Origin of the sequence: Salibaculum sp., from assembly GCF_035270045.1 — a bacterium.
Taxonomy (GTDB): domain Bacteria; phylum Pseudomonadota; class Alphaproteobacteria; order Rhodobacterales; family Rhodobacteraceae; genus Salibaculum.
Map to the genome: position 1 here is coordinate 1 of NZ_DATFIP010000077.1, position 82679 is coordinate 82679.

Consider the following 82679-nt stretch of genomic DNA (forward strand, 5'->3'; position numbering starts at 1 on the left):
CCGGTGGCGACTTCAGAAACCCCGCTGTCAGCCTGTTCCGTGCTCTCATTTCTCGTCCACCCAAATATACACCCTAGGGTATTGGATAGGACCGAACAGCACAAGACAAGCAAAGACAGACAGGACCAAGTTTTTAAGCCTAAATGTGGCAAATGTGGACAGAGGCGAACTAGCACATACAATATGTGGGTGCCGGCCGCGGGTACCAGAAAGGGGCGCTTCCGCGTGCCTTGATCCTGACATTGAGGACGTGATGCGCGGGGTGGGCTCAGGCCCGGGCGCCGGCGAAGCGGGTTTGCCAGTCGTCGCGCTGGTCGTCGGTGATCTTGGTGAAGAGGTTGTCGGGCACTGTGAAGCCATGGCCGGCCGGAAGCGCCCCGAGTGCTTCTTGCACGTCATTGGGCCAGTCCGCATCGGGGGCATTCATTGCCTGCAACATGGTCGCTGAGGCCCCGGGGATGAAGGGGGCCGAAAGCACCGCGTAAAGCCGGACCAGGTTCAGCGCCAGGCGGATCTGCATGGCAGCTTTGTCCGGGTCTTGCTTGAAAGTGGCCCAGGGCGCGGCCTCTTGCAGGTACTCGTTGCCCACGGCCCAGATGGCGCGCAGTTCGGCGGCGGCCTTGCGGACCTCGATGGCGTCCATGTGCGCCGCGTAGGCGGCAATGCGGCGGGTCAGGTCCTCGACCAGGGCCTGTTCGGGTGCGCCCATCGCGCCGCCCGACGGCACCGCCTCGCCGAACTTCGAGCGGCAGAACTTGGTTACGCGGCTGACGAAATTGCCAAGAACATCGGCCAGGTCCTTGTTGACGCCTGACTGGAAACTTTCCCAGGTGAATTCGGCATCCGCCGATTCCGGCGCGTGCGACAGCAGCCACCAGCGCCAGTAATCCGCGGGCAGGATCTCGAGTGCCTGGTCCATGAAGACGCCGCGCCCGCGCGAGGTGCTGAACTGGCCGCCGTCGTAGTTGAGGTAGTTGAACGACTTGATGTAATCGACCAGTTTCCAGGGCTCGCCCGACCCCAGGATCGTGGCCGGGAAGGACAACGTATGGAAGGGCACGTTATCCTTGCCCATGAACTGGGTATAGGTCACGTCGTCCGCGCCCTTGTCGGTGCGCCACCAACGTTCCCAGTCGTCGCCCTTGCCGGCATCGACCCATTCCTGTCCGCAGGCGATGTATTCGATTGGGGCGTCGAACCAGACGTAGAAGACCTTGCCCTCCATGCCCGGCCAGGGGTCGTCGCCACGCTGCACCGGGATGCCCCAGTCAAGGTCGCGGGTAATGCCGCGATCCTGCAGTCCGTCGCCGTCATTCAGCCATTTCTTGGCGATCGAGGTGGTCAGCACCGGCCAGCCCTCGCGGGTGTCGATCCAGTCTTCCAGCCGGTCTTTCAACTTGGATTGGCACAGGTAGAGGTGCTTGGTCTTGCGCATTTCCAGGTCGGTTGCGCCGGAAATCGTCGAATGCGGGTTGATCAGGTCCACCGGGTCCAGCTGCTTGGTGCAGTTGTCACACTGGTCGCCGCGCGCGGATTCGAAGCCGCACTCGGGGCAGGTGCCCTCGATATAGCGGTCTGGCAGGAAACGGCCATCGGCCTTGGAATACATCTGGGTTTCGCTGACCTCGCGGATCAACCCGGCCTCGTCCAGTTTCCTGGCGAAATGCTGGGTCAGCTTGTGGTTGGCATTGGAGGACGAGCGCCCGAAATGGTCGAAGGACAGGCCGAAGCCCTCGGCGATGTCGGACTGGACCTGCCACATCTCGGCGCAGTAGTCGGCCACCGGTTTACCCGCCTTTGCGGCGGCCAGCTCGGCCGGGGTTCCGTGTTCGTCCGTGGCGCACAGGAACAGCACCTCGTGCCCGCGCCCGCGCAGGTAGCGCGCGAAGAGATCTGCCGGAAGCTGGCTTCCCACGAGATTTCCGAGGTGCTTGATCCCGTTGATGTAGGGGATCGCCGAGGTGATGAGGTGCCGGGCCATGACGTCTCCCTGTTGATGGGTGTCCGCAGGCCCCGTGTAATCGCTCGGGCCGGGAAGGGCCAGAGGGGGCGTGTCATTTGCCGGCCTCGTCCCGGTCGCGGCTCCGCCCCAGAAGGCGGCCGATGGTGAAAGAGGTTCGCGGCGCCCAAACGTAGCGCGTGCGCCGGGCCGGGGCGCCCCGCACGCGCATCCGCGCGACACCGAAGACGATCAGGCCTATGTGCCCCAGTGCCACGAAATGGAACATGGCCGCCGGACCGAAATGCTCGATCAGGATCGATGTGGTCCAGGGCGCGGCGATGGCCCCCAGCGCGAAGACGAACATCAGCGCCGCCGACAGTTCGACCCGCTGGTCGGCACTGGCAAAGTCGTGCGCATGAGCGGTGGCCACGGAATAGACCGGGAAGGTGGTCAGCCCGAACAGCGTGGCGGCCAGCAGGATCGCCCCTTCGCCAAGTCCCGCGGCGGTCACGGTCACGAGGCAGGCGCCGACAGCGGCCACCGACAGCCAGACCAGCACCCAGCGCCGGTCGAAACGGTCCGCAAGCCAGCCGGTGGGGTATTGCGCCAGCGCGCCGCCTGCGACGAATGCGGCCAGAAACAGGCCGATCCGGCCGGGGTCCAGGCCGACTTCCTGTCCGTAGATCGGGCCGACCATCCGGAAGGAGGCCCCCGAAAGCGCCGCGACCAGCACCCCCGCCACGGCCAGCGGCGACATCTGCCATGCCAGCAAGGGGCGCAGCCGGGTCGCCTCGGGCGTATCGGGCTGGGGCAGCCGGGTCAGTGCCAGCGGTAACAGCGAGGCCACGCAAAGCATGGTCAGAAGGGTATAGGCGACATAGGTCTGAAGGTCGGCCAGCATCCCGATCATCAGTTGTGCGACCAGGCTGCCGCCCATGTCCACCGCGCGGTAGATTCCCATCGTGCGCCCGCGCGTGCTGTTGGTGACCTTGGCCTGCAACCAGGCCTCGATCACCGTGTAGCAGCCCGCGATGCAGATGCCGGTGCCGATGCGCAGCAGCGCCCAGGCCAGAGGGGACTGGATCAGCACGTGGCCCGCCAGCCCGATCGCGCCCATCGCGGTCAATACGGCGAAGGCCCGCGAATGTCCGACATTGCCCATCAGTCGCGGCGCCCACCAGCAACCGATGAAAAACCCCACGAAATGCGCCGAGCCAAGGAACCCCACCTGTGCCCGGGTGAACCCGGCGCCGAGTCCGGTCAGCGCGTCCAGCGGCCCGACGCCACCCGAGGACAGCTGCAACAGAAGCGCCGAGAGCAGAAGCGCGGCGAAGGAAACGATCATGCGCATGGGATCATCCTGGGCCGGGGCGGGGCGGCACTGTTGTCGCTATGCGACAGGCGTGGTCGCCGATGATACGCGGGGCGGGGAATGGCCGGGCCTGAATCGCTTGTTGCTGGGTGTCATTAAGCTATCGTCGCCGCGACACGAGGAACAGAGCGAACAAGGGGACGGAACATGAACAGGTTGGAACTGGGCCGCACGGGGATCGCGGTCAGCGACTGGTGCCTTGGCACCATGACCTTCGGTTCGCAGACGCCGCAGCACGACGCCTTTGCGCAGATGGACATGGCGCTGGAGGCGGGGATCGACTTCTTCGATACCGCCGAGATGTATCCGGTGAACCCGGTGCGCCCTGAAACCGTCGGCACCTGCGAGGAAATGATCGGCCGGTGGTTCGCGGCCAGCGGCAAGCGCGATCGGGTGGTGCTGGCCACCAAGGCGGGCGGCGACAGCCGCATGATCCGCGATGGCGAAGGGTATGGCCCCGATAACATCGAGATGCTGATCGATGACTCGCTGCGCCGCCTTGGCACCGACTGGATCGACCTCTACCAGCTGCACTGGCCCATGCGCGGGTCCTACATGTTCCGCCAGAACTGGACCTTCGATCCCTCTGGTCAGGACCGTGAGCGGACCATGGACCACATGGCCGGTGTCCTCGAAGGGCTGGAGCGGGCGCGCAAGGCCGGCAAGATCCGCGCCTTCGGCATGTCCAACGAAAGCGCCTGGGGCTGCACCCGCTGGATCGACCTGGCCGAGCAGCTCGGCGCGCCGCGCATGGCCAGCGTGCAGAACGAATACTCGTTGCTCTGCCGTCTTTATGACACCGACATGGCCGAGATGGCGGTGAACGAGGACGTGACCCTGCTGTCCTTCTCGCCGCTGGGCGCCGGACTGCTGACGGGAAAGTACCAGGGCGACGTGACGCCCGCCGGGTCGCGCCGCGACGGGGGCAACGCCAGCCTTGGGGGCCGCATGACGCCGCGCGTGCTGCCGGCGGTGCAGGCCTATCTCGACGTGGCGGCGAAACACGGGCTGGACCCGGTGCACATGGCCATGGCCTGGCAGCGCACGCGGCCCTTCCCGGTGTCGGCGATCTTCGGGGCGACGACGCGCGCACAACTGGAGCACATGCTGGCGGGCGACGCGATGACCCTCTCCGAGGCGGTACTGGCCGACATCGACGCCGCCCATCGCGCCTATCCCATGCCCTATTGAGGCGACATTCCCGCTCGCGGGGGCTATGCTGATCCGCGAGTCGGGCTCTTGCAGCGGAGGCGAGCAATGACACGCGGTTTGACTGTGCTGGCGGTGCTTCTGGCGCTGGGCGCCTGCGACGAGGCCGCCATGACGGGTGGCGCGGGCGGCATGCGCGAATACATCGTGCTCGGGTCGAGCATGAGCTTCGAGCAGTGTCGTGCCCGCGGCGGGCTGATCATCCGCGACCGGGGCAGCTCCATGGTGGCCTGCGATCCACGTGTGGTGGGCGAGCCGGTGCCGCCGGATGAATTCGATCACCCCGACAGCCCTGTACCCCAGCCCGCAAACGGGTCCACAGGGGGCGAGGCGGGCTGATCACGCCGCCCGAGTGGTCCCATCGCCGGTCAGATCCGTCCAGGCCCCGTACTGCGTCAGGAAGACATTGCCGCCCAGTTCGTCGAGGAAATGCGACCTGCGCAACCGGTCCATCACCGGGCCCTTGACCTCTGACAGGTGCAGCCGGATGCCCAGGTCCTTGAGGCGCGTGTTGATCGCCTCGAGGCTTTCCAGCGCGGACATGTCGACCTCGTTGATCGCGGTGCATTGCAGGATCACGTCGGACAGACCGCAATCCTCTGCCACCCGGTCGTAGAGGTAGTCTTCCAGGAAGCGCGCATTGGCGAAATAGAGGCTTTCGTCGACACGCAGAGTGATGACGCGCGGATGGGTCTCGACCTGGTGGCGGCGGATATTGCGGAAATGCTCGGTCCCCGCGACAAGGCCGACCTCGGCCACGTGGGGTTTCGATGTCTTGTAGAGATGCAGCGCGATGGACAGGATCACGCCCGCGCTCACCCCGGTTTCCACACCGAAGCCGAGGGTCAGCAGGATGGTGGCCAGCACGGCGGCGAAATCGGCGCGCGAATAGGTCCAGGCCCGCTTAAGGATGGACAGGTCCACGAGTGACAACACGGCGACGATGATCGTGGCCGCCAGCGTGGCCTTGGGCAGGAAATAGATCAGCGGGGTCAGGGCGACCGCGGCGATGGCCAGACCGATGGCGGTGAAGGCGCCGGCCGCGGGTGTCTCGGCGCCGGCGTCGAAATTAACCACCGAACGTGCGAAACCGCCGGTGACCGGGTAGCCGCCGGTGAAGGCCGCGCCGAGATTGGCCGCGCCAAGGCCGATCAACTCCTGGTTCGGGTCGATGCGCTGGCGTTTCTTGGCGGCCAGCGTCTGGGCCACCGAGATTGATTCCACGAACCCGATGATCGAGATCAGCAGCGCGGGCATGAACAGTGCGCGGATCAGGTCCCAAGAGGTGTCGGGCAGCGTGAAGGGCGGCAGGGCCTGCGGCACGGCACCGACGATCTGCACGCCGGCCGTGTCCAGCCGGAATACCCCGGCCAGCAGCGTGGTGACGACGACGGCGGCGACCGGCCCTGCCTTGGTCAGGATGTCCGCCAGCCGCGGGCCCAGCCCCGCGTTCAGCAGCAGCGGCTTGAGCCCCTTGCGCACCCAGAACAGGAACCCGGTGGCCGCCGTGCCGATGGCCAGAGTGATCCAGTTGATCTGCGACAGGTTGTGGAACAGGCTTTCCAGCAGGTGGGGCAGGGTATGCCCCGAGGCGTCGATCCCGAGGACACTCGACAGCTGGCTGGTGGCGATGAGGATACCGCTGGCGGTGATGAACCCCGCGATCACGGGATGCGACAGGAAGTTGGCCAGAAAGCCCAGGCGCAGGACACCCAGCGTCAGCAGCATCGCTCCCGACAGTCCCGCCAGCGTCAGCGCAGCGGTGGCATAGCCGGCGGTGCCCTGCTGGGCCACCTCGCCGATGGCGGCGGCGGTCATCAGCGAGACAACCGCGACCGGACCCACGGCCAGGGCGCGGCTGGTACCGAAGACGGAATAAAGCATGATCGGCACGATCGAGGCATAGATCCCGGCCTCGGGCGGCAGCCCGGCCAGCAGCGCATAGGCCAACGACTGCGGGATCAGCATGATGGTGACGATCACCGCCGCGATCAGGTCGTTTGACAGGGCGTTGCGGTCATAGGCGCGACCCCAGGTCAGGATCGGCAGGTATCTGGACAATGCGCGCATCACGGGGGCCTTTTCGAAATCGGAAAGCGCCGACGGGGCAGGGGAACCCCGCCGGCCATGAGGGTGGACCCGGTAAAAGGGTCCGCAGGGTCAGGGGGTCAGCTGGCGCTGACTTTTTCAGGGCGGGCCAGCCATTCGCGGCCCCGGAGCATGGCGCGCCAGTAGACGGGCGGCAGCACCTGTTCCTTGAGCAGCCAGGCCAGGCGCGAGGGTTTCTGGCCGTTTATTATCCACTTGGGGAACGAGGGCAGCAGGGTGCCGCCATAGCCGAACTCGGCCAGGACGATCTTGCCCTTTTCCACTGTCAGCGGGCAGGAGCCGTAGCCGTTGTATTGCAGCTGCGGCCCGTGTCCGTCGATATCGGCCAGCACGTTGGCGGCGACCACCGGGGCCTGCATCCGCGCGGCGGCAGCGGTCTTGGCGTTGGGAGCGTTCATCACGTCGCCCAGCGCCCAGATGTTGTCGAACTCCTTGTGGCGTAGCGTGGCCTGGTCCACGTCGACCCAACCGGCGGCATCCGCGAGCGGCGAAACCCGGATGAAATCCGGCGCGGTCTGCGGCGGCGTGACATGCATCATGTCGAAATCGACGGTGACTTCGCGGTCTTCCTCGTCGGGCGCGTTGACCTTGAATGTCGCCTTTTTCGCGGGGCCATCCACGGCCACGAGGTTGTGGAAGAAATTGAGTTTCGCACCGTAGCGTTCAACATAGCTTTCCAGCGCCGGGACATAGTCCTTGACCCCGAAGAGCACGCCGCCCGCGTTCATGAACTGGATATCGATCTTGTCCAGAACGCCCATTTCCTCCCAGTTGTTGGCCGACAGATACATGGCCTTCTGCGGCGCGCCCGCGCATTTGATCGGCATGGGCGGTTGGGTGAAAAGGGCACGCCCCTCTTTCAGGTCCTTGACCAGCTCCCAGGTATAGGGCGCAAGGTCGTAGCGGTAATTCGAGGTCACGCCGTTCTTGCCAAGCGTGTCCACCAAGCCGTCAACCGCGCTCCAGTCGAGCTTGAGCCCCGGCGCCACGATCAGCCGGTCGTATTTCACCACACGGCAGCCGTCGAGCACGACAGCGTTGTCCTTGGGTTCAAAGGCGGCGACGGCGGACTTGAGCCAGTGCACGCCCTTGGGAATCAGGCTGCCCATGGTCTTGGCGGTCGTCGAGGCATCGAAGACACCGCCGCCCACCATGGTCCAGCCAGGCTGGTAGTAGTGGATGTCGGCGGGGTCGATGAGGGCGATTTCCAACCCCTGGCGGCGCTGCAGGATCGAGGCAGCCGCGGCCACGCCCGCCGCCCCGCCGCCGACGATCACCACGTCGTACTTGGCGTCGCCCGTATCGGTGGGTGTCTTGCCGCCGTTGACGATGCGGCGCACGACCCCGGCCATGTCATAGCCGGCCGCCTTGGTCTTCGACAGGATCTCGCTCGGGTCCAGCCGGTCCGCGCTGGCCAGCGACCAAAGCGTGGCCGACCGGGTGCCGGTCCGGCAATAGGCCAGGACCGGGCCCGGCAGCTCGGTCAGCGCGGTGCCGAAATCCTCGGCATCCGCGTCGCTGACCTTGCCGGCCACGATGGGCAGGTATCGGGCCTCAAGACCGACCTTGTTCGCCGCCGCCTCGATCTCTTCGAAGGTGGGCTGGTCGGCCGCTTCGCCGTCGGGGCGGTTGCAGATGATCGCGCGATAGCCCGCTTCCTTGATGGCCGTCAGTTCATCGGGGCAGACCTGCGGACTGACCGTGATCGCGTCGGTGATGGTCTTGAATTCCATTGTCCTCTCCTTGCAGTCGGGGCGCGGTCTCGGGTCGGCTTACAGACCGTTGACAGGCACCTTGAGCATCGGGTTGCCGTCCTTGTCGGTCGGGATCTCGCCCGCGCGCATGTTCACCTGCAGCGACGGGATTATCAGCTTGGGCATGCCCAGCTGCGCGTCGCGCTCGGTGCGGAACTTGACGAAGTCCTCTTTCGTCTTGCCGCCGCCGACGTGGATGTTGTTTGCCTTCTCCTCGCCCACCGTGGTTTCCCAGGCGATGTCGCGGCCGCCGGGGCCATAGTCGTGGCACATGAACAGGCGCATCTCGTCGGGCAGGGCCAGAACCTTCTGGATGCTGTCGTAGAGTGTCGCAGCGTCGCCGCCGGGAAAGTCCGCCCGGGCCGAGCCGCCATCGGGCATGAACAGGGTGTCGCCCACGAAAGCGGCGTCGCCCATCACATGCACCATGCAGGCCGGGGTGTGGCCGGGCGTGTACATGGCGAAGACGGGCATGTTGCCGACCATGTAGGTGTCGCCGTCCTCGAACAGGGCGTCGAACTGGCTGCCGTCGCGCTGGAACTCGGTGCCTTCGTTGAAGACCTTTCCGAAGGTGTCCTGCACGACCATGATCTTGGAACCGATGCCGATCTTGCCGCCGGTCTTTTCCTGGATGTAGGGCGCGGCGGACAGGTGGTCGGCGTGAACGTGGGTCTCGATGATCCACTCCAGCTTGAGGCCCTGGTCCTGAACTTGGCGGATCAGTTCGTCGGCGTGGTCATAGGTGATGCGGCCAGCGGCATAGTCGATGTCCATGACGCTGTCGACGATGGCGCAGCTGTCCGAGGTCGGGTCCTTCACGATGTAGGAGATCGTGTTTGTGGCGTCGTCGAAGAACGCCTGGACCTCGGGCTTGATCTCGGTGTTGACGGGATAGTCGGTCATGTCCTGTTTCTCCGTGTCAGGGTCAGGCCGCGGCCGAGTTGGCGCGGCGTGCGGTCAGATTTTGCGTGAACTTCGCGGTGAAGATGCCGACGACAAGCGCGGCGGTGAACGTCAGAACTGCAGGGTTGAGCGTGCCGATGGCGGGCAGGGCGCCGCCGGGGCAGAAGCCCGCGATCCCCCAGCCAACGCCGAAAGTGGCGGAGCCGGCGATCAGTTTCATGTCCAGCTTGCGGTTCTGCGGGACGTGAAAGGCCTCGCCCATAAGCGGCTTGCCCGCGGGGCGTGCCACCACCAGCCAGTAGCCCGGAGCGGCCACCAGGATGGCCCCGCCCATCACGAAGATGAGCGACGCGTCCCAGGTGCCGAAGACATCGAAGAAGTTCAGCACCTTGGCGGGATTGGCCATGCCGGACATCATGATCCCGATGCCGAAGACGAGGCCGATGAGGTAAGTCGAGATGATGCGCAGCATGATATCAAACTCCGAAGACGTGACGGACCACGTAGACCGTGATCGCGGTGAAGATCATGAATGTGACGGTCGCGGCGATTGAGCGCGGCGAGAAACGCGCCATGCCGCAGACGCCGTGGCCGCTGGTGCAGCCGGCGCCGTAGGTGACACCGACCCCGACGATGAAGCCGCCGACGATCATCATCAGCGTACTCACAGGGACCTGGATCGTGGGCGGCTGGCCGGTCACCACCGTCATCAGGATGGGGGCCGTCACCATGCCGGCAAGCAGCGCCGCGCGCCAGGACCAGTCAGAGGCCGAGGTCGGCTGAAGAAATCCGGCAAGAACGCCCGTGGCGCCCATGATCCGGCCCAGGGTCAGCATCAGAAGCACGGTCGAACTGCCGATCAGCAGCCCGCCGAATAGCGACAGGAAAGGTGTGAATTCCGTGGTCATCGGTCTATCGGTTCCCCTTGTGGGAGCGGCCCGTTGCAGCGGCGCGCGCCCTGGTTCGTGTTACAAGCTTTTGGTCGGCGGGATGCAGCGCCTGAACCGGTATATATGTAAAAAACCTTATATATGCAAGTGTCTTGGAGCGCCTCCCTTTCGCGAACCGGAAACGGTCCTTCAAGACATTGTTTTAAGGTAGAAATTTTCAGACCGGGTTGCGGTATCGCATGCGCCTGACCGATCCGGTCTTGGACCGCATGAGAATCGTTTCCGTCGTCAGGCTGTCCGGTTCGCGCTGGATACCGGGCAGGAGCGAGCCGTCCGTCACCCCGGTCGCGGCGAAGATCACGTCACCGGTGACCATGTCGTCGCGGGTATAGACCCGGTCAAGGTTGGTGATCCCGGCCTTGTCGGCGCGGCCGCGCTCGGCGGCATCGCGGAAGACCAGCTGCCCGTAGATCTGCCCGCCCATGCATTTCAGTGCCGCGGCGGCCAGTACCCCCTCGGGGGCGCCCCCCTGGCCCATGTAGATGTCGATGCCCGTGGCGGGTTCGGCGCAGTGCATCACCCCGGCCACGTCGCCATCGGTGATCAGCCGCACCGCTGCGCCGGTGCTGCGCAACTCTGCGATCATGTCGGCATGGCGAGGCCTTTCGAGAACACAGACCGTGATGTCCTTGGTCGAACAGCCCTTGGCCGAGGCCAGGGCCGAGACCCGTTCTGCCGGCGACATGGCCAGGGTGACCACGCCGGGCCTGTAGCCCGGCCCGATGGCCAGCTTGTCCATGTAAGTGTCCGGCGCGTGCAACAGCGTTCCGCGTGATGCCATGGCGATCACGGTCAGCGCGTTGGGCATGTCCTTTGCCGTCAGGGTCGTGCCTTCCAACGGGTCCAGCGCGATGTCCACGTGGGGGCCCTGGCCGTTGCCGACCTCTTCGCCGATGAACAGCATGGGCGCCTCGTCGCGCTCGCCCTCGCCGATGACCACGGTGCCCTGGATGTCCAGCTTGTTGAGCTGGTCGCGCATGGCGTTGACAGCGGCCTGGTCGGCGGCCTTCTCGTCGCCGCGGCCGATCCAGTCGGCACTGGCGATGGCCGCCTGTTCGGCCACCCGGGCCAGGCCCAGGGAAAGCATGCGGTCATTGAAATCGGTGGGAAGCGACATGGGCGCGGGTCCTTCTCGGGAAGTGGCGTTGCCAGTCGCCTAGCGTGCCGGGACCATCGCGACAAGCCTGTGCGCGCTAACAGGGGTCGGTTGCCGCCGGTCCGGGCGCACCGAGGGGCGCGCGTCCGCGCTTGACCGACCGGAGGCTACACGTTGTCCAACCTGTCCTGTATCGCAGCAACCGCCTGGCCCAGGTGCGCCCCGTCTGCAATGGCGTGGTGGACCTCGGCGGTGAAGGCGCAGGTGATATGCCCGTTCTCGCCGGTCACGAACTTGCCCCAGCTCAGCCGCGGGATGCAGTCCTGCGCGTCCGGCATCGCATTGGTCAGCCCGGTGAAATCCACCCAGGGCAGACAGGACAGGTAGAGCAGGTCGTCGCGTGCGCCCGTGTTGGGCACGCGCGGCGCCCCGGCGCGGACTGCGGCGATCTCGGCCTTGGCGGCTGCATCGAAGGCGGGCCAGTCTTCCTGGTAGTCGATGTAGCCGAAGCCGAAGCTGCCATCGGGCAGGGCAATGGTGGGGGAAAGCGTCAGCCGGTCATGCTCGACCACCGTGTTCGCCCCGCGAAAGCGCGTACGCAGCTCCGGCACTGCATGGAACCCGGCGGCCAGCGCGTGGAGACAGGCGCGGAACGGCGAGACCCCCTGCGCCTTTCGCCCCATCAGGTGGGTCACGTCCAGCCGGGTGGTCAGGGCGAAATGTGGACGCTGGTAATCGCGGAAAAGGCGAAAGGCCCCGGCGCGGGGCCAGGTGGCAAGGTCGATGCTCCGCTCGGCCATGGACTCAGACTTCCTCGATGCGGATCGCCACCGGGTCGGAAAGCACCACGTCGGTCTCGCGCACCGCGGCAAGCGCTGTGTTCAGGTCGGCGCGGGTCGTCTTGTGGGTCACGATCAGCACCGGGGCAGAGGTGTCCTGGTGGCCATATTGCCGCATCCGGTCGATTGAAACGCCCGCATCGCCGAGGATCGCGGTGATCTTGGCCAGCGCGCCGGGCTTGTCGATCAGTTGCAGCCGCAGGTAATAGGCCGCCGGAACCGGAGAATTGGCCGGCCTGGCCTCTGCCAGCGTCTCGGCGGGCTGACCGAAGACCGGCAACCGCAGCCCCCGGGCGATATCCATCACGTCACCCATGACCGCGCTTGCGGTGGGGCCCTCGCCAGCGCCGGGGCCGCGCAGCACGACCTGCTCGACCGCGTCGCCCTCAAGCACGACCATGTTGGTGCCCCCCTCCAACTGGCCAAGGGGCGACCCGGCGGGCACCAGGCAGGGCGACATGCGCTGTTCCAGCCCGCGGCCGGTCATCTGCGCGACGCCCAGCAGCTTGATGCGATAGCCCATGTCGGCCGCCTGACTGATGTCCTCGATGGTGATCGCGCCGATGCCCTCCAGCTCGACCGCGTCGAAGTCGCAGCGCGTGCCGAAGGCCAGCGCGGCCAGAATCGCCAGCTTGTGGCCCGCGTCGATGCCGCCCACGTCAAGGTTCGGGTCGGCTTCGAGGTAGCCCAGCGCGTCGGCCTCGGCAAAGGCCTCGTCATAGCTCAGGCCCGCGTGCTGCATTCGGGTCAGGATGTAGTTGCAGGTGCCGTTCATCACGCCCATGACGCGGGTCATGCCGTTGCCCGCCAGCCCCTCCATCAGGGCCTTGACGACCGGTATGCCACCTGCCACCGCGCCTTCGAAGCGCAGGGCGCATCCATTGGCCTCTGCCAGTTCGGCCAGGGCCTGGCCGTGATGGGCCAGCATCGCCTTGTTGGCGGTGACAACGTCCTTGCCCGCCGCCAGGGCCGCCTCGGTCGCGGCCTTGGCCGGCCCGTCCGATCCGCCCATGAGTTCCACGAAGACATCCACGTCGTCGCGGCGGGCCAGCACCACCGGGTCGTCCTCCCAGTCGTAATGCGACAGGGTCACGCCGCGATCCTTGTCGCGGGTGCGCGCCGAGATGGCCACGATCTCGATCGGGCGCCCGGCGCGGGTGGCAAGCAGCCTGGCCTGTTGGCGCAGGATGCGCACCACGCCGACGCCGACGGTTCCGAGGCCGGCGATCCCGAGGCGGAGAGGGCTGGTCATCTGGCTGATCCTTCGCTGTGTCCTTGCGCGCCTGTTAGCCCGGATGTGCGGCTACTGCAACGCGGGCACGGCAACGCCGCGCAGCAGGCGGGCGCGGCTGGGCGCATCGATCACCGTGGCCTTGCGCAGGCGCGCCGCCCGTGCGTTCAGCGCCGTCATGCGTGCGGCGGGCGCGGCGGTGTCGCGGGGACCGCCGCCCGCCGCGGCGTCCTCCTGCGCCGCCGCCAGGGCCAGCAGCCCATCCAGCGGTACCAGGCCCGGGATCGACGCGCTGTCCCGGCCCGCCACGGGATCGAGGGGCAGGTCAAGGTCTGGCAAGGGGGTGCAGGCGGCAAGCCCGCCCAGAAGAACAGGGATCATCAAGCGCATCGCAGAAACCATAGGGCCAGCCCTGTCCCGGGGGCAAGCCGCGTCTCCGGACTTTTCAAATGAACAGCCGTTCAGTTAGATGGCGCGGCAGCCCTGACGGAGGACCCATGGCGTGCAAGACCGGTTCCCATGCCGAGATCACCGGCCCGCGGGTGCGCGCAGCCGCCCAGCGACTGGACGCCTTCACGCGGTTCCACATTCGCTGTCACCAGCCGCGGGGCGACCAGGTTTTCGTCGCCTACATGGAACTACGTGACCTCACGCCCGGGGAACGTCGCGGAGGTCGAGCGTCTGCGCAAGCTCTACGAGGACGAGTTGGAGGCGATCCTGCAGGACGGTGTCGATACCGGTCTGTTCCGGCTGGATGACACCAAGGTGACGCCCCTGGCTATCATTGCCATGCTGACCGGCATTAGCATCAGGTATCAAGCCGACGGCCGCCTCAGCCTGAACCGGATCGAGACGCTTTATGTCGGCATGGTCCGGCGTCTGGTGGGCCTCTGAGGGCTTTCCGCCATCCGCCGGGCGCGCTATGCCCGCGGCGAACACAGGAGCGCAGCATGACACAAGAGACCCCGATCGCCGTTCTGCGCGCCGCGCCCGGGCGCCGGGTCTTTGCCTGCGCGGTCATGATGGCTCTTGGCGGGCTGCTGATCCTCTCGGCGCTCACCCGGCCCCCGGCGCCGGGCTGGCAGGTCTTCCTGTTGGTCTGTGCCGCGGTATCGCTGCTGGGGGCCGAGGCCTTGCGTCGGGCCACCCGACCGGCCCTGCACCTTCATGCCGACGCGCTACGCGACAGCGATGGCACCCTGTTGACCCGGCTGGAGGACGTGGCGCGCGTCGAACGCGGCGCCTTTGCGTTCAAGCCCTCGAACGGCTTCGTGCTGCATCTGCGCGGGCGGCAACCCCGGGCGTGGCAGCCGGGCCTGTGGTGGCGCATGGGCAAGCGGCTTGGCGTGGGCGGCACGGTCTCGGCCGGGGCGTCGCGCTTCATGGCCGATCAGATCGCGCTGCGCCTCTCGGCAGACAACGACTGAAAGCGCGGGTCCGCGCCGCGGGCTCAGAAGCAGGACACCGCGCCGTCGTCGCTGCCGTTGCTGCTCCATTTCAGCTGGGCAGAGAAACGTGGCGAGGTGACGATCATGTCCTCGAACCACATCGCGAGGTCCCCGCCGGCAGAGAAGATCGGCTCATGCGCGACCCGGGTCTCGACCATGATGAGAGCCTCGCCGGCGGGAAGGCCCGGTATACGGTCTGCCGCGACATAGCTGTCGAGACCGCCATTGGTCAGCGCGGACTGTCCGCCCCGGGCCTCTGACCAGCAAACGAAATACTCCTCGTCGTCTGGGTCCCAGGCGATCAAGCTGACGCGCAGGTCGGTGTCATGATTGGACTCGGTGACGAACCGGTGCAGGTTCCAGATGCTGTCCATGTATTCGCTGGTCACATATTCCCCGCCCCGCCGACTGAGCGTGTCGGACACGGTATAGGCCGCCTTGACGTTGATGGACTGTGCACGGAAGGCCTGAAAGAAAACCCAGGTCCCGAGCACGGCGAAAAAGAGAAGAGGCAAAACGAAGACAGCCTCGATCACGACGCTGCCCTCGTCGTTGCGCCGGTGGCCCCGAAGCCTGGATGCGATCCGGCCCAGCATGGCTCAGCGCGGCTCCATCACGAAGGCCGACGTGGCATGGAGCCGGTAGTGTCCGTCGTCTTCCATCCGCGACAGGGTCCAGCCCAGGGCGAAGTCGGGAAGCATGGGTTCGAACAGGCCACAGGCCCGCAGGAGCATGACCTGGTTCTGCGATCCGTTCTTGAAGTTCCGGGGGGCCTCGAAGGGCTCTGCGATGTTGGTGCAACTGGCCTTCGCTGGCGGATCGGTCCAGTTGTCCGGATCGATGGACAACATTTCCAGCCGTACCCGCTGCATGCAGTTCTGTATGATGCCCGCGCCGTTGCAAATCGACCGGCGCAGATCCATGTTGGTCTGGTTGACGCCGGTATTCAAGCGCACCTCGCGCACGGTAATGTCCATGCCGCGTTCCAGCATGACCTGTCGGGTCATGAGCAGCCCCAGTTCGAACCCGGAGACCGACAGCACGAACATCGGCAGGAAAATGAGCACGAACTCGATCGTCGCCACGCCGCCCGAGGTGCGGCGGCGAAAGCGGCGGAAGCGTCCGAAGGGGGACAGCAGGGCGCGTTTCATGCCTGGGCGCTCCTCATTGCGTCAGCTTCAGGGCCCGGATGTCCGAGGCGATGGCGCTGAAGGCTTCCGAGATCTCGACCCCGTCAACGTCGAAGTAATGGTTGGGCGAACTGGCGCAATCGCGCAACGCCGCCTGCCCGCGCCAGGGGGCCTCGAAAGCCACGGAGTAGATGACGATGTTCTGGCCCCGCGCCGCAGCGCAGATCGAGGACAGGCGATTGTCCGCGCTGCTACCGTTTACCTTCGCTTCCATGGCGTAGAAAGTCGCCACGTAGGTGCTGTAGCTGATTTCGCGCTCCATGTACGGTTCGCGGAAGAATTCGAGGTAAATCTCGGTGCGGACCCAGCCTGAAAAGATGTCCTGCCAGGAGGCGTGGTAGACATCGTCGTCGTAGGCCTGCCCGCGCCCCGGCGTATGCGGGTTCTGGGCATCGGCGCTGGTCTCGGACTGGTAGTCGGGATAGCCGCGCGGGTGGTTGCCCTCGTCGTTTTCCCAGTAAGAGGCATCCAGGTGGAAGAACCAGTCGTCCGAGCGCCAGGATGTGCCTTGCCCGCGTGTCTGGATCGAGATCTGGTCCTGGTCCACGTCCCAGAGGGGTTGATCGGCATAGTCCTTGGCGAACCAGATCGACGACAGGCCGCTCTTGTAGGGTTCCTTGAGGTCAAATTCGGTGGTGTTCTCGCCATCGCTCATGACGACGAGCACCTTGAGCACGCCGTTGGGATCGTTCCAGTCCAGCGGCCGGCCGTGCACTGGCGTGCCGGAATCGAGCACGGCGTTCAGTGCCGGACGCATGGCAGGGTCCAGCAGGCCCACGCCCCATTTCACACCCAGGTCGATGGCGGTGTTGCCGAAATTCGTCATGGACGAGACGGCGTCCTTCAGGGTTTGCTTGTCCGTTTCGAAAGGCAGGATCGCGTTCTCGGTCCCCGGAAAACACCAGGGCCGTTCGATGGGGTGGACCCAGGTGCGGGTTTCTGCGCCGTAGTCGAAATGCGACAGCCGGGTATAGCCCGGGCCCGCGTTGCCATCCGGGTCCGTCGGCAGGGCTGTCTGGTTGAACATGGAATCGGGCACGAGGATGCAATTCGATTCATCATGATGGTCGGTCATGTCGAACTGCCCGCCCAGCGCCGGGCCGGGGTTGACCGCTGCCGAGTAGGGCACCGTCGAGATCGAGATCAGGCCTTCGGAGGCCTCTCCGTTATTGTTCAGGATCGCGTCGATGAAATCGTGTGCCGCCGGGACGAGGTTGGTGAAACGCCTGTTACGCTGCATCGAGGAAGACACGTCAAGCACCAGCGAAACCTCGACGTTGGTCACGCGCTCTTCTGCGGTGGAGGTGCCGCTGACCTTGAGGGTGCGGTCCATCTCTTCGTCCGATCGCAGGAAAGCGCGGGGAAAACCGACAAAGCGCATGGGCAATTCCACTTCCGCCTCGGCATTGACGATACGGAAGTTCAGGCCCTCGCTCACACTGGGTTCCTTGGACAGCAAATCGCCCAGCCCGGCGGTGTCGAAGTAGTTGCGCACGACCTCCGCGGGCGGTTGTGTCTGGTCGAGGTCCGCTGCGGCCAGAACGGCCCGGTCCAGCGTGCCCTGCATTTTTGCGCGGGTGGTTTCGAATCGCATGAAGTCGACGGCCATGCCGCCGAAGCCGAGGATCAGGACAAAGAGCACCAGCCCGAAGAAGGTCACACCACCTGACTCGTCTCGCCGGAAACGGCCAAACCGTCCGGCGTATCCCTTGCGGGCGAGCGCTGGCGTCGTGTCCACAGACATTTTCAACCCTTCCCACTTCAAAACTTTGCCGGTCATCTTTGACCGCATTACCCCTCGAGCAACCGAACAGGTCGCGGTGGCGAAAATGAGGCAGGAAAGCGGCCATGAACCAGCGAATGTCGCTGGCCTGGAAACCACCCGGTAAAGGCTGCGCCGACTGTTGCACCATGCGCGCCAATTGGCTGCCGGACCGCGCCGGAAAGCGGCGCGAACCGCCCCGCGGCAGGAAGTGTTCAAATTTTCAGCGAATCGGCGTTAGGGTCGCCACAGGGCGGCAGCAGACCGCCCGTGAACGCTGCAAGGAAGGGACCCCCGATGAACGTCATGCCCCAGAACGAGCCGACATTCCGCGAAAGCGTGGACATCATGTACAATCGGGCGGTCGCCCTGATGGACCTGCCCCCGGGGCTTGAGGAAAAGATCAGGGTCTGCAACGCCACCTACACCGTGCGGTTCGGGGTGCGGCTGCGGGGCAAGGTCGAGACATTCACCGGCTACCGCTCGGTGCATTCGGAACACATGGAACCGGTCAAGGGCGGCATCCGTTTTGCTTTGGCCGTGGACCAGGACGAGGTCGAGGCGCTGGCCGCGCTGATGACCTACAAGTGCGCCCTCGTCGAAGCGCCCTTCGGCGGCTCCAAGGGGGGGCTCTGCGTCGATCCCACCCAGTGGGAAGAGCACGAGATGGAAAGGATCACCCGCCGCTTTGCTTATGAACTGGCCAAGCGCGACCTGATCAACCCGTCCCAGAACGTGCCCGCCCCCGACATGGGCACCGGCGAGCGGGAAATGGCCTGGATCGCCGACCAGTATCGCCGCATGAACACCACAGACATCAATGCTGCGGCCTGTGTCACCGGCAAGCCGCCCCACGCGGGCGGCATCCAGGGCCGGGTCGAGGCAACGGGGCGCGGTGTGCAATATGGTCTGCGCGAGTTCTTCCGCGAACCCGAGGACGTGAAGAAGGCGGGCCTGTCGGGCAGGCTCGACGGCAAGCGCGTGATCGTTCAGGGCCTCGGCAACGTGGGCTACCACGCCGCCAAGTTCCTGTCCGAAGAGGACGGCTGCAAGGTCATCGGCATCATCGAGCGCGATGGTGCCTTGTTCAACGAGGCCGGCATCGACGTGGAAACCGTCCGTCAGTGGATCATCAAACATGGCGGGGTGTCGAAATACCCTGATGCCACCCATCAGGCCGATGGGTCCAAGGTGCTGGAAGCCGAGTGCGACATTCTCATCCCGGCGGCGCTTGAGGGGGTCATCAACCTTCAGAATGCCCCGCGTATCAAGGCGCCGCTGATCATCGAGGCCGCTAACGGCCCGATTACCGCCGGCGCGGACGATGTGCTGCGCGAGAAGGGCACCGTGATCATCCCCGACCTTTATGCCAACGCGGGCGGTGTCACCGTGTCCTACTTCGAATGGGTCAAGAACCTGTCCCACATCCGTTTCGGCCGGATGCAGCGCCGCCAGGAAGAGGCCCGGCACGAGCTGATCGTCAACGAGCTGGAGCGCCTTGACGCCATGATGGGCGATGCCTGGTCCATGTCGCCGGACTTCAAGCGCCGCTACATGCGGGGCGCCGACGAACTTGAACTGGTGCGCTCGGGGTTGGACGACACCATGCGCTCGGCCTTCCAGGCGATGCGCAACACCTGGCACGGGCGCAGCGACGTCAATGACCTGCGCACCGCCGGTTTCATCACCGCGATCGACCGCGTCGCCATGAGCTATGCGGCCAAGGGCCTCTGAGCTTCGGGGCGGGGGTCGCCTTGGCGCGGTCCGACGGCGCAGGCGCATCCGATAGCGACTGGAATAGTCGCCCGTTGGCCAGCCGGTGTCGCGCAAATCCAAGCTGCGGCACCACGGGGCATTGAAACCTGCGACGGCGCCCGCTTCACTGGCAGGGTGCGACGAAAGGGCAAGGCATGGGCTTCTCGGGCGGCTATTCAGGGTTCCGCGTCTTCAAGGAAGGGCTGTTCGGCCAGAAGGGCTGGAAACCCGCCTGGCGCGATCCCGACCCCAAACCGGAATACGACATCGTCGTCATCGGCGGCGGCGGGCACGGGCTGGCCACGGCCTTCTACCTTGCCAAGGAACACGGCCTGACCAACGTCGCCGTTCTGGAAAAGGGCTATATCGGTGGCGGCAACGTGGGCCGGAACACGACGATCGTGCGCGCCAACTACTTCCTGCCCGGCAATTCGGAGTTCTACAGCCATTCGCTGAAACTGTGGGAGGGGATGGAGCACGAGCTGAACTACAACGTCATGCATTCGCAGCGGGGCCTGATCAACCTGTTCCATTCCGACGGCCAGCGCGATGCTTTCGTCCGGCGCGGTAACGCGATGGTCAACCAGGGCGACGACGCCATTCTGCTGGACCGCGAGGGTGTGCGCGACCACTTGCCCTACCTGGATTTCGACACGGCGCGGTTTCCGATCTATGGCGGACTTTATCACCCGCGCGGGGGCACGGCCCGGCACGATGCCGTGGCCTGGGGCTATGCCCGGGGGGCAGACCGGCGTGGGGTCGATCTGATCCAGAATTGCGAGGTCACGGGCATCGACACCGAGAACGGCAAGGTGCGCGGCGTGCAGACCACGCGCGGTGCGATACGCGCCGGGAAGGTCGCCATCGTGACTGCGGGGCGTTCGGGGCAGGTGGCGGCAATGGCCGGCATGCGCCTGCCCATCGAAAGCCATGTCCTGCAGGCCTTCGTGACCGAGGGGCTGAAACCCGTGATCGACCATGTCGTCAGCTTCGGCATGGGGCATTTCTACATCAGCCAGTCCGACAAGGGGGGGCTGGTCTTCGGCGGCGACCTGGATTTCCATGCCTCCTACGCCAGCCGCGGCAACCTGCCCATGGCCGAACACGTGATGGAGGCGGCGATGACCCTGATGCCCGCCATCGGCAAGGCTCGCGTGCTGCGGTCCTGGGGCGGGATAATGGACATGACGCCGGACGGCAGCCCGATCATCGACAAGACCGATACCGAGGGGCTCTTCATCGACTGTGGCTGGTGTTACGGCGGGTTCAAGGCTGTGCCCGGGTCGGGTTTCTCCCTGGCGCACCTGATCGCCACCGGCCGCCACCACGATCCGGCGGCGAAATTCCGGCTGGATCGGTTCCGCACCGGCCGCGGCCTGATGGACGAAGAGGGCACCGGCTCTCAGCACAACCTGCACTGAGGACAGACGATGCGTATCCCTTGCCCCCTCTGCGGGCCCCGAGACCGGCGCGAATTCACCTACCAGGGCGCGGCCGCCATGCTGGATCGTCCTGCGCCCGACGCGGGCGCCGCCGCTTGGGACGACTACCTGCACAACCGCGACAATCCCTGCGGCGAAACCCGTGACCTGTGGTTTCACGAGGCCGGCTGCGGGGCCTGGCTGGTGGTGACGCGCGACACCGCCACGCACGCGGTCATGACCGCGAAACTGGCCGAAAAGGGGGCGTCATGAGGATCGCGGGCCGCGGGCTGCACCAGGGCACCACCTCGGTGCCCTTCACTTTCGACGGGGAGCGCCTGACCGGGCGGGCGGGCGACACGCTGGCCGCCGCGCTGATCGCCAATGACAAGCGCATGGTCGCAAGGTCGTTCAAGTATCACCGCCCGCGCGGCATCCTGACCGCCGGGTCCGAAGAACCCAACGCACTGGTCACGATCGGCCACGGCCCGCAGAGCGACCCGAACGTGCGGGCCACCGTGCAAGAGCTTTACGAGGGGCTGGAGGCGCGTAGCCAGAACGCTTTCCCGTCTGTCAACTTCGACCTGATGGCGGTCAATGACCTGATGTCGCCCTTTCTTGGCGCCGGCTTCTATTACAAGACCTTCATGTGGCCGAAATCCTTCTGGGAAAAGCTCTACGAGCCCGTGATCCGCCGTGCCGCCGGGCTGGGCGCCCTGTCGGGCCTGACCAACGCGGATACCTATGAAAAGGCCTTTGCCCATTGCGACGTGCTTGTGATCGGCGCGGGGCCCGCGGGGCTAGTGGCGGCGCTGACGGCCGCCCGGGCCGGGGCGGATGTGATCCTGGCGGACGAGGATGCCCGGATGGGTGGCCGCCTGTTGGCCGAGACGGAAGAGGTGGACGGCAAGCCCGGTCATGCCTGGGCCTCCGGGATCGTCGCCGAACTGGCCGCCATGGACAATGTCCGCCTCATGCCGCGCACGGCCGTGACAGGCGCCTATGACCAGGGCACCTATGGCGCGCTGGAACGGGTGGGCCAGCATCACCCGCACCGGCCCGGAAAACCGCTGGAATGTTTCTGGCGCATCGTGGCGGGCCGCGCGATCCTGTGCGCCGGGGCCTTGGAACGGCCCGTGGCCTTCCCGAACAACGACCGCCCCGGGATCATGACGGCGGGCGCCGTGCGCGCCTACCTCAACCGCTGGGGCGTGGTGGCGGGCCGCAAGGTGGCTGTCTTCGCCAACAATGACGGGGCGCACCGCACGGCACTGGACCTGATGTCGGCTGGCGTGGATGTTTCGGCGGTGATCGACAGCCGGGTCGAGGTGCAGGCTTTTGGCGATTACAAGCTGTTCACCGGGGCGCAGGTGATCGGCACCAAGGGCCGCAAGGGGCTGGAAAGCCTGTCGATGCGACAGGGCGGCCGGACCCTGCGGATCGAGGCCGAGTGCCTTGCCGTCTCGGGCGGCTGGAATCCCTCGGTCCACCTGGCTTGCCACATGAACCGCCGCCCCGAATGGGATGCTCGGACGCTCAGTTTCCTGCCGCGCGACGGCATGGTGCCGGGGATGTCCGTCGCCGGGGCCGCGCGCGGGCAGTTTTCCACCGCCGCCTGCCTGGCCGATGGCGTCCGCGTCGCGAAGGATGTGGTGATAGAGCTGGGCCTGACACCCTCAGACACCGCCGTGCCCGACGCCGAGGATCGTCCCTATCGCATCGAGGAGCTTTGGGCGATCGAGGGCCGGGGCCGCAAGTGGCTCGACTTCCAGAACGACGTGCATGTGAAGGATGTCAGGCTCGCCGCGCAGGAAAATTTCCGCTCGGTCGAACACATGAAGCGCTACACGACCCAAGGTATGGCCACTGACCAGGGCAAGAACTCCAACGTCGCCGCGCTGGCCGTTCTGGCCGATGCGACCGGGCGCACGATCCCCGAAACCGGGACCACGACGTTCCGCCCGCCCTACACGCCCGTCTCCATCGCCGCGATGGGCGCGGGATCACAGGGCGAGGGGTTCGCCCCCAAACGCCTGACGACCAGCCATCACGCCAGCCTGGATCGCGGTGCCCCGATGATCGAGGCTGGGCTGTGGTATCGCCCCGGCTATTTTCCCAAGCCTGCGGAGCAGACCTGGCAAGAGGCCTGCAACCGCGAGGTCACGATGGTCCGCAACGCGGTTGGCATCTGCGACGTCTCCACGCTGGGCAAGATCGACATCCAGGGGCCGGATGCGGCGGCCTTCTTGGACTTCGTCTATACCAACACCTTCAGCACGCTGAAGGTGGGCCGGGTGCGCTATGGCCTGATGCTGCGCGAGGATGGTCACGTCATGGATGACGGCACCACCGCGCGGTTGGGCGAGGCGCATTTCCTGATGACCACGACCACCGCCGCCGCCGGCCTGGTCATGCGGCACCTGGAATGGGTGGCGCAGGCCTTGCGCCCTGACCTCGACGTGGTTTTCACCAGCGCGACCGAGCATTGGGCGCAGTTCGCCGTGGCCGGGCCGAAATCGCGTGCCCTGCTGGATGCCGTGGTCGATGGCGGCCTCGACCCCGAGTCATGGCCCTTCATGGCCTGCGGCGAGATCGATGTGATGGGCGTGCGCGGGCGGCTATTCCGTATCTCGTTCTCTGGTGAACATGCCTACGAGATCGCCGTGCCGGCCCGCTACGGCGCGGCGCTGTTTCGGGTGCTTCTGGCCCAGGCCGAGGTGCTGGGCGGCGGCGCCTACGGGATGGAGGCGCTCAACGTCTTGCGCATCGAGAAGGGGCATATCACCCATGCCGAGATCCACGGTCGCACCACGGCCTTCGATATCGGCTTCGAAGGCATGGTCAGCAAGAAGAAGGACTGCGTCGGCCAGCCTGCCTCGCGCCGGCCGGGCCTGCTGGAGGACAGCCGCGAACAACTGGTGGGGCTGAAACCCGTCGCTCCGGGCGCCAAGCTGACCGCCGGAGCGCACCTGTTCGAGGAACGCGCCGAGCCGGTGCGCACCAACGATCATGGCTATATAACCAGCGTTTGCCATTCGCCGACACTGGGGCACGACCTGGCGCTGGGTTTTCTTGCCAATGGCCGGGCGCGGCATGGGGAAACCGTCAAGGTTGTCGATCACCTGCGCGGGATCACGACGCTGGCACGGGTCTGCGACCCGGTCTTTTTCGACAAGGCAGGGGAGCGTTTCCGTGGCTAATCTTGTAGCTCTTTCGCCCTGTGACGGGCTTCTGCCGCAGACCATCGGCGCCGTGACCCTGACAGAGGTCAATCTTGGTCAGATCACCGCCATCCTGCCATTCAAGGGCCAGAAAAAGGCCGTCAGCGATGCCTTGAAATCGGCGCTTGGCGTGGGCTTTCCGGCACCCGGGTGCAGCCAGGCCAAGGGGCGCGCGCGTGCGGTCTGGGTCGGAAAGGGCGAGGCGCTGCTCACGGGGGTTGATTGCCCCGCGATCCAGGGCGCGGCCTGCGTGGATCAATCCGACGCGTGGTGCACGGTCGAGATCGCGGGCAAATCGGTGGAGGACGTGCTGGCGCGGCTGGTCCCTGTGGACTTGCGTGCGGCCACATTCAAACGCGGCCACACGGCGAAGACGCTGCTGGGGCAGATGACCGCCAGCGTGTCTCGCACGGGTGATGATGCCTTCGAGATCATGGTGTTCCGGTCGATGGCCGAAACACTTGTCGAAGAGCTGACCCGCGCCGCAAGTGGCCTGGCCGCCCGCCACTGAGGCGTGTCGATCAGCCGATGCGCGCCAGCACCGAGGCTTGCGTGACCTTGCCGATGGGCTGTCCAGCCTCGGTCACGGTCAGGCTGGGCGTGTCCTGCAAGCGGTCGATCAGGTCCGCCAGCGGCGCCTCGGCATCCACCTCTGGCCCCTCGGCCCCGTCGATCATCACGTCCCGCGCCCGCAGCACGCCCAGCGGGTTCATGTTGGCCACGAAATCGGCCACGTAGTCATTGGCCGGGCTGGAGAAGATCTCGCGCGGGGTGCCGCATTGCACGATGCGCCCACCCTCCATGATGGCGATCCGGTTTCCGATCTTGAAAGCCTCGTCCAGGTCGTGGCTGACGAAGATGATGGTCTTGCCCAGCCGCTTCTGCAGGTCCAGCAGTTCGTCCTGCAACCGGGTCCGGATCAGCGGGTCGAGCGCGGAGAAAGGTTCGTCCATCAGCAACAGTGGCGCGTCCGTGGCAAAGGCGCGGGCCAGGCCGACTCGCTGCTGCATCCCGCCCGACAGCTCGCCGACCAGCGCATCCGCGCGATCCGCAAGTCCGACCAGTGCCAGTTGCGCCGCGACCTTCTCGTGGCGTTCGGCCTTTTCCATGCCGTCCAGTTCCAGCCCGAACCCGACGTTGTCGCGCACGCTGCGCCATGGCAGCAGGCCGAATTGCTGAAAGACCATGGCGATCCGCTTGCGGCGCAGGCGCCGCAGGGTGGCGGTGTCGGCACGGGTCACGCTGACCTTTTCGCCGCCATCTTCGACCCGCACTTCGCCGCGCACGACCGGGTTCAGCCCGTTGACGGCCCGTAGCAGGGTGGACTTGCCTGATCCGGACAGGCCCATCAACACGAGGATTTCGCCCTCTTCCACGTCGATGGAACAGTCATGCACCCCCAGGACCTGGCCCGTCTCGGTCTGGATCTCGGCACGCTCCTTGCCACTGTCCATAAGGGGCAATGCGCTTTCGGGCTTCCCGCCGAAGACGATCGAGACCCTGTCGAATTCCACCGCGCTCATTTCCGGTCCACCCTCAGCATCCTGTCAAGTATGATGGCCACGATCACGATCACGAGGCCGCTTTCGAACCCCTTGGCCGTGTCCACCGTGTTAAGTGCCCGCACCACCGGCACGCCGAGGCCGTCGGCGCCGACAAGGGCGGCGATGACGACCATGGACAGCGACAGCATGATGGTCTGGTTCAGGCCGGTCATGATCTGCGGCAGGGCCGAGGGCAGCTCGACCTTCCACAATTTCTGCCGTGGCGTCGCGCCGAAGGCATCGGCGGCTTCCAGCAGCGCCAGAGGGGTCGAGGCGATGCCAAGCTGCGTCAGCCGGATCGGCGCCGGGATCACGAAGATCACCGTGGCGATCAGGCCGGGCACCATGCCGATCCCGAAAAAGACGATGGCCGGGATCAGGTAGACGAAGGTCGGCAGGGTCTGCATCAGGTCCAGCACCGGCCGCATCCAGGCGTAAAGGCGCGGGCGATGGGCCGCCGCGATCCCGATGGGCACGCCTATGGCCATGCAGACCACGCAGGCCGACAGGACCAGCGTCAGGCTCTCGGTGGTTTCCTCCCAGTAGTCCTGGTTGATGATGAAAAGGAACCCCACCGCCACGAAGAGGCAGATCTTCCAGTTGCGTTGCAACACCCATGTCAGCGCCACGAAACAGGCGATGATGATCAACGGATGCGGGCTTTGCAGCACCCAAAGGATGCCGTCGATCAGGTTCTCCATCGCGATGGCAAGGCCATCGAAAAAAACCTGGCCCGTGGTTTCGAGCCAGTCGAACCCGGCCTCGGCCCAATCGCCGATGGGCACCTTCTTGTCGGTCAGCCAGTTGAGCATCGGCCTCCATTCCGCCGCTGTCGGACAGGGCGTCGCGTTGTCTTGTCCCTTGAAGGAAGGCGGGCCACCCCGGACGGGGCGGCCCGTGGTGGATTACATGCCCAGCGCGGCCGAGACGGCCTCGGCGGCATCGCCGCCGTCACTGGTTGTTACACCGTCGAGCCAGCCCATGACGACATCGGGATTGCCCGACATCCAGGCCGTGGCGGCCTCGGTCGGGTCCGTTCCGTCATTGAGGATCGCGCCCATGATCTCGTTTTCCATGGCCAGCGTGAATTCAAGATTGTTCAGGAACGCCCCGAGGTTCGGGCAGGTCTCGGCATAGCCGGCGGTGGTGTTGGTATAGACCGTCGCGCCGCCCAGGTTGGGGCCGAACCAGTCGTCGCCGCCCTCCAGGTAGGTCATCTCGTAGTTGGCGTTCATCGGATGGGGCTCCCAGCCGAGGAACACCACAGGTTCGTCACGCTCGCTCGCGCGGCCGACCTGGGCCAGCATCCCCGCCTCGGAGCTTTCAACGACCTCGAAGTCGGCCTCGCCCAGCCCGAAGGCGTTATCGGCGATCATGTCCATGATAAGCCGGTTGCCGTCGTTGCCCGGCTCGATGCCGTAGATCTCGGCATCCAGCGCGTCGGCATTGGCGGCGATCGCGTCGAAGCTGGTGATGCCCAGCGCGGCGCCCGCGGCGTTGGTGGCCAGAGTGTATTTCGCGCCTTCGAGGTTGGCGCGGATCGTGTCCACCGTGCCCGCCTCGCGGTAAGGCGCGATGTCACCCTCCATGGTGGGCATCCAGTTGCCAAGGAAAACGTCCACATCGCCCTCGGCCAGCGAGGTGTAGGTCACCGGAACCGAAAGCACCTTGGTGTCGGTTTCATAGCCCAGCGCCTCGAGCACCGCGGTCGTCGCGGCGGTTGTGGCGGTGATGTCCGTCCAGCCCACGTCCGAGAAGGTGACGGTTTCGCAGTCGGCCTGTGCGGTTGTGGCTGCCGTCGCGGCGCAGATGGCGAGAACGGAAAGCGAGGATTTCATGTAAGTCTCCCTGAGTTGGTTTCGTGCTTTCTTGATTGACGAGTCAATAAAGAACAAACTAGCCTGTGCAGTGCAAGTCGTTTCGAGGACAAGATGCCAAAGCTTGGGGCAGAGCCTATACGCAGAGAGGCGCTGGTAAAAGCCACCATCGCCGAGATCGGGGCCAGCGGCAGCTTGGACGTGACCGTGTCGCGCATTGCGCGGCGGGCGGGCATGTCCAGCGCACTGGCGCATCACTATTTCGGTGGCAAGGAGGATATCTTCCTGGCGGCCATGCGCCATACGCTGACGGTCTACGGGGCCGAGGTGCGCGGCGCGCTGGTCATGGCCGCGGACCCGCGCGAAAGGCTTGAGGCGATCGTGCGGGCCAGCTTCACCACATCGAATTTCCGCAAGGAAACCGTCGCCTGCTGGCTGAATTTCTATGTACTTGCGCAGAAAAATGAAAGTGCTGGGCGGCTCCTGACAATCTATCGGCGGCGGTTGAGGTCGAATCTGCTGCATGATCTGCGCCCCCTCGTGGGCGTGGCTGCTCCGGCCGTGGCCGAACGTCTCGCGGCGCTCATCGACGGGCTCTACCTGAGGGTGGGGCTGCGCGATGATGCGGACCTCGCCGCCGAGGCGACCGCACTGGCCCTGGGCCAGATCGAGACCGAACTGAAAACCGCTGTCGAGTCCTGAGGACGCGGCGGCCTGACGAGTCACAGGCAGAATCAATTCCGCCCGAAAGGAGATCGAGATGATCGACCCGCAACCAAAGGGCAGCCATTTCATCGATGGCACCCATGTCGAGGATGGCAACGGCGCCGAGATCCCGGTGTTTTACCCGGCCAGCGGCGCACGCATCGCGACCGTTTACGCGGCCACCGATGCGGTGGTCGAACAGGCGCTGGCCTCGGCGACCCGTGCCCAGGCGGAGTGGGCCGCCCTGAGCGGCACCGAGCGCGGCCGGGTCCTGCGCCGCGCCGCCGACATCATGCGCGATCGCAACCGCGACCTGTCGGAACTGGAAACCCGCGACACCGGCAAGCCGTTGCAGGAAACGCTTGTCGCCGATGCCACCAGCGGGGCCGATGCGCTGGAATATTTCGGCGGTCTGACGGGCAGCTTGACCGGTGACCATATCCCGCTGGGCGCGGATTTCGCCTATACCCGGCGTGAACCGCTGGGGGTCTGTGTCGGTTTGGGCGCCTGGAACTATCCCACGCAGATCGCCTGTTGGAAGGCCGCTCCGGCGCTGGCGTGCGGCAACGCGATGATCTTCAAGCCCTCCGAAACCACGCCCCTGTCGGCACTGCAGGTGGCCGAGATCCTGCACGAGGCGGGCCTGCCGCCGGGTGTGTTCAATGTCGTCCAGGGCCGCGCAAGGGTCGGCTCGCTGCTGGTCAACGACGCGCGGGTGGCCAAGGTTTCGCTGACCGGGTCGGTGCCCACGGGGCGCAAGGTCTACGCCATGGCGGCGGTGGGCATGAAGCACGTCACAATGGAACTGGGCGGCAAGTCGCCGCTGGTGATCTTTGACGATGCCGACCTTGAAAACGCTGTCAGCGGCGCGATCATGGCCAATTTCTATTCATCGGGGCAGATCTGTTCCAACGGCACGCGGGTCTTCGTGCAAAAGGGCATCAAGGAGGCCTTCCTCAAGCGCCTGTCCGAACGGCTGGAGGGCGTGAAGATGGGCGACCCGCTGGACGAGGCCGTCAACTACGGCCCATTGGTCAGCGCCGAGCAGCTTGAAATCGTCGAGGGCTACATCGCGAAAGGGATCGAGGAAGGCGCACGGCTGGTCTGCGGCGGCAAGAGGGTCGAGCGTGAAGGTTATTACCTGGAACCCACCGTTTTTGCCGATGTCACCGACGACATGACCATCGCGCGCGAGGAGATTTTTGGCCCGGTCCTGTCGCTGCTTGAGTTCGAGACCGAGGACGAGGCCCTGGCCCGAGCGAATGACACCGAATTCGGCCTGTCGGCCGGGGTCTTCACCCGCGACCTGGCCCGTGCACACCGCATGATCGCCGGGTTCGAGGCAGGGACCTGCTACATCAACAGCTACAACGATGCGCCCGTCGAGGCCCCCTTCGGCGGCACCAAGATGTCCGGCCTGGGCCGCGAGAACGCCCGCGACGCGATCGAGCACTACAGCCAGAAGAAGTCCGTCTACGTCCGCATGGGCGATGTCGAGGCCCCGTTCTAGGAAAGAGACCCAATGCAGGCTGACTACGTGATCGTCGGGGCCGGCTCGGCGGGCTGTGCCATGGCCTATCGGCTGGCCGAGGCCGGGAAATCCGTGCTGGTTATCGAATACGGCGGCTCGGATGCCGGACCCTTCATCAACATGCCCGGCGCGCTGTCCTACCCGATGAACATGCGCCGCTACGACTGGGGCTACCGGACCGAGCCCGAACCGCACCTTGGCGGGCGGCGGCTGGCCTGTCCGCGCGGCAAGGTGATCGGCGGGTCCTCGTCCATCAACGGCATGATCTACGTTCGCGGCCATGCCCATGACTTCGATCATTGGGCCGACAGCGGTGCCGAGGGCTGGGGCTTTGCCGATGTGCTGCCCTATTTCCGGCGCATGGAAGACTGGCACGACGGCGGGCGCGGAGGTGACGCAGCCTGGCGGGGGCGGGGCGGGCCGGTTCATGTCACGCGCGGGGCCGGGAAAAATCCGCTGGTGCAGGCCTTCATCGAGGCGGGCGCGCAGGCGGGCTATGAGCGGACCGGCGACTACAACGGCGAAAAGCAGGAGGGCTTCGGCCCCTTCGAGGCGACGATCTGGCAGGGCCGGCGCTGGTCCGCCGCCTCGGCTTATCTGGGGCCGGCCCGTGCGACCGGGCACTGCGACGTGGTCACGGGGCTGGCGGCGAAACTGGTGATCGAGGGGGGCCGCGCGACAGGCGTGGAATTGGCGGATGGGCGCATCCTGTCTGCCCGGGCCGAGGTGATCGTCGCCGCCTCTGCGATCAATTCGCCCAAGCTCTTGATGTTGTCGGGGATCGGCCCGGCCGCCCACCTGGCCGATCACGGGATCAGTCTTGTGGTCGATCGACCCGGCGTCGGGCAGAACCTGCAGGATCACCTGGAGCTTTACGTGCAGATGTCTGCCAGGGGCCGCGCGAGCCTTTACAAGTACTGGAACCTGCTGGGCAAGGCCTGGGTCGGGGCGCAATGGCTGTTTGGCAGGCGCGGTCCGGGGGCCAGCAACCAGTTCGAAAGCTGCGGGTTCATTCGCAGCCGGGCGGGCATCGCCTATCCCGACATTCAGTTCCATTTCCTGCCGCTGGCCGTGCGCTACGACGGCAAGGGCGCGCGCGAAGGGTTTCAGGCCCATGTCGGGCCGATGCGGTCGAAATCGCGCGGGGCTGTCACGCTTCGATCAAGCGATCCCGAAGCGGACCCGTGCATCCGGTTCAACTACATGTCCCACCCCGATGACTGGGACGAGTTCCGAACCTGCATTCGCCTGACCCGCGAAATCCTCGGTCAGGCGGCTTTTGACAAGTGGCGGGGCGAGGAACTGGTGCCGGGGCCGCAGTCGCAGGGCGACGCGGCCCTTGACGCCGCGATCCGCGACCATGCCGAAAGCGCCTATCATCCTTGCGGGACCTGTCGGATGGGCCGGGCCGATGATCCCGATGCCGTGGTCGATCCGCAGGGCCGGGTGATCGGGGTCGAGGGGCTGCGCGTTGCTGACAGCTCTATCTTTCCGCGCATCACCAACGGCAACCTGAACGCCCCCTCGATCATGGTTGGCGAGAAGATTGCCGACCATGTCCTGGGTCGCCGGCTGCCGCCGGCGAATGACCGGCCCTGGGTGCATCCGCACTGGCGGCACGCGCAAAGATAGGCGGCCCCCTTTGATCCCTGTCAAAGTGAGCGGGCGCCACACCCTCTAGCTTCGATCCCTGAAGACGCGAACAGACAAAGGAAAAGACATGTCGCATACCCCTCACGAGCTGGCCGAGGAATTTCCGGACCACGCCGAAACGATCCACAGGCTCAAGGTCGAGGACGCGCATTTCGCAAAGCTCTTTGACGAGTATCACGCGGTCAACCGCGCGGTGCATCGGGCCGAGACGGACGTGGAACCGACCGACGACCTGCACATGGCCGATCTGCGCAAGCAACGCCTGGCCCTGAAGGATGAAATCTGGAGCGAGCTTCAGAAAGCCTGACAGGGACGGACCGGGGGCCGCACGCCGCGGCCCCTCGAACCTTGCCTTCTGACCGGCCCCCTGTCCGGTCTTGCCAGGCGAAGGGGTCAGGCGTCCTCGCCCGGCCCCTCGACCTGCGCCTTGAAGTTCTCGAAGAACGAATCCGCCATCTTGCGGGCAAAGCCGCCCACGACGCGGCTGCCCAGTTGTGCCAGCTTGCCGCCGACCTTGGCCTCGACCGCGTACGTCAGTTCGGTGCCCTCGGCGACCGGTGCCAGTGACACCTCGGCCGACCCCTTGGCAAAGCCCGCGACACCGCCCTTGCCCTCGCCGACCAGGGTATAGCTTTCCGGCGCGTTGACGTTTTCCAGCGTGACATGGCCCTTGAAGGTGGCCTGGACCGGGCCGACCTTCTGCTTGACCACGGCGTCGAACCCCTCTTCCGGGGTGCCCGTCAGTTCCTGGCAGCCGGGGATGCAGGCCTTGAGCGTCTCGGCATCGTTGAGATGCGTCCAGACCGCGTCCCGGTCCGCCGCGATGACCTGTTTTCCGCTCAATTCCATGACGCGTTCCTCCCTGCCCTTGGCTTCGTCAGTAGTGTCCCGAAACGCCCGCCTGCGTCAATCGACCTGGTAGGGCAGCATCCCGCGATAGTTCGGGTCGACGCGCAACTGGCGTTCCAGAGGCGGGACCGAGCGTTGCGGACAATTGCGCCGTTCGCAGATGCGGCAGGAAATGCCGATGGGTTCGAAGGCGTCGCCGTGGTCGGTGGGCATGCCGTCGGCATAGGTCAGGGCGCCCGCGTGCTTGACCTCGCAGCCCAGGCCGATGGCAAAGCGCCGGGTCGGGATGCCCCAGGCGCCACCGGGCTTGCTGACATCGCGGGCCAGGCAGAAATAGCGGACGCCGTCGGGGGTTTCGGCCAATTGCCGCAGCCAGCGGCCGGGTGTCTCGAAGGCGCGATGGACGTTCCACAGCGGGCAGGCCCCGCCGAACCGGGCGAATTGCAGGGTCGTGGCCGAATGGCGCTTGGTGATCGTTCCGGCCTGGTCCACGCGCACGAAGAAGAAGGGAATGCCCTTGGCGCCGGGCCGTTGCAGCGTGGACAGCCGGTGCGCGACCTGTTCCAGCGAGGCGCCGAAGCGGTCGGCCAGGCGCTCCAGATCGTGGCGCGTCTCCTGTGCGGTTTCCAGGAAAGCGCGATAGGGCATCAGCGCGGCCCCGGCGAAGTAGTTGGCCAGCCCGATCTTGGCAATCGACCGGGCCTGGTCGCTCTGGAAGCGGGCGAAATCGAGCGTTGCCTCCAGCAGCTTGTCCTGGTCCAGCAGGGCCAGCTGCAGGAGCATCTGGAATACCTGCGTCGCGGGTGCCGCGGTCCGTGCCAGCGTCAGCGTCCGGGTTTCCGCATCATAGCGGCGCAGCTCGGGGTCGCGGCTGCGGATCATCGTGACGCCCTGGTGCGCCAGCGCCGCCTCGACGGCGGCGGCGATGTCCGGCCCGGCGCGGCTGGCAAAGCCTTCGGCGGCCCTGTCCACCGCGTCGATGTAGTTGTCGCAGTAATGAAAGAAATCGCGCACCTCTTCCCAGGGGCTGGGTTGCAGGCGACTGTCCTCGCGACCCAAGGCCTCGTCCAGGCTGGCCAGGCGTTCGTGGGTCTGGCGATAGGCAGTGTGCAGGTCCAGGAAGGCGCGGGCCAGCGTGGGCGCGTTAGAGGCGGCCAGGCGAAGGTCCGAGGGCGGTGGTGCGGGGCCGGTGAAAACCGGGTCGGCCAGCGCCTCGCGCATGTCCGAGACCAGCCGGGCCTCGTCGCCCGATTGCAGCTCGGTCACATCGAACCCGAATTCCTGCGCCAGGGCCAGGACAACGGTGGTCGAGACCGGCCGGTTGTTGTTCTCCATCTGGTTGAGATAGGGCAGCGAGACCCCCAGTTTCTCGGCAAAGGCCTTTTGCGTCAGGCCGATGCGTCCGCGCAGTTCGCGCAGCTTGGCCCCGGCATAGAGCTTCTGGGTGGTCATGGGCGCGCCTTTGCAGATTAGCCTTGCGTCAGACTAGCCTTTGCAAATCTGGGCCGCAATGGTCAGCGCCGCAGCCTCGCGGCGCGGCGCATGACCAGCCCGATGGCCACCATGGCCATGATCGAGGTGACGAACATGACGGCTTGCAGGGGCAGGGCGCCGGTTTGCTCGGTCAGCAATGTGCCCGCCCCGGCCGAAAGCAGCGCGCCGCCGCCGATCATGATCGCCCCGCCCAGCCCGCTGGCCGTGCCGGCCAGGTGCGGTCGTACCGACAGCGACCCGGCCGTTGCATTGGGCAGCATCAAGCCGTTGCCAAGCCCCAGCACGGCGCAGAAGCCGAAAAACAGCAGCGGATGCGCGATTCCAACCAATGTGAACGCCATCGCCAGCCCCGTGCCAGCGCTGGCGATGCCCGTGCCGATCAGGATCATCCGGTCGATTCCCAGCGCGATGGAATAACGCCCTGACAGGCCGTTGCCCAGCGCATAGCCGATTGCAGGCGAGCCCAGTGCGATTCCGCTCCAGAAGGGTGACAGTCCGAAGACCTCGCCGGCCACGAAAGAGGCCCCGCCAAGCAACGCGAAGAAGGCGCCCGAGCCAAAGGCGGCACAGGCCACGTAGCCCCAGAACCGCGGCGACGTCAAAAGCTCGGGATAGGTGCGCATCTGGGCGCGGAAATCCATGCCCGACCCGGCCACGGTCTCGCCCAAGTCGACGTAGGCCAGCGCCAGCACGCCCAGCCCCGCCAGCGCCAGGAACACGAAGGAGGCGTGCCAGTCAAAGGCCTGGTCCAGCGCCCCGCCGATGGCCGGGCCGATCATCGGCACCAGTGCCATGCCCATGGTGACATAGCCGATCTTCGAGGCGGCCTGGTCATCTGGCACCATGTCGCGCACGATGGCGCGTGACAGGACTATGGTCGTCACCACCGCCGCCTGCACCAGGCGGAAGGCCAGGAAAACCGTGACAGTGGGGGCCATCATGGCGCCGAGGGTGGCCAGCACGAAGACCGACAACGCCCCCAGCACCATGGGGCGGCGCCCGAACCGGTCCGCCAGCGGGCCGACGAAGACCTGAAGTATGGCGGTGGCCGCAAGGTAGCCCGAGACGGCCAGCTGCATCGTGGCGTAATCCGTGCTGAAATAAACCGTCATGCCGTTCAGTGACGGCACGAAGATCGACATGTTCAGCGCGGCGATACCGGCGAGCAGGATCAACGTGACAAGGTGGGGCGCGGTCCGGCGATCAAGAAACCGGACGGTCGGATGCGTGGTCATGACGCGGAGCTAGGCCGTTTCTCCGTGGCTGTCCATGCACAGCGCGGCGGCCATTCGCGCACAGGCGCGCAAGCCGCCGGAGGCGGCACCCTGGTTCGCAGGTTTGCGGAATATCATGATGGCAAATCATGACATTTGCAAATTTGCCAATCGGGACTCGGGTTTTGACGCGCGCCCGGGTAGAAGGGGCGCAATCAAGGCGAGGGACAACACGCATGACCGACATTCTCCAGCAACTGGAAGACCGCCGCGAGGCCGCCCGCCTGGGTGGCGGGGCGCGCCGCATCGACGCCCAGCACGCCAAGGGCAAGCTGACCGCCCGCGAACGGATCGAACTGCTGCTCGACGAGGACAGCTTCGAGGAATACGACATGTTCGTCGCCCATCGCTGTATCGACTTCGGCATGCAGGACAATCGCCCCTATGGCGATGGCGTGGTCACCGGCTGGGGCACGATCAACGGCCGCCAGGTCTACGTATTCAGCCAGGATTTCACCGTCCTTGGCGGCTCGGTCAGCGCGACCCATGCCCAGAAGATCTGCAAGATCATGGACATGGCCATGCAGAATGGCGCGCCGGTGATCGGCATCAACGACTCGGGCGGCGCGCGTATCCAGGAGGGCGTGGACAGCCTTGCCGGCTATGGCGAGGTGTTCCAGCGGAATATCGAGGCCTCGGGCGTGGTGCCGCAGATCAGCGTTATCATGGGCCCCTGCGCCGGTGGTGCGGTCTATTCTCCGGCCATGACCGACTTCATCTTCATGGTGAAGGACAGCTCCTACATGTTCGTCACCGGCCCCGACGTGGTCAAGACCGTCACCAACGAGCACGTGACGGCCGAGGAACTCGGCGGCGCGAGCACCCATACCAAGAAGTCGAGCGTCGCCGACGCGGCCTTCGAAAACGACGTGGAGGCCCTGGCCGAGGTTCGCCGCCTCGTCGATTTCCTGCCGCTCAACAACCAGCAGAAGCCGCCGGTGCGCCCCTTCTTCGACGACGTGGACCGCATCGAGGACAGCCTCGATACACTGGTGCCGGAAAACCCCAACATGCCTTATGACATGAAGGAACTGATCCACAAGATCGGCGACGAGGGCGATTTCTACGAGATCCAGGAGGATTTCGCCAAGAACATCCTCACCGGATTCATCCGGCTGGAAGGCCAGACCGTCGGGGTCGTAGCGAACCAGCCCATGGTGCTGGCCGGCTGCCTGGATATCGACAGCAGCCGCAAGGCCGCGCGCTTCGTTCGGTTCTGCGATGCCTTCGAGATTCCCTTGCTGACACTGGTCGACGTGCCCGGGTTCCTGCCGGGAACAGGCCAGGAATATCGCGGCGTCATAAAGCACGGCGCCAAGCTGCTGTTCGCCTATGGCGAGGCGACGGTGCCGAAAGTCACCGTAATCACCCGCAAGGCCTATGGCGGGGCCTACGTGGTCATGAGTTCCAAGCACCTGCGCGGGGACATCAATTATGCCTGGCCCACCTCCGAGGTTGCGGTGATGGGCGCCAAGGGCGCGACCGAGATCCTCTATCGTTCGGAACTGGGCGATCAGGAGAAGATCGCGGCCCGCGCCACGGAATACGAGGATCGCTTTGCCAATCCCTTCGTGGCCGCCGAACGTGGCTTCATCGACGAAGTGATCCAGCCCCGGTCGACCCGCAAGCGACTGTGCCGGGCCTTTGCCGGGTTGCGGGGCAAGCAGCGCAAGATGCCCTGGAAGAAGCACGACAACATCCCGCTCTGACCCGGTGTCGGCAGGGCTCTGACCCCCTTCGCAAGCGCGATTCCCGCGTGGTATTTCTGACCCCGAGAAACCAGGTACCCACCCGCCATGATCCGTCCGTTCCTGTCAGCGCTTCTTTTCGCGGCCGCCCCGGCGGTGGCCGCACAGGACCTTGCGGTGCCGTCGGGCCAGCCGCTGCAGCTGATGGAACTTCGACTGGAGGAGGCGCCCGCGCTGGCGCGCTTCCGTTTTCTGGCGCCGGAGCTGGGCGCGCGCGGCTTCGCGGCGGTGGCGGATGACTTTCGCGCGCTCTGTGACGGCTACGCGCGCCCGGCGTTGGCCGCCGAGGGACGCGCGGTGGATCGGGTGGTGATCTCGCTTTCGGAGCAAGAGGTTCCCTTCGGCGAGACCGCCCCCGGTGTCGCCCAGTTTTTCGAGGTTTTCCGACTTTCGGATGGCAGCTGCATTTGGGAGTATTTCTGATGCAACCACAATATCTTGCAGACCGACCTTCGAGTGAAGCTTCCAGTGTGTCGACGCGGCCACAGGATTTGGCCGCGGCCAGCGCCACGTATCCTTGCGGGGCCGTTTGGCGTAATTTTCCACGGGGTTGCCCCCAGGCAGCCCGACCGCAAGGGGCGGGTCCGGGCCGGCGCAAGACCGGCATGGCCCGCTTGGCAGACACAGACAGGAGACTGACATGGCAAGAAGCATCAAGGGGGCCGCGGCGTTCTGCGTCCTGGCCCTGGTGGCGGCCTGCGGTGGCAATGACGCCGGCGCGGTCGAGGAGTTCGTGGTCGTCGATCCGGCGCCCGTCACCGAAGAGCCCGGCTTCACCGGCAAGTACAAGTAGCCCGCGCGAGGGGCAGGCCTTCCCGCCTGTCCCGGTGCCGCGTCCTTTGACCACGGGGGGCGCGTGATGGAAAAGCACCGCGGGTTCCCCAGCCGCCTGCCCGGCACCGACTACCACTTCACCCTGCGCCGCCCCGCAAAGGGAACGCCGCCCGCTTTGAGGCGGCGCGAGCGTTACGCCGACCGCCGTCCTGCGGACCGCAAGGCCGACGAGGGCTTTCTCTGGGCGCTGATCGAACATTTCGGCGAAGAGCCGTTTGCGCGCGGCAACCTGGATGCCGGCCGGCTGAGCTGGCTGTTCGGGCGCGAGGTCGTGCCGGCCGAAGACCCGTTCGATCCCAAAAGCTACGACGCGTTGCTGCGGATCGACCAGCGGGCAGCACGGGCCAGTTTCCCCGACATATTCCGGCCCGGGTGGGCGCCATGATCGGCGGCTTTTGGCGCAGCAGGGCACAATCTGGGCGGGAATTGGCCGACATGCCCGCCCTCGCGCAGCATGGTGATGACGGACCACCGCGTTCGTGCAAGGGTGAGACTACGGGCAGTCCCCAACTGCCCGCATATTGTCAAGACCGTTACCCTTCCCCTCGTCGGTTCGATCGCCCCGCGATCGGACCGACACCCCTTTGCAGGGTCGTGCCGGCCGGATCGAGGCAAATCCGCTCAATCCCCGCCCGCGCGCAGATGACAGTTGTATTTCCGCGCAAAAGGTCCGATTCTGCGAGGCGCAGGACCAATCAAGAAAAGGGCAGTCCACAATGTTCAAATTCCGTCTCGTCATCGCCTGTTTGGCGGTCGCCGGCCTCTCGGCCTGTCTTGACAACGACCTCGAACGCGGTCTCGCCGGGGCAGCTGGCGGCGCCATTGTCGCCGACGCCTTCGGCGGCGATCCTGTCACCGGCGCGATCGTCGGTGGCGCCGGCGGCGCGCTTTGCGACGAATTCACGCGACAGTGCCGCTGACCTGATCGCGCCCGTCACGGGCGTCCGACCCTATCCGACCGCCGTTCCGGGTGACCCCCGGTGCGGCGGTCTTGCTTTTGAAGGACCCTGAGCATGTTCAAGAAGATCCTGATCGCCAACCGGGGCGAGATCGCCTGCCGCGTCATCAAGTCCGCCCGCCGCCTGGGGATCGCGACGGTGGCCATCTACTCGGACGCGGACAAGCACGCGCTGCATGTCCGCATGGCCGACGAGGCGGTGCATATCGGCCCGGCGCCCGCGAACCAGTCCTACATCGTGATCGAGAACGTCATGAAGGCGGTCCGCGAAACCGGGGCCGAGGCGGTGCATCCGGGCTATGGCTTCCTGTCCGAGAATTCCAAATTCGCCGCGGCGCTGGAGGCCGAGGGCGTGGCCTTCATTGGGCCGCCCAAGGGCGCGATCGAGGCCATGGGCGACAAGATCACCTCAAAGAAGATCGCGCAGGAAGCCGGTGTCAGCACCGTGCCGGGCGTCATGGGTCTGATCGAGGATGCCGAGGAGGCAGTGAAGATCAGCAACGAGATCGGATACCCGGTGATGATCAAGGCCAGCGCCGGTGGCGGCGGCAAGGGGATGCGCATCGCCTGGACCGATGACGAGGCACGCGAGGGCTTCCAGTCGTCGAAGAACGAGGCGGCAAGCTCCTTCGGGGATGACCGGATATTCATCGAGAAATTCGTCACTCAGCCGCGTCACATCGAGATCCAGGTGCTGTGCGACACGCACGGTAACGGCATCTACCTGGGTGAGCGGGAATGCTCGATCCAGCGCCGCAACCAGAAGGTCATCGAGGAGGCGCCCAGCCCCTTCCTTGACGAAGCCACCCGCAAGGCCATGGGCGAACAGGCCGTGGCCCTGGCACAGGCGGTGGATTACGCCAGCGCGGGAACGGTGGAATTCATCGTCGACGGCGACAAGAACTTCTACTTCCTGGAAATGAACACCCGGTTGCAGGTTGAACACCCGGTGACGGAACTGATCACCGGCGTGGACCTTGTGGAACAGATGATCCGTGTGGCGCAGGGCGAGGTGCTGCAATTGGCCCAGGACGACATCCGGTTGAATGGCTGGGCCATGGAAAGCCGGCTTTACGCCGAGGACCCCTATCGTGGCTTCCTGCCCTCGATTGGGCGGCTCACCCGATATCGTCCCCCCGAAGAGGTGACCGAGGCCCGGCGCGCCGTGCGCAATGACACGGGTGTCTTCGAGGGCGGCGAGATTTCCATGTATTACGATCCCATGATCGCCAAGCTGTGTACCTGGGCGCCGGATCGTGACACCGCCATCAAGGAGATGCGCATCGCGCTGGACAGTTTCGAGGTCGAGGGGATCGGTCATAACATTCCCTTCCTGGCCGCGGTCTATGACCACCCGAAATTCACCAGCGGCGAGATGACCACCGCCTTCATCGCCGAGGAATATCCCGACGGTTTCGAGGGGGTGACGCTGTCCGGGGCCGACCTGGGCCGGGTCGCGGCCGCCGCAGTTGCCATGTATCGGGTTTGCGAAATCCGCCGCGCGCGCATCTCGGGGCGCATGGGCAACCATGAACGCCAGGTCGGGCAGGACTGGGTCGTGACCCTTCAGGGCGTTGCCTTCGAGGCCCGGGTCGTGGCCGACCGTGCGGGCGCCGATGTCACGATCGGGGACAGCACCTACCGTGTCGAGGGCGACTGGACCCCGGGACAATCGCTCGCGCGGATGACGGTGGACGGCGCGCCGCTGGTGCTCAAGGCCGAGCTGATCTCGGCCGGGTTCCGCCTGCGCTATCGCGGGGCGGACCTTAGGGTGAATGTGCGCACCCCGCGCCAGGCCGAGCTGGCCGCGCTGATGCCCGAGAAGCTGCCGCCCGACACTTCGCGGATGCTGCTCTGCCCGATGCCTGGCATGATCGTCAAGGTCGATGTCGAGATCGGCCAGGAAGTGCAGGAGGGCCAGGCCCTTTGCACCGTGGAGGCCATGAAGATGGAGAACATCCTCCGCGCCGAGAAGACCGCGATCGTTGCTCAGATCAACGCCGGACCGGGCGAGAGCCTGGCGGTGGACGACGTGATCATGGAGTTCGAGTGACCCCATGACGCGCCGCGACCATATCGCGCTGGTCTACTTGCTGGCTTACGTGGCAGGCGTGGGCACCGCCTTCGGGGTGATGCGCGTGCAGGCCGGGGCGGGGCCGATCCCGCCGGGGCTGTGGCTGCTGGCCGCGCCCATGGCCGGGATGGCCGCCTTTGCCATGGTTCATGGCCTGGGGCGGGGCCGGGCGCTGCGCGTGGTCTTCTGGACATTCTCCTTGCTGGGGCTGGCGGCGCTCTGGCTGCTGGCCTTCCTGCTGATCCGGCTGGGGATGGCGCCGGTGCCGGTGCTGGGCCTTGTCGTGATCGCGTTGCTGCCTGCGGGCATGGCGCTGGCCCTGCGCGACGGGGGCCGCTGAGATGCTGCCTCAGATGCCGCGTTGCGCGTCGATTTCCTGTTGCCGCAGCGGCATCTTGTCGATGGAGCGCGAAATCTCGCGCGCGGGCCAGGGCGCCGGCTTGCGCAGTTCCACCTCGCCGTCCTTGCCCATGATGACCAGCATGAAATCCCGCGGGCGCAGTCGTTCGCGCAACGGCGACAGGGTGTCGGGATCGGTGTCGGTGATGATGACCACCTCGCGCTCGATGAGTGCGTCTGGCCGCTTGGCCAGCAACTCCAGCTGCTGGCGCAGGCGTGGGTCGTTCTCGCTGCCGGCGAAGATCACTAGCGGCCGCGCGAGCCACTCGAAATCCTTCAAATCGACCTCGCCGGCATCGAAGACCCGCATCGGGTCCTCTTGCCAGAGTTCGACCGCCGAGGGGGCCTCGGCCTCCTGCGCGAGGGCTGCCGTGGCAAAGAACCCCGCGATCACAAAAGCAAAAATCCGTGGCATCCAGTCTCCCTTCACAGGAGATATAGTCGGTCTGACCGCGAAATCGAAGGCTTTGCAGGCCACTGGCCGAAACAATTTTACCATTAAGCCTATTGTCAGAATGCCCCTTCACACAGGCCCCCGGGCCGACGCGCCGAGGGTATGTCTGGTCCGCGACACGAAAAGAGGACCAAGGCACATGGACATTCTGCTGCACCTGGGCGCCCATCGCACGGCAACCACCGGATACCAGGCGTTTCTCTGGGCCAACCGGGCGGGTCTGGCCGCGGCCGGGCTGACACCCTGGACCCCGCGACGCACCCGCGACGGGCTGCTTGACGGGCTGATCCGCCATCCCATGCGCGTCACGATGGAGGATGATCGCCGCGGCCAGCGCTCGGTCGGGCGGTTGCGGATGGAACTGGCCCGGCTCGAACGCGCCGACCAGTCGGCCCTGCTGATCTCGGAGGAGAACCTGCTGGGCACAATGATGAATAACATCGAGGATCGTGGGCTCTATTCCTTCCTGCTGGACCGGATGGCGCGCTATGCGCCCGCATTCGACGGGCGGGGCCTGCATGTCGGGCTCGGCATCCGCGACTACGCGGACTACTGGACATCCTGCCTGGGGTTCGCCATCCGCTGGGGCCATCCCGCGCCGGACCGGGCGTTGCTGGACTGCCTGGTCACGCAGCCGCGCCGCTGGCGCCACCTGGTGCGCGAGATTGCAACGGTCTTTCCCGCCGCCCGCATCACGGTCTGGACGCATGAGGTGATGGCGGGCCGGGCCCGGGATGTCACCGCCGCGCTCTGGGGGCGGGGTTTGCCCGCCGGATTGGACGACCCCTGCGACTGGCATAACCGCGGTCCAGGCATCGACGGGGTGATCAAGACGCTGGCCCTGCGAGGCGAGGCGCTGCCCGAGGCCGCCGCGCGCCACAGCGCCGGGCGCTGGATGCCCTTCGACGAGGACCAACGCGCCGTCCTGCATGCCCAATACCGCCGCGACCTGGCCTGGCTGACCGCCGGGGCCGAGGGGCTGGCGACCTATATCGACGGGCGGGAAACGCCCGCGACGACGGACAGGCCCGGTGACCCGGGCCGGAGGAATCTTCGCGTGGTGCCGGGCAGCGGCCCCACGCCAACCGGAGGACTGAAAGATGGGATCGAAAAAGGAGTGGGCTGACCGCGCCGTCAAGGAACTGCGTGGCCGCCCGCTGGACGACCTGACGTGGAAGACGCTGGAGGGCATAGACGTCGAGGCGCTCTATACCGAAGAGGACACCCGCGACCTGCCGCATATGGGCACCCTGCCGGGCGAGGCGCCCTTCACCCGCGGCGTGCGGTCGACGATGTATGCCGGCCGTCCCTGGACGATCCGGCAATACGCCGGGTTTTCCACGGCCGAGGAATCCAACGCATTCTATCGCAAGAACCTGGCCGCGGGGCAGCAGGGGGTTTCCGTCGCCTTCGACCTGGCCACCCACCGCGGGTATGACAGCGACCACCCCCGTGTCGAGGGTGACGTGGGCAAGGCGGGCGTCGCCATCGACAGCGTCGAGGACATGAAGGTGCTGTTCGAAGGTATCCCGCTGGACGAGGTCAGCGTGTCGATGACAATGAACGGCGCGGTGATCCCGGTATTGGCCAGTTTCATCGTCGCGGGCGAGGAACAGGGCCACGACAAGTCGGTTCTGGCCGGGACCATCCAGAACGACATCCTCAAGGAATTCATGGTCCGCAACACCTATATCTACCCGCCCGAGCCCAGCATGCGGATCGTGTCGGATATCATCGAATATACCAGCGCCGAGATGCCGCGTTTCAACTCGATCTCGATCTCGGGCTACCACATGCAGGAGGCCGGCGCGAACCTGGTTCAGGAACTGGCCTTCACCCTGGCTGACGGGCGCGAATATGTCCGTGCCGCGATCGATGCCGGCATGGATGTGGACAAGTTCGCCCCGCGGCTGTCCTTCTTCTTTGCCATCGGCATGAACTTCTTCATGGAAGCCGCGAAACTGCGCGCGGCCCGCACCCTGTGGCACCGGATCATGACCGAGTTGGGCGCCGAAGCCGAGAAGTCCAAGATGCTGCGCACCCATTGCCAGACCTCGGGCGTCAGCTTGCAGGAACAGGACCCCTATAACAACGTCGTGCGCACCGCCTACGAGGCGATGAGCGCGGTGCTGGGCGGCACCCAGTCGCTGCACACCAACGCGCTGGACGAGGCCATCGCGCTGCCCACGGAGTTCAGCGCGCGCATTGCCCGCAACACCCAGTTGATCCTGCAGGAGGAAACCGGCGTGACGAACGTGGTCGATCCGCTTGCGGGTTCATACTACGTGGAGAAGTTGACCCATGACCTGGCCGAGCAGGCCTGGGCGCTGATGGAGGAGGTCGAGGAGATGGGCGGCATGACCAAGGCCGTTGCGAGCGGTATGCCCAAGCTGCGCATCGAGGAGACCGCCGCGACCCGCCAGGCCATGATCGACCGGGGTGACGAGGTCATCGTCGGGGTCAACAAGTATCGCAAGGACCACGAGGACCCGATCGACATTCGTGACGTGGACAACGCCAAGGTCCGCGACTCGCAGGTTGCGGCGCTGGCGCGCATTCGCGACGGCCGCGACCAGACGGCCTGCGACGCTGCGCTCGCGGAGTTGACCCGCCGCGCCCAAGAGGAAGGCAACCTGCTGGAGGCCGCGGTGGAGGCCGCACGCGCCCGCGCAACCGTCGGAGAGATCAGCATGGCGATGGAAAAGGAATTCGGGCGCCACCGGGCCGAGGTGAAGACGCTCGCCGGCGTCTATGGCGCCGCCTACGAAGGTGACGCGGACTTTGCCGCCATCCAGGAGGCGGTCAATGCCTTTGCCGCCGAGGAGGGCCGCCGTCCCCGGATGCTCGTGGTCAAGATGGGCCAGGACGGGCACGACCGCGGCGCCAAGGTCATCGCCACGGCCTTTGCCGATATCGGCTTCGACGTGGATGTCGGCCCGCTGTTCCAGACCCCCGAGGAGGCCGCGCAGGACGCGGTGGACAACGATGTCCACGTCATCGGTATCAGCAGCCAGGCGGCGGGCCACAAGACACTCGCGCCGCGGCTGATCGAGGCGCTCAAGGCGGCGGAGGCCGAGGACATCATCGTGATCTGCGGCGGCGTGATCCCGCAACAGGACTACGAATTCCTGACCAAGGCCGGGGTCAAGGCGATCTTCGGGCCGGGCACCAACATCCCCGAGGCGGCCAAGGACATCCTGCGCCTGGTCCGGGCGGCACGGGGGTAGGTGGCCGGGGCGGCCCCGCCGGCGTGCGCCGAGCGTGCCCGCCCGGCCCGTTGCCCTTTCGCGTAGCGGCTGTCGCGCGACGGCCGGTTTCGCGGGGCATTTTCGGTTATCCCCAAGAAAGTGCTTTACAGATTACCCTGCCAGGGCCCACCATATCTTGTAAGGGATCTGGCAAAAGACCGCTGTCCCTAGAGCAGGCAGCTAGTATTGGGGGCTCTGCCAGGCCCCGCCGCTAGCAGGACAGGAGGCCCCATGGCACTGACTGAGCAGTTCCCCGACTCCGCAGAGATACATCCCATCGACCTTGTCGAGCACATCGCCGAACATCACGACTGGGAGTTCGACCGGATCGCCGATGACCAGATCGCCATGGCGGTCGAGGGCCAATGGCGGACCTATTCGATCACCCTTGCTTGGTCGGTCTACGACCAGACGCTGCGTCTGATCTGCACCTTCGAGATGGAGCCGCCCGAGGATCGCGTCCCCGCGCTCTACGAGGCGCTCAATCGTGTCAACGACATGTGCTGGGCGGGGGCCTTCACCTATTGGGCCGAACAGAAGTTGATGGTGTATCGCTACGGCCTGGTGCTGGCGGGGGACCAGATCGCCAGCCCCGAGCAGATCGACACGATGATTTCCGCCGCCGTGCTGAGCGCGGAACGCTACTACCCGGCCTTCCAACTCGTCACCTGGGCCGAGCGCGCGCCGGCCGATGCCATCCAGGTCGCCATCGCCGAAGCCTACGGTACCGCCTGACCGGTGCGCGGGGCCGGGCTGGACCTCGCCCGGTCTTGAACCCCCGCCGACCTGTCCCTAACACTTCGGGAAAGACAGGGGGAACGCATGGACATGACAGAAATCGAACGCCGGGGCATGGTCCTGCTGGGCTGCGGCAAGATGGGATCGGCCATGCTGGCGGGCTGGCTGGCCGGTGGATTGCCGTCGTCGGCTGTCTGGGTGATCGACCCCAATCCGTCTGACTGGCTGCGCGCGCAGGGCGTGCATCTTAACACGGATCTCCCCCGGGACCCGGCGGTGGCACTTGTCGCGGTCAAGCCGCAGATGATGGGCGATGCGCTGCCCGCCATGCGGGCGCTGGGCAACGGGTCGACCGTGGTGCTTTCGGTTGCCGCGGGCACGCCGATCTCGGCTTTCGAGGATGCGCTGGGCGACCGCACCCCGGTGATACGCGCGATGCCCAACACCCCCGCCGCGGTGGGGCGGGGGATCACCGCCATCGTCGGCAACACCCACGCCAGCAGCGCCCAGATGGACCTGGCCCAGGCGCTGCTTTCGGCGGTGGGGCAGGTGGTGCGACTGGAGGATGAGAACCAGATGCACGCTGTCACGGCGGTCAGCGGCTCGGGTCCGGCCTATGTCTTTCACCTCATCGAGACGCTGGCGGCGGCGGGCGAGTCCGAGGGGCTGCCCGCCGACCTGGCCCTGCGGCTGGCCAAGGCCACGGTTGGCGGGGCCGGGCACCTGGCCGAAGCGGCCGAGGAGGCCCCCGGCCAGCTTCGGGTGAACGTGACATCGCCGGGCGGAACCACGCAGGCGGCGCTTGAGGTCCTGATGGCGGAGGACACCGGGTTCCCGCCGCTTCTGCGCCGGGCGGTAAAGGCCGCGGCGGAGCGCAGCAAGGAGCTGGCCGATGGCCGATGAAATCACGATCGAGGATTTTCTGAAGGTTGATATTCGCGTGGGCCGCGTGACGCGGGCAGACCCCTTTCCCGAAGCGCGCAATCCGGCCATCAAGCTCTGGGTGGACTTCGGCGACGAGATCGGTGAACGCAAGACCAGCGCCCGGATCACCGACCACTATGCGCCCGGCGACCTGCCCGGCAAGCAGGTCATTGCCGTGGTGAACTTTCCCCCCCGCCAGATCGGCAAGTTCATGTCCGAGGTGCTGGTCCTGGGCCTGCATGATGCGGATGGGGGCGTGGTCCTGCTGTCGCCGGACAGGGATGTTCCGCAAGGAGCCAGGATGTGTTGAAACTGTTGATCACCCGACCCATTGCCCAACCGGTTCTGGATCAGGCCCGGGCGCGCTTTGACGTGACCCTGGGCGAGGCGCCGCTGTCCGAAGAGGAGGCATCATCGGCGCTGACGGCCTACGACGCGATCCTGCCGACCCTTGGCGATGCCTTCACCGCCGCGGCATTCGACAGGGCCGGAACACCAAGGACGAGGATCTTGGGCAATTTCGGGGTCGGCTACAATCACATCGACGTGGCCGCGGCGGCGGCGGCGGGGGTGGTCGTGACCAACACCCCCGATGTCCTGACGGATGCGACGGCCGATATCGGCTGGACCCTGATCCTGGCCGCCGCCCGTCGCGCGGGCGAGGGCGAGCGTCTGGTCCGGGCCGGTCAATGGGGTGGCTTCGGGCCGCAATCCCTGCTGGGCACGCATGTCACGGGCAAAGTGCTGGGCGTGGTCGGCATGGGTCGGATCGGGCAGGCCGTGGCGAGGCGCGGGCACCACGGATTCGGGATGGACGTGATCTATTTCAACCGCTCTGAAAAGGACGCGGGCCTTCCTGCGCGGCAGGTCGATACACTGCGAGACCTCATGGTGCAGGCCGATTTCGTCGTCGTGACCGTGCCCGGCGGGGCCCGGACGACCAAGCTGATCGACGCGGATGCGCTGGCGGCAATGAAGCCCGGCGGGATCTTCGTGAACATCTCGCGCGGCGAGGTGGTGGACGAGGTGGCGCTGATCGACGCCCTGGAGCGCGGTGCGATCGCCGGCGCGGGGCTGGATGTCTACGAGGCCGAACCGCATGTGCCGGAACGGCTGCGGGCGCTGGAAAACTGTGTCCTGCTGCCACATCTGGGCTCGGCCACGGTGGAGACGCGGCAGGCCATGGGCCAGATGGCGCTGGACAATATCATTTCTTTTGCCGAGGGCCGCGACCCCCGGCAGCGGGTGAATTGATCCGCCCCGATCCCCCCGGAGACACTCGGACCGGGGTGCGGGATAATCGGCATGCGGACAAGACGCCGGTCCTGTCCAGGGCACGGCTTGGACGTCATGTTCTGGATGGCCTTCTCTTCATCAGCTTTCTGTCGATTTCGCTTGGCGTCCTCGCGGATTACCAGGAAGGCGGGAACAGTTGGAAACAGGGTGACTGGCTGATCAACAACGCCGGCACGCCGGTCAGGCGGGGGCCATTCGGGTCGATGGTCCTGTTCGTTGGTGATCTTCTGGGGGCCAGCCCCCTGGCGGTCATCTGCATCATCCAGGTGCTGGTCCTGGCGATGCTGTTCCTCGCGTTGCGCGCCCTGGTTGCCCGGGCGGGGCCTGTTCGCGTCCAGGCGCTGCTGTTGTTGTCGCCGGCCATGTTCACCGTCTTCTGGGCCACTGATCCGCAGGGCGCCGTCCGAAAGGAGTTGCTGGCCTTCGCGGGGCTGGCGCTTGTCGGTCTTGGGGCGCTGCGGGTCGACCGGGCCGCGCTTTGGCTCGGGGTGGCCGTCTTTTGCATCAGCACCCTGGCCCACGAGGCGATGGTTCTCTTTCTTCCCATGCTACTTGCGATCCTCGTCGTGTCCGGGCTGCACGAGAGCGCACCCCGACAGGCCATTGCAGCCGGTGTCATCGCGATCTGCGCTTCGGCCGGGGCCTTCCTGTTCGCGCTTGGTCACGTTCAAGTGGCCGATCCGGGCGTGGTCTGTGCGCCTTTGCTGGACCGGGGCCTCGATGGGCGGATCTGCGACGGGGCGATCAAATGGCTGGCCAATGACGCGAGGGCGGGGGCCGAGGCGGTGGCTGATCGTCTGACCGCAAGCTCGTTGTCGGGCTTCGCGATTGCTGTGCTGGTCGCGCTGGCGCCTTTTGTCTGCCTGGTCTGGATCGTGACGCGGCGCCTGCTGAGCCTGGTCCTGTTGATCCTCTCGGCGGTGCCATTCATGCCGCTCTATCCGTTTACGGAAGATTGGGGTCGTTGGCTGAGCCTGCATGTCTTTTCAATGGCGGTTCTGCTTGCCTGCGCCATGGCCACCGGCAGGGTCAGGCTGCGCAAGCCGCCGTCACGGTGGCTGGTCGGGGCGCTGGTCGCACTAGCGCTGCTGGTTTCGCCAAGCCACATGATCGGGGTTGCCGGGGCCGGCGCGCGGATCGCCAAGGACATCCTGCCACCGCCGGGGTGACCGGGGATCACCGCCAGGGACGGCGGGTCAGACCAGCGGCGGGGTGTCGTTCTCGGTGGCCTCGCGCCAGTGGCGGCGGCACAGGCTGACGTAACTTTCGTTGCCACCGATCTGCACCTGTTCCCCGCCGGTCAGCACGCGGCCCTCGCCATCCATCCGAACCACCATGGTGGCTTTCTTGCCGCAATGGCAGATCGTGCGGACCTCGCGCATCTCGTCTGCCAGCGCCAGCAGGGCTGCGGACCCGGGAAAGAGCTTGCCCACGAAATCCACCCGCAGCCCGTAGCACATTACCGGCAGGTCGAGATCGTCCACCACCCTTGCCAGTTGCCAGACCTGCGTGTCGGTCAAGAACTGCGCCTCGTCAACGAAGACACAGGCACAGGGCCCCTGTGCCAGACGTGCCTCGATCTTGCGGAACAGGTCATCGCCGGGCGCGAATGTGTCGGCCGGGACCCCGATGCCGATCCGGCTCGCGATGCGGCCCCCGCCCGCACGGGTGTCGAGCTGCGCGGTCAGCAGGTAGGTCTTCATGCCGCGCTCGATATAGTTGTGGCTGGCCTGGAGCAGGACGGTCGACTTGCCCGCGTTCATCGTCGAGTAATTGAAATAGAGCTTGGCCATGGCGCGGTCCCGTTTCGCGGTGAAAAAGGGTCGCGCCGTGTTGTCCCAGAACGGGCGTCTTGTGCAAGGGCAATCCGGGACGGCGGGCGACCGCCGGCCGCCCGAGACGGTCGGTGGCCCTGTTCCGCTACTGTCCGCGCACCTGCGGCCGCGGGGCGGGAAACAGCGGGCCAGGGGCCCGATACGTGGCTTTTGGGCCACGCAAGGATGGGGTCCAGGGCCCCTGACCCTACAGCGCCGGGGCGCTGTCACTCTTACCCTTCCCAACATCGGGATGCCGTTATAATGCAATGGGCCAGATGGGGTATGTATGGGAAAACCCCTGGGGTCTTCCCCGGGGTGCATAACGAGGGCCGATCTGAATGGACAGCGTTGACAACTATCTGAAAAAACACACCGAAGCCTTGGTCAAGGACATCGGTGTGGAACCTGCCTGCGCGCTTGCGGGCAAGTCCAAGGCGACGCTGGGGCGCTACTATTCGGATGCCGAGGAGCACGCCGACCGTTTTATGCCCATCGACGCGGTGGCACGGCTGGAGGCCGCGGCCTCCTACCCCCATGTGACCGCCGCGCTGGCGGAGCTGGGGGGCGGTACGCTCAACTACGATGGCGCAGGCAAGAACACCGAGGGCGGCATCAACTCTGACGTGATCGCCCTGTCGCAGCGCTTTGCCCTGCTGATGGCAGAATACCAGCAATCCATCGAGGATGGCGTCATCTCGGTCAACGAAGCCAAGCGGCTGTTGCGCGAGACGCTTGCGCTGCAAAGGGTGCTGGTCGACATGAAGCTCCACCTGGAAGCGGAAAGTGGCTGACATCGGCAGAATGCCGAACATCCTGCCCCGGAGCCTTGTAGCCGCTTGACCGCGCGGTGCGGGTCAGGCGCGTTCCACGATCACGGAGCCCACTGAATAGCCCGCGCCGAAGGAGCAGATGAGCCCGGTGTCGCCCGCGGCCATGTCGTCCGAATGCTGGGCGAAGGCGATGATGGACCCCGCCGAGGAGGTATTGGCATAGTCCTGCAGGATGTTGGGCTGTTCCTGCGCACTGGGGGTGCGGCCCAGAACCTTCTTGCCGATGTAGTCATTCATGGTCTTGTTGGCTTGGTGCAGCCAAAGCCGTTTCAGGTCAGCGGCCGACACGCCCTCATTCGCCATGTGGTCGGCGATATGGCGCGAGACCAGCGGCAGCACTTCCTTGAAGACCCGGCGGCCCTCCTGCATGAACTGCATGTCGCGGCGATCCTCCATCTGGTCGCGGGTGCGGCGCAGGAAGCCGTCGTTATTGCGGATGTTGTTGGAAAATTGCGTGGCCGCGCGGGTGGACTTGATCTTGAAATGCGGCGTTTGCAGCCCCTCGTCGCGTTCGATCAGCACGGCGGTGCAGACATCGCCGAAGATGAAATGGCAGTCGCGGTCGCGCCATTCCAGGTGGGCCGAGCAGATTTCGGGGTTCACGACCAACGCGCGCCGGATCGTACCCGCGCGGATCATGTCGGTGGCGGCCAGGATACCGAAGGTGGCCGAGGAACAGGCCACGTTCATGTCGAAGGCGAAGCCCCCGGTGCCCAGCAGGTTCTGGATTTCCACGGCAATGGCCGGGTAGGCCCGCTCGTGGTTGGAGGCGGCGCAGAGGACGGCATCGACATCCGTTGCATCGACACCGGCCATGTCCAGTGCCTGCTGGCTGGCGTCCACCGCCATTTCCGCCATCAGGCCGGGGTCGTCATCGGCGCGCGGTGGCAGGTGCGGGAACATGCGGTCGGGGTCGAGCACGCCGGACTTGTTCATCACGTAGCGGCTGCGGATGCCCGATGCCTCTTCGATGAAATCGGAGGAGGAGTGCGGGATGGGCGCGGTGTCACCGGCGACGATCGCCGCGGCGTTGGCCGCGTTCTGCCGGTCGGCATAGGCGTTGAAGGCCGTGACCAGTTCCTCGTTCGAGATGCTCTGGTCCGGGGTGAAAACCCCGGTCCCGGTGATCGCGGCGCTGTGCATGTCTGTCCCCCTTGGTTGGGCGACAAAATGGGCGAAGAGACGGGGTCAAGGCAAGGGTGACGGGGCGTCGAAGGCCCGCGCTTGACAGCGCGGGGCCCCAGGCCACTAATGGAACGGAAATTGAATGAGCGTGGGAAGCCAAGAACATGAAGGGACTTGGAGCGGCCATCGCCGTTTTGCTGGCCGTGACCGGGGCGGGGCAGGTGGCCGCACAGGCCGATATAGACGGCCTGCGCGTTGAACATGCCAATTCACGCAACACGGCGATCACCGTGAATGCATCGGACTATCCGACGCGCAGCGGTCCGACCGCGATGGCATTCCAGGTGGCGCCCGGCCAATGCGCGGGCAACCGCACTTATAACGATTGCGCCAATGGACGTGAACGCGCCGAAATCGTCGATCGCAACCGTATCTCGACCGGGCGGGAATACTGGTATGCGGCGTCCTTCCTGATCCCGCGCGGGGTCGAGGCGATCGACCCGGCGGTGACCGGTCTCATGCAATGGCAGGATACGCGCGGCAGTGGCGAGATCACCCTGGGCTTGTCCTACTACCGCGACGGGATCGAGCTGGTGCAGGACGATCCGACCACGCAGCAGACCGATGATGGCGACCCGCCACGCCCGATGGTGATAAAGTATGTCATTCCCCGTGCGCAGGTGCAGGGGCGGTGGCATGACCTGCGGCTACAGGCGGTCTGGTCCGCCCGGTCGGACGGCCGCATCCGGGTCTGGATCAATGATCGGCTGGTGCACAGCCATGACGGCCCGAACCTGAACCGCGACGTCGCGCCCAGTTTCAAGTTCGGGCTTTATCGCTCCGGCCTTGGCCGGCTCAATGGCGACGCGCCCCGCCAGGTCATCTTCTACGACGACGTGCGCGCGGGCGACAGCCAGGCGGCCGTTACGGTTCAGTAGGGGCCCTTTTCCGGCGCGGTCGGGACCCGGCGATCACCCCTGCAATGCCCGCACGCGCACCTCGTCGCTGACCTTGGCCGTCATGGCCAGCGCAGCCGCATGAGAACCCGCGAGCGTGGTGTAATAGGGGATCTTGTCGGCCAGGGCCACGGCGCGGATCGAGCGGCTGTCCTCGACCGCCGCCGCGCCTTCGGCGGAGTTGAAGACCAGCGCGATCTCGCCGTCCTTGAGGCGGTCCACCACCGTGCGGCCGCCCTCGTAGACCTTGTTGACCAGTTTCGTCTCGAACCCCTGGTCAGCCAGCCATTTGGCTGTGCCGCGGGTGGCGCAGATGGACATGCCGAGGTCCGTGACCATCTGCGCCGTTTCGCGCAGTACGTCGCCCTTGTCGGCGTCCTTGATCGAGAAGAAGACCGTGCCGGTGGTCGGCAGGTCCTGTCCCGCGCCCATCTGCGCCTTGAGAAAGGCGCGGCCGAAATCGCGCGCCCAGCCCATGACTTCGCCGGTGGACCGCATTTCCGGTCCGAGGATCGTGTCGACGCCGGGAAAGCGGTTGAAGGGCAGCACTGCCTCTTTCACGCTGAACCACGGGGTTTGCGGATCGGCCAGGGTGTAGGGATTTCCCAGTGGCAGAACGTCCATCGGGTCCTCGGCCGGCGGGTAGGGCGGACGGTGGGGGAAATTCGACAGCGGTTCGCCCGCCATGAGCCGCGCGGCGATCGAGGCGATGGCGCTGTCCGTGGCCTTGGCCACGAAGGGCACTGTGCGGCTGGCACGGGGATTGACCTCGATCAGGTAGACCTCGCCGTCCTTGACCGCGAACTGCACGTTCATCAGGCCCTTGACCCGGAGGGCGCGCGCCAGGTCGATGGCCTGGCGTTTCATTTCCTCGATGACGTCGGCGGGAAGGGAATGCGGCGGCAGGCAGCAGGCGCTGTCGCCCGAGTGCACGCCAGCCTCTTCGATGTGCTGCATGATGCCGGCGATATGCACCGCCTCGCCGTCGCACAGGCAGTCGAGATCCACCTCGACCGCGCCGGAGAGGTAGCCGTCGAGCAAGACGGGGCTGTCGCCCGAGACGATCACGGCCTCCGCGATGTAGCGTTCCAGGTGGGCCATGTCGCGCACGATCTCCATGGCGCGCCCGCCGAGAACGTAGGAGGGGCGGATCACCAGCGGAAAGCCGATGCCCTCGGCGATCGCGAGGGCCTGGGTGTCGCTGCTGGCGATCCCGTTGCTGGGCTGCTTGAGGCCCAGCTTGCCCACCAGCGCCTGGAACCGCTCACGGTCCTCGGCCAGGTCGATGGCATCGGGCGGCGTGCCCAGGATAGGTATTCCGGCCGCCTCCAGGTCATTGGCCAGCTTGAGCGGGGTCTGGCCGCCGAACTGCACGATGACCCCGTGCAGGGTGCCATTGTCCTGTTCGACGCGCAGGATTTCCATGACGTGCTCGAAGGTCAGCGGTTCGAAATACAGCCGGTCCGAGGTGTCGTAGTCCGTGCTGACGGTCTCGGGATTGCAGTTGACCATGATGGTCTCGTAGCCCTGTTCCGTCAGCGCGAAACAGGCGTGACAGCAGCAATAATCGAACTCGATCCCCTGGCCGATCCGGTTCGGGCCGCCGCCCAGGATGACGACCTTCTTGCGGTCCGAAGGCCGTGCCTCGCATTCCGCCTCGCCCATCATGGGGGTCTCGTAGGTCGAATACATGTAGGGGGTCTGGGCCTCGAATTCGGCGGCGCAGGTATCGATGCGCTTGAAGACCGCGGTCACGCCGGCGGCCTGGCGGGCCTTGCGGATCTCGGATTCAGGACGGCCGGTCAGGTGGCCGAGGCGGGCGTCGGTGAAACCCATCATCTTGAGCCCGCGCAGGGCCTGCGGATCGGTGGGCAGCCCGTTGGATTCCACGTCCTGCTCGGCCTCGACGATTTCGCGGATGCGCGCCAGGAACCACGGATCGAAGGACGTGATGTCCTGGATGTCCGCGTCCGGGAAACCCTCGCGGATGGCCTGGGCGATGACGCGCAGCCGGTCTGGCGTCTGCTTGGCCAGCTCACGGGTGATGGCGGCACGGCCGTTCGTCGGATCATCGGCGCCGGGAATGGTGATCTCGTCGAAGCCGGTCAGGCCGGACTCCATCGAGGCCAGCGCCTTTTGCAGCGACTCGTGGATGGTGCGACCGATGGACATGGCCTCGCCCACCGATTTCATCGCCGTTGTCAGGTGCGGCTCCGCTCCGGGGAATTTCTCGAAGGCGAATTTCGGGATCTTGGTGACGACGTAGTCGATGGTGGGTTCGAAGCTGGCGGGCGTGACCTTGGTGATGTCATTGTCCAGTTCGTCCAGCGTATAGCCCACGGCCAGCTTGGCGGCGATCTTGGCGATGGGAAAGCCCGTTGCCTTGGACGCCAGCGCCGAGGACCGCGATACGCGCGGGTTCATCTCGATCACGACCATGCGGCCGTCCTCGGGGTTCACGGCCCATTGCACGTTAGATCCGCCGGTTTCCACGCCGATCTCGCGCAGCACGTTGATGCTGTGCGTGCGCATCAACTGGTATTCCTTGTCGGTCAGCGTCAGCGCCGGGGCCACGGTGATGGAATCGCCCGTATGCACCCCCATCGGGTCCACGTTCTCGATGGAACAGACGATGATGGCGTTGTCGGCGCGGTCGCGCACGACCTCCATCTCGAACTCCTTCCAGCCCAGCAGGCTTTCGTCGATCAGGATCTGCCCGACCGGAGAGGCGTCCATGCCGGTGCGGCAATAGTGGATGTAGTCCTCGCGGTTGTAGGCCACGCCGCCGCCGGTGCCGCCCAGCGTATAGGCGGGGCGGATGATGGCGGGCAGGCCGACATCCTCGAGCGCCTCCAGAGCGATCGAGATCCCGGCCTCCAGGTCGTGGTGGCCGCCCGCGGTCCTGGGGGCGGTGACGATGGTGGCCTTGGGATTCTCGATTCCCAGCCGGTCCATCGCCTCGCGAAAGAGGTTGCGGTCCTCGGCCATCTCGATGGCGTCGCGCCGGGCGCCGATCATCTCGACGCCGTACTCCTCCAGCACGCCCATGTCCGCCAGCGCCAGCGAGGTGTTCAGCCCGGTCTGCCCGCCCATGGTCGGCAGCAGGGCATCGGGACGTTCCTTGGCGATGATCTTTGCGACGGTCTCTGGGGTGATGGGTTCGATGTAGGTGGCGTCCGCAAGGACGGGGTCGGTCATGATCGTGGCCGGGTTCGAGTTCACCAGGATCACCCGGTAGCCCTCTTCGCGCAGCGCCTTGCAGGCCTGGGCGCCTGAATAGTCGAACTCGCAGGCCTGGCCGATGATGATGGGCCCCGCACCGATGATCATGATCGACTGGATGTCGGTTCTCTTCGGCATTGTGACGGCCCCTCGGCTTTCATGTGTGGCGATTCAGGCAACATGGCATGTGCCCAAATTGTCGTGGGTTATAGGGATGGTGCGCGCCGGTGCAAGGGCTCATTGGCGCGGCGCCCCTTTGCCGGGGCGCTGCGCGGCGGCTTTGACGACCGAACGGGCGTTTTCGGCCCTGTTCGCCGGCCGATGCGCGGACTATGTAGCGGGACTGGAACGGGACCGGGGAATACGACCGGGGAACTGGCCTGAAAAGGGACATCCGTGCGGCTGAGGTTCGACAGCATGGCAGGGCCGGAAACGGCCGGCGCGGCGGCGCAGTTCGCCGGCGCAACCGACGTGATCCGCGCCGACCGCCCCGACCAGGTGCCTGCCGCGCTGGCCGCGCTGGAAACCGCGCGCGCGACCGGCAAGTGGCTGGCCGGCTATGCCAGCTACGAACTGGGCTACGCGCTGGAGCCTGCGTTGGCCGGGCTGATGCCCGAGGCGCGCAGGCTGCCGCTGCTGTGTTTCGGGGTTTTCGACGGACCGGAGCCAGCAGCACCGCTTGCGGACGGCCCGGCCCGGATCGGGCCGCTACGCCCACGCTGGAGCGCGGATAGATATGGCGCGGCCTTTGCCCGGGTGCATGACTGGATCGGCGCCGGGGACATCTACCAGGCCAACCTGACCTTTCCCATCGACACGGAAGTCACGGGCGAGAGCGCGGCGATCTTCGCGGCGCTGACAGCGCGTCAGAGCGTCGGCCACGGCGTTCTGGTCGAACAGGAGGGCCTGCCCGACATCCTGTCGCGGTCGCCTGAACTGTTCTTTCGCATCCGGGCCGACGGACGGCTTGAGACGCTGCCCATGAAGGGCACCATGCCGCGTGGCGACACGCCGGAGGCCGACGCGCTGTCCCGTGCGCACCTGTCCGGTGATGTCAAGAATCGCGCCGAAAACCTGATGATCGTGGACTTGCTGCGCAACGACCTGAGCCGCGTTGCCACGCTCGGATCGGTGCGGGTGCCGGAGCTGTTCCACGTGCAGACCTACACCACCGTCCACCAGATGGTCAGCCGGGTCGTCGGGCAACTGCGCCCCGGCACCGGGTTGGGCGCGGTGTTCACGGCCCTCTACCCCTGCGGATCGATCACCGGGGCGCCCAAGGTGCGCGCAATGGAGATCATCCGCGCCCTGGAGGAGGCCCCGCGCGAGGCGTATTGCGGCACGATCGGCTGGGCCGCCCCGGACGGGCGCGCGGAATTCAACGTGGCGATCCGGACCCTGCTGCGCGAGGGCGACACGGCGGTGCTCAATGTCGGCGGCGGCGTGGTCTGGGACAGCACGGCGCAGGCCGAGTACGAAGAGGCCCTGCTCAAGGCACGCTTCGCGGCACTCTAGGTCATTGCGCCGCGTGCGGCCGGCGCCCGGGCATCGGGTAAAGGTAGTCGCGCGTCACCGGCACGGCGTACTGCCGATGGCTCAGTTGGACCTGGAACACCGCTTGGCGGGCTTGCTCGAAGGTCGCCTCGCAGGCCACCAGGTAGAACCGCCACATCCGGATGAAGCGGTCGTCCGTCATCGCCCGCACCTGTGGCAGCGCGGCCTCGAAGCGCTGGCGCCAGTGGTTCAGCGTGCGCGCATAGTGCCCGCGCAGCACTTCGATATCCGTGGCCCAGAGCCCCGAGCGTTCGATGGGCGGCGCCAGTTCCGACAGCGAGGGCACGTAGCCGCCCGGGAAGATGTATTTCGCCAGCCAGTCGGACGTGGGCCGGGGTGGGGCGACCTGCCCGATCGTGTGGATCAGCGCAACGCCATCGGGGGCCAGCAGGTCCTGGACCTTGCTGAAATAGGTATCGTACTGGGGCAGGCCGACGTGTTCCAGCATGCCGACGCTGACGATCCGGTCGAAGCGTTCGTCCAGCTTGCGGTAGTCCATCAGGCGGAATGCGACGCGGTCCGACAGGCCCGCGGCCTCGGTGCGCCCGCGCGCGGTGGCCAGCTGGTTTTCCGACAGGGTCACGCCGGTTACGCGCGCCTCGTGATCGCGCGCCAGCGTCAGCGCCATGCCGCCCCAACCGCAACCGATATCCAGCACGCGCATCCCCGGCTCCAGTCGCAGCTTGGCCGCGATATGGGCCTTCTTGGCCTCCTGCGCCGCGTCCAGGGTCATGTCGGGCCGGGCGAAATAGGCGCAGGAATACTGCATGTCCGCATCCAGAAAGAGACGGTAAAGGTCATCGGACAGGTCGTAGTGATGTGCCACGTTGCGGCGGGCCCGGCGCGGGTCGTTGCGTTGCAGGACCCGGTTCAGCCGCCGCCGCAGGTTCTGCATGGCCCGGAACCAGGCCGGCATTTGCCCGCGCCCGTGCATGTTGCTGGTGAAAAGCGCGACAAGGTCGTAGAGCCCATCCGGCGCCACCTCGATCTGGCCATCCATGTAGCCCTCGCCAAAGGCCATGACGGGGCTGAGGCACAGCGTCCGGTAATACCGCGGATCCGTAACCCGCATCCGGGCCGGGGCCAGGGCATTGCTGTCGCGCCCGTACCTGCTGACCGATCCGTCGGCCCAGGCCACCTCGAGCGTGCCCTCGACAACGAGCCTGTCCAGCAGCCTGTCCAGCGTGGTCTTCCACATGGCACCCTCCGTGGTTCGCGGGTCCGAAGATGGCCGCCCCTTTGAGAAATGCGCGTGGATGATAGACCAGAGCGGCCGTCTGGCCAAGCCCGAGCGGCCTGCGCCCTTGCCCCTGACGGTGCCACGGTGTATCGGCCCGACCGACGCCACGCCCATCGCAAGAGGACATCCCATGCACGCCTATCGCACCCATAGCTGCGCCGACCTGACCAAGGACAGCGTCGGCGAGACCGCCCGCCTCTCGGGTTGGGTCCATCGCGTGCGCGACCACGGCGGGGTGCTCTTCATCGACCTGCGTGATCATTACGGCGTCACGCAGGTGCTCTGTGATCCTGACAGCCCGGTGTTCGCCGAGGTGGAAAAGGTCCGTAGCGAGTGGTGCATCCGCATTGACGGCGTGGTCAAGGCCCGCGACCCCGAGCTGATCAACCCCAAGCTGCCCACCGGCGAGATCGAGGTCTACATCCGCGACATCGAGGTGCTGGGCACGGCCGAGGAACTGCCGCTGATGGTCTTCGGCGACCAGGAATACCCCGAGGAAACCCGCCTGCGCTATCGCTACCTTGACCTGCGCCGCGAAGAGATGCAGCGCAACATGACCCTGCGCTCGGACGTGGTGGCCGCGATGCGCCGGCGCATGTGGGACCAAGGGTTCCGCGAATACCAGACCCCGATCATCACCGCCTCGTCGCCAGAGGGCGCGCGCGACTTCCTGGTGCCGTCGCGGCTGCATCCGGGACGCTTCTACGCGCTGCCCCAGGCGCCGCAGTTGTTCAAGCAGCTGATCATGGTTAGCGGTTTCGACAAGTATTTCCAGATCGCGCCTTGTTTCCGTGACGAGGACCCCCGCGCCGACCGCTCGCCCACGGATTTCTACCAGCTCGACATGGAGATGTCCTTCGTCGAGCAGCAGGACGTATTCGACACGATCCAGCCGGTGATCGAGGGCATCTTCGAGGAGTTCGGTGGTGGCAAGAAGGTCGACAAGCACTGGCCGCAGATTTCCTATGCCGATGCGGCGAAATGGTATGGCACCGACAAGCCCGACCTGCGCAACCCGATCAAGATGCAGGACACGTCCGAGCATTTCCGCGGCTCGGGCTTTGCCATCTTCGCAAATCTGCTGGAACAAGAGGGCACCGAGGTCCGCGCCATTCCAGCGCCCGGCGGCGGGTCGCGCAAGTTCTGCGACCGGATGAACGCCTTTGCCCAGAAAGAGGGCCTGCCGGGGATGGGGTATATTTTTTGGCGCGAAGTGAAGAACCCAGATTGGAATCCGCAGGTGAGGGGTGAAATCGAGAACTGGCTAGAAGCAAAGAAGGTCGAGCGAGGTATTTTGGAAGCAATTGTCGAAGGGGACAACATTGCTTCGAACGACCTTCTTCGCGAAATTGCGGATTTGATCGAAAAAGGAGACCCTTTAGATCACGCCAAAGCGCGCGACTTGGCGGAAAAAACATTCTCTAATAAAGAGATCATGGAAGCCGCCGGCCCGCTGGCCAAGAACATCGGCCCGGAACGGACCGAGGCGATCCGCCAGCAGCTGGGCCTGGGCAAGGGCGACGCGGCCTTCTTCCTGGGTGGCAAGCCCTCAAGCTTCGAACGCGTGGCCGGCAAGGCGCGCGACGTGATCGGCGAGGAACTGGGCCTCACCGACCCAGACCGCTTCGCCTTTGCCTGGATCGTCGATTTCCCGATGTACGAGGCCGACGAGGAAACCGGCGAGATCGACTTCAGCCATAACCCCTTTTCCATGCCCCAGGGCGGTCTGGACGCGCTGTCGGGCGATCCGCTATCGGTGCTGGGCTACCAGTATGACCTGGCCTGCAATGGCTACGAACTGGTCTCGGGCGCGATCCGGAACCATCGGCTCGACGTGATGATCAAGGCCTTCGAGAAGGCGGGCTACGACGAGGCCGAGGTCAAGAAACGCTTCGGCGGGCTGGTCAGTGCCTTCCAGTACGGCGCCCCGCCGCACGGCGGCTGCGCGGCTGGCATCGACCGTATCGTCATGTTGCTGGCCGAGGAACACAACATCCGTGAGGTCATCATGTTCCCCATGACCCAGCGCGCCGAGGACCTGATGATGGATGCCCCGTCCGAGCCGACCAACGAGCAACTGCGCGAGCTTCACCTGCGCGTGATCCCGCCCGAGGCCTGACGCCCGCGCCCGGCGCCCCGCCCGCATCCTGCGCAGTTCCCCGCCTGTGCCGCGATTTCGGGACGGACAAGGGGGGATCGGACGTATAGGATCGGCGTGAAGCCGAGCAGAGGGGATGCTGTGCCTTTCGATCCTGTCATGGCCGAGCGGCGGTTCGGGGTGGGCCTGTCGCCCGGGCGCGCCGCGCCGGGATCGGTTGCGGCCATGCTGGACAGCCTGGCCGGCCCCGACGCCATGGCGCGGGCCTGGACGATTCCGCCTTATGAGCGGGCCGAACCGTCCCGCGCGACGATGCGCGCCCGTGCGCTGGCCGTACGCGATGCCGAGACCGAGGCCGACCGCACCGCGGCCATGGAAGCGCGCAGCCGCATGCGCATGGCGGCGCGCGAACTCTATGCCCGCAACCTCGCTGTCGAGATGGCGCGTTCGGTGGATACGCACGATGGCCTGCGCGAACGTCTGGCGCGGTTCTGGGCCGATCATTTCACGGTGCGGGCGCTCAGCGGCGGCTACCGGCACCTTGTGTCGCCCTACATCGAAGCCGCGATCCGGCCTCATGTCACCGGGCGCTTCGCCGACATGTTGCGGGCCGTGGTCACAAGCCCGACGTTCTTGCTCTATTTCGATCAGCTGAGGTCCTATGGCCCCAACAGCCCGCGTGGCCTGAAGCATGGCCGGGGCCTGAACGAGAACCTCGCCCGGGAACTGCTGGAACTGCACACCCTGGGGGTCGGCGGCGCGTACACCCAGCGCGACGTTCGCCAGCTGGCCGAGCTTCTGACAGGGCTGAGCAGTTCGGCCAGGCGCGGGTTCCACTTTCGCCCGGGCAATGCCGAACCGGGGGCCGAGACCGTGCTGGGTGAAGCCTATGGCGGGGATGACCCGGCTCTGGACGACATCCTGGACGCGATGGAGGGCCTGGCGCGCCACCCCGACACCGCGCGGCATCTGTCGCGCAAGCTGGCCGTGCATTTCATCGCCCCCGACCCGGACCCGGACATGGTCCACGCCATGGCGGATCGTTATGCCGCCACGGGCGGGGACCTGCTGGCCACGGTCGAGGCCATGCTGACCCATCCCGCAGCTTGGGACGACCCCTATCGCAAGGTCAAGCGGCCCGTCGATTTCATCGCCTCGGGGCTGCGCGCGCTGGCCGTCCCGCCCGACAGGATCGTGGGGGCCGGGCGCCGGGACGTGCATCACCTGCTGCGCGTGCCCATGCGCGTCATGGGACAGGCCTGGCAGGCCCCGGTGGGCCCCGACGGCTGGCCCGAGGCCGACAGTGAATGGATCACGCCGCAAGGCATGGCGGGCCGGATTTCCTGGGCGATGCGCGCGCCCGAACGCCTGCTGGAGGCGCTGCCGGACCCGCGCGATTTCGTTCACCATGCGCTTGGCCCGGACCCGTCCGAGGCGGTGAGCTTTGCCGCGGGCGCGGCCCAGACCCGCACCGAGGGGGTCGGAGTCGTTCTGGCCTCGGCCGCTTTCAACAGGAGTTGACCCCGCCATGAGCCTGTCGCGCCGCGATGTCCTGATCCGCAGCCTGGCACTGGGCTGTTCCGCGGCCGCCGCGCCGCTGGTCACGCCGGTGGCCCTGGCCAATGCCCCGTGGGAGGGGCGGCTGGTGGTCATCATCCTGCGCGGGGCTCTTGACGGGCTGGATGCGATCCGCCCCCATGGGGACGCGGATTTCGCCGCGCTGCGCCCGACCCTTGGCGGGGGCGACGACCCGAGCGGCCTCGACCTCGACGGGTTCTTCACGTTGCACCCCGGGTTCGAGAGTTTGCATCCCCTCTGGCAGGCCGGTGAATTCGGCGCGGTGCACGCGGTCTCGACGCCCTATCGCGACAAGCGCAGCCATTTCGATGGCCAGGACATTCTCGAGGCCGGGCTGCCGGGGTTGGGGGGCGGCGGGCTGCGCGACGGCTGGCTCAACCGGATGCTTCAACTGCGCGGTGGGCTGGAGCCCGAGATCGCCTATGCCATCGGGCGCGAACGGATGTTGGTGCTGTCTGGTCTCGCCGAGACCGCGCGCTGGTCGCCCGAGGCCGATCTGGCCGTCTCGGCCCAGGCGCGGCAACTGCTCAATATCGTGCACCACGACGATCCGCTGTTCCGCGATGCCAGCGCCGATGCGATCGAGATCGCCGCGAGCCTGGAACTCGAGGCCGAGCGGGCCGAACAGACCGGGGCCATGATGCAGGCCGATCCGATGATGGCGGGGGTCGCCGTCAATACGACGCATGTGCAACTGGCCGATTTTGCCGCGTCGCGGCTGCGCGGCGACACCCGGATCGCCAGTTTCTCGATCAATGGCTGGGACACGCATTCGCAGCAGGACCAGGGGCTGCGCCGCCGCGGTGGAATGCTGTCCGACACGATCCTCGCGCTTCGGGCCGGTCTGGGCGATGTCTGGGGCCGCACGGCGGTGCTCTGCCTGACGGAGTTCGGACGCACGGCGGCCGAGAACGGCAGCGGCGGCACCGATCACGGCACCGGCGGCGCGATGCTGTTTGCCGGGGGCGCGCTGCGCGGAGGGCAGGTGCTGGGCGACTGGCCGGGCCTGGCCGAGGCCGATCTCTACGACCGGCGCGACCTGATGCCCACGCGCGATCTGCGCGCCCATGCCGCCTGGGTGATGGCCCAGATGATCGGTTTGAACCGGGATGAACTGGAGCAGGTGATCTTCCCGGGCCTGGAGATGGGTGCGCGTCCCGGGCTGCTGTTGTAACGATGCAGCCCTCAGGCGTCCGTGTCGCGTGTGGCGGCCGGACCCGTCGCCGGCGCGGTGATCGCTGCGCCGTTCCCGTGGGCGATTTCGCGCGGTGCAGGCGTCAGCGCTGCCATGACCGCGGCCGCCAGCAGAACCAGCCCCGTGGTCAGAACCAGCCAGTCGACGGTGCTGTTGCCCTTGTCCCCGGACCAGACGGTGGCGACGATGCGGTCCATGTTTCGGCCCTCCTGCGATGCGCTTTGCCCTGATCTGGCATCCGAATCGGGCTGGAATTGGACGAGGCTGCGACGATGACGGGGAAACTGGCACGGGGCAGGGTGCGGCCGGTGTCAGATCGCCCGCGCACGGTCGAGGCGGTCTTGCACCATGGCGGCAACGTGGTCGCGCTGGCGCCTGGGGGATTGGCCGCTGGCAAGAAGCTCGTCGAGGCAATCGACAGCCTCGGACAGCGGCGTGTCGGCGGCGCTGCGGGCGACGCCGCCCAGGAATTGCGCCAGGTAGCGCAAGCGGCGCCCCTCGGGGGCCCTGGACAGGACATCGGCGGCCGCCGCGAGGTCGTCGCGCAGGGCGATCCTGTCGGGCTCGACCCGATCGTCGGTCAGCACGCGCAGTCCGGATGGACGCTGAGCCGACGGCAGGTGTTCCAGGATCACCGACTGGAACTGACCCAGATTCGCCACAGGCTTGGCAAGGAACCCGTCGGCGCCGGCCTTGAGTGCGGCGTCATGGGTGTCGAAATCCCCGCTCATCGCCAAAAGGACGTCCACCCGCGGGCTGGCCTGGGCCAGGTCTGCTATCAGACCCGCGCCCGATCCGTCCGGCAGGCCCATGTCCACCAGCACCACCGAGGGCCGATAGACCCGCAGGTGGCGGCGGGCATGGTGCAGGGTGTCCGCGCGCCGAATGCGCGCCCCTGACCGCAGGCACAAGAGGCGCAGCGCTTCCGAGGTGAAGCGGCTGTCTTCGACCGCGAGGACAGTCAGGCCAAGCAGCGGGCGCTTCGCGGTCGGCGCCGGGGTGGTGATGAGGTCGTCGAGGCTGTCCATTCGGCAATACCCCCGGATGCAGTGACTTGATCTGCGACTCATTAGGGACCAGCTTGGTGAAGGGCCGGTTAACGGCCGCGACGTTGGGGCGCGGGGTCGGTCGTGGCGCGACGGATTGCCCCGGCCGCGCCACTGGCCCATATACGCCGTAGTCCCGAACCGGAGGCGAAGATGATCGGACGCTTGAACCACGTGGCCATTGCCGTGCCCGACCTGGACGCCGCGGCGGCGCAATACCGCGATGCGCTGGGCGCCTCGGTCGGCGCGCCGCAGGACGAACCCGACCACGGTGTCACGGTGGTTTTCATCCAGCTTCCCAACACCAAGATCGAGTTGCTTTGCCCGCTCGGCGGGTCCAGCCCGATCGCGGGCTTTCTGGAAAAGAACCCCGCGGGCGGCATCCATCACCTTTGCTACGAAGTGGACGATATCCTTGCGGCGCGCGACAAGCTGAAAGAGTCCGGCCTGCGCGTGCTGGGCGACGGCGAGCCGAAGATCGGTGCCCACGGCAAGCCGGTGCTGTTCCTGCATCCCAAGGACATGAACGGCACCCTGACGGAACTGGAACAGGTCTGATGGGAATCACCTCGTCTCTCGTGCTCCTGGCCGTGGTCTGGTTCATGGTCTTCTTCGTGGTTCTGCCGCTGCGCCTGACAACGCAAGGCGAGGCGGGCGACGTCGTGCCCGGCACCCACAAGAGCGCCCCGGCCGATCCGCAGCTCAAGCGCAAGGCCAGGATCACCACGGTGTGGGCACTGCTGATATGGGCGGTGCTGGCCGGCGTGATCTGGTCGGGCCTGATCACCGTGCAGGACTACGACTGGGCCGATCGCCTGGGCGACACCTGGCAGCGATAGGGTGACCGGCTCGTGCCGCCGGGGCACTTTTTCCTTGGTTCCGGGGCGGTGTCACCTACCATTGCCACAAGGCGCGGGTGAGCCGTGCCATCCGTTGCGTGGCAACGGAAACCCCATCGTCGCGCCAAGCCGCCGCAGTGCGGTGCGCATTTCCCCACAAAATCGGAATCGTCATGGATACACATACCCCCCATCCCGCCGCCCGCGATCTTGCCGCCGAACATGGCGACGGAAAACTCTCGCGGCGTGAATTCCTGACCCGGGCGACCTCGCTTGGCGTTTCGGCCGGGGCCGCCTACGGGCTGATCGGTCTGTCTGCGCCCACTTCTGCGCGCGCTGCCGGTCATGTTCAACAAGGCGGCACACTGCGCATCCAGTCGGACGTGCGCGCGCTCAAGGATCCGCGGACCTACGACTGGCCGCAGATGTCGAATTTCTCGCGTGGCTGGCTCGAATACCTCGTGGAATATCAGCGTGACGGGTCGATCACGCCGATGCTGCTCGAAAGCTGGGCGGTCAACGCCGACGCCACCCGCTATACCCTGCGCGTGCGTCCCGGCGTGACCTGGAATGACGGGACGGCGTTCACCGCCGCCGACGTGGCCCATAACATCACCCGTTGGTGCGAGCAGGCGGTCGAGGGCAATTCCATGGCCTCGCGCATGACGCCGCTGATCGATCCCGAAACGGGAACGGCCCGGGACGGTGCGATCGAGGTCACAGATGACCTGACGGTCGCGCTCAACCTGTCTTCCCCCGACATCACCCTGATCGCGGGCTTTTCGGATTATCCGGCCGCCATCGTGCCGCAGGACTTCACCGGCGATCCCATGGCCAGCCCGAAGGGTACCGGTCCGTATCTGCCCGAAGAGTTGCAGGTCGGGGTTCGTTCGGCGCTCGTGCGCAACACCGACCACGACTGGTGGGGCACCGAGGTCTTCGGCGGCCCTTACCTGGATCGGATTGAATATGTCGACTTCGGCACGGACCAGGCGTCGCATTTCGCCGCGGCCCAATCGGGCGAGGTGGACATGGTCTACGAATCGCTGGGCGAGTTCGTCGCCTTGATGGACACCCTGGGATGGAGCAGGTCCGAGGCCGTGACCGCGAACACCGTCATCGTGCGCCCGAACCAACAGGCCGAAGTGGACGGGCAGCGCCCCTACGCGGATGTGCGCGTGCGTCGCGCGCTTGCCATGGCGGTGTCGAACGATGTGCTGCTCGACCTCGGATATGACGGTCGCGGCCGGGTGGCCGAGAACCACCACGTCTGCCCGATCCACCCCGAATACGCCGAGCTTCCGGCCCCGGTGCACGACCCCGAGGGCGCTGCCGCCCTGATGGCCGAAGCTGGCATGGCGGACTATGAACACGAGTTGATCTCGATCGAGGACAACTGGCGCCGTGCCACCTGCGATGCCGTCGCCGCGCAGCTGCGCGACGCGGGCATCCCGGTGAAACGGACGGTGATCCCCGGGGCCACCTTCTGGAATGCCTGGACGGACTATCCTTTCTCGGCGACGGACTGGGCGCAGCGGCCCCTCGGTGTCCAAGTGCTGGCGCTGGCCTACCGGTCGGGCGAGCCGTGGAACGAGGCGGGCTTTTCCAACCCCGAATTCGACGCGACCCTGGCCGAGGCGCTGTCCATCGCAGATGCGGACACCCGCCGGACCCTGTCGGAAAAGATGCAGCGGATCATGCAGGACGAGGGTGTGATCGTGCAGCCCTACTGGCGGTCGACCTATCGCCACGCGCGCCCCGAGGTGCTGGGCGCCGAGCAGCACCCGACCTTCGAGATCCATGTCTACAAGCTGGGTCTCGCGGCCTGATCGGGCCGGCCCGCCGCCCTTGTGGCGGCGGGCGCTCAGGCCGCGCCGCGGCCTGCAAGAAGGCCGATCCGGGCGCGTATCTCGGGCCGGATCGGCCCCTCGCGCGGGGCGTCGGCCAAGGTGCTGATCCAGTGCGGCTCAGGTTTGATTTCCCGGGTCGAGCCGATACGTGTCCAGTGAAGGGCGCGCAGGACCCGCTGCGCCGCCTCGGGCAGCCGCGCCGGCATTTCGTGCCCGTTCAGCACGGCCCAGTTCCCCACCCAGAGCCGCGCCACGGTCCAGGGATTGTAGCCGCCTCCGCCGAGCACCAGAAGGCGCGGCGCCACGGACCGCAGTGCCCGCAGGACCGCCCAATGCGCCCGATTGGACAGGGCCAGCCGGGATTGCGGATCCTCGAGCACCGCGTCGGCCCCGCACTGCAGCACCACCGCATCGGGCCTGTGCGCCGCGACTTGCGGCAGGATCAGTCCATCGCGGATCAGGGCCATCTCGGTATCGTTGAGGCCGCGCGGCAGGGGCAGGTTGTAGACCTGCCCGACTCCGCGATCGTCCAACCCGCCCGTGCGTGGCCAGCGCCCCTCTTCATGGGTCGAAATCAGCAGCACCTCGGGGGTGTCTGCAAAAGCATGTTCGACCCCGTCGGCGTGATGCGCGTCGATGTCCACGTAGGCGACACGCCGCGCCCCGTTCCGGCGCAACGCCTGGATCGCGAGCACCGCGTCGTTGAGGTAGCAAAAGCCGCTGGCCCGGTCTGGCATGCCGTGATGGGTGCCCCCCGCGGGCGAATGCACCACGCCGCCGCGGGCCAGCAATTCGCCCGCCAGAAGCGACGCCCCGGCGGCCGTTGCGGGGCGGGAATACATCTCGGGGAAGACCGGGTTCGAGGCGGTGCCGATGTGGTGCTGGGCGCGGATGGCTTCGGCCACGTGCTGATCCTTTTCGGCCCGGTGCAGCGCCGCGACATAGCGGCGCGTGTGGAACCCGGTCAGCGCGGCCGGCTTGGCGCGTGGACTGGTGCGGTATTGATCCGGCCCCAGCCAGCCGAGCGCCCGCGCAAGGTCTATCACGGTCGACACGCGCGGGATGCGCAGCGGGTGCCACGGGCCATAGCTGGAGCCGCGGTAGATTTCCGAGCCCAGGAACAGCGGTGGCGTATCAGTCGCCAAGGGCGGTCTCGATCGCGGCGGTGATGGCCGGCGAGGTCGGGCGTACGGGTGATCCCCATTGGCCCAGCACTTCGCCTGCCGGGCCGATCAGAACCTTGTGGAAGTTCCAGCGCGGGGCGATGCCGTGCTCCTGTGCCAGCCAACGATAGAAGGGGTGCGCCTCGGCCCCCCTCACCGGGGTAATCACCGTCATCGGCAGGGTCAGGTCGAAATTGACCTCGCAGAACGCCTTGACGGCATCCTCGCTGTCCAGTTCCTGCCGGAAGTCCTCGGAGGGCACGGCGAGCACGGTCAGCCCGTCGTCCGCGTAGCCCTCGTGCAGGGCCTGCAGGTCGTCGAACTGCCGGGTGAAGCCGCAAAGCGAGGCCGTGTTCGTGACCAGCGCCGGGCCATCCAGCCGCAGCGTGCCGCCGTCGATCGAGTCGAAGACCATGCGATCCGGCTCGGCAGAAAGGGCAGGGGCCACAAGCGCGAGAAGCACGGTGGCGATGGCGAGGATACGTTCGGGCATGGTCGGGTCTCCTGTCCTGCGGGCGCTCGCGGCCGCGTGCGTCAAAGATAGGTCTGGGCGGCGAAAGGACCATGGCCCGGCGATGCACCCTTTCCGCGGACGCGTCGGCGCGGTAAGGCAGGTTCCATGCCCCAGAACCCGCCCGACCTGCGCCCCGATCTCGCGAAAGCCCGCGTCACCGAAACCGCCCGCCCCAAGGGACGTGATGATCAGCCGACCATCGGCATGGTTTCGCTCGGCTGCCCCAAGGCATTGGTAGACAGCGAGCGCATCCTGACAAGACTGCGGGCCGAGGGCTATGCCATCTCGCCCGACTATCCGGGAGCCGACGCTGTGGTGGTCAACACCTGCGGGTTCCTCGACAGCGCCAAGGCAGAAAGCCTGGATGCCATCGGAGAGGCGCTTGCCGAAAACGGTCGCGTCATCGTCACCGGCTGCCTCGGGGCCGAGCCCGAGTATATCACCGGCGCGCACCCAAAGGTCCTCGCCGTCACAGGGCCGCATCAATACGAACAGGTCCTCGACGCCGTCCATGCCGCCGTGCCGCCGGACCCGGACCCCTTCGTGGACCTACTGCCCGCCAGCGGCGTCAGCCTGACCCCGCGCCATTACAGCTACCTCAAGATCTCCGAAGGCTGTAACCACAAGTGCAAGTTCTGCATCATTCCCGACATGCGCGGTCGCCTTGTCAGCCGACCTCACAAGGCGGTGCTGCGCGAGGCGGAAAAGCTCGTTGAAAACGGCGTGAAAGAGCTGTTGGTCATCAGCCAGGACACCTCGGCCTATGGCACCGATTGGTCCCGCGAGGATCGGGCGGGCGCAGGGCAACCCATCACCCGGCTTGCCCGCGATCTGGGGCAACTCGGCGCCTGGGTGCGCCTGCATTACGTCTACCCCTACCCGCATGTACGCGAGCTGATCCCGCTCATGGCGGACGGCCTGGTGTTGCCCTATCTCGACATCCCCTTTCAGCACGCCCACCCGGACACGCTGCGCCGCATGGCCCGCCCGGCCCATGCCGAACGCACCCTCGACCGCATCGCCGAATGGCGCGGTATCTGCCCGGATATCACCCTGCGCTCGACCTTCATCGTCGGCTATCCGGGCGAGACCGAGGCGGAGTTTCAGCATCTGCTCGACTGGATGGACGAGGCGCAACTGGATCGCGTCGGTTGCTTTCAATACGAAAACGTCGAAGGCGCCCGCAGCAACGCGCTTCCCGATCATGTCCCCGCCGAGGTCAAACAGGACCGTTGGGACCGCTTCATGGAAAAGGCCCAGGCGATTTCCGAGGCCAAGCTGGCGGCCAAGGTGGGCCATGTCGTGGACGTGATCGTCGACGACATAGACGAGGACGGCATCGCCACCTGCCGCACCAAGGCCGACGCCCCCGAGATCGACGGCAACCTGTTCATCGACGAGGGAACGGAGGGGCTGTCGGTCGGCGATATCGTCTCGGTCGAGGTCGACGAGGCGGGGGAGTATGATTTGTGGGGGGCCATCCGGACATAGCAGACGATCCGGGGGACCTTTTCCAAAGAAACCAGAAACAAGAATTTGACCGTCCGGCCGCTCTCGACCTCTGGAGCCGTCCATCACCGCCGCGTGGGGCGCGCCATGCCAGAGGCATGCCTTTGGCATGACGATGGGCGGAGACTGCGCCGCGGCGCCGCCTCGGGGCAAGTTCCACCCGGCCGGACATTGGTGCCAAACCCCGCCTCTCGCCAACGGTCCGATCTTGCCCTTCACTTCCTTTCCGCTACCTCCCCGACATGACCAAGGTCCTGCACGATGACACCTGTCCCATCTGTTCACGCGAGGTTGCGGCCTATGCGCGGCAGGCCGAGCGCGCCGGGATCACGCTGGAAATCGACGGGCTGGACGCGGCCCCGAACTGGGGGCTGGACCGGGACGCCGCCGCGCAGACTTTCCGCGTGGAACAGGACGGCCGTATCCATGAAGGGCTGGATGCCTTTCGCATCCTTTGGGCGCGGTTGCCCGGCTGGCGCTGGCTCGCCCGGCTGACCGGGCTACCGGGCATTCACGGGCTGGCCGACCTTGGCTATCGCCACATCACGGCCCCGGTGCTTTATGCGCTGCACCGCCGCCGCCAACGACGCGCGGCTCACGGCTCCTGCAGGTAAATCCGCACTGCCTCCTGCACATGGCGGAAGCGGTCGCCGCCCAGGTGCTTGCCGCCGAACCAGCGGGTGACGCAGACGAGGTGCCCCTCGACGCCTTCGCGTTCCAGCATCCGCAGGATCACCATCCCCGCCCCGGACTCTCCGTCGTCGTTCTTCAAAGGCCCCGCGGGCAGCAGAACGGCCCAGCTGTTGTGCGTCGCCTTGGCAAATTTCTTCTTTCTGCACAGTGCCTTGACGAACGCCTTCGCCTCTTGTGCCGATCCCACCGGCCCGCCGGACACCGCGTATTTCGACCCCCGGTCGCTGATGACATTCTCGATGATCCGCATGTGCCGGATAATGCCCATACCGCTTGAGCCACATCAAGGCGGATCGCGGCAGGTGCTGCTAGTCTCTGCCCGATCAACATGGACAGGAGACACCATGAGCAACGCTGCCGCACCCGCCAAGCCATCCACCGGCCCCGAAACAGCAACGAAGCCGGGCCCGGAACCCGGCGACAGCCGGACGCAGCTGCCCAAGCTGGGCCGCGGGCCCTACGAGGCGGAAAAGGCTCGGCTTCAGGCCGAGTTGCTCAAGGTGCAGCTCTGGGCACAGGAGACGGGGCAGAAATTCGTCCTGCTGTTCGAGGGGCGCGATGCCGCCGGCAAGGGCGGCACGATCAAGCGGTTCACCGAGCACCTGAATCCCAGGCAGGCCCGCGTGGTCGCGCTCAACAAGCCGACCTGGGAAGAAAAGGGCCAGTGGTATTTCCAGCGCTATATCACGGAATTGCCGACAACCGGCGAAATGGTCTTCTACGACCGCTCCTGGTACAACCGAGCAGGGGTCGAACGGGTCATGGGCTTCTGCAAGCCCAATGAATACCTGGAATTCATGCGCCAGACCCCGGACTTCGAGCGCATGCTCGTGCGCTCGGGGATACAGCTCTACAAGTACTGGTTCTCGGTTACGCAAGGCGAACAGCAACGCCGCTTCAAGTCGCGTGAAACCGACCCACTCAAGCAGTGGAAACTCTCGCCCATCGACAAGGCGAGTCTGGACAAGTGGGACGACTACACCGAGGCGAAAGAGGCGATGTTCTTTTACACCGATACCGCGGACGCGCCCTGGACCGTTGTAAAATCCAACGACAAGAAACGCGCGCGGATCAACTGCATGCGCCATTTCCTGTCGACCCTGGATTATCCCGACAAGGACCACGATATCGCGTGTCCGCCCGAGCCGGAGATCGTCGGCCCGGCGGCAAGGGTGATCCACCGGACCGATCATATCCTGGGCAAATCGCTTCACCCGGATACACGCCACGTCGGGGTCTGAGCCAACGGGCCACAGGTCCGCGCGGGGCGGTGGCGCCCGTGCGCCGTGGCGCCGGTCCGGTCACGGCGCGGTCCAGGTGATAGGTCGCGGGCCTTGGCATGATGGATACCGCCGGTTCAGCCGGCCAGATCGTCCATCCGCTCGCGGTTGACGCAGTAGCCGGGGCTGACCTCGAGTGCCTCGCGCAGGTTCAGCAACTTCTTGCAGGCCCCGGGCTTCGAGCAGGACCGGCAGGCCTGGACCATCCCGGCATAATCGTCGTGGCTCAGCCGCCCTTCGGTGAGGGCCGCGCCCAAGTCCACGCCCCGTGCCCGGGACATGCCCTTCATGAGCCAGTAGTGATCGCGCGCATCGCCAAGTGTCTTCATCAGTTGCATCCCCGTCTGATCCGTTCATGCCAGCCTGCCGCCGCCGGGCCCGGCCCGCATTGCGCCAGATCAAACCGTTGCGCTGCCTGCGCAAACCCCGCTTGACGTCACGTCCCCTGTGACAGTCCCGCGCGGATCGTTACATTGAAGGCATGACAGACCGAGCCACGACCCGTGCCGAGGTGATGGCGGATGCCGCGCTGCATATGCTGGGCATCGGCTTTGCCGTGACCGGCACCGTGGTGCTCCTGATCTTTGCCAGCGGTCGCGTCGACAGCGGCACGCTGGCTGGCCTGGCGGTCTACGGCGGGGCGCTGATCGCGTCCTTCGTGGTGTCGGCCTTCTATCACCTTGCCCCTTGGGAGGCTCTGCGCGACACCCTGCGGCGCATTGACCAGGCGGCGATCTATTTCAAGATCGCGGGCACCTATACCCCCTTCGCGGTCTTCATCGGCACGGGCTTTGCCTACGGTGTCCTGACGCTGGTCTGGGCGCTGGCCAGCATCGGGGCCGTGGTCAAGCTGGCCCTGCGCAAGCGCCCCGGCAAGTGGGCCGCGGTGATGTACCTCGTGCTGGGCTGGATGAGCCTGCTGCTGGCCTGGCCGCTGGTGCAACTGTTGCCCTTTGGGGCCTCGGTGCTGATCCTGGCGGGCGGCATCACCTATTCGGTGGGTGTGATCCTGTTCTACTGGGTCGAACTGCGCTTTGCCAACGCGATCTGGCACGGGCATGTGCTTGCCGCTTCGGCCTGTTTCTTCATTGCCATTTCCATGGGCACCTTCAGTTTGCCCGGCTAAAGGCCCCCGATCGCCGCGCGCACGGTTTCGATGCGGTCTGCATTTGCCGGGTGCGTGCCGAGGAAACGGTCGCCCGGGTCGGGGATGCGAAAGAAGAAGGCGGCGCCGCGCAACGGGTCGAACCCGGCCTTGGCTGCGACGATCGCGCCCAGGCGGTCGGCCTCAAGCTCGAATTCCTTGGAATAACTGCGTGCGCCCAGCGCCGCGCCCAGGTCCTGGGCCACGGCCACGTCACCGCCTGTGGCCCCCGCCAACTGGCCGAAGACCAGTGCCCCCAGGGTGGCATTGCGCTGCTGTCGTGCGATGTGGCCCGCGATGTGGTGCGCCGCCTCGTGGGCCATGACAAAGGCCAGTTCGTCGCGGTTTCGCGCATCTGCGATCAGCGCAAGGGTGAAGCCGATCACCGGGCGCCCGTCGTCGTCCAGCGTCTGGAAGGCATTGGCGGGTACCCCGGGTCGATCATCGACCACGATCAGGAAGTCGCAGTTGCGCCGCGGGGTAGTGCGCCGGCACTCGGCCTCGGCCACCGGTTCCACCCGGTCGACTACCTCGATAAAGGCGCGCTGGATCGCCCCTGCGTTGCGCGGGATGTCGAAGCCCTGCACCGGGGGCAGGATGGCCGGTGCCGGATCAGGTGCGTCGGCGATGGGCGGCATGGTACAGCCCGTCAATACGAGCCCCGCAACCAGGAACGCCCATCTCGCAAACATCGCCTGTCGCCTCTGCCAGGTTTCGCTTGTTGGCAACCTAGCATCCCTGCAACGGCACACCAGACCTGCCCGCCTTGACATCGCGCCCTTGGGCGAAAGACTGCCCCGACACCCAACCCGACAGGAGCCGCGCCCCATGTTCACGATCGAGCACGAATTCGACGCCACGGTCGTCACCCTTGTCGACGAGGGCGGAACCCACCTTCAGGAAGACGTGACAATCAATGCCTTCGAGGAGTGCGTGACCGTGGAACAGCTGGACCCGCGTCGCGACACGGTGGTGCGCGTCACTCTGTCGATGGCGCAACTGCGTGACCTTGCAATGGCTCTGGATCTGCCCGAGGGGGTCTATCGGCTGCAGCCCGAGGGGCGCGCGCCGGGCGGGGGCTGATCAGCCCCGCGGGTCAAGGGCCGTGCCCGCCAGCCGGTGGTAGAGATGCGTGAAGGTCGCCGCGCCGAGGATGGGGATGAACAGGTTCATGAGCGGCACTGTCAGCGGCAGCGCCATCAGGACGCCGGCCATCCAGATCTGCGGCAGGTTGGCCTTGCGCATGGCATCTGCCCCGGCGCGGCCCTCGCGGCGCATGGCGGCAACGGTGAAATACTCGCGCCCCAGCAGGAACCCGTTGAGCCCGTAGAAGATGAGGGGCGCGGCGAACGGCAGGATGACGTAAGCGAGGATCGCCAGAAGGTTGGCCCCGATCAGAACGCCCAGGAAATTGACCGTGTCGCGAAAAGCGTCCCACAGACTTTGCCGGCCCAAGGGCGGAAGATGCGGGTAATGGCGGTCCTCGACCGCCTGCGCCACATCGTCGAGAAACATCGAGGTGATGGCCGAGGCCACGGGAATCATGAGGAAGACCGAAAAGAACAGCATCATGGCGGCGCTGCCCCAGGTCAGCAGGTCGCCGATCCACGTGACCTCGCCGATGACCGGCAGCGACACCGAACCGGGGTCCGCCATCGTGGCCAGTTGCAAGACCCCCGCGTAGGCCGCCACCAGAAGCGCCAGGGTCAGCCCCACGCCCCACCACATGACCCTCCGAAACCGCGGGTCTCCGACCTGGCCAAGGGCCTTGGCGAAATCTGCCAGGATCATTCGAGGACCGTCACTTTCTGGCTCAGGTCCGGGCGTGGGCGGTCGGGCGGTGCATTTGTTTCGGTGCCGATATGAACCAGGCCCGCCACCCTCTCGTTCGGGGTCAGGTTCAGATAGGTTTCCACGAAGGTCCGGTCGTGCACCGGCCAGCCGCTCAGCCAGTTCGCGCCCCAGCCGGCGGCCAGCGCGGCGTTCAGCAGCGCAAGGCATGCCGCGCCAGCCGAGTAGGTTTGCTCGATGGCGGGTATCTTGTCGGACAGGACCGGGCTTTCGATCACCGCGACGGCCAGGTCGCCGTCTCTAAACTGTGCCAGGCCCTTCTCAAGCTGTTCTTGGGGCAGGCCCAGGGCGTCATGGCGCTGCGGGATGGCCGCGGCGAGCCGCTGCAGGACTGCCCGCTCGAGCACGATGAAGCGCCAGGGCTCCAGTTTGCCGTGGTCAGGCGTGCGCGCGGCGGCCGTCAGCATCTGGTCCAGTTCCAGCCGATTGGGCACCGGGGTGGTCAGCGTCTTGGCCGGGCGCGAACGCCGGGTCAGCAGGAAATCGAGCGCGGCCTGGTTGCGGGGCGGCATGAGCGGTGTCCTCCGGTCTGGTTTCGTGCCCAGATAGGGCCTTTGCAGATGGGTTGCCAGAGGGGCAAGACCGGGATCCCGCAAGCGGGCGCCGATCACAGCCGATCCGCGACGACCCCGCTGGCGCGGCCGATCGAGGGGATGACAGAGCCGGATTAGTCGGGCAAGTCCGGCCTTTGCAAAGGGGCCGGGCCGCGCTTGTATTCGGCCATCGCTGGCCGCATTGTCGAACGCGAGGGATCGCAACGATGTCGGAGACACTGACTGCACTGGGCGGGATCGGGTTGTTCCTGCTGGGCATGACGATCATGACGGAGGCGCTGCGCGAGGCGGCGGGCGCGAAGCTGCGTCGGCTGCTTGGCCGGTTCACGACCACGCCGCTGCGAGGCGTCGCGAGCGGCGCGGTGACGACGGCGGTCGTGCAGTCGTCCTCGGCCACGACAGTGATGACCGTGGGCTTCGTCGGGGCCGGGCTGCTGAGCTTTCCACATGCGCTTGGCGTGATCTACGGCGCCAATATCGGCACGACGGTCACCGGCTGGATCGTGTCGCTGGTCGGGTTCAAGCTCAAGCTGGGCGCGGTTGCGATGGGCCTGCTGTTCCTGTCCAGCCTGACGCTGCTGTTGTCACAGGGTCATGCGGCCCGGATCGGGCGGATCGGGGCCGGCTTCTGCCTGCTGTTCATCGGGCTGGACATGATGCAGGAGGGCATGTCCGGCGCGGCGGACTGGATCACGCCGGAACGTACACCTGGAACGGGCCTGGGCGGGATGCTGGCGATGGCGGCGCTGGGGCTGGCGGTCACCGTGGTGATGCAATCCTCGTCGGCGGCCGTCGCGGTGGTGCTGGTTCTGCTTGGCAGTGGTGCCTTGCCGCTGATCCAGGCGGCGGCAGCCGTGATCGGCATGAACCTGGGCACGACCTTTACCGCGCTGATCGCGGCGATCGGGGGGTCGCGGCCGATGCAGCAGACCTCGATCGCCAATCTGCTGTTCAATCTCGGGACCATGGCGATCGCCTTTCCCTTGTTGCTGGTGATTGCCGCGCCGCTTGAGGCACTGGCCGCGCGGACCGGGGATGATACCGCCCTCGTCCTGTTCCACACCGGGTTCAACCTGCTGGGGACGCTGGCCTTCCTGCCCGTTACACATCGGTTTGCCGCCCTGGTGGCAAGGCTGCGGCCCGATCTGAGCAAACGACTGACGCCGGAACTGGACCGCCGCCTGCTCAGTGACGAGGGCGCGGCGATGCAGTCCGCCCATGTCGTCGTGACCTGGGCCGCGCGAGAGATCTTTTCGGCCTATGCGCAGGCCCTCGGCCCCAGGCGCGATCTGCGGCGGCTGTCGGCGCTGGAGCCGCGGGTGAGACTGACACTGGACGACCTGAAGGACTACACGGCCCGGATCTCCATGCCGCGCAACAAGCCGGCAGAGGCCGCTGCCTTTGCCGCCCTGATGCACCAGGTCGACCACCTCGGGCGCCTTCTGGAACAGGCCCGGCGACGTGATTTCATCCACGTGCTGGAAGATGACGCGGTCACCCGGCGGCCTGCGCGATGGTTCGCCGCCTGCCTGGCGTCCGACCGGAAGCTGGAACTTGCACAGATCGGCGCGCGCATGAGCCGCATGAACGAGCCGGTCGCCCACCGGTTCAAGAGACACCGGCGCGGTCTTCTCTTGGGCGAGCATGTCGGGATCTACTCGGTCCAGAACACGTTCCAGGCGACTGATGCGATGCGGTGGCTCAGGCGGATCATGCACAACGTGGAGCGCGTTGGCGAATACGACCGGGAGGTGCGCGACAAGTTGGGTCAAGGGCTGCCGACCTCCCCGGCAGCGTAGCCGTCCCCGGTGCCCGCACACGCTTCGACTTGACCGCTCCGAGCGCATCAAATAGGACGTCGTGCAGGCGAGCGGGTATGGTGAAATGGTATCACACGAGCCTTCCAAGCTCTTGGTGCGGGTTCGATTCCCGCTACCCGCTCCAGGAACATGCCCCTGACGTCCGCCCTTGACAGCACAGGTCGTGGCGCCGGACGACGGTCTGGAGCCCGTGGTCGCGCCCCCCACCCGAGACTTGTGCTTGGCTGGGTCTGTCGCTAAGTCACGCGCAATTACGCGACGAACAGGACCGCCATGGCACGCGCCCCCCACAGCACTGACGATGATCGCGCGAAGTCCAAGCGCGTTGGTGCGCTGGCTGAGCTTTGGCCTTTCCTGCGTCCCTACCGTGTCATGATGACGGCGGCGATCCTGGCGCTGGTCGTGACGGCGGTGATATCGCTCATGCTGCCCATCGCGGTGCGCCGCGTTGTGGACAATTTCGACACCTCCTCGGGCCAGTTGCTGGATCAGTATTTTGGCGCCGCTCTGTTGATCGCGGGGTTGCTCGCGCTGGGCACGGCCGTGCGCTACTACCTGGTCACGCGGTTGGGCGAGCGCGTGGTCGCCGACATCCGCACCGCCGTTTACGACCGGATGATTTCCATGTCGCCCGCGTTCTTCGAGCGGATCATGACCGGCGAGGTGCTCAGCCGGATCACCACGGATACTACCCTGATCCTCAGCGTGATCGGCTCCTCGGTCTCGATCGCCCTGCGCAACCTGCTGCTTTTTATGGGCGGGCTCGTGCTCATGCTCTTCACCTCGGCCAAGCTGACAGGCATGGTGCTGCTGGTGGTGCCGGCGGTGGTCGTGCCCATTGTGCTGCTGGGGCGGCGTCTGCGCAGCCTGAGCCGCGAAAACCAGGACTGGATCGCGGCGTCTTCGGGCAATGCCTCCGAGGGGCTTCTGTCCGCCCAGACGGTGCAGGCCTTCACCCACGAGGGCCTTAGCCGCGCCCGGTTCCACGACGTCACCGAAAAGAGCTTCGTCGCCGCGCGCCGCCGGATCGGGGTGCGGGCGGTGATGACGGCCATCGTGATCTTCCTCGTTTTTGCCGGGGTGGTTGGGGTGCTCTGGATCGGGGCGCGCGACGTGCGCGCCGACCAGATGTCCATCGGCGAACTGGTGCAGTTCGTCATCTATTCGGTCATGGTGGCTGGCGCCGTGGGCGCCCTGACCGAGATCTGGGGCGAATTGCAGCGGGCCGCCGGCGCGACCGAACGTCTGGTGGAACTGCTTGGGTCCACCGACGCCGTGCAGGACCCGGCCAACCCGCTGCCGGCCCCCGCGGCGCGCCGGGGCGAGATCGTTTTCGAGGATGTGACGTTCAGCTACCCGTCGCGCCCCGGGCAGAGGGCGCTGGACGGCATCGACCTGAAGGTGAACCCCGGCGAAACCGTGGCGCTGGTCGGCCCTTCCGGGGCGGGCAAGACCACGATCATTCAACTTCTCCTGCGGTTCTACGACCCCGAGGGCGGCGCGGTGCGGTTCGACGGCACCGACCTGCGCGAGATGGCCAGGGCCGATTTCCGCCGTCACATTGCGCTGGTGCCGCAGGACCCGGTGATATTCGCCGAAACCGCGCGCGAGAACATCCGGTTCGGCCGACCCGATGCCACCGATGCCGAGGTCGAGGCCGCCGCCCGCGCCGCCGCCGCCGACGACTTCCTGCAGGCGCTGCCGGAGGGCTACGACAGTTATGTCGGGGAACGCGGAGTGATGCTGTCAGGCGGGCAGAAACAGCGCATCGCCATCGCCCGCGCAATCCTGCGCGATGCACCTGTCCTGTTGCTGGACGAGGCGACCAGTGCGCTGGACGCCGAAAGCGAACGCGCGGTTCAGCACGCCGTCGACACACTGTCGCGGGACCGCACCACCTTGATCGTGGCGCATCGGCTGGCGACGGTGAAAAAGGCCGACCGGATCGTCGTCTTCGAGGAAGGTCACATCGTTGCCCAAGGCACCCACGACGCGCTGGTGGCCGAAGACGGCCTCTATGCCCGGCTGGCACGCCTGCAATTCACCGAAGGTCTCGCGGCGGAGTGATCCGCTCAGGCGGTCAGCAGCCAAAGCGCCACGCCGATCAGCAGCAGGCCGAATCCGAAATTCAGGACCCGCGCGGAGCGGTCATTGCGGAACCAGCGGCCCAACAGATCACCTGCCAGCGTCCAGACCAGGAATGCCACGAAATTGTTGAGCGTGAAGACCGTGGTGATCACCAATGTCGCACCTGGGATATCGGACATCAGGGGCGCGAATTGCGTGAACATCAGCACGATAATGACATAGGCCTTGGGGTTCAGAAGAAGCAGCAGCGCCCCGTCGTGCAGGCGGGCCGGGCGGGAAACGCCCGTGCCCTTTAGCGCGCCGGCCCGCGAAAATCGCAGGGCGAGCCAGGCGACGTAGGCGGCCCCGGCCCATTGCAGCGCGCGCGCCAGGGGCGGCGCGGTGGTCATGGTGCCGATCAGTCCCAGGCCGATGGCCAATGTCACCAACCACGTCGCGAGGTGGTAGCCGACGAAGGCGGGCAGGGTGGCCGCAACGCCGAAGCGTGCCCCGTTGGCCGCGAAGAACAGGTTGCCGGGCCCGGGGCTGTAGGCCAGTGGGAAGAGAAACAGCACAAGGGCAAGGGTGAGTTCGGTCATCGCACGTCTCCTTGCCCGAGTGTGATCCGGCGGCTCGGACGCCGCGACCCGGAACATGCGCATCTGACGGGCAGGAATTTCGCCGCGTCACTCTTGCTTTGTCATCGCGGCGCAATCATCATTTGGCGAAACGATCATGGGCCGCAAAAGGCTTCGGCGGTCTTTCAGGGAGGAGACGACCATGAGCTTTGCCTCGATGGCCGATCGCAACGCGATCGAGCAGGAAATGCCGTGGGAAGAGCGCGACATGCCGGCGACGCTCTACCAGATGCTGTCGCACACCGAGGCGGCCCACGGGCGGCGCAAAGCCCTCACCTTCCAGATGTTTTCGGACCCCAAGGCACCGGACGAGACGCTGACCTGGACCGACCTCAAGGACAAGGTCAGCCAGGCGGCCAACATGTTCCGGGGTCTGGGCGTGGGCGAAGGCGATGTCGTCGCCTTCCTGCTGCCCAACTGCACCGAGGCGGCGTTGACCTATCTGGGCGGGGCGGTGGCCGGGATCGTCAACCCGATCAACCCGCTGCTCGAACCCGAACAGATCGCCGCCATCCTGCGCGAGACCGACGCCAAGGTCCTGGTCACGCTCAGGGCCTTCCCCAAGACCGACGTGGCCCAGAAGGCCGCCGAGGCGGTGGCGCTGGCCCCCAATGTCGAAACCGTGCTCGAGGTGGACCTGCTGCGCTACATCACGGGGCTGAAGAGACTCATCGTTCCGCTGGTGCGGCCCAAGACCCATGTCGGCCATCAGGCCAGGGTGATCGATTTCAACACCGAGCTGGACCGGCACGCGCCCGTTCTGGCCTTCGAGGACAGCCAGGCGGACCGCGTGGCCGCCTATTTCCACACCGGCGGGACCACCGGAATGCCCAAGGTCGCACAGCACCGTTATTCGGGGATCATCTACAATGCCTGGCTGGGCCAGCGGCTGCTGTTCACCGAAACGGATGTGCAGATGACGCCGCTGCCGATGTTCCATGTCTTCGCGACCATCGTGTCGCTGGGCGCCTCGCTGGGGTCCGGCGCGCATATCGTGTTTCCCACCCCGCAGGGCTATCGTGGCGACGGCGTCTTCGACAACCTCTGGAAGCTGATCGAGCGCTACAACGCGACCTTCCTGATCGGGGTGCCCACGGCCCTGTCGGCGATGATGCAGCGCAAGGTGGATGCCGACATTTCCTCGTTGCAACTGGTCTTCTGCGGGTCCTCGCCGCTGCCGCTGGAGCTTTACCGCCGATTCGAGGAAGCCGCCGACGTGACCATCTGCGAGGGCTATGGTCTGACCGAGGCCACCTGCCTGGTCTCGATCAACCCGCCCGAAGGGGAAAAGCGCGTGGGTTCCATCGGTCTGCCGTTTCCCCATTCGGACGTGCGCATCCTCAACCATACCTCTGACGGCCCGGCCGAGGCGCGGGTCAACGAGATCGGCGAGATCTGCGTCGACAGCCCCGGTGTCTTCGAGGGCAAGACCTATACCCAGACCGAGAAGAACAACGGCCTGTTTCACCACGACCGTTACCTGCGCACCGGCGACCTGGGCCGGATCGACGAAGACGGCTATCTCTGGATCACGGGCCGCGCCAAGGACCTGATCATTCGCGGAGGCCACAACATCGACCCCGCCGAGATCGAGGAGGCCCTGGCCGGCCACGAGGCCGTGGCCTTTGCCGCCGCCATCGGTCAGCCCGACGCCCATGCCGGTGAACTGCCCTGCGCCTATGTCGAACTGGTGGACGGCGCGAAGGTGACGGCGGACGAGTTGATGCTGTTCGCCAACGAGCGCATCCACGAACGCGCGGCGCACATCAAGCACCTCGATATCGTGCCCGAGCTGCCCAAGACGGCCGTGGGCAAGACGCTCAAGAACGAGCTGCGCAAGCTGGCCATCGCCCGGATCTACGGGGCGGCGCTGTCGGCGGCCGAGGTGGCCGCCGAGGTGGCCAAGGTCGAAGAGGACAAGAAGCTTGGCCTTGTGTGCTACCTGCGCAAGACCGGCACAGTCACCGATGCGGACGTGCAAAAGGCCCTCGGCGCCTATACCCGGCCCTGGGACTGGGCCGGGTGAGGTCGTGACCGGATCGTAAGGGGGCGCCAACCGGTGCCCCGCCGCTGGCCCCCGGATCACCCTTCCGAGGACCGAACAGCCGACCTGAGCGGTGTCAGACAACTTGCCATGTCTGGAAAATGGTGCTGCTGGAGAGCACCCACATATTGTATGTGCTAGTTCGCCTCTGTCCACATTTGCGCCATTAAGGCTTAAAAACTTGGTCCTGTCTGTCTTTGCTTGTCTTGTGCTGTTCGGTCCTATCCAATACCCTAGGGTGTATATTTGGGTGGACGAGAAATGAGAGCACGGAACAGGCTGACAGCGGGGTTTCTGAAGTCGCCACCGG

At 66.2% G+C, this 82679-nt stretch carries 79 protein-coding genes and 1 tRNA gene; 45 read left to right on the forward strand and 35 right to left on the reverse strand.

What is annotated here, in order from left to right; genetic code table 11:
- Positions 1-268: 268 nt before the first annotated feature.
- The gene (gene metG, locus VJ897_RS13090) at positions 269-1981 is read right to left on the reverse strand and encodes a methionine--tRNA ligase (RefSeq protein WP_324056140.1); all 1713 of its coding nucleotides are present in this window, start codon (positions 1979-1981) and stop codon (positions 269-271) included.
- Positions 1982-2054: 73 nt separating this feature from the next.
- The gene (locus VJ897_RS13095) at positions 2055-3293 is read right to left on the reverse strand and encodes an MFS transporter (RefSeq protein ID WP_324056141.1); all 1239 of its coding nucleotides are present in this window, start codon (positions 3291-3293) and stop codon (positions 2055-2057) included.
- Between the two features lie 168 nt (positions 3294-3461).
- Here VJ897_RS13095 and VJ897_RS13100 point away from each other — a divergent pair, with 168 nt between their 5' ends.
- The gene (locus VJ897_RS13100) at positions 3462-4505 is read left to right on the forward strand and encodes an aldo/keto reductase (protein WP_324056142.1); all 1044 of its coding nucleotides are present in this window, start codon (positions 3462-3464) and stop codon (positions 4503-4505) included.
- 66 nt (positions 4506-4571) lie between these two features.
- The gene (locus VJ897_RS13105; RefSeq protein WP_324056143.1) at positions 4572-4862 is read left to right on the forward strand and encodes a hypothetical protein; all 291 of its coding nucleotides are present in this window, start codon (positions 4572-4574) and stop codon (positions 4860-4862) included.
- Here VJ897_RS13105 and sulP read toward each other — a convergent pair whose 3' ends face one another.
- The 9 genes from sulP to VJ897_RS13150 form a co-directional block, all read right to left on the reverse strand.
- On the reverse strand, positions 4863-6593 hold the full coding sequence (sulP, locus tag VJ897_RS13110; protein ID WP_324056144.1) for a SulP family inorganic anion transporter: 1731 nt from the start codon (positions 6591-6593) through the stop codon (positions 4863-4865). It lies immediately after the preceding gene.
- Positions 6594-6691: 98 nt separating this feature from the next.
- Complete coding sequence (locus tag VJ897_RS13115) at positions 6692-8365, reverse strand: bifunctional protein tyrosine phosphatase family protein/NAD(P)/FAD-dependent oxidoreductase (protein ID WP_324056145.1); 1674 nt, start codon at positions 8363-8365, stop codon at positions 6692-6694.
- Positions 8366-8404: 39 nt separating this feature from the next.
- Complete coding sequence (locus VJ897_RS13120) at positions 8405-9289, reverse strand: MBL fold metallo-hydrolase (RefSeq protein ID WP_324056146.1); 885 nt, start codon at positions 9287-9289, stop codon at positions 8405-8407.
- 22 nt (positions 9290-9311) lie between these two features.
- On the reverse strand, positions 9312-9758 hold the full coding sequence (locus VJ897_RS13125; RefSeq protein ID WP_324056214.1) for a DUF6691 family protein: 447 nt from the start codon (positions 9756-9758) through the stop codon (positions 9312-9314).
- A gap of 7 nt (positions 9759-9765) precedes the next feature.
- Positions 9766-10197: a YeeE/YedE family protein gene (locus tag VJ897_RS13130; protein ID WP_324056147.1), complete on the reverse strand. Its 432-nt coding sequence runs from the start codon at positions 10195-10197 to the stop codon at positions 9766-9768.
- A gap of 199 nt (positions 10198-10396) precedes the next feature.
- Positions 10397-11356, reverse strand: a complete 960-nt coding sequence (gene glpX, locus VJ897_RS13135) for a class II fructose-bisphosphatase (protein WP_324056148.1) — start codon at positions 11354-11356, stop codon at positions 10397-10399.
- A gap of 146 nt (positions 11357-11502) precedes the next feature.
- On the reverse strand, positions 11503-12135 hold the full coding sequence (locus VJ897_RS13140; protein WP_324056149.1) for a CatA-like O-acetyltransferase: 633 nt from the start codon (positions 12133-12135) through the stop codon (positions 11503-11505).
- Between the two features lie 4 nt (positions 12136-12139).
- A complete protein-coding gene (locus VJ897_RS13145; protein ID WP_324056150.1) occupies positions 12140-13426 on the reverse strand; it encodes a homoserine dehydrogenase in 1287 nt (428 codons plus the stop codon).
- Between the two features lie 51 nt (positions 13427-13477).
- Positions 13478-13795 (reverse strand): hypothetical protein, encoded by a 318-nt coding sequence (locus VJ897_RS13150; RefSeq protein WP_324056151.1) that lies wholly within the window; start codon positions 13793-13795, stop codon positions 13478-13480.
- A gap of 252 nt (positions 13796-14047) precedes the next feature.
- Here VJ897_RS13150 and VJ897_RS15255 point away from each other — a divergent pair, with 252 nt between their 5' ends.
- Positions 14048-14299: a TetR-type transcription factor C-terminal domain-containing protein gene (locus VJ897_RS15255; protein ID WP_414706751.1), complete on the forward strand. Its 252-nt coding sequence runs from the start codon at positions 14048-14050 to the stop codon at positions 14297-14299.
- A 56-nt stretch (positions 14300-14355) separates the two neighbouring features.
- Positions 14356-14832, forward strand: coding sequence for a hypothetical protein (locus tag VJ897_RS13160; protein WP_324056152.1), 477 nt, complete (start codon positions 14356-14358; stop codon positions 14830-14832).
- 23 nt (positions 14833-14855) lie between these two features.
- Here VJ897_RS13160 and VJ897_RS13165 read toward each other — a convergent pair whose 3' ends face one another.
- The 3 genes from VJ897_RS13165 to VJ897_RS13175 are packed head-to-tail and all read right to left on the reverse strand — an operon-like array spanning position 14856 to position 17787.
- Positions 14856-15449, reverse strand: coding sequence for a TadE/TadG family type IV pilus assembly protein (locus tag VJ897_RS13165; protein WP_324056153.1), 594 nt, complete (start codon positions 15447-15449; stop codon positions 14856-14858).
- Positions 15450-15452: 3 nt separating this feature from the next.
- A complete protein-coding gene (locus VJ897_RS13170; RefSeq protein WP_324056154.1) occupies positions 15453-16004 on the reverse strand; it encodes a TadE/TadG family type IV pilus assembly protein in 552 nt (183 codons plus the stop codon).
- Between the two features lie 13 nt (positions 16005-16017).
- Positions 16018-17787 carry a TadE/TadG family type IV pilus assembly protein gene (locus tag VJ897_RS13175; protein WP_324056155.1) on the reverse strand — a complete coding sequence of 590 codons (1770 nt, stop codon included), beginning with the start codon at positions 17785-17787 and terminating at the stop codon, positions 16018-16020.
- A gap of 315 nt (positions 17788-18102) precedes the next feature.
- Between VJ897_RS13175 and VJ897_RS13180 the strand changes: the two genes are divergently transcribed.
- The 5 genes from VJ897_RS13180 to VJ897_RS13200 all read left to right on the forward strand — a co-directional run bounded on the left by VJ897_RS13180 (position 18103) and on the right by VJ897_RS13200 (position 24713).
- Positions 18103-19539: a Glu/Leu/Phe/Val family dehydrogenase gene (locus VJ897_RS13180; RefSeq protein WP_324056156.1), complete on the forward strand. Its 1437-nt coding sequence runs from the start codon at positions 18103-18105 to the stop codon at positions 19537-19539.
- Positions 19540-19715: 176 nt separating this feature from the next.
- Complete coding sequence (locus VJ897_RS13185) at positions 19716-20981, forward strand: sarcosine oxidase subunit beta family protein (protein ID WP_324056157.1); 1266 nt, start codon at positions 19716-19718, stop codon at positions 20979-20981.
- A gap of 9 nt (positions 20982-20990) precedes the next feature.
- Positions 20991-21254: a sarcosine oxidase subunit delta gene (locus tag VJ897_RS13190; RefSeq protein ID WP_324056158.1), complete on the forward strand. Its 264-nt coding sequence runs from the start codon at positions 20991-20993 to the stop codon at positions 21252-21254.
- A complete protein-coding gene (locus VJ897_RS13195) occupies positions 21251-24181 on the forward strand; it encodes a sarcosine oxidase subunit alpha family protein (RefSeq protein WP_324056159.1) in 2931 nt (976 codons plus the stop codon). Before VJ897_RS13190 ends, VJ897_RS13195 begins: the two co-directional genes overlap by 4 nt.
- Positions 24174-24713: a sarcosine oxidase subunit gamma gene (locus VJ897_RS13200; RefSeq protein ID WP_324056160.1), complete on the forward strand. Its 540-nt coding sequence runs from the start codon at positions 24174-24176 to the stop codon at positions 24711-24713. Before VJ897_RS13195 ends, VJ897_RS13200 begins: the two co-directional genes overlap by 8 nt.
- A 10-nt stretch (positions 24714-24723) precedes the next feature.
- Here VJ897_RS13200 and choV read toward each other — a convergent pair whose 3' ends face one another.
- The 3 genes from choV to choX all read right to left on the reverse strand — a co-directional run bounded on the left by choV (position 24724) and on the right by choX (position 27584).
- Positions 24724-25725 carry a choline ABC transporter ATP-binding protein gene (gene choV, locus VJ897_RS13205; protein WP_324056161.1) on the reverse strand — a complete coding sequence of 334 codons (1002 nt, stop codon included), beginning with the start codon at positions 25723-25725 and terminating at the stop codon, positions 24724-24726.
- A complete protein-coding gene (gene choW / locus VJ897_RS13210) occupies positions 25722-26558 on the reverse strand; it encodes a choline ABC transporter permease subunit (protein ID WP_324056162.1) in 837 nt (278 codons plus the stop codon). Before choW ends, choV begins: the two co-directional genes overlap by 4 nt.
- Before the next feature lie 93 nt (positions 26559-26651).
- Positions 26652-27584 carry a choline ABC transporter substrate-binding protein gene (gene choX / locus VJ897_RS13215; protein WP_324056163.1) on the reverse strand — a complete coding sequence of 311 codons (933 nt, stop codon included), beginning with the start codon at positions 27582-27584 and terminating at the stop codon, positions 26652-26654.
- A gap of 93 nt (positions 27585-27677) precedes the next feature.
- Here choX and betI point away from each other — a divergent pair, with 93 nt between their 5' ends.
- The 4 genes from betI (at position 27678) to VJ897_RS13235 (ending at position 31759) form a co-directional block, all read left to right on the forward strand.
- On the forward strand, positions 27678-28265 hold the full coding sequence (betI, locus tag VJ897_RS13220; RefSeq protein WP_324056164.1) for a choline-binding transcriptional repressor BetI: 588 nt from the start codon (positions 27678-27680) through the stop codon (positions 28263-28265).
- A 58-nt stretch (positions 28266-28323) separates the two neighbouring features.
- On the forward strand, positions 28324-29778 hold the full coding sequence (gene betB / locus VJ897_RS13225) for a betaine-aldehyde dehydrogenase (RefSeq protein ID WP_324056165.1): 1455 nt from the start codon (positions 28324-28326) through the stop codon (positions 29776-29778).
- Between the two features lie 12 nt (positions 29779-29790).
- Positions 29791-31431, forward strand: coding sequence for a choline dehydrogenase (betA, locus tag VJ897_RS13230; RefSeq protein WP_324056166.1), 1641 nt, complete (start codon positions 29791-29793; stop codon positions 31429-31431).
- An 88-nt stretch (positions 31432-31519) separates the two neighbouring features.
- On the forward strand, positions 31520-31759 hold the full coding sequence (locus VJ897_RS13235; protein WP_324056167.1) for an HP1242/YdcH family protein: 240 nt from the start codon (positions 31520-31522) through the stop codon (positions 31757-31759).
- 86 nt (positions 31760-31845) lie between these two features.
- On the opposite strand, the gene VJ897_RS13240 is transcribed toward VJ897_RS13235, so the two are convergent.
- From VJ897_RS13240 to VJ897_RS13250, 3 genes are all read right to left on the reverse strand, one after another.
- Entirely contained in the window at positions 31846-32301 is a 456-nt protein-coding gene (locus tag VJ897_RS13240) for an SRPBCC family protein (RefSeq protein WP_324056168.1), read from the reverse strand.
- Positions 32302-32358: 57 nt separating this feature from the next.
- On the reverse strand, positions 32359-33753 hold the full coding sequence (locus VJ897_RS13245; RefSeq protein ID WP_324056169.1) for a helix-turn-helix domain-containing protein: 1395 nt from the start codon (positions 33751-33753) through the stop codon (positions 32359-32361).
- Between the two features lie 62 nt (positions 33754-33815).
- Complete coding sequence (locus VJ897_RS13250) at positions 33816-35030, reverse strand: multidrug effflux MFS transporter (protein ID WP_324056170.1); 1215 nt, start codon at positions 35028-35030, stop codon at positions 33816-33818.
- Positions 35031-35245: 215 nt separating this feature from the next.
- Here VJ897_RS13250 and VJ897_RS13255 point away from each other — a divergent pair, with 215 nt between their 5' ends.
- The 7 genes from VJ897_RS13255 (at position 35246) to VJ897_RS13285 (ending at position 41023) form a co-directional block, all read left to right on the forward strand.
- Positions 35246-36778, forward strand: a complete 1533-nt coding sequence (locus tag VJ897_RS13255) for an acyl-CoA carboxylase subunit beta (protein ID WP_324056171.1) — start codon at positions 35246-35248, stop codon at positions 36776-36778.
- Between the two features lie 87 nt (positions 36779-36865).
- Positions 36866-37240, forward strand: a complete 375-nt coding sequence (locus VJ897_RS13260; RefSeq protein WP_324056172.1) for a DUF6497 family protein — start codon at positions 36866-36868, stop codon at positions 37238-37240.
- 217 nt (positions 37241-37457) lie between these two features.
- Positions 37458-37610 carry a hypothetical protein gene (locus VJ897_RS13265; RefSeq protein WP_324056173.1) on the forward strand — a complete coding sequence of 51 codons (153 nt, stop codon included), beginning with the start codon at positions 37458-37460 and terminating at the stop codon, positions 37608-37610.
- A 66-nt stretch (positions 37611-37676) separates the two neighbouring features.
- Positions 37677-38036, forward strand: coding sequence for a hypothetical protein (locus VJ897_RS13270; RefSeq protein WP_324056174.1), 360 nt, complete (start codon positions 37677-37679; stop codon positions 38034-38036).
- Between the two features lie 331 nt (positions 38037-38367).
- The gene (locus VJ897_RS13275) at positions 38368-38571 is read left to right on the forward strand and encodes a hypothetical protein (protein ID WP_324056175.1); all 204 of its coding nucleotides are present in this window, start codon (positions 38368-38370) and stop codon (positions 38569-38571) included.
- 93 nt (positions 38572-38664) lie between these two features.
- Positions 38665-40662 carry an acetyl-CoA carboxylase biotin carboxylase subunit gene (locus tag VJ897_RS13280; protein WP_324056176.1) on the forward strand — a complete coding sequence of 666 codons (1998 nt, stop codon included), beginning with the start codon at positions 38665-38667 and terminating at the stop codon, positions 40660-40662.
- Between the two features lie 4 nt (positions 40663-40666).
- Entirely contained in the window at positions 40667-41023 is a 357-nt protein-coding gene (locus VJ897_RS13285) for a hypothetical protein (RefSeq protein WP_324056177.1), read from the forward strand.
- A 9-nt stretch (positions 41024-41032) separates the two neighbouring features.
- On the opposite strand, the gene VJ897_RS13290 is transcribed toward VJ897_RS13285, so the two are convergent.
- A complete protein-coding gene (locus VJ897_RS13290; RefSeq protein WP_324056178.1) occupies positions 41033-41497 on the reverse strand; it encodes a DUF4174 domain-containing protein in 465 nt (154 codons plus the stop codon).
- 178 nt (positions 41498-41675) lie between these two features.
- Between VJ897_RS13290 and VJ897_RS13295 the strand changes: the two genes are divergently transcribed.
- The 7 genes from VJ897_RS13295 to VJ897_RS13325 all read left to right on the forward strand — a co-directional run bounded on the left by VJ897_RS13295 (position 41676) and on the right by VJ897_RS13325 (position 48911).
- Positions 41676-42662, forward strand: coding sequence for a hypothetical protein (locus VJ897_RS13295; protein ID WP_324056179.1), 987 nt, complete (start codon positions 41676-41678; stop codon positions 42660-42662).
- Positions 42637-44763: a methylmalonyl-CoA mutase gene (scpA, locus tag VJ897_RS13300; RefSeq protein WP_324056180.1), complete on the forward strand. Its 2127-nt coding sequence runs from the start codon at positions 42637-42639 to the stop codon at positions 44761-44763. Before VJ897_RS13295 ends, scpA begins: the two co-directional genes overlap by 26 nt.
- Positions 44764-45015: 252 nt before the next feature.
- Positions 45016-45519: a type III secretion system chaperone family protein gene (locus VJ897_RS13305; protein ID WP_324056181.1), complete on the forward strand. Its 504-nt coding sequence runs from the start codon at positions 45016-45018 to the stop codon at positions 45517-45519.
- An 87-nt stretch (positions 45520-45606) separates the two neighbouring features.
- A complete protein-coding gene (gene proC, locus VJ897_RS13310) occupies positions 45607-46425 on the forward strand; it encodes a pyrroline-5-carboxylate reductase (RefSeq protein ID WP_324056182.1) in 819 nt (272 codons plus the stop codon).
- Complete coding sequence (locus VJ897_RS13315) at positions 46415-46756, forward strand: tRNA-binding protein (RefSeq protein ID WP_324056183.1); 342 nt, start codon at positions 46415-46417, stop codon at positions 46754-46756. Before proC ends, VJ897_RS13315 begins: the two co-directional genes overlap by 11 nt.
- The gene (locus tag VJ897_RS13320) at positions 46753-47700 is read left to right on the forward strand and encodes a 2-hydroxyacid dehydrogenase (protein WP_324056215.1); all 948 of its coding nucleotides are present in this window, start codon (positions 46753-46755) and stop codon (positions 47698-47700) included. The genes VJ897_RS13315 and VJ897_RS13320 overlap by 4 nt, the downstream gene beginning before the upstream one ends.
- 35 nt (positions 47701-47735) lie before the next feature.
- Entirely contained in the window at positions 47736-48911 is a 1176-nt protein-coding gene (locus VJ897_RS13325; RefSeq protein WP_324056184.1) for a hypothetical protein, read from the forward strand.
- 27 nt (positions 48912-48938) lie between these two features.
- Here VJ897_RS13325 and VJ897_RS13330 read toward each other — a convergent pair whose 3' ends face one another.
- Positions 48939-49535 (reverse strand): thymidine kinase, encoded by a 597-nt coding sequence (locus VJ897_RS13330; protein ID WP_324056185.1) that lies wholly within the window; start codon positions 49533-49535, stop codon positions 48939-48941.
- Positions 49536-49897: 362 nt separating this feature from the next.
- Between VJ897_RS13330 and VJ897_RS13335 the strand changes: the two genes are divergently transcribed.
- The gene (locus VJ897_RS13335) at positions 49898-50350 is read left to right on the forward strand and encodes a hypothetical protein (protein ID WP_324056186.1); all 453 of its coding nucleotides are present in this window, start codon (positions 49898-49900) and stop codon (positions 50348-50350) included.
- A 63-nt stretch (positions 50351-50413) separates the two neighbouring features.
- Here VJ897_RS13335 and VJ897_RS13340 read toward each other — a convergent pair whose 3' ends face one another.
- Positions 50414-51532 (reverse strand): beta-ketoacyl-ACP synthase III, encoded by a 1119-nt coding sequence (locus VJ897_RS13340; protein ID WP_324056187.1) that lies wholly within the window; start codon positions 51530-51532, stop codon positions 50414-50416.
- A gap of 146 nt (positions 51533-51678) precedes the next feature.
- On the opposite strand from VJ897_RS13340, the gene VJ897_RS13345 reads away from it, so the two are divergent.
- Complete coding sequence (locus VJ897_RS13345; protein WP_324056188.1) at positions 51679-52452, forward strand: polysaccharide lyase family 20 protein; 774 nt, start codon at positions 51679-51681, stop codon at positions 52450-52452.
- Between the two features lie 33 nt (positions 52453-52485).
- Here VJ897_RS13345 and carB read toward each other — a convergent pair whose 3' ends face one another.
- Positions 52486-55830 carry a carbamoyl-phosphate synthase large subunit gene (carB, locus tag VJ897_RS13350; protein WP_324056189.1) on the reverse strand — a complete coding sequence of 1115 codons (3345 nt, stop codon included), beginning with the start codon at positions 55828-55830 and terminating at the stop codon, positions 52486-52488.
- A 258-nt stretch (positions 55831-56088) separates the two neighbouring features.
- Here carB and VJ897_RS13355 point away from each other — a divergent pair, with 258 nt between their 5' ends.
- Complete coding sequence (locus VJ897_RS13355; protein ID WP_414706752.1) at positions 56089-57207, forward strand: aminodeoxychorismate synthase component I; 1119 nt, start codon at positions 56089-56091, stop codon at positions 57205-57207.
- Between the two features lies 1 nt (position 57208).
- Here VJ897_RS13355 and VJ897_RS13360 read toward each other — a convergent pair whose 3' ends face one another.
- The gene (locus VJ897_RS13360) at positions 57209-58444 is read right to left on the reverse strand and encodes a class I SAM-dependent methyltransferase (RefSeq protein WP_324056190.1); all 1236 of its coding nucleotides are present in this window, start codon (positions 58442-58444) and stop codon (positions 57209-57211) included.
- Positions 58445-58616: 172 nt separating this feature from the next.
- Between VJ897_RS13360 and aspS the strand changes: the two genes are divergently transcribed.
- The 3 genes from aspS to VJ897_RS13375 all read left to right on the forward strand — a co-directional run bounded on the left by aspS (position 58617) and on the right by VJ897_RS13375 (position 63336).
- Complete coding sequence (gene aspS / locus VJ897_RS13365) at positions 58617-60605, forward strand: aspartate--tRNA ligase (RefSeq protein WP_324056191.1); 1989 nt, start codon at positions 58617-58619, stop codon at positions 60603-60605.
- Positions 60606-60701: 96 nt separating this feature from the next.
- Positions 60702-62105, forward strand: coding sequence for a DUF1800 domain-containing protein (locus VJ897_RS13370; RefSeq protein ID WP_324056192.1), 1404 nt, complete (start codon positions 60702-60704; stop codon positions 62103-62105).
- A 7-nt stretch (positions 62106-62112) separates the two neighbouring features.
- Positions 62113-63336, forward strand: coding sequence for a DUF1501 domain-containing protein (locus tag VJ897_RS13375; protein WP_324056193.1), 1224 nt, complete (start codon positions 62113-62115; stop codon positions 63334-63336).
- 11 nt (positions 63337-63347) lie between these two features.
- Here VJ897_RS13375 and VJ897_RS13380 read toward each other — a convergent pair whose 3' ends face one another.
- Positions 63348-63554, reverse strand: a complete 207-nt coding sequence (locus tag VJ897_RS13380; protein WP_324056194.1) for a hypothetical protein — start codon at positions 63552-63554, stop codon at positions 63348-63350.
- A gap of 114 nt (positions 63555-63668) precedes the next feature.
- On the reverse strand, positions 63669-64385 hold the full coding sequence (locus VJ897_RS13385) for a response regulator (RefSeq protein WP_324056195.1): 717 nt from the start codon (positions 64383-64385) through the stop codon (positions 63669-63671).
- A gap of 171 nt (positions 64386-64556) precedes the next feature.
- On the opposite strand from VJ897_RS13385, the gene mce reads away from it, so the two are divergent.
- The 3 genes from mce (at position 64557) to VJ897_RS13400 (ending at position 67071) form a co-directional block, all read left to right on the forward strand.
- The gene (mce, locus tag VJ897_RS13390; RefSeq protein WP_324056196.1) at positions 64557-64961 is read left to right on the forward strand and encodes a methylmalonyl-CoA epimerase; all 405 of its coding nucleotides are present in this window, start codon (positions 64557-64559) and stop codon (positions 64959-64961) included.
- Entirely contained in the window at positions 64961-65242 is a 282-nt protein-coding gene (locus VJ897_RS13395; protein WP_324056197.1) for a DUF1467 family protein, read from the forward strand. Before mce ends, VJ897_RS13395 begins: the two co-directional genes overlap by 1 nt.
- Positions 65243-65415: 173 nt before the next feature.
- Positions 65416-67071, forward strand: a complete 1656-nt coding sequence (locus VJ897_RS13400) for an ABC transporter substrate-binding protein (protein ID WP_324056198.1) — start codon at positions 65416-65418, stop codon at positions 67069-67071.
- Between the two features lie 35 nt (positions 67072-67106).
- Here the strand turns inward: VJ897_RS13400 and VJ897_RS13405 are convergent, their stop codons facing one another.
- Both VJ897_RS13405 and VJ897_RS13410 read right to left on the reverse strand, forming a co-directional pair.
- The gene (locus tag VJ897_RS13405) at positions 67107-68237 is read right to left on the reverse strand and encodes an acetoin utilization protein AcuC (RefSeq protein ID WP_324056199.1); all 1131 of its coding nucleotides are present in this window, start codon (positions 68235-68237) and stop codon (positions 67107-67109) included.
- Positions 68227-68748, reverse strand: a complete 522-nt coding sequence (locus VJ897_RS13410; protein ID WP_324056200.1) for a glutathione peroxidase — start codon at positions 68746-68748, stop codon at positions 68227-68229. The genes VJ897_RS13405 and VJ897_RS13410 overlap by 11 nt, the downstream gene beginning before the upstream one ends.
- A gap of 126 nt (positions 68749-68874) precedes the next feature.
- On the opposite strand from VJ897_RS13410, the gene rimO reads away from it, so the two are divergent.
- Both rimO and VJ897_RS13420 read left to right on the forward strand, forming a co-directional pair.
- Positions 68875-70260 (forward strand): 30S ribosomal protein S12 methylthiotransferase RimO, encoded by a 1386-nt coding sequence (rimO, locus tag VJ897_RS13415; RefSeq protein WP_324056201.1) that lies wholly within the window; start codon positions 68875-68877, stop codon positions 70258-70260.
- Between the two features lie 260 nt (positions 70261-70520).
- On the forward strand, positions 70521-70892 hold the full coding sequence (locus VJ897_RS13420; protein WP_324056202.1) for a thiol-disulfide oxidoreductase DCC family protein: 372 nt from the start codon (positions 70521-70523) through the stop codon (positions 70890-70892).
- Here VJ897_RS13420 and VJ897_RS13425 read toward each other — a convergent pair.
- On the reverse strand, positions 70874-71221 hold the full coding sequence (locus VJ897_RS13425; protein WP_324056217.1) for a YigZ family protein: 348 nt from the start codon (positions 71219-71221) through the stop codon (positions 70874-70876). The genes VJ897_RS13420 and VJ897_RS13425 overlap by 19 nt on opposite strands.
- Positions 71222-71315: 94 nt before the next feature.
- Between VJ897_RS13425 and ppk2 the strand changes: the two genes are divergently transcribed.
- Positions 71316-72212 (forward strand): polyphosphate kinase 2, encoded by an 897-nt coding sequence (gene ppk2, locus VJ897_RS13430; RefSeq protein WP_324056203.1) that lies wholly within the window; start codon positions 71316-71318, stop codon positions 72210-72212.
- 116 nt (positions 72213-72328) lie between these two features.
- Here the strand turns inward: ppk2 and VJ897_RS13435 are convergent, their stop codons facing one another.
- Positions 72329-72580 (reverse strand): DUF6455 family protein, encoded by a 252-nt coding sequence (locus VJ897_RS13435; RefSeq protein WP_324056204.1) that lies wholly within the window; start codon positions 72578-72580, stop codon positions 72329-72331.
- Positions 72581-72732: 152 nt separating this feature from the next.
- On the opposite strand from VJ897_RS13435, the gene trhA reads away from it, so the two are divergent.
- Positions 72733-73377: a PAQR family membrane homeostasis protein TrhA gene (gene trhA / locus VJ897_RS13440; protein ID WP_324056205.1), complete on the forward strand. Its 645-nt coding sequence runs from the start codon at positions 72733-72735 to the stop codon at positions 73375-73377.
- Here trhA and VJ897_RS13445 read toward each other — a convergent pair.
- Complete coding sequence (locus VJ897_RS13445) at positions 73374-74087, reverse strand: M48 family metallopeptidase (RefSeq protein WP_324056206.1); 714 nt, start codon at positions 74085-74087, stop codon at positions 73374-73376. The genes trhA and VJ897_RS13445 overlap by 4 nt on opposite strands.
- Before the next feature lie 136 nt (positions 74088-74223).
- On the opposite strand from VJ897_RS13445, the gene VJ897_RS13450 reads away from it, so the two are divergent.
- Positions 74224-74478 carry a DUF8831 family protein gene (locus VJ897_RS13450; RefSeq protein ID WP_324056207.1) on the forward strand — a complete coding sequence of 85 codons (255 nt, stop codon included), beginning with the start codon at positions 74224-74226 and terminating at the stop codon, positions 74476-74478.
- Here the strand turns inward: VJ897_RS13450 and VJ897_RS13455 are convergent, their stop codons facing one another.
- On the reverse strand, positions 74479-75186 hold the full coding sequence (locus VJ897_RS13455; RefSeq protein ID WP_324056208.1) for an EI24 domain-containing protein: 708 nt from the start codon (positions 75184-75186) through the stop codon (positions 74479-74481).
- Positions 75183-75758, reverse strand: a complete 576-nt coding sequence (locus VJ897_RS13460; RefSeq protein ID WP_324056209.1) for a nitroreductase family protein — start codon at positions 75756-75758, stop codon at positions 75183-75185. Before VJ897_RS13460 ends, VJ897_RS13455 begins: the two co-directional genes overlap by 4 nt.
- A 248-nt stretch (positions 75759-76006) precedes the next feature.
- Here VJ897_RS13460 and VJ897_RS13465 point away from each other — a divergent pair, with 248 nt between their 5' ends.
- From VJ897_RS13465 to VJ897_RS13475, 3 genes are all read left to right on the forward strand, one after another.
- Entirely contained in the window at positions 76007-77599 is a 1593-nt protein-coding gene (locus VJ897_RS13465) for a Na/Pi cotransporter family protein (protein ID WP_324056210.1), read from the forward strand.
- Positions 77600-77670: 71 nt separating this feature from the next.
- Positions 77671-77744 (forward strand) — tRNA-Gly (locus VJ897_RS13470).
- A 149-nt stretch (positions 77745-77893) separates the two neighbouring features.
- Positions 77894-79687 carry an ABC transporter transmembrane domain-containing protein gene (locus VJ897_RS13475; RefSeq protein WP_324056211.1) on the forward strand — a complete coding sequence of 598 codons (1794 nt, stop codon included), beginning with the start codon at positions 77894-77896 and terminating at the stop codon, positions 79685-79687.
- Between the two features lie 5 nt (positions 79688-79692).
- Here VJ897_RS13475 and VJ897_RS13480 read toward each other — a convergent pair whose 3' ends face one another.
- Positions 79693-80286, reverse strand: a complete 594-nt coding sequence (locus tag VJ897_RS13480) for a LysE family translocator (RefSeq protein ID WP_324056212.1) — start codon at positions 80284-80286, stop codon at positions 79693-79695.
- Between the two features lie 181 nt (positions 80287-80467).
- Between VJ897_RS13480 and VJ897_RS13485 the strand changes: the two genes are divergently transcribed.
- Positions 80468-82351: an acyl-CoA synthetase gene (locus VJ897_RS13485; RefSeq protein WP_324056213.1), complete on the forward strand. Its 1884-nt coding sequence runs from the start codon at positions 80468-80470 to the stop codon at positions 82349-82351.
- The last annotated feature ends 328 nt before the right edge of the window (positions 82352-82679 follow it).

What these genes read in the sequence shown, in the direction of transcription:
- metG (WP_324056140.1), bottom strand. Translation starts at nt 1,981, where the DNA reads ATGGCCCGGCACCTCATCACCTCGGCGATCCCCTACATCAACGGGATC.
- VJ897_RS13095 (WP_324056141.1), bottom strand. Translation starts at nt 3,293, where the DNA reads ATGCGCATGATCGTTTCCTTCGCCGCGCTTCTGCTCTCGGCGCTTCTG.
- VJ897_RS13100 (WP_324056142.1), top strand. Translation starts at nt 3,462, where the DNA reads ATGAACAGGTTGGAACTGGGCCGCACGGGGATCGCGGTCAGCGACTGG.
- VJ897_RS13105 (WP_324056143.1), top strand. Translation starts at nt 4,572, where the DNA reads ATGACACGCGGTTTGACTGTGCTGGCGGTGCTTCTGGCGCTGGGCGCC.
- sulP (WP_324056144.1), bottom strand. Translation starts at nt 6,593, where the DNA reads ATGCGCGCATTGTCCAGATACCTGCCGATCCTGACCTGGGGTCGCGCC.
- VJ897_RS13115 (WP_324056145.1), bottom strand. Translation starts at nt 8,365, where the DNA reads ATGGAATTCAAGACCATCACCGACGCGATCACGGTCAGTCCGCAGGTC.
- VJ897_RS13120 (WP_324056146.1), bottom strand. Translation starts at nt 9,289, where the DNA reads ATGACCGACTATCCCGTCAACACCGAGATCAAGCCCGAGGTCCAGGCG.
- VJ897_RS13130 (WP_324056147.1), bottom strand. Translation starts at nt 10,197, where the DNA reads ATGACCACGGAATTCACACCTTTCCTGTCGCTATTCGGCGGGCTGCTG.
- glpX (WP_324056148.1), bottom strand. Translation starts at nt 11,356, where the DNA reads ATGTCGCTTCCCACCGATTTCAATGACCGCATGCTTTCCCTGGGCCTG.
- VJ897_RS13140 (WP_324056149.1), bottom strand. Translation starts at nt 12,135, where the DNA reads ATGGCCGAGCGGAGCATCGACCTTGCCACCTGGCCCCGCGCCGGGGCC.
- VJ897_RS13145 (WP_324056150.1), bottom strand. Translation starts at nt 13,426, where the DNA reads ATGACCAGCCCTCTCCGCCTCGGGATCGCCGGCCTCGGAACCGTCGGC.
- VJ897_RS13150 (WP_324056151.1), bottom strand. Translation starts at nt 13,795, where the DNA reads ATGCGCTTGATGATCCCTGTTCTTCTGGGCGGGCTTGCCGCCTGCACC.
- VJ897_RS13160 (WP_324056152.1), top strand. Translation starts at nt 14,356, where the DNA reads ATGACACAAGAGACCCCGATCGCCGTTCTGCGCGCCGCGCCCGGGCGC.
- VJ897_RS13165 (WP_324056153.1), bottom strand. Translation starts at nt 15,449, where the DNA reads ATGCTGGGCCGGATCGCATCCAGGCTTCGGGGCCACCGGCGCAACGAC.
- VJ897_RS13170 (WP_324056154.1), bottom strand. Translation starts at nt 16,004, where the DNA reads ATGAAACGCGCCCTGCTGTCCCCCTTCGGACGCTTCCGCCGCTTTCGC.
- VJ897_RS13175 (WP_324056155.1), bottom strand. Translation starts at nt 17,787, where the DNA reads ATGTCTGTGGACACGACGCCAGCGCTCGCCCGCAAGGGATACGCCGGA.
- VJ897_RS13180 (WP_324056156.1), top strand. Translation starts at nt 18,103, where the DNA reads ATGAACGTCATGCCCCAGAACGAGCCGACATTCCGCGAAAGCGTGGAC.
- VJ897_RS13185 (WP_324056157.1), top strand. Translation starts at nt 19,716, where the DNA reads ATGGGCTTCTCGGGCGGCTATTCAGGGTTCCGCGTCTTCAAGGAAGGG.
- VJ897_RS13190 (WP_324056158.1), top strand. Translation starts at nt 20,991, where the DNA reads ATGCGTATCCCTTGCCCCCTCTGCGGGCCCCGAGACCGGCGCGAATTC.
- VJ897_RS13195 (WP_324056159.1), top strand. Translation starts at nt 21,251, where the DNA reads ATGAGGATCGCGGGCCGCGGGCTGCACCAGGGCACCACCTCGGTGCCC.
- choV (WP_324056161.1), bottom strand. Translation starts at nt 25,725, where the DNA reads ATGAGCGCGGTGGAATTCGACAGGGTCTCGATCGTCTTCGGCGGGAAG.
- choW (WP_324056162.1), bottom strand. Translation starts at nt 26,558, where the DNA reads ATGCTCAACTGGCTGACCGACAAGAAGGTGCCCATCGGCGATTGGGCC.
- choX (WP_324056163.1), bottom strand. Translation starts at nt 27,584, where the DNA reads ATGAAATCCTCGCTTTCCGTTCTCGCCATCTGCGCCGCGACGGCAGCC.
- betI (WP_324056164.1), top strand. Translation starts at nt 27,678, where the DNA reads ATGCCAAAGCTTGGGGCAGAGCCTATACGCAGAGAGGCGCTGGTAAAA.
- betB (WP_324056165.1), top strand. Translation starts at nt 28,324, where the DNA reads ATGATCGACCCGCAACCAAAGGGCAGCCATTTCATCGATGGCACCCAT.
- betA (WP_324056166.1), top strand. Translation starts at nt 29,791, where the DNA reads ATGCAGGCTGACTACGTGATCGTCGGGGCCGGCTCGGCGGGCTGTGCC.
- VJ897_RS13235 (WP_324056167.1), top strand. Translation starts at nt 31,520, where the DNA reads ATGTCGCATACCCCTCACGAGCTGGCCGAGGAATTTCCGGACCACGCC.
- VJ897_RS13240 (WP_324056168.1), bottom strand. Translation starts at nt 32,301, where the DNA reads ATGGAATTGAGCGGAAAACAGGTCATCGCGGCGGACCGGGACGCGGTC.
- VJ897_RS13245 (WP_324056169.1), bottom strand. Translation starts at nt 33,753, where the DNA reads ATGACCACCCAGAAGCTCTATGCCGGGGCCAAGCTGCGCGAACTGCGC.
- VJ897_RS13250 (WP_324056170.1), bottom strand. Translation starts at nt 35,030, where the DNA reads ATGACCACGCATCCGACCGTCCGGTTTCTTGATCGCCGGACCGCGCCC.
- VJ897_RS13255 (WP_324056171.1), top strand. Translation starts at nt 35,246, where the DNA reads ATGACCGACATTCTCCAGCAACTGGAAGACCGCCGCGAGGCCGCCCGC.
- VJ897_RS13260 (WP_324056172.1), top strand. Translation starts at nt 36,866, where the DNA reads ATGATCCGTCCGTTCCTGTCAGCGCTTCTTTTCGCGGCCGCCCCGGCG.
- VJ897_RS13265 (WP_324056173.1), top strand. Translation starts at nt 37,458, where the DNA reads ATGGCAAGAAGCATCAAGGGGGCCGCGGCGTTCTGCGTCCTGGCCCTG.
- VJ897_RS13270 (WP_324056174.1), top strand. Translation starts at nt 37,677, where the DNA reads ATGGAAAAGCACCGCGGGTTCCCCAGCCGCCTGCCCGGCACCGACTAC.
- VJ897_RS13275 (WP_324056175.1), top strand. Translation starts at nt 38,368, where the DNA reads ATGTTCAAATTCCGTCTCGTCATCGCCTGTTTGGCGGTCGCCGGCCTC.
- VJ897_RS13280 (WP_324056176.1), top strand. Translation starts at nt 38,665, where the DNA reads ATGTTCAAGAAGATCCTGATCGCCAACCGGGGCGAGATCGCCTGCCGC.
- VJ897_RS13285 (WP_324056177.1), top strand. Translation starts at nt 40,667, where the DNA reads ATGACGCGCCGCGACCATATCGCGCTGGTCTACTTGCTGGCTTACGTG.
- VJ897_RS13290 (WP_324056178.1), bottom strand. Translation starts at nt 41,497, where the DNA reads ATGCCACGGATTTTTGCTTTTGTGATCGCGGGGTTCTTTGCCACGGCA.
- VJ897_RS13295 (WP_324056179.1), top strand. Translation starts at nt 41,676, where the DNA reads ATGGACATTCTGCTGCACCTGGGCGCCCATCGCACGGCAACCACCGGA.
- scpA (WP_324056180.1), top strand. Translation starts at nt 42,637, where the DNA reads ATGGGATCGAAAAAGGAGTGGGCTGACCGCGCCGTCAAGGAACTGCGT.
- VJ897_RS13305 (WP_324056181.1), top strand. Translation starts at nt 45,016, where the DNA reads ATGGCACTGACTGAGCAGTTCCCCGACTCCGCAGAGATACATCCCATC.
- proC (WP_324056182.1), top strand. Translation starts at nt 45,607, where the DNA reads ATGGACATGACAGAAATCGAACGCCGGGGCATGGTCCTGCTGGGCTGC.
- VJ897_RS13315 (WP_324056183.1), top strand. Translation starts at nt 46,415, where the DNA reads ATGGCCGATGAAATCACGATCGAGGATTTTCTGAAGGTTGATATTCGC.
- VJ897_RS13330 (WP_324056185.1), bottom strand. Translation starts at nt 49,535, where the DNA reads ATGGCCAAGCTCTATTTCAATTACTCGACGATGAACGCGGGCAAGTCG.
- VJ897_RS13335 (WP_324056186.1), top strand. Translation starts at nt 49,898, where the DNA reads ATGGACAGCGTTGACAACTATCTGAAAAAACACACCGAAGCCTTGGTC.
- VJ897_RS13340 (WP_324056187.1), bottom strand. Translation starts at nt 51,532, where the DNA reads ATGCACAGCGCCGCGATCACCGGGACCGGGGTTTTCACCCCGGACCAG.
- VJ897_RS13345 (WP_324056188.1), top strand. Translation starts at nt 51,679, where the DNA reads ATGAAGGGACTTGGAGCGGCCATCGCCGTTTTGCTGGCCGTGACCGGG.
- carB (WP_324056189.1), bottom strand. Translation starts at nt 55,830, where the DNA reads ATGCCGAAGAGAACCGACATCCAGTCGATCATGATCATCGGTGCGGGG.
- VJ897_RS13360 (WP_324056190.1), bottom strand. Translation starts at nt 58,444, where the DNA reads ATGTGGAAGACCACGCTGGACAGGCTGCTGGACAGGCTCGTTGTCGAG.
- aspS (WP_324056191.1), top strand. Translation starts at nt 58,617, where the DNA reads ATGCACGCCTATCGCACCCATAGCTGCGCCGACCTGACCAAGGACAGC.
- VJ897_RS13375 (WP_324056193.1), top strand. Translation starts at nt 62,113, where the DNA reads ATGAGCCTGTCGCGCCGCGATGTCCTGATCCGCAGCCTGGCACTGGGC.
- VJ897_RS13380 (WP_324056194.1), bottom strand. Translation starts at nt 63,554, where the DNA reads ATGGACCGCATCGTCGCCACCGTCTGGTCCGGGGACAAGGGCAACAGC.
- VJ897_RS13385 (WP_324056195.1), bottom strand. Translation starts at nt 64,385, where the DNA reads ATGGACAGCCTCGACGACCTCATCACCACCCCGGCGCCGACCGCGAAG.
- mce (WP_324056196.1), top strand. Translation starts at nt 64,557, where the DNA reads ATGATCGGACGCTTGAACCACGTGGCCATTGCCGTGCCCGACCTGGAC.
- VJ897_RS13395 (WP_324056197.1), top strand. Translation starts at nt 64,961, where the DNA reads ATGGGAATCACCTCGTCTCTCGTGCTCCTGGCCGTGGTCTGGTTCATG.
- VJ897_RS13400 (WP_324056198.1), top strand. Translation starts at nt 65,416, where the DNA reads ATGGATACACATACCCCCCATCCCGCCGCCCGCGATCTTGCCGCCGAA.
- VJ897_RS13410 (WP_324056200.1), bottom strand. Translation starts at nt 68,748, where the DNA reads ATGCCCGAACGTATCCTCGCCATCGCCACCGTGCTTCTCGCGCTTGTG.
- rimO (WP_324056201.1), top strand. Translation starts at nt 68,875, where the DNA reads ATGCCCCAGAACCCGCCCGACCTGCGCCCCGATCTCGCGAAAGCCCGC.
- VJ897_RS13420 (WP_324056202.1), top strand. Translation starts at nt 70,521, where the DNA reads ATGACCAAGGTCCTGCACGATGACACCTGTCCCATCTGTTCACGCGAG.
- VJ897_RS13425 (WP_324056217.1), bottom strand. Translation starts at nt 71,221, where the DNA reads ATGCGGATCATCGAGAATGTCATCAGCGACCGGGGGTCGAAATACGCG.
- ppk2 (WP_324056203.1), top strand. Translation starts at nt 71,316, where the DNA reads ATGAGCAACGCTGCCGCACCCGCCAAGCCATCCACCGGCCCCGAAACA.
- VJ897_RS13435 (WP_324056204.1), bottom strand. Translation starts at nt 72,580, where the DNA reads ATGAAGACACTTGGCGATGCGCGCGATCACTACTGGCTCATGAAGGGC.
- trhA (WP_324056205.1), top strand. Translation starts at nt 72,733, where the DNA reads ATGACAGACCGAGCCACGACCCGTGCCGAGGTGATGGCGGATGCCGCG.
- VJ897_RS13445 (WP_324056206.1), bottom strand. Translation starts at nt 74,087, where the DNA reads ATGTTTGCGAGATGGGCGTTCCTGGTTGCGGGGCTCGTATTGACGGGC.
- VJ897_RS13450 (WP_324056207.1), top strand. Translation starts at nt 74,224, where the DNA reads ATGTTCACGATCGAGCACGAATTCGACGCCACGGTCGTCACCCTTGTC.
- VJ897_RS13455 (WP_324056208.1), bottom strand. Translation starts at nt 75,186, where the DNA reads ATGATCCTGGCAGATTTCGCCAAGGCCCTTGGCCAGGTCGGAGACCCG.
- VJ897_RS13460 (WP_324056209.1), bottom strand. Translation starts at nt 75,758, where the DNA reads ATGCCGCCCCGCAACCAGGCCGCGCTCGATTTCCTGCTGACCCGGCGT.
- VJ897_RS13465 (WP_324056210.1), top strand. Translation starts at nt 76,007, where the DNA reads ATGTCGGAGACACTGACTGCACTGGGCGGGATCGGGTTGTTCCTGCTG.
- VJ897_RS13475 (WP_324056211.1), top strand. Translation starts at nt 77,894, where the DNA reads ATGGCACGCGCCCCCCACAGCACTGACGATGATCGCGCGAAGTCCAAG.
- VJ897_RS13480 (WP_324056212.1), bottom strand. Translation starts at nt 80,286, where the DNA reads ATGACCGAACTCACCCTTGCCCTTGTGCTGTTTCTCTTCCCACTGGCC.
- VJ897_RS13485 (WP_324056213.1), top strand. Translation starts at nt 80,468, where the DNA reads ATGAGCTTTGCCTCGATGGCCGATCGCAACGCGATCGAGCAGGAAATG.